This is a genomic window from Helicobacter rodentium ATCC 700285 (genome assembly GCF_000687535.1).
Lineage (GTDB): Bacteria > Campylobacterota > Campylobacteria > Campylobacterales > Helicobacteraceae > Helicobacter_D > Helicobacter_D rodentium.
The window spans coordinates 53,758-169,100 of sequence record NZ_JHWC01000002.1 but is presented as its reverse complement, the minus strand read 5'-3'; the positions used below and the strand labels follow the sequence as shown (position 1 = coordinate 169,100).

General features: G+C 36.1%; 114 protein-coding genes and 1 tRNA gene (1 of these 115 running past the window's edge). 45 read left to right on the top strand and 70 right to left on the bottom strand.

Annotation, left to right across the window (positions count from 1 at the left end):
* Positions 1 to 3: 3 nt before the first annotated feature.
* The gene (locus tag BS85_RS11890) at positions 4 to 393 is read right to left on the bottom strand and encodes a M23 family metallopeptidase (protein WP_051604638.1); all 390 of its coding nucleotides are present in this window, start codon (positions 391 to 393) and stop codon (positions 4 to 6) included.
* Positions 377 to 1,117, bottom strand: a complete 741-nt coding sequence (locus BS85_RS11885; RefSeq protein ID WP_245596269.1) for a hypothetical protein — start codon at positions 1,115 to 1,117, stop codon at positions 377 to 379. Before BS85_RS11885 ends, BS85_RS11890 begins: the two co-directional genes overlap by 17 nt.
* A gap of 193 nt (positions 1,118 to 1,310) precedes the next feature.
* Here BS85_RS11885 and acnB point away from each other — a divergent pair, with 193 nt between their 5' ends.
* Positions 1,311 to 3,860 carry a bifunctional aconitate hydratase 2/2-methylisocitrate dehydratase gene (gene acnB / locus BS85_RS0102430; RefSeq protein WP_026943412.1) on the top strand — a complete coding sequence of 850 codons (2,550 nt, stop codon included), beginning with the start codon at positions 1,311 to 1,313 and terminating at the stop codon, positions 3,858 to 3,860.
* A gap of 187 nt (positions 3,861 to 4,047) precedes the next feature.
* Positions 4,048 to 5,079: a cytochrome-c peroxidase gene (locus BS85_RS0102425; RefSeq protein ID WP_026943411.1), complete on the top strand. Its 1,032-nt coding sequence runs from the start codon at positions 4,048 to 4,050 to the stop codon at positions 5,077 to 5,079.
* An 88-nt stretch (positions 5,080 to 5,167) separates the two neighbouring features.
* On the opposite strand, the gene truA is transcribed toward BS85_RS0102425, so the two are convergent.
* The 4 genes from truA to gdhA form a co-directional block, all read right to left on the bottom strand.
* Positions 5,168 to 5,959 (bottom strand): tRNA pseudouridine(38-40) synthase TruA, encoded by a 792-nt coding sequence (gene truA, locus BS85_RS0102420; protein WP_051604648.1) that lies wholly within the window; start codon positions 5,957 to 5,959, stop codon positions 5,168 to 5,170.
* Positions 5,960 to 5,967: 8 nt separating this feature from the next.
* Entirely contained in the window at positions 5,968 to 7,008 is a 1,041-nt protein-coding gene (locus BS85_RS0102415) for an LptF/LptG family permease (protein ID WP_026943409.1), read from the bottom strand.
* 115 nt (positions 7,009 to 7,123) lie between these two features.
* Positions 7,124 to 7,954: a DNA ligase gene (locus BS85_RS0102410; RefSeq protein ID WP_026943408.1), complete on the bottom strand. Its 831-nt coding sequence runs from the start codon at positions 7,952 to 7,954 to the stop codon at positions 7,124 to 7,126.
* Between the two features lie 3 nt (positions 7,955 to 7,957).
* The gene (gdhA, locus tag BS85_RS0102405; RefSeq protein WP_026943407.1) at positions 7,958 to 9,313 is read right to left on the bottom strand and encodes an NADP-specific glutamate dehydrogenase; all 1,356 of its coding nucleotides are present in this window, start codon (positions 9,311 to 9,313) and stop codon (positions 7,958 to 7,960) included.
* 266 nt (positions 9,314 to 9,579) lie between these two features.
* Here gdhA and BS85_RS0102400 point away from each other — a divergent pair, with 266 nt between their 5' ends.
* Complete coding sequence (locus BS85_RS0102400; RefSeq protein WP_026943406.1) at positions 9,580 to 11,196, top strand: EF-hand domain-containing protein; 1,617 nt, start codon at positions 9,580 to 9,582, stop codon at positions 11,194 to 11,196.
* A 119-nt stretch (positions 11,197 to 11,315) separates the two neighbouring features.
* Here BS85_RS0102400 and flgL read toward each other — a convergent pair whose 3' ends face one another.
* From flgL to BS85_RS10790, 6 genes are all read right to left on the bottom strand, one after another.
* Positions 11,316 to 13,946 (bottom strand): flagellar hook-associated protein FlgL, encoded by a 2,631-nt coding sequence (flgL, locus tag BS85_RS0102395; protein WP_026943405.1) that lies wholly within the window; start codon positions 13,944 to 13,946, stop codon positions 11,316 to 11,318.
* Between the two features lie 71 nt (positions 13,947 to 14,017).
* On the bottom strand, positions 14,018 to 14,374 hold the full coding sequence (locus BS85_RS0102390; protein ID WP_026943404.1) for a methionine-R-sulfoxide reductase: 357 nt from the start codon (positions 14,372 to 14,374) through the stop codon (positions 14,018 to 14,020).
* Entirely contained in the window at positions 14,367 to 14,720 is a 354-nt protein-coding gene (rsfS, locus tag BS85_RS0102385) for a ribosome silencing factor (RefSeq protein WP_026943403.1), read from the bottom strand. The genes BS85_RS0102390 and rsfS overlap by 8 nt, the downstream gene beginning before the upstream one ends.
* Entirely contained in the window at positions 14,696 to 15,295 is a 600-nt protein-coding gene (gene nadD, locus BS85_RS0102380; RefSeq protein ID WP_034550976.1) for a nicotinate (nicotinamide) nucleotide adenylyltransferase, read from the bottom strand. Before nadD ends, rsfS begins: the two co-directional genes overlap by 25 nt.
* Before the next feature lie 10 nt (positions 15,296 to 15,305).
* Complete coding sequence (locus BS85_RS0102375) at positions 15,306 to 16,847, bottom strand: putative toxin (RefSeq protein ID WP_026943401.1); 1,542 nt, start codon at positions 16,845 to 16,847, stop codon at positions 15,306 to 15,308.
* A 48-nt stretch (positions 16,848 to 16,895) separates the two neighbouring features.
* Positions 16,896 to 17,720 (bottom strand): ankyrin repeat domain-containing protein, encoded by an 825-nt coding sequence (locus BS85_RS10790; RefSeq protein WP_051604637.1) that lies wholly within the window; start codon positions 17,718 to 17,720, stop codon positions 16,896 to 16,898.
* Positions 17,721 to 17,964: 244 nt separating this feature from the next.
* Here BS85_RS10790 and BS85_RS0102365 point away from each other — a divergent pair, with 244 nt between their 5' ends.
* From BS85_RS0102365 to BS85_RS10065, 4 genes are read left to right on the top strand one after another with little or no spacing between them, the layout of a single operon-like run.
* Entirely contained in the window at positions 17,965 to 18,723 is a 759-nt protein-coding gene (locus tag BS85_RS0102365) for a prepilin peptidase (RefSeq protein ID WP_034550974.1), read from the top strand.
* Between the two features lie 24 nt (positions 18,724 to 18,747).
* Complete coding sequence (locus BS85_RS0102360; RefSeq protein WP_026943399.1) at positions 18,748 to 19,143, top strand: YbgC/FadM family acyl-CoA thioesterase; 396 nt, start codon at positions 18,748 to 18,750, stop codon at positions 19,141 to 19,143.
* Positions 19,144 to 19,153: 10 nt separating this feature from the next.
* Entirely contained in the window at positions 19,154 to 19,402 is a 249-nt protein-coding gene (locus tag BS85_RS0102355; RefSeq protein ID WP_026943398.1) for an HP0495 family protein, read from the top strand.
* A complete protein-coding gene (locus BS85_RS10065) occupies positions 19,350 to 20,222 on the top strand; it encodes a M15 family metallopeptidase (protein ID WP_084310129.1) in 873 nt (290 codons plus the stop codon). Before BS85_RS0102355 ends, BS85_RS10065 begins: the two co-directional genes overlap by 53 nt.
* A 17-nt stretch (positions 20,223 to 20,239) precedes the next feature.
* Here the strand turns inward: BS85_RS10065 and fur are convergent, their stop codons facing one another.
* On the bottom strand, positions 20,240 to 20,698 hold the full coding sequence (gene fur / locus BS85_RS0102345; RefSeq protein ID WP_026943397.1) for a ferric iron uptake transcriptional regulator: 459 nt from the start codon (positions 20,696 to 20,698) through the stop codon (positions 20,240 to 20,242).
* 166 nt (positions 20,699 to 20,864) lie between these two features.
* Between fur and BS85_RS0102340 the strand changes: the two genes are divergently transcribed.
* Together BS85_RS0102340 and BS85_RS0102335 are read left to right on the top strand one after the other, a co-directional pair.
* Positions 20,865 to 21,173, top strand: a complete 309-nt coding sequence (locus BS85_RS0102340; protein WP_026943396.1) for a DUF2325 domain-containing protein — start codon at positions 20,865 to 20,867, stop codon at positions 21,171 to 21,173.
* Between the two features lie 83 nt (positions 21,174 to 21,256).
* The gene (locus BS85_RS0102335; protein WP_026943395.1) at positions 21,257 to 21,955 is read left to right on the top strand and encodes a response regulator transcription factor; all 699 of its coding nucleotides are present in this window, start codon (positions 21,257 to 21,259) and stop codon (positions 21,953 to 21,955) included.
* A gap of 42 nt (positions 21,956 to 21,997) precedes the next feature.
* Here the strand turns inward: BS85_RS0102335 and BS85_RS0102330 are convergent, their stop codons facing one another.
* The 5 genes from BS85_RS0102330 to BS85_RS0102310 are packed head-to-tail and all read right to left on the bottom strand — an operon-like array spanning position 21,998 to position 25,598.
* On the bottom strand, positions 21,998 to 22,759 hold the full coding sequence (locus BS85_RS0102330) for a DUF5131 family protein (RefSeq protein ID WP_084310127.1): 762 nt from the start codon (positions 22,757 to 22,759) through the stop codon (positions 21,998 to 22,000).
* A 19-nt stretch (positions 22,760 to 22,778) separates the two neighbouring features.
* On the bottom strand, positions 22,779 to 24,605 hold the full coding sequence (gene flgK, locus BS85_RS0102325) for a flagellar hook-associated protein FlgK (RefSeq protein WP_026943393.1): 1,827 nt from the start codon (positions 24,603 to 24,605) through the stop codon (positions 22,779 to 22,781).
* 14 nt (positions 24,606 to 24,619) lie between these two features.
* Positions 24,620 to 25,075: a hypothetical protein gene (locus tag BS85_RS0102320; RefSeq protein ID WP_026943392.1), complete on the bottom strand. Its 456-nt coding sequence runs from the start codon at positions 25,073 to 25,075 to the stop codon at positions 24,620 to 24,622.
* A 29-nt stretch (positions 25,076 to 25,104) separates the two neighbouring features.
* Complete coding sequence (locus BS85_RS0102315; protein ID WP_026943391.1) at positions 25,105 to 25,350, bottom strand: flagellar biosynthesis anti-sigma factor FlgM; 246 nt, start codon at positions 25,348 to 25,350, stop codon at positions 25,105 to 25,107.
* A 53-nt stretch (positions 25,351 to 25,403) separates the two neighbouring features.
* Positions 25,404 to 25,598, bottom strand: coding sequence for a hypothetical protein (locus BS85_RS0102310; protein ID WP_026943390.1), 195 nt, complete (start codon positions 25,596 to 25,598; stop codon positions 25,404 to 25,406).
* 170 nt (positions 25,599 to 25,768) lie between these two features.
* Here BS85_RS0102310 and BS85_RS0102305 point away from each other — a divergent pair, with 170 nt between their 5' ends.
* From BS85_RS0102305 to BS85_RS0102255, 11 genes are all read left to right on the top strand, one after another.
* Complete coding sequence (locus tag BS85_RS0102305; protein WP_026943389.1) at positions 25,769 to 27,019, top strand: peptidoglycan DD-metalloendopeptidase family protein; 1,251 nt, start codon at positions 25,769 to 25,771, stop codon at positions 27,017 to 27,019.
* Positions 27,019 to 27,627 carry an NUDIX hydrolase gene (locus BS85_RS0102300; protein ID WP_034550972.1) on the top strand — a complete coding sequence of 203 codons (609 nt, stop codon included), beginning with the start codon at positions 27,019 to 27,021 and terminating at the stop codon, positions 27,625 to 27,627. The genes BS85_RS0102305 and BS85_RS0102300 overlap by 1 nt, the downstream gene beginning before the upstream one ends.
* On the top strand, positions 27,627 to 28,259 hold the full coding sequence (locus BS85_RS0102295) for a 30S ribosomal protein S19 (RefSeq protein ID WP_026943387.1): 633 nt from the start codon (positions 27,627 to 27,629) through the stop codon (positions 28,257 to 28,259). The genes BS85_RS0102300 and BS85_RS0102295 overlap by 1 nt, the downstream gene beginning before the upstream one ends.
* Before the next feature lie 20 nt (positions 28,260 to 28,279).
* On the top strand, positions 28,280 to 29,467 hold the full coding sequence (gene lpxB / locus BS85_RS0102290; protein ID WP_026943386.1) for a lipid-A-disaccharide synthase: 1,188 nt from the start codon (positions 28,280 to 28,282) through the stop codon (positions 29,465 to 29,467).
* 67 nt (positions 29,468 to 29,534) lie between these two features.
* Positions 29,535 to 30,014 carry a transcription elongation factor GreA gene (gene greA, locus BS85_RS0102285; RefSeq protein ID WP_026943385.1) on the top strand — a complete coding sequence of 160 codons (480 nt, stop codon included), beginning with the start codon at positions 29,535 to 29,537 and terminating at the stop codon, positions 30,012 to 30,014.
* An 8-nt stretch (positions 30,015 to 30,022) separates the two neighbouring features.
* On the top strand, positions 30,023 to 30,454 hold the full coding sequence (gene dut, locus BS85_RS0102280) for a dUTP diphosphatase (RefSeq protein WP_026943384.1): 432 nt from the start codon (positions 30,023 to 30,025) through the stop codon (positions 30,452 to 30,454).
* A 30-nt stretch (positions 30,455 to 30,484) separates the two neighbouring features.
* The gene (locus BS85_RS0102275) at positions 30,485 to 31,075 is read left to right on the top strand and encodes a tetratricopeptide repeat protein (protein ID WP_026943383.1); all 591 of its coding nucleotides are present in this window, start codon (positions 30,485 to 30,487) and stop codon (positions 31,073 to 31,075) included.
* Positions 31,065 to 32,087 (top strand): PQQ-binding-like beta-propeller repeat protein, encoded by a 1,023-nt coding sequence (locus BS85_RS0102270; protein WP_026943382.1) that lies wholly within the window; start codon positions 31,065 to 31,067, stop codon positions 32,085 to 32,087. The genes BS85_RS0102275 and BS85_RS0102270 overlap by 11 nt, the downstream gene beginning before the upstream one ends.
* A 7-nt stretch (positions 32,088 to 32,094) precedes the next feature.
* Complete coding sequence (locus tag BS85_RS0102265) at positions 32,095 to 32,733, top strand: type III pantothenate kinase (RefSeq protein WP_026943381.1); 639 nt, start codon at positions 32,095 to 32,097, stop codon at positions 32,731 to 32,733.
* Positions 32,730 to 33,344 carry an ATP phosphoribosyltransferase gene (gene hisG, locus BS85_RS0102260; protein WP_026943380.1) on the top strand — a complete coding sequence of 205 codons (615 nt, stop codon included), beginning with the start codon at positions 32,730 to 32,732 and terminating at the stop codon, positions 33,342 to 33,344. Before BS85_RS0102265 ends, hisG begins: the two co-directional genes overlap by 4 nt.
* An 11-nt stretch (positions 33,345 to 33,355) precedes the next feature.
* Entirely contained in the window at positions 33,356 to 34,621 is a 1,266-nt protein-coding gene (locus BS85_RS0102255; protein ID WP_026943379.1) for a 3-isopropylmalate dehydratase large subunit, read from the top strand.
* Positions 34,622 to 34,785: 164 nt separating this feature from the next.
* Here the strand turns inward: BS85_RS0102255 and BS85_RS0102250 are convergent, their stop codons facing one another.
* Positions 34,786 to 36,093, bottom strand: a complete 1,308-nt coding sequence (locus BS85_RS0102250) for a sensor histidine kinase (RefSeq protein ID WP_034550969.1) — start codon at positions 36,091 to 36,093, stop codon at positions 34,786 to 34,788.
* Complete coding sequence (locus BS85_RS0102245) at positions 36,093 to 36,764, bottom strand: response regulator transcription factor (RefSeq protein ID WP_026943442.1); 672 nt, start codon at positions 36,762 to 36,764, stop codon at positions 36,093 to 36,095. Before BS85_RS0102245 ends, BS85_RS0102250 begins: the two co-directional genes overlap by 1 nt.
* A 101-nt stretch (positions 36,765 to 36,865) precedes the next feature.
* Between BS85_RS0102245 and BS85_RS0102240 the strand changes: the two genes are divergently transcribed.
* Positions 36,866 to 37,972 (top strand): ATP-binding protein, encoded by a 1,107-nt coding sequence (locus BS85_RS0102240; RefSeq protein ID WP_026943377.1) that lies wholly within the window; start codon positions 36,866 to 36,868, stop codon positions 37,970 to 37,972.
* 95 nt (positions 37,973 to 38,067) lie between these two features.
* On the opposite strand, the gene BS85_RS0102235 is transcribed toward BS85_RS0102240, so the two are convergent.
* The 6 genes from BS85_RS0102235 to sppA form a co-directional block, all read right to left on the bottom strand.
* The gene (locus BS85_RS0102235; protein ID WP_026943376.1) at positions 38,068 to 39,027 is read right to left on the bottom strand and encodes a chemotaxis protein; all 960 of its coding nucleotides are present in this window, start codon (positions 39,025 to 39,027) and stop codon (positions 38,068 to 38,070) included.
* 56 nt (positions 39,028 to 39,083) lie between these two features.
* The gene (locus BS85_RS0102230) at positions 39,084 to 40,787 is read right to left on the bottom strand and encodes an ABC transporter ATP-binding protein (protein ID WP_026943375.1); all 1,704 of its coding nucleotides are present in this window, start codon (positions 40,785 to 40,787) and stop codon (positions 39,084 to 39,086) included.
* 55 nt (positions 40,788 to 40,842) lie between these two features.
* Positions 40,843 to 42,786 (bottom strand): penicillin-binding protein 1A, encoded by a 1,944-nt coding sequence (locus BS85_RS0102225; RefSeq protein WP_245596268.1) that lies wholly within the window; start codon positions 42,784 to 42,786, stop codon positions 40,843 to 40,845.
* A 546-nt stretch (positions 42,787 to 43,332) separates the two neighbouring features.
* Positions 43,333 to 44,718, bottom strand: a complete 1,386-nt coding sequence (locus BS85_RS0102215) for a major outer membrane protein (RefSeq protein ID WP_026943373.1) — start codon at positions 44,716 to 44,718, stop codon at positions 43,333 to 43,335.
* A gap of 78 nt (positions 44,719 to 44,796) precedes the next feature.
* The gene (gene purU, locus BS85_RS0102210; protein WP_026943372.1) at positions 44,797 to 45,627 is read right to left on the bottom strand and encodes a formyltetrahydrofolate deformylase; all 831 of its coding nucleotides are present in this window, start codon (positions 45,625 to 45,627) and stop codon (positions 44,797 to 44,799) included.
* Complete coding sequence (gene sppA / locus BS85_RS0102205; protein ID WP_034550966.1) at positions 45,627 to 46,520, bottom strand: signal peptide peptidase SppA; 894 nt, start codon at positions 46,518 to 46,520, stop codon at positions 45,627 to 45,629. Before sppA ends, purU begins: the two co-directional genes overlap by 1 nt.
* Here sppA and BS85_RS10060 point away from each other — a divergent pair.
* Entirely contained in the window at positions 46,498 to 46,953 is a 456-nt protein-coding gene (locus tag BS85_RS10060; protein ID WP_034550964.1) for a hypothetical protein, read from the top strand. The two genes, sppA and BS85_RS10060, sit on opposite strands and share 23 nt — an antisense overlap.
* Before the next feature lie 203 nt (positions 46,954 to 47,156).
* Positions 47,157 to 48,947 (top strand): translation elongation factor 4, encoded by a 1,791-nt coding sequence (lepA, locus tag BS85_RS0102200; RefSeq protein ID WP_026943370.1) that lies wholly within the window; start codon positions 47,157 to 47,159, stop codon positions 48,945 to 48,947.
* A gap of 50 nt (positions 48,948 to 48,997) precedes the next feature.
* Here the strand turns inward: lepA and BS85_RS10055 are convergent, their stop codons facing one another.
* Together BS85_RS10055 and glnA are read right to left on the bottom strand one after the other, a co-directional pair.
* Positions 48,998 to 51,100 (bottom strand): cache domain-containing protein, encoded by a 2,103-nt coding sequence (locus BS85_RS10055; protein ID WP_211246892.1) that lies wholly within the window; start codon positions 51,098 to 51,100, stop codon positions 48,998 to 49,000.
* A gap of 131 nt (positions 51,101 to 51,231) precedes the next feature.
* A complete protein-coding gene (gene glnA, locus BS85_RS0102190) occupies positions 51,232 to 52,671 on the bottom strand; it encodes a type I glutamate--ammonia ligase (protein WP_034550962.1) in 1,440 nt (479 codons plus the stop codon).
* 92 nt (positions 52,672 to 52,763) lie between these two features.
* On the opposite strand from glnA, the gene BS85_RS12015 reads away from it, so the two are divergent.
* The 3 genes from BS85_RS12015 to BS85_RS0102180 all read left to right on the top strand — a co-directional run bounded on the left by BS85_RS12015 (position 52,764) and on the right by BS85_RS0102180 (position 57,371).
* Entirely contained in the window at positions 52,764 to 52,892 is a 129-nt protein-coding gene (locus tag BS85_RS12015) for a hypothetical protein (protein ID WP_276951938.1), read from the top strand.
* A 456-nt stretch (positions 52,893 to 53,348) separates the two neighbouring features.
* Positions 53,349 to 53,909, top strand: coding sequence for a DedA family protein (locus BS85_RS0102185; RefSeq protein ID WP_026943368.1), 561 nt, complete (start codon positions 53,349 to 53,351; stop codon positions 53,907 to 53,909).
* The gene (locus tag BS85_RS0102180) at positions 53,910 to 57,371 is read left to right on the top strand and encodes a methionine synthase (RefSeq protein ID WP_026943367.1); all 3,462 of its coding nucleotides are present in this window, start codon (positions 53,910 to 53,912) and stop codon (positions 57,369 to 57,371) included.
* Positions 57,372 to 57,385: 14 nt separating this feature from the next.
* On the opposite strand, the gene BS85_RS0102175 is transcribed toward BS85_RS0102180, so the two are convergent.
* Genes BS85_RS0102175 through BS85_RS0102160 form a run of 4 tightly spaced genes read right to left on the bottom strand, consistent with a single transcriptional unit; the run spans position 57,386 to position 61,035 of the window.
* Entirely contained in the window at positions 57,386 to 58,846 is a 1,461-nt protein-coding gene (locus BS85_RS0102175) for a replicative DNA helicase (protein ID WP_034550998.1), read from the bottom strand.
* A gap of 22 nt (positions 58,847 to 58,868) precedes the next feature.
* Positions 58,869 to 59,606, bottom strand: coding sequence for an EI24 domain-containing protein (locus tag BS85_RS0102170; protein WP_026943365.1), 738 nt, complete (start codon positions 59,604 to 59,606; stop codon positions 58,869 to 58,871).
* Positions 59,607 to 59,628: 22 nt separating this feature from the next.
* On the bottom strand, positions 59,629 to 59,868 hold the full coding sequence (locus tag BS85_RS0102165) for a DUF2443 domain-containing protein (protein ID WP_026943364.1): 240 nt from the start codon (positions 59,866 to 59,868) through the stop codon (positions 59,629 to 59,631).
* A gap of 54 nt (positions 59,869 to 59,922) precedes the next feature.
* On the bottom strand, positions 59,923 to 61,035 hold the full coding sequence (locus BS85_RS0102160) for an epoxyqueuosine reductase QueH (protein ID WP_026943363.1): 1,113 nt from the start codon (positions 61,033 to 61,035) through the stop codon (positions 59,923 to 59,925).
* Positions 61,036 to 61,119: 84 nt separating this feature from the next.
* Here BS85_RS0102160 and BS85_RS0102155 point away from each other — a divergent pair.
* Positions 61,120 to 61,195 (top strand) — tRNA-Glu (locus tag BS85_RS0102155).
* Positions 61,196 to 61,287: 92 nt separating this feature from the next.
* Here BS85_RS0102155 and BS85_RS0102150 read toward each other — a convergent pair.
* Complete coding sequence (locus tag BS85_RS0102150; RefSeq protein ID WP_026943362.1) at positions 61,288 to 61,611, bottom strand: hypothetical protein; 324 nt, start codon at positions 61,609 to 61,611, stop codon at positions 61,288 to 61,290.
* A 111-nt stretch (positions 61,612 to 61,722) separates the two neighbouring features.
* Between BS85_RS0102150 and tatB the strand changes: the two genes are divergently transcribed.
* From tatB to BS85_RS0102110, 8 genes are read left to right on the top strand one after another with little or no spacing between them, the layout of a single operon-like run.
* Positions 61,723 to 62,232 carry a Sec-independent protein translocase protein TatB gene (gene tatB / locus BS85_RS10050; RefSeq protein WP_051604635.1) on the top strand — a complete coding sequence of 170 codons (510 nt, stop codon included), beginning with the start codon at positions 61,723 to 61,725 and terminating at the stop codon, positions 62,230 to 62,232.
* Positions 62,225 to 62,956 (top strand): twin-arginine translocase subunit TatC, encoded by a 732-nt coding sequence (gene tatC, locus BS85_RS0102140; protein WP_026943361.1) that lies wholly within the window; start codon positions 62,225 to 62,227, stop codon positions 62,954 to 62,956. The genes tatB and tatC overlap by 8 nt, the downstream gene beginning before the upstream one ends.
* Positions 62,957 to 62,960: 4 nt before the next feature.
* A complete protein-coding gene (gene queA, locus BS85_RS0102135) occupies positions 62,961 to 64,037 on the top strand; it encodes a tRNA preQ1(34) S-adenosylmethionine ribosyltransferase-isomerase QueA (protein ID WP_026943360.1) in 1,077 nt (358 codons plus the stop codon).
* Positions 64,034 to 64,621 (top strand): 16S rRNA (guanine(527)-N(7))-methyltransferase RsmG, encoded by a 588-nt coding sequence (gene rsmG / locus BS85_RS0102130; protein ID WP_245596266.1) that lies wholly within the window; start codon positions 64,034 to 64,036, stop codon positions 64,619 to 64,621. The genes queA and rsmG overlap by 4 nt, the downstream gene beginning before the upstream one ends.
* Positions 64,615 to 64,830 carry a PP0621 family protein gene (locus BS85_RS0102125; protein ID WP_026943358.1) on the top strand — a complete coding sequence of 72 codons (216 nt, stop codon included), beginning with the start codon at positions 64,615 to 64,617 and terminating at the stop codon, positions 64,828 to 64,830. The genes rsmG and BS85_RS0102125 overlap by 7 nt, the downstream gene beginning before the upstream one ends.
* 9 nt (positions 64,831 to 64,839) lie before the next feature.
* On the top strand, positions 64,840 to 65,223 hold the full coding sequence (locus BS85_RS0102120) for a hypothetical protein (protein WP_026943357.1): 384 nt from the start codon (positions 64,840 to 64,842) through the stop codon (positions 65,221 to 65,223).
* Positions 65,210 to 65,863: a Crp/Fnr family transcriptional regulator gene (locus BS85_RS0102115; RefSeq protein WP_245596265.1), complete on the top strand. Its 654-nt coding sequence runs from the start codon at positions 65,210 to 65,212 to the stop codon at positions 65,861 to 65,863. The genes BS85_RS0102120 and BS85_RS0102115 overlap by 14 nt, the downstream gene beginning before the upstream one ends.
* A gap of 2 nt (positions 65,864 to 65,865) precedes the next feature.
* Positions 65,866 to 67,206, top strand: coding sequence for a type IV pili methyl-accepting chemotaxis transducer N-terminal domain-containing protein (locus BS85_RS0102110; protein ID WP_026943355.1), 1,341 nt, complete (start codon positions 65,866 to 65,868; stop codon positions 67,204 to 67,206).
* Positions 67,207 to 67,221: 15 nt separating this feature from the next.
* Here BS85_RS0102110 and BS85_RS0102105 read toward each other — a convergent pair whose 3' ends face one another.
* The 12 genes from BS85_RS0102105 to BS85_RS10045 form a co-directional block, all read right to left on the bottom strand.
* Positions 67,222 to 68,133, bottom strand: a complete 912-nt coding sequence (locus BS85_RS0102105; RefSeq protein WP_026943354.1) for a DMT family transporter — start codon at positions 68,131 to 68,133, stop codon at positions 67,222 to 67,224.
* Positions 68,134 to 68,206: 73 nt separating this feature from the next.
* Positions 68,207 to 68,422, bottom strand: coding sequence for a DUF5408 family protein (locus BS85_RS0102100; RefSeq protein ID WP_026943353.1), 216 nt, complete (start codon positions 68,420 to 68,422; stop codon positions 68,207 to 68,209).
* A gap of 9 nt (positions 68,423 to 68,431) precedes the next feature.
* Positions 68,432 to 69,256, bottom strand: a complete 825-nt coding sequence (locus tag BS85_RS0102095) for a metal ABC transporter permease (protein ID WP_245596264.1) — start codon at positions 69,254 to 69,256, stop codon at positions 68,432 to 68,434.
* On the bottom strand, positions 69,246 to 70,604 hold the full coding sequence (locus tag BS85_RS0102090) for an FAD-dependent oxidoreductase (RefSeq protein WP_026943351.1): 1,359 nt from the start codon (positions 70,602 to 70,604) through the stop codon (positions 69,246 to 69,248). Before BS85_RS0102090 ends, BS85_RS0102095 begins: the two co-directional genes overlap by 11 nt.
* A gap of 2 nt (positions 70,605 to 70,606) precedes the next feature.
* Positions 70,607 to 71,356: a metal ABC transporter ATP-binding protein gene (locus tag BS85_RS0102085; RefSeq protein ID WP_026943350.1), complete on the bottom strand. Its 750-nt coding sequence runs from the start codon at positions 71,354 to 71,356 to the stop codon at positions 70,607 to 70,609.
* Positions 71,343 to 72,719: an SH3 domain-containing C40 family peptidase gene (locus BS85_RS0102080; RefSeq protein ID WP_051604634.1), complete on the bottom strand. Its 1,377-nt coding sequence runs from the start codon at positions 72,717 to 72,719 to the stop codon at positions 71,343 to 71,345. The genes BS85_RS0102085 and BS85_RS0102080 overlap by 14 nt, the downstream gene beginning before the upstream one ends.
* A 9-nt stretch (positions 72,720 to 72,728) precedes the next feature.
* On the bottom strand, positions 72,729 to 73,070 hold the full coding sequence (locus tag BS85_RS0102075) for an arsenate reductase family protein (RefSeq protein WP_026943348.1): 342 nt from the start codon (positions 73,068 to 73,070) through the stop codon (positions 72,729 to 72,731).
* Between the two features lie 11 nt (positions 73,071 to 73,081).
* Entirely contained in the window at positions 73,082 to 73,423 is a 342-nt protein-coding gene (locus BS85_RS0102070) for a branched-chain amino acid transporter permease (protein WP_051604633.1), read from the bottom strand.
* A 4-nt stretch (positions 73,424 to 73,427) separates the two neighbouring features.
* On the bottom strand, positions 73,428 to 74,141 hold the full coding sequence (locus BS85_RS0102065; RefSeq protein WP_026943346.1) for an AzlC family ABC transporter permease: 714 nt from the start codon (positions 74,139 to 74,141) through the stop codon (positions 73,428 to 73,430).
* Positions 74,142 to 74,186: 45 nt separating this feature from the next.
* A complete protein-coding gene (locus BS85_RS0102060) occupies positions 74,187 to 74,942 on the bottom strand; it encodes a putative metalloprotease CJM1_0395 family protein (protein WP_026943345.1) in 756 nt (251 codons plus the stop codon).
* A gap of 102 nt (positions 74,943 to 75,044) precedes the next feature.
* A complete protein-coding gene (locus BS85_RS0102055; RefSeq protein ID WP_026943344.1) occupies positions 75,045 to 76,634 on the bottom strand; it encodes a methyl-accepting chemotaxis protein in 1,590 nt (529 codons plus the stop codon).
* Positions 76,635 to 76,703: 69 nt separating this feature from the next.
* Complete coding sequence (locus BS85_RS10045; RefSeq protein WP_245596263.1) at positions 76,704 to 78,056, bottom strand: PAS domain-containing sensor histidine kinase; 1,353 nt, start codon at positions 78,054 to 78,056, stop codon at positions 76,704 to 76,706.
* Between the two features lie 134 nt (positions 78,057 to 78,190).
* Here BS85_RS10045 and glyS point away from each other — a divergent pair, with 134 nt between their 5' ends.
* The 7 genes from glyS (at position 78,191) to BS85_RS0102015 (ending at position 85,734) form a co-directional block, all read left to right on the top strand.
* The gene (glyS, locus tag BS85_RS0102045) at positions 78,191 to 80,248 is read left to right on the top strand and encodes a glycine--tRNA ligase subunit beta (RefSeq protein ID WP_034550958.1); all 2,058 of its coding nucleotides are present in this window, start codon (positions 78,191 to 78,193) and stop codon (positions 80,246 to 80,248) included.
* A 9-nt stretch (positions 80,249 to 80,257) separates the two neighbouring features.
* Positions 80,258 to 80,914, top strand: a complete 657-nt coding sequence (locus BS85_RS0102040; protein WP_026943342.1) for a beta/alpha barrel domain-containing protein — start codon at positions 80,258 to 80,260, stop codon at positions 80,912 to 80,914.
* Positions 80,915 to 80,984: 70 nt separating this feature from the next.
* On the top strand, positions 80,985 to 81,236 hold the full coding sequence (locus BS85_RS0102035) for a YfhL family 4Fe-4S dicluster ferredoxin (protein WP_026943341.1): 252 nt from the start codon (positions 80,985 to 80,987) through the stop codon (positions 81,234 to 81,236).
* Positions 81,237 to 81,244: 8 nt separating this feature from the next.
* Positions 81,245 to 82,726: a Ppx/GppA phosphatase family protein gene (locus BS85_RS0102030; RefSeq protein WP_026943340.1), complete on the top strand. Its 1,482-nt coding sequence runs from the start codon at positions 81,245 to 81,247 to the stop codon at positions 82,724 to 82,726.
* Between the two features lie 3 nt (positions 82,727 to 82,729).
* Entirely contained in the window at positions 82,730 to 83,737 is a 1,008-nt protein-coding gene (gene waaC / locus BS85_RS0102025; protein ID WP_026943339.1) for a lipopolysaccharide heptosyltransferase I, read from the top strand.
* Positions 83,734 to 84,654, top strand: a complete 921-nt coding sequence (locus BS85_RS0102020; RefSeq protein WP_245596262.1) for a lipid A biosynthesis lauroyl acyltransferase — start codon at positions 83,734 to 83,736, stop codon at positions 84,652 to 84,654. The genes waaC and BS85_RS0102020 overlap by 4 nt, the downstream gene beginning before the upstream one ends.
* Positions 84,655 to 84,663: 9 nt before the next feature.
* Entirely contained in the window at positions 84,664 to 85,734 is a 1,071-nt protein-coding gene (locus tag BS85_RS0102015) for a glycosyltransferase family 9 protein (RefSeq protein WP_026943337.1), read from the top strand.
* Here BS85_RS0102015 and yedF read toward each other — a convergent pair.
* The 5 genes from yedF to BS85_RS0101990 are packed head-to-tail and all read right to left on the bottom strand — an operon-like array spanning position 85,724 to position 90,841.
* Positions 85,724 to 86,056: a sulfurtransferase-like selenium metabolism protein YedF gene (yedF, locus tag BS85_RS10040; RefSeq protein WP_051604631.1), complete on the bottom strand. Its 333-nt coding sequence runs from the start codon at positions 86,054 to 86,056 to the stop codon at positions 85,724 to 85,726. The genes BS85_RS0102015 and yedF overlap by 11 nt on opposite strands.
* Positions 86,049 to 87,119, bottom strand: a complete 1,071-nt coding sequence (gene tilS / locus BS85_RS0102005; RefSeq protein WP_026943336.1) for a tRNA lysidine(34) synthetase TilS — start codon at positions 87,117 to 87,119, stop codon at positions 86,049 to 86,051. Before tilS ends, yedF begins: the two co-directional genes overlap by 8 nt.
* On the bottom strand, positions 87,119 to 88,450 hold the full coding sequence (gene rimO, locus BS85_RS0102000; protein WP_026943335.1) for a 30S ribosomal protein S12 methylthiotransferase RimO: 1,332 nt from the start codon (positions 88,448 to 88,450) through the stop codon (positions 87,119 to 87,121). Before rimO ends, tilS begins: the two co-directional genes overlap by 1 nt.
* Positions 88,451 to 88,462: 12 nt before the next feature.
* Positions 88,463 to 89,044, bottom strand: a complete 582-nt coding sequence (gene ruvA, locus BS85_RS0101995) for a Holliday junction branch migration protein RuvA (protein WP_026943334.1) — start codon at positions 89,042 to 89,044, stop codon at positions 88,463 to 88,465.
* A 9-nt stretch (positions 89,045 to 89,053) separates the two neighbouring features.
* Entirely contained in the window at positions 89,054 to 90,841 is a 1,788-nt protein-coding gene (locus BS85_RS0101990) for a flagellar assembly protein A (RefSeq protein ID WP_026943333.1), read from the bottom strand.
* Positions 90,842 to 90,939: 98 nt separating this feature from the next.
* On the opposite strand from BS85_RS0101990, the gene murJ reads away from it, so the two are divergent.
* Positions 90,940 to 92,394, top strand: coding sequence for a murein biosynthesis integral membrane protein MurJ (gene murJ / locus BS85_RS0101985; RefSeq protein ID WP_026943332.1), 1,455 nt, complete (start codon positions 90,940 to 90,942; stop codon positions 92,392 to 92,394).
* Between the two features lie 344 nt (positions 92,395 to 92,738).
* Here the strand turns inward: murJ and prfB are convergent, their stop codons facing one another.
* The 4 genes from prfB to ccoG all read right to left on the bottom strand — a co-directional run bounded on the left by prfB (position 92,739) and on the right by ccoG (position 97,395).
* Entirely contained in the window at positions 92,739 to 93,833 is a 1,095-nt protein-coding gene (prfB, locus tag BS85_RS0101980; protein ID WP_026943331.1) for a peptide chain release factor 2, read from the bottom strand.
* A 10-nt stretch (positions 93,834 to 93,843) separates the two neighbouring features.
* Positions 93,844 to 94,848: a tRNA 2-selenouridine(34) synthase MnmH gene (mnmH, locus tag BS85_RS0101975; RefSeq protein WP_026943330.1), complete on the bottom strand. Its 1,005-nt coding sequence runs from the start codon at positions 94,846 to 94,848 to the stop codon at positions 93,844 to 93,846.
* A gap of 30 nt (positions 94,849 to 94,878) precedes the next feature.
* Positions 94,879 to 95,949: an AI-2E family transporter gene (locus tag BS85_RS0101970; RefSeq protein WP_026943329.1), complete on the bottom strand. Its 1,071-nt coding sequence runs from the start codon at positions 95,947 to 95,949 to the stop codon at positions 94,879 to 94,881.
* Between the two features lie 75 nt (positions 95,950 to 96,024).
* On the bottom strand, positions 96,025 to 97,395 hold the full coding sequence (gene ccoG, locus BS85_RS0101965) for a cytochrome c oxidase accessory protein CcoG (RefSeq protein ID WP_026943328.1): 1,371 nt from the start codon (positions 97,393 to 97,395) through the stop codon (positions 96,025 to 96,027).
* Between the two features lie 182 nt (positions 97,396 to 97,577).
* Here ccoG and rpsU point away from each other — a divergent pair, with 182 nt between their 5' ends.
* Positions 97,578 to 97,790 (top strand): 30S ribosomal protein S21, encoded by a 213-nt coding sequence (gene rpsU, locus BS85_RS0101960; RefSeq protein ID WP_006803152.1) that lies wholly within the window; start codon positions 97,578 to 97,580, stop codon positions 97,788 to 97,790.
* A gap of 233 nt (positions 97,791 to 98,023) precedes the next feature.
* Here rpsU and BS85_RS11210 read toward each other — a convergent pair whose 3' ends face one another.
* The 8 genes from BS85_RS11210 to serS form a co-directional block, all read right to left on the bottom strand.
* Complete coding sequence (locus BS85_RS11210) at positions 98,024 to 98,182, bottom strand: hypothetical protein (protein ID WP_156938011.1); 159 nt, start codon at positions 98,180 to 98,182, stop codon at positions 98,024 to 98,026.
* Positions 98,183 to 98,205: 23 nt separating this feature from the next.
* Positions 98,206 to 99,426, bottom strand: a complete 1,221-nt coding sequence (locus BS85_RS0101950) for an ABC transporter permease (protein WP_026943327.1) — start codon at positions 99,424 to 99,426, stop codon at positions 98,206 to 98,208.
* Positions 99,426 to 99,986, bottom strand: a complete 561-nt coding sequence (locus BS85_RS0101945) for a hypothetical protein (protein WP_026943326.1) — start codon at positions 99,984 to 99,986, stop codon at positions 99,426 to 99,428. The genes BS85_RS0101950 and BS85_RS0101945 overlap by 1 nt, the downstream gene beginning before the upstream one ends.
* On the bottom strand, positions 99,983 to 100,684 hold the full coding sequence (locus BS85_RS0101940) for an ABC transporter ATP-binding protein (RefSeq protein ID WP_026943325.1): 702 nt from the start codon (positions 100,682 to 100,684) through the stop codon (positions 99,983 to 99,985). Before BS85_RS0101940 ends, BS85_RS0101945 begins: the two co-directional genes overlap by 4 nt.
* Positions 100,684 to 101,940 (bottom strand): efflux RND transporter periplasmic adaptor subunit, encoded by a 1,257-nt coding sequence (locus BS85_RS0101935; protein WP_026943324.1) that lies wholly within the window; start codon positions 101,938 to 101,940, stop codon positions 100,684 to 100,686. Before BS85_RS0101935 ends, BS85_RS0101940 begins: the two co-directional genes overlap by 1 nt.
* 1 nt (position 101,941) lies before the next feature.
* On the bottom strand, positions 101,942 to 103,405 hold the full coding sequence (locus BS85_RS0101930) for a TolC family protein (protein ID WP_084310125.1): 1,464 nt from the start codon (positions 103,403 to 103,405) through the stop codon (positions 101,942 to 101,944).
* 70 nt (positions 103,406 to 103,475) lie between these two features.
* Positions 103,476 to 105,848, bottom strand: coding sequence for a tetratricopeptide repeat protein (locus BS85_RS0101925; RefSeq protein ID WP_026943322.1), 2,373 nt, complete (start codon positions 105,846 to 105,848; stop codon positions 103,476 to 103,478).
* Between the two features lie 4 nt (positions 105,849 to 105,852).
* Positions 105,853 to 107,145 carry a serine--tRNA ligase gene (gene serS, locus BS85_RS0101920; protein ID WP_026943321.1) on the bottom strand — a complete coding sequence of 431 codons (1,293 nt, stop codon included), beginning with the start codon at positions 107,143 to 107,145 and terminating at the stop codon, positions 105,853 to 105,855.
* 159 nt (positions 107,146 to 107,304) lie between these two features.
* Between serS and BS85_RS0101915 the strand changes: the two genes are divergently transcribed.
* Entirely contained in the window at positions 107,305 to 107,520 is a 216-nt protein-coding gene (locus tag BS85_RS0101915; protein WP_026943320.1) for a hypothetical protein, read from the top strand.
* Positions 107,521 to 107,527: 7 nt separating this feature from the next.
* On the opposite strand, the gene BS85_RS0101910 is transcribed toward BS85_RS0101915, so the two are convergent.
* The 8 genes from BS85_RS0101910 to BS85_RS0101875 form a co-directional block, all read right to left on the bottom strand.
* Positions 107,528 to 108,865, bottom strand: a complete 1,338-nt coding sequence (locus BS85_RS0101910; protein ID WP_026943319.1) for an MATE family efflux transporter — start codon at positions 108,863 to 108,865, stop codon at positions 107,528 to 107,530.
* A 95-nt stretch (positions 108,866 to 108,960) separates the two neighbouring features.
* Entirely contained in the window at positions 108,961 to 109,287 is a 327-nt protein-coding gene (locus BS85_RS0101905; protein WP_211246891.1) for a hypothetical protein, read from the bottom strand.
* Positions 109,265 to 110,620, bottom strand: coding sequence for an NFACT family protein (locus BS85_RS0101900; protein WP_026943317.1), 1,356 nt, complete (start codon positions 110,618 to 110,620; stop codon positions 109,265 to 109,267). The genes BS85_RS0101905 and BS85_RS0101900 overlap by 23 nt, the downstream gene beginning before the upstream one ends.
* Before the next feature lie 35 nt (positions 110,621 to 110,655).
* On the bottom strand, positions 110,656 to 112,209 hold the full coding sequence (locus tag BS85_RS0101895; RefSeq protein WP_026943316.1) for an AAA family ATPase: 1,554 nt from the start codon (positions 112,207 to 112,209) through the stop codon (positions 110,656 to 110,658).
* A complete protein-coding gene (locus tag BS85_RS0101890; RefSeq protein WP_026943315.1) occupies positions 112,209 to 113,078 on the bottom strand; it encodes an NAD(+)/NADH kinase in 870 nt (289 codons plus the stop codon). Before BS85_RS0101890 ends, BS85_RS0101895 begins: the two co-directional genes overlap by 1 nt.
* A 1-nt stretch (position 113,079) precedes the next feature.
* Entirely contained in the window at positions 113,080 to 113,928 is an 849-nt protein-coding gene (locus BS85_RS0101885) for a hypothetical protein (RefSeq protein ID WP_245596261.1), read from the bottom strand.
* Positions 113,929 to 113,937: 9 nt separating this feature from the next.
* Positions 113,938 to 114,747 carry a J domain-containing protein gene (locus BS85_RS0101880; protein ID WP_026943313.1) on the bottom strand — a complete coding sequence of 270 codons (810 nt, stop codon included), beginning with the start codon at positions 114,745 to 114,747 and terminating at the stop codon, positions 113,938 to 113,940.
* 87 nt (positions 114,748 to 114,834) lie between these two features.
* Positions 114,835 to 115,343 carry the final stretch of a dynamin family protein gene (locus tag BS85_RS0101875; RefSeq protein WP_026943312.1) on the bottom strand. It continues 1,534 nt past the right edge of the window, so 509 of the gene's 2,043 nt are visible here — the last part of the coding sequence; its start codon lies beyond the right edge, outside the window — the gene reads right to left on this strand; it ends in the stop codon at positions 114,835 to 114,837.

The window sequence follows — 115,343 nt, the reverse complement described above, 5'->3', positions numbered from 1 at the left end:
ATATTATTTACCAAAAGTGTTTTTATAGCCCTCTTGTAGAATCTCTAAAGGGTCAGCTATATCCTCTCTTCTGTTAAAAAGATTCTTACCGCTTATTGTTAAAGTATCTTTATCTGCAATTTCCTTTCTATTACCATCTTTATAAAATTCAAAATGGAGCATCATTACTTGTTTATTGGGAACAATATTTATAGAAACACCTTGTTTTAACATCAAACCAGCATAGCCAATCACTTGCCCTTTACTTACTTTATCCCCTATTTTGACCAAAATAGAATCTTTATCTAACTCTCCATATCTTACAATAAATTTTCCATATTTGGAAGTTTCGTGTAGAATCGTAACTTGGTAAGTTTCATAGTAAAAATGTTTTACATCAAGAATCTCCCCCATTAGCTATTGCAATAATTTCAATATTGGATTTTGGATTTTTAACATTTCTTTCAAAGAAATCTGTATATAAATCCCTTCCTGCGTGTTTTCTTTTTCCGCCCTGTCTATTTCGCCCATAAATTGTTTGAGTAGCTTTTATATCTGTTGGGTTTTTAATACTCCAATCATAAGGCAAACCTTTATCGTTTAAGGGTTTTACTTTGAGTGGGAAAATAATTTCTTTTAAATTCTCTTCTTCTTTTTGATTCTCTTCCTCTCCCTCCCTTAACTCTTTTACTCCTGCATTCTTATCCTTACTTGCAAGATGAGGATAAGAGGAGTGATAAGGATAAAAGGAGTTAGAATCTTGAATGTGTTGTTTGGTTTCTTGTATAGAATCTCGTTCTATTTCTAGGATTCCTTTTGCTTTAGGTTCTCCTTGTAAAAAGATAGGAGAACCTTTATCGGTTAGCACTTGAGAAATACATTCTGCTAAGACTGCTTTTTCATTCTCTATTATAAGGAGATTTGTAGTAATGGATTCTGGAATACTTACAAGTTTAGTGCAAGGTCCTCCTTTGATGATAGGATTCGTGCAACCTATAATCTTTGCTTTACTTAAATCACTTGGAGTTAAGATTCCTGCTTCTGTTACAAGTAAGAAGTTTTTATGACTAGAGGGAAAGATTACTTTTCCTTTATGGCTACATTCACAAATATCTGATTCTAAGAGAGGGTGAGGCATTAGGGAAGCCTTTGATTCCTTTGATTAAAGATAATTTAAAATATTTTAAAGAAATACTCATTAAACCACAATGAAAAATTACACATTTTTACACATTTTTTGAAAAAAGATTAAAAAAAATTTATCTAAATGTGCATAATTAAATGGAAAATTTTGTATTATTAGATTTGACATTACTAAACAAGGGGAACAAATGAGTTTTTTTGAAGAATATGATAAATTAGTCAATGAGCGTGCAAAACAAAACATTCCACCGCTACCATTAAGCAAAGAGCAAACTTTAGAAGTCATAGAGTTGCTTAAAAAAGGCGAACGCACAAAAGAGCTAATAGAGCTACTCTCCAATCGCGTCAGTCCCGGCGTAGATGAAGCAGCAAAGGTTAAAGCAGAGTTTTTGGATTCTATTGCAGAGGGCAAAGTGAGCGTAGAGGGAATCTCTAAGACTTTTGCAATCCAATTACTTGGCACAATGCTTGGCGGTTACAATATCCAACCTCTCATCAAAGCATTAAAATCTAACGATAAAGATTCCGCAAAGGCTGCGGCAGAGGCGTTAAAAAACACTTTACTCGTCTATGATTCCTTTAATGAAATTGTAGAAATGTCTAAAAGCAACGCTTACGCGAAAGAAGTTTTAGAATCGTGGGCAAAAGCAGAATGGTTTTTAAACAAACCCGCATTAGAAGAGAAAATCACTGCTACGGTATTTAAAATAGATGGCGAAACTAACACAGATGATTTAAGCCCAGCAGGAGACGCATTCACAAGAAGCGATATTCCACTTCACGCACAAGCAATGTTGAAAAGCCGCACACAAAATGCTTTTGGTAGAATCGCGGAGCTTAAGAAAAAGGGACACCCACTTGTCTATGTGGGCGATGTTGTGGGAACAGGAAGCTCAAGAAAATCCGCTTGTAACTCGCTTGTATGGCATATGGGGCGCGAGATTCCTTATATTCCAAACAAAAAAGCAGGTGGATTAGTCATTGGAGGCGTGATTGCTCCTATTTTCTTCAATACTTGCGAGGATAGCGGCTGTCTCCCAATCATCGCTCCTGTAACCGAACTCAACGAGGGCGATGTGATTGATATTTATCCTTTTAAAGGTGAGATTCATAAAAATGGTGCAGTGGTTTCTAAGTTTGACTTTAAACCAACCACATTAGCCGATGAAATCCGTGCAGGTGGGAGAATCAATCTCATCATTGGACGCGGATTGACCACAAAAGCGAGAGAGGCATTAGGCTTACCAAAAGAAGAGATTTTTGCTAAACCGCAATCTCCAAAATCTAATGCAAAAGGCTTTACATTAGCGCAAAAAATGGTAGGACGCGCTTGTGGAGTAGAGGGAATCTTGCCCGGAACTTATTGCGAACCCCTTGTTACAACCGTGGGAAGTCAAGACACCACAGGAGCAATGACAAGAGATGAAGTAAAAGAACTTGCTTCATTGGGATTTAGTGCGGATTTTGTCTTGCAAAGTTTCTGCCATACCGCAGCTTATCCAAAACCAGCCGATGTTAAACTTCACGCGACTTTACCGCAATTTATGAGTAGTCGTGGGGGTGTTGCGTTGCGTCCCGGAGATGGCGTTATTCACTCTTGGTTGAATCGTATGGTTTTACCCGACACGGTCGGCACAGGCGGGGATTCTCATACAAGATTCCCGATTGGTATTAGCTTCCCTGCGGGAAGTGGATTGGTTGCGTTTGCAGCGGTTACGGGTTCTATGCCTCTTGATATGCCAGAATCCGTGCTTGTGCGCTTCAACGGCAAACTCCAGCCGGGCATTACTTTGCGTGATTTAGTCAATGCGATTCCTTATTATGCGATTAAGCAAGGCTTACTCACGGTGGAAAAAAAGGGTAAAAAGAATATCTTTAGCGGAAAAATCCTAGAGATTGAAGGTTTGCCAGACTTAAAAGTAGAACAAGCCTTTGAATTAAGCGATGCGAGTGCAGAGAGAAGCGCAGCAGCCTGCACGGTGGCATTAAACAAAGAACCAATCATTGAGTATTTAAAATCCAACATTACACTTATCAATGCAATGATTAAAGCAGGTTATCAAGACGCCAAGACACTAGAACGTAGAGCTAAGAAAATGCAAGATTGGATTAATAACCCTACACTTTTAAAAGCGGATTCCAATGCAGAGTATGCCGCAGTCATTGAGATTGACTTAAACCAAGTAACAGAGCCAATTCTTGCTTGTCCAAATGACCCTGATGATGTTGCGACATTAAGCGAAATCCTTAGCGATTCTAAAAGACCCCACAAGGTTGATGAAGTGTTTGTGGGAAGCTGTATGACAAATATCGGGCACTACCGCGCATTAGGTGAAGTCCTAAGAGATGAGGGAATGGTTCCAGCAACGCTTTGGGTTGCGCCTCCAACAAAAATGGACGCAAAACAACTTACCGATGAGGGGTATTATTCACTCTTTGGTGCAGCAGGAGCAAGGATTGAGATTCCGGGTTGTAGTTTATGTATGGGCAACCAAGCGCGTGTGAGAGATGAAGCGGTTGTTTTCTCTACCTCCACAAGAAACTTTGACAATCGTATGGGAAAAGGTGCGCAAGTTTATCTTGGAAGCGCGGAGTTAGCAGCACTTTGTGCCTTGCTTGGTAGAATCCCAAGTAAGCAGGAATATTTGGATTTGATTCCTAAAAAACTAGAGGGCAAAGAATCTCAAATCTACCGCTATTTGAATTTTAATCTCATTGAAGATTATATTCTAAATTAAACTTTAGGAATCCTTGAGATTCCTAAAAAAACTTAAAGTTTGCCATTAACCCCAAAACTATCCATATTCACTCCTTAAAAAACTTAATAAAATAAAAATTTTTATCTTTTAATTAATATTTTAGTCTGATTGAAATAAAATTTTCAAGATTGTTTTACAATCTAAACTTTCACAAAAAGGATTTTAGATGAAACGTCTTATCGTCTCATTATCGTCAATCTTAGTTGCTTCCACTCTTACACTTAGTGCAGCTGATCTTCTTAGTCAAGCAAAAGATAGCGGTTTAGTCCCACTGCCAAAAGATCAAGCTGGTGTAGATACAATGCTAACAGAGCTTGGGGTAAAATTCAGCAAATTTTCACAAGAAAAAGCAGAATTGGGTAAAAAACTTTATTTTGAACCTCGCTTATCCAAAAGCGGTTTAATCTCCTGTAACACTTGCCACAATCTTGGATTAGGCGGAACAGACGGAGTTGCAGCAGCTATTGGACATAGATGGGTGGCAAACCCTCACCATTTAAATTCACCAACCGTTTATAACTCTGTGTTAAATTCTGCACAATTTTGGGACGGGCGCGCTGGGGATTTAGCAGACCAAGCAAAAGGACCAATTGAGGCAGAACCAGAAATGGCAACACCTGCAAAACTAGCGGTTGAAAAAATCTCCTCTTTACCAGAATACAAAGAAGAATTTAAAAAAGTTTATGGTAGAAGCGGTGTAACATTTGATAACATCGCCGATGCGATTGCAAACTTTGAGCGCACACTTCTTACTCCTTCCCGCTATGACGCATTTTTAAATGGGGACGATAAAGCATTAACTAAAGCAGAAAAAGAAGGTTTGCAATTATTCTTGGATAAAGGCTGTGCAGCTTGCCACACAGGAGTGAATCTAGGAGGAAGTATGCAAGCATTTGAAGTTGCAGGAAAATATAAATTTGCAAATTTAGGAGATTTCAAAGGCGATGCCAATGGTATGGTAAAAACTCCTACTCTAAGAAATATTGCTGAAACTGCACCTTATTTCCACAATGGAGCAATTTGGGATTTAAATGAAGCAATTAAAGAAATGGGAAGTGTTCAACTTGGAATCAATATCACAAATGCTGAAGCTAAGAAAATCGCTACTTTCTTGAAAAGCTTAAGTGGTGAGAAACCAACAATCACTTATCCACAATTCCCTATTTCAACAGACAAAACACCAAAACCAGAATTATAATCAACGATTCTTGTTTTTTAAGCCCAAAACTTTTTTGGGCTTGAAGCCCTTTTAATTCTTCCATCTTGTAATTTATACAAAGATATTCTCAATAATCCACACGCGTTAAAAACAATCCATTAGGCGCAACAGGGATTCTATAAATTTTTTCTCCTCTTAACTGCGCTTTAAGTTCTTCTAAACCTAAATTTCCTTTGTCGATTTCTAGCAAAAAACCAACCATCAAACGAACTTGTGAGCGCAAAAATCCATTTCCCCAAAAAGATAGAATCCAGAAATTCTTCCTCTCCAACAATCGCACCCTATAAATTGTGCGCATACTTTGTCCTCTTGTTTTATTTGTTTTTACTAATTCTTCATCTTCGCAATCTCCACAACCCCCATTTTTCATAAAAGTCTTAAAATCATATGTGCCAACAAAAAGCTCTAAGGCTTGTTTTAATAATGCAACATTCTGAATGGAATAAGGCAAACTAAAGGGATTCAAAAAAGGGGAGGCTTGTTTGCTTAAAACATAGCAATATCCGCGTTTTTTAGCAGAGAATCTTGCGTTAAAATCTTTTGAAACACGCCAAATTTGCTTTATTTTGACAAAAGGTTGAAGTTTAACATTTAAATGCTGTTTTAAGCAATTCAAATCCCTCCAATAATAGGGAATCTCCAAAGAAATCACTTGAGCACTCGCATGCACACCCTTATCTGTGCGCCCACTCCCTACAAACCTACTAAAGATTCCAACACTTTGCAATGCAGATTCTATAACACTACTAACACTTAAAACATTCTTTTGACTTTGAAACCCAAAAAAGAATCCACCATTGTATGCAATTTTCATTGCAACTTTAAAAGAATCTTTTGATAAATCCTGTTTAGATTCCATATTAAAAATCAATAAAATCGTCCAATATAATGCCGATATAACCAATAACCACTTATTATCCAAACAATCGGCAATAATACCGAACCAATAAAAGGAATATAACTAGCACACAAATACATCAAGGCATAAAAAATCCCTATAACAGCCATAGCCTGTAAAATTGTATAATTTTTTTGATAACGAGGATTTTTAATACCCAAGAGAGGATAATAAAAGAGACTAATAACAGGAAAAAGTGAAAGTAAAATAGACATACTTAAATTTCTCTTTGTTTTTTCTTGTCTTCCATTGGAATAAAATGCTCTTTTCCAATACTCCATAACTCCTATGTGAGATTTATCTAAAGAATCGATAGCATTTCTTAATATCAACTGCTCAAAATGAATCTGCTCAATATTTTCATTAGGCTTACGATAAACTTTACCATCTTTTAATACAACTTCCATTGTGCCATTGGAATTAGAAATTTCTGCTTCTTTTGCGAAGATTAATCCTCTATTTTCTTTTCCGCTTTTTGCTAGAGATAAAAGAACAATATTTTCATATACATTATTATCGCTCCCACTTTTTTGCACATAGACAAGCCATTCACCCAATTTTTGACCAAATTCACCGGCTTGTAAATTGATGTTAATATTGCTCTTGCGCTCTTCTAAAAACTGCCGATATGCTACATCACTTAGCGGTGTAAGCACTAAGGACAAAATAAGCAAACTGCAACTAGCCAATATTGCTATGGGGAGAAAAATTTTAACAATAATTTTCGGATTCATTCCAAGCGCAAACAAAACAGGCAACTCATAATCAAAACTAAGACGCGACAATCCAAGCACACAAGCAATAAAAAAACTAAGTGGAATCACAAAAAATAACATTGTAGGAAGTGTGTAAAAATAAAGCGACAATAATTCAATAAAAGTGATTTTAACGACAAAGGTAACGCTTGCAATGCGAATAAAAATTACGATAGAAGCAATAAAAAACAATACTAAAAAAATAGGAAAAAAGATTTGCGCAAAGCTTTGAAATAAAAAATTTTTAATTCTCAAAAATAGTCCTAAGGATTTGATAAAATATTACTAAAAGGCGCATTTTACACTTATTTGTATTAAATTCTACCAAAAATATAAGAAGCATTTAAAGTTTATTTACGGCAAACGCATTTCAGATTCCACTTCCCCTAACTCTCAAAAACACAGGAAAGCGCGGGATTCCATTCTTGGTATAGCCTTGATATTTATAAGTAATCATTGTGCCAATTTTGGGTGGATTCTCTCTTTCGCGCTGACTGAATCCCGAGCCGATTTTAAATTGTTTTTTCTTCCCTAGAATCTCCGCCTCACACACCACCGCTCCCATTTTTCCTGCAAACTTCCCCTTGCCTTGTGTGTAATCCACCACCACACATTCAGAATCTAAAAAAGGTTTTAATTTATATCCAAGTTCAGGAATCGCATTGTTGCGGAGAATCACGCCCTCACCCCCTTGCTTTAAAATGCCTTGATAAAACTCCTCTAAATGCGCCCTATTTTGAATCGGAATCTGTGGAATGATTTGGATAAATGGGTTAGGATTCCGCTCTAAATACTTGCGCAAAAGTTGTAGGCGTTCCTGCAAAGTGCAATCCTCACAAACCCCACGCACATCAAAGATTTGAAAAGTAATTTGCCTCCACTGCTCCTCCTTTGGAATCGCGCTACTTACGATACTTAGCGTCTCCTCAAAGGCATTATGCCTTAACCACAACTCACCATCTAAGATAAAAGGTGGGAAGTTTTGAATCCAAAATTTTGGTGCTACAATCACATTTTCTTTACGCGTTTGGAGGCTTTTTCCATTCCAGATTCCACGCACACCATCAAATTTTTCACTCATTAAAAATTGCTGTAATTCTGTTTCTTTAAGGGGTTGGTAAAAAGAAAATCTTGGAATCTCGTCCGCATAGGAGAGATTCCAAAGAAAAAAGGAGAGAAAAAGTAGAATAAGAACCCGCAAAGCTTAGCACAAACCTTGCTCAATCATCGCATTAGCAACTTTTCTAAACCCTGCAATATTTGCTCCAAGCACGAGGTTTGTAGGTTCGCCAAACTCTTTTGCAGTTTCACTCGCATTTGCATAGATATTTTTCATAATATTGTGCAATTTATTATCCACTTCCTCGAAAGTCCAAGCTGTCATCGCTGCATTTTGGCTCATTTCAAGCCCACTTGTCGCTACTCCTCCTGCGTTAGCTGCCTTGCCCGGACCATAGCAGATTTTTGCGTCTAGGAATTTATGCACTGCCTCAATCGTAGAAGGCATATTTGCACCCTCGCTGACACATTTACAACCATTGTTTAATAAGTTTTGTGCGTCTTTTGCGTTAATTTCGTTTTGTGTTGCACTTGGGAACGCCGCAAACGCTGGAATCGTCCATAGAGGATTATGGTCGCTTGGATAATCTTTTACGCTTGTCCATTTTGCACTACCGCGTTCTTTTGCGTAGGATTCCAAACTCTCGCGTCTTATTTCTTTAATCTCTTTTAACAAGGCTAAATCAATGCCATTTTCATCATAAATCATACCCCTAGAATCACTGATTGTTACAGGTTTCGCCCCTAATTGTTGGAGTTTCTCCACCGTATAAATCGCAACATTTCCGCTTCCTGAAACTAAACAAGTTTTGCCCTCTAAATCACCAAAGTTACTATTTTTTAGCATTTCTTGCGCAAAATACACACTTCCATATCCTGTAGCTTCTGTGCGCACCAAACTTCCACCCCAAAGCAGTGATTTACCGGTTAAGACACCCTCATAAAGATTGGTTAATTTCTTGTATTGTCCAAACAAATAACCAATTTCGCGTCCGCCTACTCCAATATCTCCGGCGGGAACATCTGTGTGCGCTCCAATGTGGCGATACAATTCATTCATAAACGCTTGACAGAATCGCATTACTTCTCTATCGCTTTTGCCTTTCGGGTCAAAGTCGCTTCCGCCTTTACCGCCGCCCATTGCGAGACCTGTGAGAGAGTTTTTAAAGATTTGCTCAAAACCTAAGAATTTAATAATTCCCTCTGTTACGCTAGGGTGGAATCGCAAACCGCCTTTATAAGGTCCAAGCAAGGAGCTAAACTCAATGCGATAACCACGATTGACTTGAATTTCACCTTTATCATCTTCCCAAGTAACGCGGAAATTGATTTGACGCTCTGGAATCACGATGCGCTCTAGCACCTTATAAGATTCATATCTTTTATCTTTTTTAAGCGCGGGCTCAATGGACTCTAAAACTTCTTTAACCGCTTGGTGGAACTCTACTTGGTCAGGATAGAGTTTTTGGACTTTCTGAATGACATCTTGTGTGTAAGACATGAATCTTCCTTTCTATTTAAAATTTACGCTTGAAATTCTACTAAAATAAAATTTAATTTAAACTTATAAGTTAATATTTTTTGTTAATATTAAAGTAATATCTATAAATTTTTTAAAAATTATCTTACTTTAAAAAAGCTTGAATCGCTGTAAAATTAGGGATTTTTGAAGTGCAACAAAAAGAAAGATTGGATAAAAATTATATTTTCTCTTTAGTTTTTTAGAAAATAGCCGATATAGGTGGAAATCAAAATTAAGGAGACAAAATGCAAACCAATGCAAATTTCTCTTTGCAAACTTTTCAGTTTTCACACACTTCTTACACCCAATCAAGCGTGAATCAAAAGAATGCAAAAGAGATTACAAACACTCAAGCAAATAGCGTTCCACAATCTACAATTAACAAAGATGGCAATGGACAAGCTTCCAACATTACTTCTAGCACAAGCTTAATAGGCAATCATTTAAGCGATTTTCAAAAAGCTGTTTTGGATAGGGCATTAGGCACAGTTGCGCAGATTAAAGATGAAATGTTAAAAATGTGGGAAGATGTCTTTTCTAGTGTTGCCAACAAATCTGGCAACAACTCCACAAATACCACAATGACTTTGGAATCTTTTTTTAACACAAGTTTGGAGCAAAGAATTTTAGGAAGTGGCATTAGCCTCTCTCAAGGATTCTCTCAATCCTTAGAAGTCTCTATACAAGGCACAATTATTGCAAGCGATGGCACACAAAAACAATTGGATATTAACATTGGAATCTCACAAAGCTTTGTGCAAAACTTGCAAATTAGTCGCCCCAATGCGACACAAAATATTCCACAAGGGGTTAATAAAAAAATCATTGATCCGCTTGTGATTGATTATGAGGGAAATGGTACAGAGTTAAGCGATACAAAAATGCGCTTTGACTTGGATAGCGATGGGACGCCTGACCAAATTGCAACCCTTAAAAAAGGCTCTGGATTCCTAGCGTTAGACAAAAATGGTGATGGTAAAATCAACGATGGAAATGAGCTTTTTGGCACAAAAAGTGGCGATGGCTTCAAGGATTTAAGCGTTTATGATTCTAATGGCGATGGCAAGATTGACAAAGACGACCCCATCTATGATAAACTAAGAATCTGGACACCCGATGGCAATGGTGAGGGAAAACTCGTAGGACTTGGCGAAAAAGGTGTGGGAGTGATTTATCTAAACCCCAAAGAAAGCGAAGAGTTAATGAAAGGGGAAAGTGGAGATTTACTAGGCATTAAACGCAAGAGTGCGGATTTTCTCTTTAATAATGGAAACACTGGAAATATCCACCATATTGATTTAGTCAGTGAGAAAATTAAAGACGAAGCGGTGCAAAACCAAGCAACAAACGATGCGATTCTAGGTGGGCAAAGTATTTCTCAAATCCTTGCAAACAAGGCTTATCAAGGAATGGGCGTTTCTGCTTCTAATCTACCTCAAAACAGCATTATCCCGATGTTTAGTGCATTAGGAAATGGAATCACAGGATTGTTTGAACGCGTCCCTATGGCTAGTCTCACAAGCCTTGAACTGAAGGCAAATATTACAAGTCTTGAAGTCAAAATGTCCTTTAGCCTCAATTCTTTACAAACTGCGAGCAATGGCGTAAGCGATAAAGTCTCTCAAATTTGGGCAAAAGTAGAAGCAAACTTTGCAAAGATTGAAGCTGCAAGAGATTCCTTTGATAGCCTCTATACCAAAGAAGATAAACAAAATAATCTTGTAGATTCCTTGTTGAAAGGATTCAATGAGGAGAATTTAAAAGAAATGAATCGTTTGTTGTTTAACCCATTTGAAAGTCGCATTGACACTTTTAAAAACTCTTTTAATGCACAAACAATCCAAAAGCTTCTTACTGCCTAAATTACAATAGTAGAATCCTTTGGGATTCTATGTAAAATAGCTCCCAAAATAATCTAACTAGAAAATGATTCGCTTCTTGTGAATAAACAACTTCTGTTGATATTATCCACAAGAAATTCCTATACATAATTCACTAAAGAAAGTTGTGAAATCTTGCCAATGCTTGAGAGCATTGCTTGGTATCCAAGTGTGAGGGTTGAAAACTGCAAATAAGTTTCTGCAAAATCTGTATCAATGGTTTCGCTTCGCAAAGTTTTTACCTGAACCATCAAGGTTTCCGTGCGCTCAATGGAATATTCAAACGCATTCCCCTGCGCCCCATTTTTCGTATGCACCTTATTAATATGATCAGCTAAATGGTCAAAAATCGCTATTGCATTTTGGATTCCGGGATTCCGCATAGAATCGTTATATTGATCAGAACCCGGACGATAAACCCCATCTTCTACCGCCTTAATAATCTCATCAATTTGCTGAAAGAAATTCACATGTGGATCTTCGCCAATAACAGCATTGTTGGCTTGAAAAGTTAATGCCGGGTGAATTGCAGGAGTAACTCTGCCATTCGCGTCTAATGCAAAATTACTACTTTGATTATCATAAAGCATAAACTCCATACGCGTAGGAATGCGATTGAGATCTTTTAATTGTAATTGCCCATTGACATCTAAGCCAATCCATACATTATTTTTTGCTTGACTTAGCATTGTCTCATAAGAAAGCTTTTCTGCGGGATTGTTGAAGTTTGCCGCCGCATTAAAGACATTGGTTAAATCTCCGGGATTAGAATTGCTAAGATTCATCACAATTCCCATTACATCGGCTAATTGTTGATAAGTTACATCATCAGCCGGTGTTGCACTTCCGGCAACTTGCGGAGGGTTTCCATTGGCTTGCAAAATTGGAATCTCAATATTTGCAATATTGACGCCATTCATTGCTGCAGGAGAATCAATAATTAGCACACTCCCAGTATTTCTAAACTCTATCCTACCCTCAATCGGGATACCATTGACATCTTTAACCTCAAAGTTATAAATATGTCCATCAAGCCCTACTCCTGCAACTTCTGATAACTTTGTATCCATATCCGCATATTCATTCGTGGAGCGCACGATTTGGGACACATTGGAGCTAAGTGTGCCACCACTGCGAGAGAATCCCACTCTATCATATTCCACACTATAATCATTGCGGAATCCATTGATAGGATTGCCTGCTGCATCATTGGCAGTTAGCGTAATACTAAGGGAGCTATCTCCAATATAGGGCAATTCTTTATCGTCTTGGTCAGGTGGATTCTTTTTAGATACATTATTATCCACTACGACAATTTTTCCTTCCGAGAATTGCACATCTACATCTGCCCCATTCGCACCATAAGTTGTTTTGATTTGATCCATTAAATCTTGCACGGTTGATGTTGCAGTGATTGTGAAATTTGTAGGAGCTACTGCTGCACCCGCTGTATCCAATGCTATATTCGCGCCTGTACCGCTCAATGTAATGGAATCCACTCCTGCTGGAAAAATATCCCGTAACAGAGTATTGGACTTTGCTAATTCATTAGTATGCGTCCTAAATGTTGTTGGAATCGTATGGAGACGATGATCATTATAATCCTCTATGGAAGCAATATTTTCACTAGAAAATGTCCCAATAAATGGGCTTTGCACATAAGTATTCACTTTCACGCCACTACCAAGTAGGGTATCTATATCCTGTGTTCCAACTCCATCTCCACCCCCAGCTATGGTATTGTTAGGATCTTGGTAACTGCTAGAAACCATATAAAATTCAATGTTAGAACGCCCACCTGTTAAATCTTTAATCTCAATTTCTCCCCATTTATTAAGTGTTACTTCTACTGCCTTGCTTGTTTCTGTATTACCAAACTCTCTTCCAATTTTATCCAACAAATCCTGCACTGTAGAGGCTTGATTTTTATCCGTATAAGCTACATCCATAGAAAATTTGGATTTAAATGCCGTGCCATCTGCCCTACGTCCTGTGATATAAAAGACTTCTGGGGGATTATTACTAGCATCTGCGTCATTGTCTCCCACTAAATCACGCAAAGTATCTTCTGCTGTAATATGCACTTCTTCACTCACCCCTGTTGGGTGTAAAGGGTCCATAATCTTTGGATTAAGTTTGCTTTGATTAAACTTGGGAATGTTGGTAGAAATCACACGATTCTTATCATTATCTGAACCAAAAAACAATTCTTTCCCTGTGATATTGTAAGTAACTGAATTGTTGGAGCCAAGCAATGCATTTAAGCTTGCATTATTTCCATTATAACTACCATCAGCGTTAAAAGGCTTTGATGTCGTAGCTGTGCCTCCAAAAATATATTCACCCCCCACCGAAGTATTTGCAAGGGTTAAAAAGTGATCTCTAATAGACTTTAAATCCTTAGCAATCGCAAGACGAGAAGTTTCACTATGAATATCGTTTGCGCCCTGAACAAGCTTGGTTTTAAATTTGTCCATATTTTTTGTCAAATCACTTAATGCTGTATCTGTATGCTTTGTGTAAGTTAAAGCATTGGTTGCGAGTGAATGGCTTTGTTGTAAGGTAGTAAGATTATAATCCAATGCTAAAGTTTTGTTAAAAATAGAAGTTCCTTGATACCCATATTGAATCTTTAATCCGTTCATTTGGGATAAAGTTCTATCTAAACTAGTTTGTGTCTTGTTTTGTTGATATTGCATAATTGTATATCTTGAGCTAGTTCCGATTCGCATACCTAAATCCTTATTTATCTAAGCAAAGCTAGATTTATTTTTAAGAAATATGAAGCAAATTTTATTCCATATTAGCTTTTTGTGAAAGTTAATGCAATAGAATTTACGCAATGTCGGGTATTTTTTTGTGTGAATCCCTCCCCCATAAATATATGCCCCAAATGTCCGCCACAATTTGCGCAAACAATTTCCGTTCGTCTGCCATCTGCGTCTAATTGCTCTTTGATTGCCCCCTGTAAAGAATCATCAAAACTAGCCCAGCCACAACCACTATGAAATTTACTAACAGAATCGTATAATGCTAACCCACATTGTTTGCAATGATAAACTCCTATCTCAAAAAAATTTTCAAATTCTCCGCTAAATGGTGCTTCTGTGCCTTTATGTAAAATAACACGCTCTTCTTCTTGGGTTAATTTTTTATACATTTCTATCCTCTTTTCTCTGAAGGATTTTTTGTAAAAATTCCTCCAAATTAAACTTTCTGCGTTGATTTTCCGTAAAAAGATGAACAATCACATCACCCAAATCTATGACGATCCAATTTGGATTCTCCTCATCAATATGAAAAAAACTCTCACCCTTAGCCTTTAATTGTTTCTTTAGCTCCTCTAAAAGAGCTAGAGAATGCCTATCTGCAAGTGCGGTGGCAATCACAACAAAATCCACAAAATAATCCGTTTCTTTTAAATCAAAAACTTCAATATTTTCGCCTTTTTTCTCCTCTATAATATGGCAGATTTCCTTAACTACTTCTTGTCTGTTGTCCTGCAATTCATTTCCTTTAATATTAATTCCAATATTGCTTGTGGGATTAAGCAAGATAAACTTTCAAAATCCCCACAAGCCAATTTATTCCGAATCTCTGTGGAACTTATATCCATTGTGCGAAACGATAGAGATTTAAATTCCTGCGGAATCCTAAAACCTTTGCGCGGAATTATAACAAATTCTACGCTCTTTTTAAGTTTATCAAAATCTTTCCATTTAGAAAGAGATTCTACATTGTCTGCACCCACTAGCAAATAAACTTTGCCTTTTGATAAATAGGTTTGTTGGATAAATTGCAAAGTTTGATAAGTTGGCACAGGTGCATTTTGACGCACTTCATAATCTAGCACTTCCACCTTATCTTTAAACGAATTAGGCAAACTTTGACACAGAATCCTAAGCCACTCCAAACGAGCTTTTGGAGAAAAGTAAAAATTAGATTTGAAAGGATTGAGAAAGGTTGGCACAACAAAAAGTTTATCAATCTCAAGCTCTGCTAATGCTGATTCTACAATACGCAAATGTCCAAAATGTGGCGGGTCAAAAGAACCACCAAAAAGTGCAAAATGATACGACATTTTTATCCTTTTAAACTTTTTGTAAGCTTTTGTTTTTGTTTAATTCTTCTTCTAGTTTATTAGAATCATTTAAATTTAATCTTTTAACCATTGTCTTATTAGGTGCTGCTCCTTTAATGTGATGAAGATAGATTTCTTTAAAGATTGTTTTTATGCTTCTGTTGGCGTGTTTATGATATATAAAACCTTTCCTAGAACCCGTATGGTTTGCATCGTTTGAATTAAATTCTGCTAAACCTGTTATATTATCCATTAATTGAGTATAATGATTACATAAAAATAAATAATCTAATTCATATTCTCTTGCGAGTTTTAATTCAAAACTAATTTGTTCTGTTAGGCTTTGAGTTTGGACATTCTTAACTTCTACTAAGGCAGGATAATCATTAAGAGTTACTAGAAAATCTGGAATCGTATGATTAAATCCATTAGTATTGAAATTTGCATCTAATTTTCTCCTATTAGATAAATGTCTAGTAGATTTTTTCTCAAAGAGTAAGGAAGCTACACATTCTCCTGTATCGCCTATGTTTTTGGAGTGGATTGGTTCTTCATTGTTTTTAAAATTTTCAACGATGTTTTTATAATCTTCAGCCTTGTTCTTGTTCATTAATAAGAATTTAAGTCTGCCTAATAGGCTTGTTTCTTGACTTGTTTTTCCTTTTTTATCTTGTAGATTTTTAATCTTTTTCTTTAATTCCTCTTTATCGTTTATTATATCTTTTAAGCTTTTATCTTGCTCTAATATGGTTTTCTCCATTTCACTCACTCTTAACTCACGCGCTTTTGGGATAGCTTGTGCTTGAGCTAGTTTATCCTCTTGTGTGAAATCTCTATTTTCATTCAACATTCTATGAAACTCTTTAGGTGTTTGCAAGGTTAAATCTGGATTCTTTATTTCAGCGATTTTTCTTTGAAAAGTGAGTTCTTTTTCTTTAGTGCTATGAAAATCAGTAACAACAAAGCCTTTATCCTCTAAAGGCATAGGGTCAAAGTACAAATCTTTATCTTTTTGTTTAGAAACTAATCGCGGGATAAGATGATAAATCCCTTTTTGAAAACATTTTTGAAAAAACTCCGCTTCAACCTCTACAATTCCATTGTCTATTTCAAAGCCATCAGGATTAAATCCTAATGTTTTATTTACACTTTTATATTTGTTTTCCTTACTAGTATAAACATCATAGAAAATATCATAGTCTTTAAATTTGCCTTTTCTCTTTTCTTGACTTTGTGTGTTTATTTTTTCTTTGTAAGTATTTTCTGTAAGAGCATTGATTTCTTTGTCAATTTCTTTAGCATATGCTTTCGCAGCTTCTTTGCTAATGATTTCTTCCTTTTTTTCTTGGGAATTCATTTTTACAATCTCTTGTTCTTTGTGGATTTTTTTTCCACCTTCATTTTCAAATTCTTCTCCATCGCTTTTCCCTTTTGCTTGTAAATGATAAGGCTCATAAAATACTAGAGAGCAACCCCCTAGTATATAAACCTTTTGAAATTCCTTGATGTGAAATCGCACTTTGGCAAAATTGATTTTTATGTTTTCATTCATTTTTTGATTTCCTTTGTGGATTTGTTTGTAGTTTTACCTGCTTTTGTCTTATTTTCCTTTGCTCATCATTTCAGCAATTCCTTGATTGATGAGTTTATATATTTCTGCGTGTTGCTCGTCTGTTAATTTATGATAATTTTCATCAAAACTCTTTCTATTGTTAAGATCTACCCCAAATGCCAAATATGCCTCGTCTATAATCTTGCGAAAACTCCTAGCACTCTTAGCCCCTGCGTCTTTGAGAAGCTTTTTATTTCTAGCTCCTTGTGCTTTATCTAAGGGAGTGAAAGCTCCAACATAATAATTCACATTTGCCCCAAGCTCTATTAGAATCTGAGTAGCTTTGTGGTTTGGAGATTCTTCTACAGCGTGAAACAAAGGTGTTTCTCCCGATCCGTCTAACACATCTACATTTGCTCCTGCTTTTGTAATGGCTATTTTAAGAGCCTTATAATTATTATGCCTAGCCCAATAATGCATAGGATTCCAGCCAGAATCAGATGCTATTTTCTCACAAGTTAAGCCCTTATCTACAAGATATTTGATGACTACTTCATCCTCGCCACCATATCCAATGTATGCTGTCAAGGCATTATCCGCGAATTTGCTGTGGTAATCAATCCTTAGCCCCCATTCTTGTAAAAACTCTAGCATTGCAGGGTCTTTATATTTTTCATACGCCACTGCTGCTTTGGCAATGACATATTCTACTTGAAATAAAAAAAGCTTGTATGTGCCGTCTTTAATATTTGCCTCATAAAAACTCTCTTGCAAGGGATACTCTTGTAAAAATGCCTTTACTCTTTCTATATCATTTGTTAAAACAAGTGCAAATAACTCGTCCTCAAGAGCACTTCCTTGCCACCTATCCATTGCCTTAATTTATTCTAATGTTTTCATTGTGTCTCTTTTTTGTAAGTTTAGTTACATTTTAAAAAATTTAATTTTAATCCGCTCTTAAGTCTCCTCCTTTCAAGATAAAAATTGATTTACTTTTTTCATAGAAAACATTAGAAGTTTTTGCTCTATTTTTCCTCTACCACTTCTTTGCAAAGTTGAGAAAATCTGCAAAAATATTATAAAATTTAGGTAAAATTGTAGTAAAAAGGTGCAATTTATGGAATGGTTTGAGTGGTTTTTGATTTTTTGTTTTGGGCTTAGTTTTGGCTCTTTTGCAAATGTTCTAATCTATCGCATTCCACGCTCTTTAAGCCTAATCTTTCCGTATTCTTTCTGCCCACATTGTCAAAGAAAACTTCAGTGGAAAGATAAGATTCCTATATTCTCCTTTCTTTTTTGTCGCGCAAAATGTCGCCATTGCAACTTTAAGATTCCTCTTTTTTACTTACTAAGTGAAATTTTAGGTGGAATCTTAGCGGTTTTTTGTTGTGCGTGGCTTGGAATTTTTGGCATTGTTCTCTTTTGGCTTCTGCTATGTTTTTATGTTTTAAGCGTTATTGATTGGGAATTCCTAGCGATTCCAGATAGTTTAAATTACTTAAATTTAGCATTTGGCATAAGCTATGGTGCGGTAACATTACCTCCAAATTTGCTTGGCATCTCTTGGGCAGAATCTCTACTCTTTGCTTTTTGTTTTATGGGGATTGCAAGTTTTTTGCGGCTTTTTGTGGGCAGTTTCACCCGCAAAGAAGTCTTGGGAGAAGGAGATATTATCGTTTTTGGCACACTTGGCGCAGGGCTTGGAGGATTAGGAGGAATTTTAGCAATCTTTTTTGGCGCAAACTTGGCACTTTTTGTTTTGCTATTTTTACGCTATAAAAACAGACAACAAACAGAGATTCCTTTCGTTCCTTTTTTGTTTTTTGGATTCTTGTGCGTTATCTTGTGTGAATTTTTTGGATTTAATTTGCTATAATAAAACAAAGTTAAAAGGAAAAATATGCAAATAAGAGTGTATTACGAGGATACCGATTGTGGTGGAATCGTTTATCATTCAAACTATTTAAAATATTGCGAACGCGCACGCAGTGAAGCATTTTTCAAACAAGGAATCGCACCTTTGCAAGATGGAATCGGATTTGTTGTTAAGGATATGCAAATTGGCTTCCATTATCCCGCAAAGCTTGGCGATTTGTTGGAAGTCAAAACACAAATCCTAGAGCAAAAATCCGCTTCTTTAACGCTTTTGCAAAACATTTATTTAACCAATCCCACAACTCCTAAAAAAATTTTTTCCGCTACCATTACACTTGTTTGTATGGATTCAAAAACCCAAAAAATTAGTAAGATTCCACAATGGGCGCAAGAAATTTTTAACACCTTAAAAGAAAAATAAAGGAATATTAATGGAAGAGAAGCAAAAGATTCAATATCCCTGCACTTGGCATTACCGCATTATTGGTAGCAGCAAAGAGGAATTGTATCTAGCCGCATTAGAGTTAATAGATAAAGAATTTATCCACTCTCCTGCTAAAGAAAGCAGTAAAGGCAAATATCATAGCATTAATATAGAAGTTCTTGTGTCTAGCCAAGAAGAACGCGATGCAATCTTTGCAAAACTACATTACGATTCAAGGATTAAATTTGTCCTCTAAAATCATTTTAGCAAGTCTTTTAGCTAGTCAGATTCTTCTTAGCGCAGAATCGCAAAGCTCCAAGATTCCAGAATTTAACCCAAAAATTGCCACACACTGCTTAATCAAACACTATAATCCACTCAACCTTGAAGCACAAAATGTCTTAAGATTTAAGGGGCAAAATATAAGTTGGAATCTCCAATCAAAATCCATAGAAACCCCAACTGCACTAACTTACCAAAAAGACTTAAAAAACGCACAACTTGTAGATTCTTTCACCTTTCCCTACCCACTTGGAAAGTTCGCAAAAATGCCTTACGAGGATAGCTCTAGGATTCGTGATATTACGCTTTTTTCTCATCTTTATGGAGCAAATGAAAAAGAAGTCAAACAGCATTTAAAACCTCTTGTTTGGTTAGATGGCACGGAAATATTATTCAACACAAAAAATGGTGCTTATGACGCATTAAAACGCGTTAAAAATCACTTGGAAAAACTGATAGATTCCAATCCTTATCTTAGAATCTATTTGCAAAATATCGGTGGCACTTTTAAGTGGCGCAAAATTGCCAATTCTCAAAACATAAGCGCACATAGTTTTGGAATTGCGATAGATATTAATGTGGCAAATTCGCGTTATTGGCTATGGGATTTAAGGAATCAAACCTTAAGCGATTCTCAATCTGTTGCCACCATTCCACTTGAAATCATTGAGGCTTTTGAAAATGAAAACTTTATTTGGGGTGGGCGTTGGTGGCATTATGATACAATGCACTTTGAATATCGCCCGGAAATTTTATGTTATGCTAAAAAGCTTTCGAGTTTGAATACTTTTTAGAAACAAACATTAAGATTCTATTTTTCAGATTTTTTAAGGCATTTTTCACATACTACATAAAGCAGCATATCATGTCCTACGGGTTTAGCGTTGTAAGAATTTGTAACTTCTATTTGCAGACTTTCAATTTCGTTGTTGCAAAACTCTTCAATCTTCCCACATTCTACACAAATAATATGATCGTGGTGTAGCCCACTTGCAATCTCATAACGTTTTCCACTCTTATCCACTTCAATAGAGCTAATAAAACCTTCTTTTTCAAGAAATGACAAAATGCGATAAATAGAAGAAATACTAGCATTCGCGCAACTTTTACGGATAATTCCAAAAATATCTTCAGGACTTAAATGCCCTCCGTCCTCATAGAGTGCTTTGAGTATAAATTCGCGTTGTTTGGAATTTTTGAGATTATTTTTTTTAATAGATAAATGCAATCTGTCCAAAATAGTTTTGAGAGATTCTTTGTATTTTTTCACTTAGGAATCCTTATTTATGATTTTATCAAGATAATGTTCTTAATTGTAGCAAAATATTATCTAATAAATCAAATATAAAGTAATAATTATTTTTATTTTATATTAAGTTGATATTGATTATCATTTTATATAAATATTAAAATCATACAAAATTAAGGAGTCGTGATTGTCTGTTTTAGTTATTGGTGGTGATGAAATTACTCCCATTAGAGCGGTATTAAAAAATTTGGGTTGTCAGTCTATTACGCATTGGGACGGAAGGAGAGAGAGCATAAACCATAAAGTGTTACCTCAAAATATAGATTGTTTGGTAATGCTTACTAATTTTTTAAACCATAACACAATGAAAAAATTTCGCACAGAAGCAAAAAAGAAAACCATTCCTATCATTTGCACAAAACGAAGCGTAAGTTGTCTATATTGTGAATTTTTAAAAACATTTAATGACAAAAATTGCCCTTGTAATGTAAAATAGCTTTTATTGTTATTTTACCTTTATTTTCTTACAATTATTCAATTATTTCAAGAACTATATTTTGGAATAATTTAAGGACAAAAATGCTGCCTTCTTTACTTGAACCGCTTGGTAACTTAACAATTCTAATAGTAGAAGATGACCCGGTCGCATTAGATTTACTAAAGATTCCGCTAGAACGTCGCTGTCGCAAGATTCTAACTGCCAAAAAAGGTGAAATTGGTTTAAAACATTTTAAAAATAATGTTATTGATATTATCATCACAGACATTAATTTAGGAGGAAAAATAGACGGAATCGCGATGGTTAAGACAATACGAAAAACCAATCCAAATATTCCCGTTATCTTTATGACTGCTTATAGCGATGAAGAAAAAATTACCGAAATGATTAAACTCAACGCTTGTTCATTGATAAAAAAGGCTGTGGATTTAGAAGAGCTATTTGTTCTCCTATTAGGAATCAACAAACAACTTCATAAAGAACAAACAATGGATTTAGGACAAGGGATCTTTTATCGCAGAAGAGATAAATCCATATTAAAAGGCTTTGCGGTTTTTGAACTAACAGATAGGGAATGCCAAATTTTAGACTTACTCATCAATGCAGATGGCTATCCTGTAACCTACGAGGAATTTCATAACCAAATTTGGAAAGAACAACAAATGACGATGGATTCTTTGCGTATGCACATTAATAGCATTCGCCGCAAAACCTATTACGACCTTATCCGTAACCATTCTCGTTTAGGTTATAAATTAAATTGTGTCTTTTCGGACTAATCTCTAAACCAAACTCATTTCTTAAATACTTAGATTTTGTCTTCATTTATCAGAAATCCAATCTATCTTTGCTTTTTGCGCTTGAATCCTTTGTAATTTCTTTGGAATCCTATAAAGCTTGGAATCTTTTATGAAATTTGCGCCTGTTTGATGAAAACGGAATGTAATTCCTGCAAGTTTTGCCTGTCGTTGTAAAGACAGCACCCAAGCAAAATCACACACTCTAGCATTCAATCCCGATTCTCCACCTACACTAACTTCTGCAATCTTGCTAGAATCCAAAAAAGGCGTTAAGTCAATATTTTCTAAAAGCGGTGCGCAAATAATCCAACGCGTTAGAATGGGAGATTCCAAAAATAGAGGCAACCTCGCATTAGCTTCTTTTTGGGATTCCACACTGCAACCCACAATCACATTAGGATACCCCCTACCCCAACCACTAGGGATACATTCTCTAAATCTTGCAATGCGCTTGGTGAAAAATATAAAAGTGCAGTCTTGACGCTCTGCAATCATTTTCCATACAGGATCCCTCCATTCATCAGCACTTTCTAGCAAAAAATCACTGCTAAAACATAACCAAATTTTTGAATGACTTGGAATCTTATAATCTCCATTGCGTCTTTTGGCAATAGGCAAATAAAAATTACGCGTTTTATAAATCTCCTTAGCGTTTTTTCCAATAATGGAATCTATTGCAAAAACATAGCAATTCCTACAACCCTCACTAAAGCGCACACAGCCGTGCCAAGGATTGTAATAAATTTCTAGGGGTGTGTCAAAAAAGGGTAGCTTAGGCGACAAAGGAATCCTTATGCAGATTCTATTGCTTAATGCCTAAGAGAGTGGTAATCATTTCATCAATAGCTGAAATCATCTTTGCATTTGCGCTATAACCTGTTTGGAATTTAATGAGATTCACCAATTCATCATCTACGGAAACTTCTGAAATCGCCTTGTATTCTTTTTTGGTTGAACTATACACTGCTTCTTTGGTTTCCTGCGTTACTTGCGTTCCCTCTGTTTGTGAAGCGACCTTACTTGCAATAAAACGGAAATACCCACTAATCGTCTCATATCTCTCCTCCCTATCATAGACATCTGTAAAGGTGATTTTATCGTATTGAAGTTGTTGCATCATATTGGCTACTTCAAAGTTACCATTTACCGCTTCGCGATAAGCGCGTATCAAGGTTGGATCTTCACGATAAGCATTCGCTAACTCTATATTACTTGCGTTGTTACCATCAAAGAAACGATTCACGCCAAATGCACCGGCAAAATTCGTCCCATTATCCTGAATGGAAATGTAAATTTCCTCTGAAGGATTCTTAGAAGTAATAGCAAAAGTTTGCGTATCGTTGTTGTAAGTCGCTTGGAATCTATCATCAAAATCATTCAAGGCATTGCCATCTAAATTATCGTCAAGGTTTGCATTGAGCTGATCAATCACGCTTTGCATATTCGTAAGATTATCTATCTTGACTTCACGCGCTCCTAATTCGTTGCCCTGCTTATCATACATTACAACTTTAAAGCTCCCCTCACGCACATTGTAACCACTTGTCGTTAGTGCATCTTGCGTGTTAATATAAAGCTTATCACTACGCGCACCTAGTTGGGAGCATTGCGCATAAATATTATTGGTTGCTTCTATGATTCCATTCGCAAAAGTATCCAAGTCGTTAATATAAACCTGCAACTTTCCTAAAGTCCCTTGACAATTAAAAACTTCATCGGTGCGAATCAAATCCAAAAGACCTCCAACCTTTCCCTCATTTAATACATTGGTTAAATTGTATTCCTTATGGTCTCTACGCAAATATTTAATAGTATAGATTCCACTTTCATTTTGAGAATTATCAAGAGTTAGAGGGTGAAAAGATTCCCCATCCACAATAGATCTTCCCCCAATAGTCAAAGTGTAATCCTCATCAAAATCCGCAATATTTATATTTGCACAACTGCCTTTCACTTCCTCTTTAAAGACGCTACAACCAATTAAATTGTTGATTTCAAATTCATATTGGTCGCGCAAATCCCGCAAATCATTTGCTTTTCTGTATAAATCTTGATTTTCATATTCATTGATTTGCTTGTTAATAATAGAGATTTGTTCTGCTAGACGATTCACTTCCTCCACTGCAACTTTAACTTCGTCGTTTAATCGTTGTTGAAGATAAACCAATGATTTTCGTGTTTCTTGAATGTTTTTAGATAATGTATTAGCTTGTTCTGCTAATGCAATTTTTTGTGCTGGATCACCTGCCTTAGTAGATAAATCTTTCCAAGCATTAAAATAATTCTGCAAATCGTTATAAATCCCTACTCCATCAATTTCAGGATAATAAGAAGAAGCTTCTCTAAGTCCTGCAAAACTTGTATCATAATAAGTTTTTTCTGAAGCTGCTTTTTTGTAACGCATATAGCTATATTCATCATGCACACGTTCCACCGTCAAAATGTCAAGCCCTTGTCCCAAAGCATAGTTTTGTTTCCAAAGTGGGGTTTCCGCTGCGCTTCTTACAACCTGTCTTGAATAAAATTCATTATTCGCATTTGCAATATTGTTACTTGTTGTATCCACCATTACTTGATGTCCGGTTAAACCGGTATATGGGGTATTTAAAGATGAAAGCAAACCACCCATAACCTACCCCCTTTTTAAACTTCGGTATGCAAAAAAGATGCATTACCTAAAGCTTGTTTTTTGTAACCACGTTCTTCAACGGGAACAATTTTTCCTAATAGCGAGGTATAAAATTCAGAAACCGCTAAAGACATTTTGCCAAAACGATAATTAAGATTTTTTAGGATTTCTAATTGGTCGTGTAATTCAGCGGTGCATTCACTAGCACCCTCTCCTAGTAAACTCTGCTTATCCTCATAGGTTAAATCCTCTAAGGTTGCATTGGGGTATTCCGTGCGCAGACGCTCTTCTATACTTTTAGCATAGGCTTCTTTTTTGCGAATGAAAGATGCGGTTAATTCCTCTTTTTGAGGGATTCTCGCAAAAATAGCTTCATTGTTAGCGTTTTTAATATCCGCAATATCTTGCTCTGTAATCGCAATGAGTGCTTTAATATCCTCTAAAGCATCTTTTAAAAACTGCACAGACATGAGATAACTCCTAAAAATAGACTTATCTCCTATCTAAGCAATTCTTGTGCCAACTTTTCAGCACTCCCCCTTAAATCTAATTTATAAGTGCCATTTTTAATAGCAGATTTAATTTCTTCTAATCTAGCATTACTAGAATCTTTAGCACTTTGTACTGATTGAGGTTTTTCACTGACTGATTCATTTTTAGTATTGTTAATTTGTGAAGTATTTTTATTATTCACTTGATTAACCGCGCTTGAAAAAGCCGAATTACTCATCAAATGACTAATCATCTTTTCTCCTTTCTAAAAAATATTTCCAATAATATCGGCTATTTTACAAAAAACTAAAATGATTCTCTAACACTTTTTGAAACATCTTGTAAAAACTTCTCTGTATCGGATTTTGGTGGAGCAATTTGTTGTCCATCACCATATAGTGGAACATCAGGACCGCCAATTTTAATTGCATACAAAATCACAAAAAGCATAAAATAAATAAAGAGTCCAAAGCCCATTGATGGCACAAACCAATCTTTCATTCTAGCTCCTTAAAATTCATAAAAAATGCTTTTTAAATCCTAATCCTACATTTTTATTCTTAAAAATATAGTAAATTTTTATATTTTTTGTATCAAAACGCACCTTTTGTGCTATAATCCTTTTTCCCTAAAAAATATAGACATAAAACAAAAGATAATAGGATAAAAATATGCGTTTTCTTAATCTTTCTAAAATAAAATTTCTTAAAAATTCTTTCAAAAACTTTGGTAAAACCTTTTGTGTTTTTAGTGCTTTTGGTCTATTGAGTGCCAATGCAGCAAACATTCAAGAATCCCAATGGGAACAAGGACAAACTCTTCTTACATTTTTTGAAAAAAATAGGATTCCTTTAAAAGTTTATTATGATTTAGCTCCAGAGGATAAAGAACTTGCAGATGAAATTATCAGTGGTAGCACTTTTTATACGCTTTATGAAGATTCCAAACTGCTTCAAGCCCTCATTCCTATTAATGAAAATTCCCAACTCCACATATTCAAGCAAGGGGAGTCCTATGGTATGCGAGCAATTCCTGTGGCTTATTTTACAGAAGAACGTACAATTGCGCTTTCTGTTGAAAACTCTCTTTATAATGATATTATCAAGCTCACAGGAGACAAATTTCTAGCAGGTGATTTTATCCACGCCTACAAAGGAAGTGTGGATTTTCGCCGTGAAGTACAAAAAAACGATAAATTAGCAATCATTTATGAGCGTAAATATCGTTTAGGAAAAAATTTTGGCTCACCCAACATTAAAGCTTCTATTTTAAATATTGGCAAACGTCATCAATATGTTATTCGCCACGAAGATGGGCAATTTTATGATTTGAAAGGAAACAATTTAAGCAAATACTTACTCACAATCCCCTTACACTACAAACGCATCTCTTCCCATTTTTCTATGGGGAGAAAACACCCAATTCTTGGATATAAACGCCCTCACTTAGGAACAGATTACGCAGCACCGCGTCATACTCCTATCCGCGCAGCAGGAAAAGGAAAGATAATCTTTGCTGGAACTAAAGGCGGTTATGGAAAAACGGTAATTATTCAACACGAAAATGGATACAAAACACTTTATGCGCATATGCACAAAATTGACAGAAAAATCCGCACAGGAGTCAGTGTCGCACAAGGAAAACAAATCGGAACGGTGGGCAGCACGGGACTTAGCACGGGACCACATTTGCATTTTGGACTTTATAAAAATGGCAGTGCCGTAAATCCTGTAAAACACTTAAAAATTGCTCACTCCAAGCTTCAAGGCAAAGAAAAAGAGGGGTTTTTAATCACAGCAAAAGCTTATCAAAAAGCATTAAATACAGCCTTAGCAGAGGGTATTGAAAATCAAACCCCATTCAAAAAGATGCAAGATGGCTACATTGTTTATCTTAATGCAGACGATAAGAATTTTAACTAATGCAACCTAAAGATATTTCCAACATTCGCTTTTGCAGTTGTGAGAATTCTAAATACATCAAACCCAAACGTATGCTTTTTTGTGAAAACGGCAAGGAACGCAGTTGGGACATCATTGAAGCACACGATAGTGTAGCGATTCTGCTCTACCATAAACCAAAAGATTCTTTTGTGGTGGTTAAGCAATTTCGTCCCGCAGTTTATCTTAAAGAAAATATACGTCAAACTTCTCATCTCAAAGTTGAATTGGGTTACACTTTTGAGCTTTGTGCAGGAATTACAGACAAAGAGGGAAAGTCTCTTCAAGAAATTGCGCAAGAAGAAATCTTAGAGGAATGCGGTTATGCGATTCCTTTAGAAAATATCCATAAAATTACAGAATTTTATAGCTCTGTTGGTTTTGCTGGAAGTAAGCAAACGCTTTTTTTTGCAACCATTGATGAATCGTGTTATCAAAATGAGGGGGGTGGCGTAGATGATGAAAATATTGAGGTGGTGTTTATTCCCAAAAAAGAAGCTTATGATTTTATTTTAGATGAATCCTATCCCAAAACATCGGGAATTATGTTTGCTTTTCTTTGGTTTTTTAAAAATCATAAGGATTGTTAATGTTAAACCATTCCGCGCTACAAGAACTCACTAAAAAACTAGACGAAATTAAAGAATCGTGGCAAATTTACACAATTTTTGAAGAAGAAAAAAAACGTTTTAACGAAGAATTTGATGCTTTAAAAAAAGATAAAGCCTCTTTAATGGAATCCTTTAATGATATATCCGCAAAAAATGCGTTGTTATTGGCAGAAAACAAAGAGTTAGAGCAGAAAAACAAAGCATTAAAAGAAGAAATTGCATCAAAAAAGCAACAACTTCAATCCTTAGATTCTGATGATAAACCACTGCATTCTAACATATCAAATCCCAAAACCCTTATCAAACAATCTCAAACACTAAAGGAGATTCTAAGCTCCGCAAAAGAGTTATTGCAAAAAAATTCTCTTGTGCGTCCCAAAGCCTTACAAAAGCTAGAAGTTTCTTATCAGAAACACCAACGCCTACTAGCTAACCCTGCCAAAGAATATGTAACTTTAGAATCTGCTACTATATTTTTTGACTTGCTTATCAAACTAAAAGCTAAACTCAAAGAAATGGATTTGCAGATTTTAAAATTAGATTCAGAAATTCAAGACCTACAAAAACCATCAGAGGATATTAAAGATTCTCACAAGATGAAACAAAAATAAATGTATTTGAAAGATACTTTATGAAAACATTAAAACTCTTTGTCTCCGCCATAGAATATTCGGCAAACCTGCATTTGGTTAATTTGCTGAAATCTTTGCAACAAATGCGGATTCCTTTTACTCTTTATGGAATTTTTGATAGCACATTATTAAAACAATCCCTCAAAGAGGATAAAGGTGGAATCCCTGACATTCAAGACAACTTTCAAAATGTCTATAATCCAGATTCTTTTCGCATTATGGGATTTGTTGATGCACTCAAACTGATTCCTAATTTCTTCAAAGCCAAACGCACACTAGCTCATATTGCTCTTGAGTGTGATATTGCGCTCTTTATGGATTCCTCCTCGTTTAACATTCCTTTGATTCAAGCAATTCGCAAACTTGCCTCCACGACACATTTACAAAACTTACCATACATCATTTATTATATCCTGCCACAAGTGTGGGCTTGGAAACCCAAACGTGCGCAAATATTAAGTGAAATTTGCGATGAATTATGGGGAATCCTGCCTTTTGAGAAGGACTTTTATCCCAAAACTGCTCCCATTACTTATGTGGGACACCCTTTACTTGATGAGATTCCCTACTCTTTTAATGCGCGACAAAATACACAAAACATAGCTTTTATGCCCGGTTCTCGCAAGAGTGAAATCCGCACACTTTTTCCAATTTTTAAAAAACTTGCTAAAATCTTAAAATCTCAAGGCAAAAATGTAATTTTAATTATCCCTAAAGCTTTTAATCAATGCGATTTAACAAAAATTTATGGCGACCTAAGTATGTTTGAACTCTCTTTTGATACTTATCTTGGATTAAAAAAAAGCGAATTTGCCTTTGTGTGTAGTGGAACTGCAACTTTAGAATCCACCTTGCTTGGGATTCCAACTATTCTAGCCTACAAAGCAAAGCCTTTAGATTACCTTATTGCCAAAGCTTTAGTGCGATTAAATTACATAGGACTAGCCAATATTTTCTTAGAATTTCATTACTTTAATTCTCCAAAGAACAATCCCAATCCCGCTACTTTTCCAATTATTCCAGAATTTTTGCAAAACAATGTCCAAGTAGAAAATCTGAAAAACGCCTATACCTTGTTTGATTATCATCATTTTTTTGAACAAAAAAAGATTCTCTTTGAGTACCTAGCCAATGGTAGCGCAGAATCTTGTGCAAAAAAAATCAAAAATTTCACAAAAATTTTATAAAAATAAAGGGCTTTTTAACTCTCTTTTTTTTACTATATCTAAATTATTTTACTCTTAAGGAAATCCTATGGAGCCTATGACAAAATATGGCTATGATAAATTAATTACTGAACTTAAAAACCTAAAAGAAGTTGAACGACCAAAAAATATTATTGAAATTGATACCGCAAGGGAACACGGGGATTTAAAAGAAAATGCAGAATACCACGCAGCAAGGGAGCGACAACTCTTTTTAGACGCGCGGATTAATGAGCTAACGCAACTCGTTGCAGAAGCGCGCGTGATTGATCCTGCAACCTTAACGCACGATAAAGTGAGTTTTGGCTCCACCATTAAGCTAGAGGATTTGGAGAGTGAGGAGCAATTTACCTATACCATTGTGGGTGCGACAGAGAGCAATCCAGAAAAAGGGCTTATCTCATACAATTCACCTTTAGCAAAGCAGCTTTTGGGCAAATTCGTGGGCGATGAAGTGAGTGTTACTCTACCAAAAGGGCGAGTGGATTATGAAATCTTAGATATTTGTTATAAAACAATCCAATTTTAGGTTTTTCTATGGCAAAGTTAAAAATTAAAAAATTAGTTCCAAGTGCTGTGATACCGGATTATCAGAGCAAAGAAGCTGCGGGTTTTGACCTTTGTTCTAGTGAAAATGTAACCCTAGAGGCAGGTAAATGGGCATTGATTCCTACGGGACTTAGCTTTAGTTTTCCTAAAAATCACGAAGTGCAAGTGCGCCCAAGAAGCGGTTTAGCTTTAAAATATGGAATTACAATTTTAAATTCACCCGGAACAATTGATTCAGACTATCGGGGAGAAATCAAAGTTATTTTAATGAATTTAGGCAAAGAAGATTTCAAGATTAATGTAGGCGATAGAATCGCACAAGCTGTATTTTGCAGAATCAAAAGAGCTAAGATTAAGTCAGTTAAAGTATTGGATAAAACCAAACGCGGTGAAAGCGGATTTGGAAGCACAGGCAAATAGAATACAAATCATTACGATGAAGGAGAAATTTTGAGTTTAAAACAAAATGTAGATTTCATTAAAGAAGAAATGAATAACGATGAAAAAATGTTAGAAGGTCTTATCCGTTTTGAAAGTTGGTTTAAGCGGTATAAAACTACACTCATTGCGCTTACAATTATTATACTTGTATTAATTTTTGGCTATATGGGCAATAATTACTACCAAGAAACCAAACAACAAGAGATTTCTAGTCTTTACAAAAAGGCTTTAAAGGGCGATGAAAATGCGCTCCTTGCGCTTCAAAACTCTAAAAGCAAACTTTACGATTTATATCTTTTTCAAGAAGCATTAAAAACCAATGACGAAAAAACTTTAAAGACTTTGGAATCTTCCAAAGATTCCATTATTGCACAATTTTCAAAATTACAAAATGCGTCTTTAAGTCAAAATTTAAACGCACTAGATTCCAAAGAATCTGGCGACTTTGGGTATTTACAGGCTGCTTTTTTAGAAATTCAAGCAGGTAAAACACAAGAGGCAAAAGTGATTTTATCCAAAATCCAAAACGATTCCCCCGTGAGAGACTTTGCCAACGCGCTTGAACACTTAAGCATTCAAGGAATTAACAATGGTAAATAATTCTATTAAACATCAGATTCTATTTATTTTTTGTCTTACTGCATTATTGTTTATATCTAGCGGTTGTGGCTCCAAGTATTATTTTGAGCCCAAAGAAGATGAAATCAAAGGCGCAGTCTCATTTAGCGGTTCTATTCCCTCTCCCATAGTTTCTATCGTGCGTGATGGTGCAACATTAAAAAATGGGCAATTTATCACAAAATATTCCGAAATTCCAAATGTATTTCTACCACAAGACACACGATACCTTAATCAAACAGAAGATTATTATCTAGCTGGAGCTTATCAAACCCTTTTGCTTATTGATAAAGAAACCAATACACAAACTTCTATCGCTTTTGACAATACTCCCATTAGTGCTTCTATGAATGGGCAACTCATTGCGGTAATTTTTGATAACAATACTTTTGTGCTATACGATTTAAACAGAGGTCAAATCGCCTACAAGCAAGATAGTGCATTAGCCCCCACAAGCAATACGCTCATTGCTGCACCTTATTTTTTAAGTGATATTGTAATTGTGCCAACCCTAGATGGAAAACTTGTAATTATAGATAGGAACAATATGCAAATGATTCGTAATATTGTTGTAAATGGTGATAAATATTTTAACAATGTCATCTTCTTAGAAGCAATTGGGAATCGTATGGTTGCAGCTACTCCTAAACGCATTATATCTGTTAGCCCAAGCGTCATTAGTACATTCAATGCGAATATTAAAGATATTTTATTTTTTGAAGATAGAATCTTTATTTTTACTAGCGAAGGGGAAGTCATCTTAACCGATAAAGACTTAAATGAAAAACATCGCGTTAAATTTCCTTTTGCTCACTTTACCGCCGCTAATCACGGAAGAAATATCGTCATTTTAGAAACACAAGGGTATCTTATTACATTAGATGATACATTACAAAGCAGTGCAGTATTCACACTTCCAGATACAATTGATGAGCCTACATTCTCTGGTATGCGCGAAATTTTTATTGGCAATAAAATTTTAAAAGTAGAATAGAGGCACAATGATTCTCTGTGATATTGGCAATACATTCTTGCATTTTTATTATCGCGGCAGAATTTGGAAAGAAGAAAAAAACAAACTAACGCCTAAAGATTCTAAAGAGCTTATTATGTATATTAGCGTCAATGAAGATTCAACAAATGCCTTGCTTTATGCACATCCTCGTTGCTTTGATTTGACGCCTTATATGAACATTGATACCACCTACAAAGGTTTAGGGATTGATAGAATCGCAGCTTGTAAAGCCATTAGCGATGGAGTGATTGTAGATGCTGGGAGTGCTATCACGGTAGATGTGATGCAGCAGGGTATCCATTTAGGAGGATTTATTATGCCCGGAATCGCGCAATACCGCAAAATGTTTAGTAGCATTTCTGTATTGGATCACGAAATGAACTTAGCAGTGGGCTTAGATACCTTTCCCCAAAATACACGTGATGCCGTAAGTTATGGTATGTTAAACTCTATTGTATTAGTGCTTAAACAAACTTCTAAAAACAAAAAAATTCATTTCACGGGTGGCGATGGAAAATTTCTCTCGCGATTCTTTAAAGATTGTTTTTATGATGATTTGCTTGTCTTTAAAGGAATGCAAAAAGCCATCAATGAAAACTTTACCTCACAAGGAATTTATGTATGATAAAAGTTGCACTTCCAAAAGGTAGAATCGCAGATAAAACACTGCAAATTTTTGAAAGTTTCATCAATAAACCTTTGTGTTTCAAAGACCGCAAACTGATTCTAACAGAAGGGAATTTTGAATTTATGCTCGTGCGGAATCAAGATGTTCCAATCTATGTAGAACGAGGAGCTGCCGATATTGGTGTAGTGGGATTAGATGTGCTAGAGGAGCAGCAAAACTCTCTTGTCCGCTTACTAAATTTAGAATTTGGAAAATGCAAAATTGCTATTGGTTCTCCAAACCACTACAAAATGGACTTTTCCAATCCCAATCTAAAAATTGCAACAAAAATGGTAAATATTACCAAAAAATTCTTTGCTCAAAAAGCAATGAGTGTAGAAATTATCAAACTTTATGGCTCTATTGAGTTAGCACCACTTGTAGGAATGGCAGATGCGATTGTGGATTTAGTGGAAACAGGCGATACAATGCGTCAAAATAATCTCAAAATTGATGAAATCATTATGGAAGTCAGTGCTTATTTGGTAGCAAACCCTAACAGCTTTTATGCGCAAAAGTTAGAAATCCTAAGGATTCAAGACTATTTTAAAACACAAATCCAATGTTAAAAGGAGTTACAATGCAACAAACAATCACAGAAAAAATCTTTTCACACCACACGGGCAAAGAAGTGTATGCAGGGGATATTGTAGAATCCCCTATTGATATGGTTATTGGCAATGACATTACAACGCCACTTTCTATCAAAGCTTTTGAGGAGAGTGGAGCGCAAAAACTTGCAAATCCCGATGGATTCTGCATTGTAATGGATCATTTCATTCCTGCAAAAGACATTGCAAGCGCAAACCAAGCGCGTATCAGCCGAGACTTTGCTAAAAAGCATAAGCTTAAAAATTTCTTTGATGAAAAGGATATGGGAATTGAACACGCGCTTTTACCAGAAAAGGGCTTGGTTGTCAGTGGCGATGTCATTATCGGAGCGGATTCTCACACCTGCACACACGGCGCACTTGGCGCATTTAGCACCGGTATGGGAAGCACGGATTTAGCCTATGCAATGATTACGGGCAAAAATTGGTTTAAAGTGCCACATTCCATTAAAGTAGAGTTTATCGGCAAACCCGCACCACATATCTATGGCAAAGATTTGATTTTGGAAATTATCCGCCAAATCGGTGTAGATGGCGCGTTGTATCAAGCCTTAGAATTTTGTGGCGATGCAATTGCACACTTGAGTATGGACGATAGATTCTCACTTTGCAATATGGCGATTGAAGCCGGTGCAAAAAGCGGAATCATCGCTCCAGATTCCATTACGCGCGAATTTTTAGCAAGTCGTCCCAATTTACGCACCAAGCCAAAAGAGTTTTTCTCCGATTCCAATGCTTCCTACACGCGCACCATTACCATTGATGTAAGTAAGCTAGAACCCGTGATTGCTTATCCTTACCTACCAAGCAATGGCAAAAGTATCTCACAAGCCGTGAAAGACGATTTGAAAATTGACCAAGTCTTTATCGGGAGTTGCACCAATGGACGCTTGAGTGATTTAAGAATCGCAAGTGAGATTCTAAAAGGCAAAAGAGTGCATTCTGATGTGCGCCTTATCGTAACGCCCGGCACACAGCAAATCTATAAAGATGCACACAAATTAGGCTATATTGACATTCTCCTTGAAGCAGGTGCGCTCATCTCCAACCCAACTTGTGGAGCTTGTCTTGGCGGATATATGGGGATTTTAGGCGATAATGAGAGATGCGTCTCCACCACCAATCGCAATTTTGTCGGTAGAATGGGTGCAAGAAACTCTGAAGTCTATCTTGCTAATTCCGCCGTTGCAGCTAAAAGTGCTATTATAGGCAAAATAGCCGACCCAAGATCTTAAGAGTTCCGTTGCCTTATTTAATATAAGATTATAGATTGCTTTGTCTCTCACTGCGTCTATTCCTTGCAATGACGAGGTGGTAGGTTTTGCCATTGTGAGAAAAGCTTTAGCTTTTCGTCATAATCCATTAAGTCTAATCTTTTGCAGAATCTCTGCAATATTGACTACCACCTTAGCACAAACTCGCTTCCCTTACCCTCTTGAGAATGGCAAACAATTTTTATCCCATACATCTGACAAATCCTCTTTACAAGTGCAAGTCCGATTCCAAATCCCCCTTGTTGCAAATTGCTCCTATAATATCGTTCAAAAATTTTTTCTAAGTCTTTCTTTTGGATTCCACACCCATTGTCTTGAATACTCAAAAAATCCCTACCAAGTTGAACCTTAACTAAACCTCCATTGGGAGTATATTTTAACGCATTGTCCAAGAGATTATCTACCACTCGCACAATATGACTAGTATTTGCCCTAAGTCGCACATTATCCTCTGACATAAACTCTATTTGAATCTTTTTTTGATGAAAGAAAGGCTCAAAATACAAAAGTCTTTCTTTCAAAAGCATATCCATTGTGATATTTTCTATTTTTAATTCTTTTGTATCCCAAAAGTTATAAAATAATAAATCTTGATAAATGTTGCTTAGGGTTTTCGCCGCAAGTCCAATGCGTTCAAATTTACGCTTCTGCGATTGACTTAAATCTCCTACTCCTATGCGTTCCACACTCATTAAAATAACACTTAGAGGTGTATTAATCTCGTGTGTAGAATCCTTAATAAAAGCATCTAATGATTGTATTTTTTTTCTCAAAGGTTTCAAACTAAGCGAAACCAAAAAATAAGCCACAACACTAATAGCAACCAATACTACCAAAAAATATCCAAACATTGAGCCTAAAAGCTCATAAATTTCCGTTTGAACCCCGCCTACAAGAAAAATCAAATACAATCTCTCCTTTGTCTGTAAATTCAAAGCTTGGGATTCTTTGTTTAATTCCTCATTCTCTTGCGACTTTTGGTGCAATAGAAGCCAAAACTTCCTTCCCATAGGTTGCGTAATTAAATACATCGTATCCCCAAAGACTGCTATTTTATCGTAGCGATGTCTATTGTGCGTGAATGCAAATTGCTTTTCTTGCGTGGATAGAATCGCATTCATCTTTATCTTATTTTTTTCAAGAGATGAGGAGCTAAAAATAATTTCCCCTGCACTAGACGCTATCATAAAAGGGATTTGAAAATCTTTAGAAGTGTCATCAAATAATGTTTGAATAGGCTTAGAATCCGTCTGCAATCTTTCATAGAGATTGACGATTAAAGCGTGTGCATTTTCTTGTAATATTGCAACTTTAGATTCTAAAATTGCCGCTTTTTCTTTCTGATACCAACCATAAAAGACAATTCCCAAAAAGATACAACTTGTTAAGATATAAAGCGTTAAGATTTTTAATGCCGTTTTTCTCTCTTCCATTATTTGCTCACATTCAGCTTGTAACAATAGCCCTCGCCTCGCCTTGTAATAATATGCTCCTTGCCAACAATTTGACGCAGATTTTTAATATACACGCGCAGACTAAGTTCGCTTGGTTCTTCATCATATTTCCAAAGCAAAGAATAAATTTGCTCCAAACTTATAAAATGCCCCTCATTTTGCAATAAAACTTTCAATAATTCTCTTTCTTTGGTTGGAATTTTTGCGATTGCGCCTTGATAATACAAAATCTCCTCCGCACAATCAAAACTATATCCATTTTCAAACTCAAAAATCTCTAATTTCTTTCTCCGCTTTAGTTGCGCCTCAATTCTAAGCAACAATTCGGATAATTCAAAGGGTTTTTTTAAATAATCATCACACCCACTTTTAAAACCAATTTCAAGATCTTTTAGAGAATTTAAGGCAGTGATAAAAATTGCGGGTGTTTCTTTGCCACTTTTACGGAGAGAGCGCAAGGATTCAAAGCCACTTTGCCCCTCCACCATTACATCAAGCAATAAAATATCAAAATTCTCTTCATACGCTTTATTTGTTGCCTCTATGCCATTATTGCAACATACCACGGCATAACCCTCTTCTTCTAAACATTCAGCAATAATTTCTTGCAATGCCATATCATCTTCAAGTAATAAAATTTTTGCTTTCATTTTTTTCCTTTTGAATATGAGATTATACCACACAAGCAAGGTAGCTAAATCCAATGAAGGTTGCGCTATAATTTTGCAGAGAAAATCAAGAAAGTGTAGCTATGGAATTAACAAGAATCTTAGAATCTTATCCCAAAAATTTAAGTAAAATTCACCGCAATATACCCTTAAATTTAGGCAAAAAAACTTGTGTCTATGGTGCTAGAGGCATTGGCAAAACAGAAGCCATCTTAAACTACTATACTAAAACAAAATTCAATACTCTAAAAAAAATGTATCTTAACTTAAAGGATTCTCATCTTAACCATTATAATTTTTTAGATTCTTTGCCAAATTTTCTCCAAAAAGAAAAAATTGATATTTTAATCCTAGACCATTTTGAGTTTTCTATTTTTTCACCCACACTTTTAAAGCAGATTGCTTTTATACCGCAAATTACAATCATTTCGCAATCTCCTTTGATAGATAAAACCTATTCCCTTGTAGAGATTCCACCCATTACATTTCAAGAATTTACGCAAATACACAAAATCTCTACAAATGATAGCTTGAATCTTTATCTGAAATTCGGCAATTTATTGGAATCAGAAAGTCTCAACGAATACAAAAAGGCAGAATTTTTAAAAATACTTGCAGGAGATTCTACTAACTTTTGGATTCTACAAAACCTTATTTTGCATTTAGGACAGAAAGTCTCTATTTACCAAATCTTTACAAAACTCAAAAAAGAAAAGAAAATATCCAAGGATAGATTTTATGAATACTGCAAAAACTTAAATGAAAACAAAATTTTGTTTTGGCTTACAAAATTTGAACATCAATCCGCACCCAAAAAATTGTATTTTTGGGATTTCACACTAAAAAACTGCGTTTCTTATGAGCGAAATTTTGCATTATTATTTGAAAATATGGTTTTTTTGGAATTACTTTATCACTTCAAAGAAACAATCTTTTACACAGATAAACTAGATTTTTATTTACCCTCTTTATCCATTGGGATTCTTTGTATGCCTTTTATTCAAGGGCAATCTTTCCAAATGCGTTTAAACAAAATCATTAAAGAGCGCGAATTTTGCGATACTTTCTTGATTTTATCGCTAAACGATAAAGAATGTGGCGAGAACCTAGGCACACCCTACCACATTCTACCCTTTAAAGAATTTGCACTAAAAAACTCTTTGCAAGAAATCTTGGATTCAACATTATAAAAGCTATCATTGTAATTGATAAACAAAATGAATCTTTGTAGTAAAGAGAGGATTCCACCCAAATTACCTCTCCCAAAAAGAGGGAATCTTAAAAATTATTTAAGCATAAAACGTCTTAAAGCGTCCTCTACCTCAATAGGATTGGATTTGGAAATAAACTCGTCTGCATTCAGTGAGCGCGCCATATCCTCATTGCTACTCCCACTCATAGAAGAATTAACAACCACAGGGATTTTTGCAGTAAGAGGATTTGCTTTAATTTGCTTGATAACCTCAAATCCACTTGCTTCTGGCATTTCTAAGTCTGTAATCACAATCCCAATTCTAGAAATATCCGTTCCATCAGCAAAAACATAATCCAATAGTTTCTGTCCATTGACAAATGCCTTATGCGCAACACCGATCTTTTTAAGAATATTCTGCATTGTTTTAATAACGCTTGGAGAATCGTCTGCAATCAAAACTTCTTTATCTGTCAAAATTTGCTTGATTTTGTTCATTTCATCGTTTTTCTCATCTTCAATCCACGGGAATACATCTACAAGCATTTTTTCAATATCCACCACCTGCACCAAACGCCCATCAAAATAACGTGTTCTGCTAACTAACTTGCTATTTAGTCCAGAATTTCCAATTCCTGCACTTTGTTCAATTTCTGTCCATTTTTTATTTAATATTCTATCTGCTTCGTAGATTTTAACACCCACAGTCCATTTGGAAAATTCACAAATCATCACCACTTCATCATCACCCGGCGCACGCGTAATTGCATAAGGCTCAAGATTCTTTGTTCTATCCGTAGAATCATAATAAAACCACTTACGCAAATCTATCAAAGGAATTGTAAGCTCCCGAATTGTAATCAGCCCATCTACTAAGGAGCTTCCCTCGTGAGAAACCACCGTGATTTCGCCACGATATTTGACAACTTCACGGATTTTAAACACATTCACTGCATACAAATCTTTATCTTTTTCAAGCCTGAAACACAAAAGTTGCAATTCATTGTTTCTGTGCAAATTAGTTATCTGATCAACATTGGATAAATTTGACATTTCCAAACCTTAAAATTAAAAATTTTCATCATTATAACATAAAGCAAGTTAAAGTTTTAAATACTTTTATAATATTCTCTAAAGGATTCACACTTTTCAAGCAATTCCGCTTGTGTTCCATTGGCTATGATTTTTCCTTTTTGGAAAAAATAAATTTTTTGCGCTAATGAGACAGTAGAGAATCTATGCGCTATGATAATCACGATTCTATCCCCTAACAAGCCCCTAAGTGCCTCCCTAAACTCCTCTTCTGTTTTATTATCTAGCGCACTTGTCGCCTCATCTAAGATTAAAATTTCTGGATCCTTGTAAAGCGCACGCGCAATAGCAATTCTTTGCCTTTGACCGCCGCTCAAATTTGCACCAAACTCATCTAGCATTGTATGAATCCCATTAGGCAGGGATTCTACATATTCTAAAATCCTTGCTTGTTGCAAGGCTAATCTAACTCTCTCCTCGTCCATTTTTCCACCATAAGCAATGTTTTGTGCCACACTATCGTTAAAAATAAAAATCCTTTGCGTTACAATGGCAATCTTTGCCCTCAAACTCTTTTGTGTAAAACTCCGAATATCCTCTCCATTAATACTGATTTCCCCTTTGCTTGGGCTATAAAGTCGTAAAAGCAAATTCACAAAAGAGCTTTTTCCTCCTCCACTATTACCAACCAACGCAATGCTTTCACCCCGTTTGATTTCTAAATTTATATCACTCAACGCCTGTTGCTCTTGATAAAATAAATCTACATTTTTAAAGGCAACTTTCTGTATTTTTTCGTTAAACTCTTTGTTTCCATCTTGAATTTTTGCGTTTCTATCTAGCATTTCAAAGATTCTATCACCTGCAGCAAAAGCAATTTGAATCTTGCTGTATAAATTATTTAAACTCTTAAAAGGCGTATAAAGCATAAAAAGTGCCGTTACAAAAGAGAAAAAAGTTCCTGCTGTAATCTCATCATTAATAACTTTCTGCCCCCCAATAATAATTACAACCGCAAGTGCAATCGCACCTAAAGTCTCCATTAGAGGGGAAGTTAATTCAGATACACGCACGGTCTTCATTGAAATATTAAATATTTCTTTATTGTATTTTGAAAATATCTTGCATTCTATTTTTTCACTTGCACTTGCTTTAATCAATTCCACATTATTAAAAATCTCAATCAGTTTAGATGAAGAATCTGCATTTTTTTCTTGTAATTTTTTTGAATTTTTACGCATACTTCTTGCGATTCTTGAGATAGGATAAAGAGCCAAAGGCATTACCACAAGACCATAAAAAGCCAACTCTGGGCTTTGATAAATCACTACTGCTACAAGCCCAATCATAGTCAAGCCATTTTTAATGCCCTCAATAAGATAGCTTGAAACCGCATTTTGCACCGCACCAATATCACTTGTAATGCGCGAAATCAATTCCCCTTTCCGATAACGATTAAAAAACTCCATTTCAAAAGTCAAGATTTTATCTAAAAGAATTTCTTTTAGCCTACGCACAATATCCTGTCCTACATAATTCATAAAATAAGTTTGAATCCAAGCACCAAACCCCTTAGCAAAATAAGCTAATACCACTAAAAAAGGGAGAATATGTAGCATAGCTACATCTTTTTTGATGAAAATTTCATCTAAAACAGGCTTTACAAGATAGGCACTTGCGGCACTTGCACCTGAAACTAAAATAGTTCCAACAACAGAATAAAATAAATATAACTTATACTCTTTGATGTAGGGCGACAAACGAATAAAAAATTGCTTCAAACTTTTCCTTTTTTATATTTTTCACAATCCATAACTTTTAAAACTAAACCAAAATTTAAAAAATAATAGAATCGTGATTAACTTTTGGCTGATACTTGATAGGGGATTCATCTGTGTAATAAATCCTCTCACCTTCTATTACACGACTTTGCACACCTTGTGGTATAGAAAATTTACGCTCCAATCCGGGATCAATTTTTAATATTTTATCAAAAAAATACGAAAAGGCGGGAGCGGGAGCGACACCTCCTGTTTCACTATAACCCATTGGCGTATTATCATCTTTTCCATACCATACAATTGCTTCAAGGGTAGGAGAAAAGCCACAAAACCAAGCATCTACATTGTCATTTGTTGTGCCTGTTTTCCCTGCAAGATCAATACCCTCTACTCGCGCTCGCCTACCTGTGCCAACATTCACAGCATTTTGTAAAATATCCACAATCAAAAAACTCTGCTTAGGCTTACTCAACTCACGCTCTTCCCCACTAAAATACGCTATATCCCCTCTCATATCTACGATTCTATCCACGAGCATTGGTGTGATAACTTTACCATAATTTGAAAACACCATAAAGTTTTTTGCCATTTCAAGTGGTGAAGCCCCAAAACTTCCCAATGAAATCGTCAAGTCTTTTGGCACATTTTCAAAACCATAGTTTAAAACTTCATTATAGATTCTATCAAATCCTACTTCCTCTACGAGATTGATTGTTGCAAGATTCAAAGATTTTGTCAATGCGGTTTTAAGAGAAATAAAACCACTTAATGAGCTTCCATAATTCTTTGGCTGCCATTTTTTGCGCACATTCCCCACTCTGTATTCATAAGTGCGTGCAATATCTGGAATCTGATAATTTTGCGCTAATCCGGAATTGATAGCACTAAGATACAAAAATGGCTTTACACTGCTACCAATTTGTCGCTTACTTTGTGTTGCGCGTGAAAAGTTACTTTTTTGATAATCCACACCGCCAACAAGTGCTAGAATCTTTCCTGTTTTATTCTCTAACACCACAAAAGCACCATTAAGCTTTTCTTTTAAGGCTTCATCGTCTTTGTGTCGTGATAAAATCTGCTCATAGCCAAAATACAATGCTTCTTGTGCTATCTCTTGATAATCCAAATCAATATTTAAATAAATCTTATAACCCGCGGTTTTTAAATCCTCAACTCCTGCTAGTTGCCTTTGCACCTCATCTACAACATAAGGAGCGACATTTTGCGTCAATGTATCATTATAAACTTTTGGTTGCTCACTTAAACCCGCATCTAGCACTTCTTGTGAAATCCAACCTATTTCATACATTCTTTGCAAAACATTATTGGCTCTCCCTAAGGAAAAATCATAGTTTTTTGTCGGGTCATAAAAGCTTGGAGCGCGTGGCAAAGAGACTAGCATTGCAATTTCTTTGAAGGTTAAGTCCTCCATATCTTTACGAAAATATCCAAGTGCTGCGGTTTTGATTCCATAAAATCCGTGTCCAAAATAAGTATGATTCAAATAAACTTCTAAAATCTTTTCCTTTGTCAAAATCGTTTCCAAACGCAATGCCAAAAGAAATTCTTTCAATTTGCGTTCAATCGTTTTTTCACGCGTCAAAGCTACATTTTTAATAAGTTGTTGTGTAATCGTACTTCCACCCTCTGCATAACGCGCACTTTTTATGTTCTTAAACATTGCACGAATAATTGCGTCTATATTCACTCCGGGGTGCTCAAAATACAAAGTATCCTCAATCGCCAAAAGAGCCTCAATGATACGAGGGGGAATCTCCTCAAAAGTTGCATAAAATCTAAATTCCTCTTCAAAAATATTTGCAATCAATCGTTCCTGTCTATCAAAAATCTGTGTCGCAATGGGTGGCTTATAATTCACAATTTTATCTGTATCGTTTCGGACTTCAGAATAAAGCTGCATCATAAAGATTGCGATTCCAACCCCAAAAATAATCCCAAAAACAACTAGAATTTTTAAAAAAACCTTTATAAAACTCATACGCTACCTAAATAATGAAAAATTCTTGTATTTTATCATAGAGAATATAAAACTTGCAAGGATTGCGCAAGGTATTTCGTTATTACCAAAGAAGTATGCCATTGTGTCATTGCGAGAAAATTTGAAAAATTTTCGTGGCGTGCAAATGCGTAGCATTTTCACCCGCTTTAGCGCAAATCTATAATCAAGCAAACAGAGCATTTTACTTTTCGTCATTGCGAGAAGTTGGCGCAACTTCGTGGTAATCCATAATGTTACACTTCTTGAAAGATTCCATTACAAAAATTACTTTATGCTTGATTATGGATTGCTTTGGCTACGTTTTGCAATAACAAGGTGTTAGTTTTTTGTCATTGCGAGAAAATTTGAAAAATTTTCGTGGCAATCTATAAACTTACATATTTTAAGTTTTCTTGCTGTGTCATTGCGAACGAAGCATAGCGGAGTGTGGCAACCCACAATTAAGAATCTCGTCTTTAAGATTCCATAGAGGGAATAATAAGTGTGTGGGACTGGAAATCCTCACACACAAAGAAATTAAGAATCCTAGAAAGTATAGCGCACTTCTACTTGTAAGCGGTTTCTGTCTTCGGAATCTGGAGCAGTTGTGGCTAATGGCGCACCACCATTTACACTTTTAGGAGTTACACTTCTATCCCTATCCGTAGTTAGCATTGCATAATAAGTGCTAAATGCTAGATTTTTTGTATATTGCCATTTAATAATAGGTGTAATTTCTTGGAAATCAATATCTCCTCTGTTTGTCGCACTATATTTTAGCTCATTTGTCCCATTGACATATTCAATGCCGATATTAAGATTATCCAAAATATCGTAATTCAAGCTACCATAGAAAACACTAAGCGAATTGCCTTGATGATTGTTAGGCATTGATTGTCCCTCAATTGGAAGTGTAGAGATACTCACGCCTGTTGCATTGTTTTCAAACCAAATTTGCCCTACTTTATTAAAGCTTCCCTCATTATCCAAAGACACCGCATAGGAATCTTGTGTGTTACCCATATAGCCAAGTTTTAGTGCAAGAGGCACATCGTAATCGTGGAATCGCACTCCTGCCTCAATTGTATAAAGGTCTGCTCCGCCACGCACTCTGTCGTTATAAGCTGCTTGATAAAGCAAATGATTTCTATCATTGTCTAGGTTTGCAAACGCATATTGTCCTGTGATATGGAATAGACTATTGCTAAATCCAAGTTGCAAAAACATTCCGCTATCTAAAATATCATCAATTTTGAATCCCCAAATCTGCGCTCCAATGTTTCCTACGCTTGTTTCATAATTCCCTAATGCCGCAATGGTATAAAGAGGCTTGGTGATAGAACCTCCGGTATTGTTGCCTGCTGCTGTGCCAACATAACCCGCTTGGAAATCATCAATACTCCAAGAATCAAATGCCCCACCGACAAATGTCCAATGGTTTAAGTCTGAATTCATCGCCAAAATACCTGTTCCCCTATCATCTAATGGGTCGTTTAGAGGAGTAGTAAGGATCATTTTCCCTGCTTTAATCGTAGTGTTTGTAAAGCTTGGAGTAATCACGATATTAAATTCTCCTACACCAAAGCTACCATCTTTACCTGAACCAAGCCCTTTACCTAAACCCGGAAAGTCATTTCCGTGATTTACATTTTGCTCTGGGTTATGGTAGCGCACACTTAGATTCATAGACACTGCGTCCATTACAGGAGTTTTAAATAACGCTTCTGCACGCCATTGATGTCTTGCAGCTCCCTTGTCTTCATTGTTCTTCTCATAATTTCTATCGGTGTATCTATCATCTCTATAACGATAACGCAACATACCGCTTACATCTACTCCCCTAATAGCCTCCTCCAAATCTTGCGCACTTGCAGAACTTGCGATTCCACATACTGCAACACAAGCCGCCAAACTAAGTTTTAGAAATTTCATTTTTTCTCCTTACATTGTTTAAAAAAGGGTGATAATTTACTTAAAATTTGCTTAATTTTTAATTAAAACTGCGAGATTCTAAAAAACAATCGTCTTATTGTTGTAAATAAAAATCTTTTCCTCTAAAGCTAAATTCAAAGCTTTAGCAAGGACGATTTTCTCTACATCGCGTCCGCTTTTTTGCATTTCTTTCCAATCCATTGCGTGATTGACTTTTGTAATATCTTGATAAATAATTGGTCCCTCATCTAGGGCGTTATTCACAAAATGTGCGGTTGCACCGATGATTTTTACCCCGCGTTCATAAGCTTGTTTGTAAGGATTTGCTCCAATGAATGCCGGGAGGAAGCTATGGTGGATATTGATGATTTTACCCTCAAACCTTTGAACGAAATTTGGGCTTAGGATTCGCATATATTTTGCAAGAATAATATAATCACTTGGGAATCTTTCTAGCACTTCCAAAACTCTTTCCTCGTGTGCTTCTCGCGTTAGATTCTCGCTTGGAATGCAGACAAAAGGCAAACCAAACTTTTGACATAGTGGCTCTAAAAGCGTGTAATTAGACACAACCGCTAAAATATCTGCATTCAATTCCCCGCTATCGTAACGAATGAGTAAATCCCCCAAGCAATGGTTTTCTTTGGTGCATAGAATCACAATTTTCTTTCTCTTTGCCTCAAAGATTTCTACACGCGCCTGTGGGGAGAGTAGAGAGCGAATTTGATTTTGCAGTGATTCTTTCTCGCAATCCCCCTCCATTTCTGAACGCATAAAAAAGAGATTATTTTCTTTATCCACATATTCATCGTTCTTTAAGATATTTAAATTAAACTCAAAAATAACGCGCGTAATTTCTGCAATTAAACCTTTTTGGTCGGGTGTTTGAATCTTTAATACCATTTGCATTAGTTGCCCTTTAGCCAAATTTTAGAAAACTGCTCCAAAGCAAGTGCGATTCCATTTTGCACTCCAAGTGCGAGATTATCACCAAAGATTTTTTCTAAGTAAATTTCAATTTTATCTTTTTCCTCTTTATACCATTTGGGTTCTTGAATCTTTGCCTTTTGAAACAACAAATCTTGCGCATCATAGAGATTCCCAACTTTATCAATCAATCCAAACTCTAGCGCACTTTTTGCGCTTAGGATTCTGCCTTGTGCAAAGCTTGATTCTTTTTGCGCGTCAATCTTACGCGCCGTTGCAACCTCCTCCACAAACATTTGGTATTGCTCCTTTAGTAAGCCTTTTAGCATTTCCTCTTCATTGGAATCCCATTTTCGCATAAAAGTCCCCGCTTCTTTATAGATTCCAGCCTTAAGGGTTTGCGGTTTGATTCCTAGCTTATCTGCTAACTCGCTAATGTCTGCGCCATTGATAATTACACCAATAGAGCCTAGAAGTGCGCCACGATTTGCCACAATAGAATCCGCCCACACTCCTGCTAAATAACTTCCACTCGCCATTGCTCCTTGCGCGTAAGCCACAATCGGAGTTTTTAGATTCACGCGCTTGATAGCTTCAGAGATTTCTACGCTTGGAGCAATCGCGCCACCGGGCGAATCAATGACAAGCAAGATTCCTTTGATATTGGAATCTTTTTCTAATTTTTCCAACTCCTCTAAGAAACTATCACTTTGCAAAATTGCACCATAAAGATTGATTCTAGCAACATTAGCATCTTGCTTTACTTCTTCGCCCTTTGGAGCAAAAAGTAGCACAACGACAAGCAAAAAGACGAATGCCTTGAAATTTTTTGTAATGAACTCTAGCGGTTTGGTGAAGATTGAAAATATTTTCATAAAATGCCTAAAAATAAAAATTAAAGGTGGAATTATAGCACACTCCAATATTTCATTGCAAAATTTCTGCACTTCTTTAAAGCTCCCTACTTCGCAATTACAAGGTAAAGCTAAATTAATCTATAATGTTACACAAAAACTTACCACTGCGTCATTGCGAGATTCTGCGTTAGCGGAATCGTGGCAATCTATAAATCTACAAACAGAGCGTTTTTGTTTTTCGTCATTGCGAGAAAATTTGAAAAATTTTCGTGGCAATCCACAATCTTGCATAAAGAAAGCTCTGCAATGGAAGCTTTACAAACGAGATTCCGCATTATGGATTGCTTCACTAGCGTTCGCAATGACAGGAAGCCAAAGCGTCTGCTACTGCGTCATTGCGAGATTCTGCGTTAGCGGAATCGTGGCAATCTATAATAATGCACTACTTTAAAGATTCCATTGCAAAAATTATTTTATGCAAAATTATGGATTGCTTCGGCTAACGCCTCGCAATGACAAGGTGGGGGGGGGGTAATGCCTTGTAATAAAGTGGGTAATGCAAAACTTATAAAATTACAACACACTCAAAAAGATTAAAGTGTAATTTTGCTAAGATTCCGCCTTTAGATTGTTTGAAGCACACAAAGGATTCCAATGCAAAAGATTCGCAACTTTTCTATCATCGCCCACATAGACCACGGAAAATCCACTTTAGCCGATTGCCTCATTCAAGCTTGTGGGGCGATTAGCACAAGAGAAATGAGTGCGCAAGTAATGGATACAATGGAAATAGAAAAAGAAAGAGGCATCACAATCAAAGCCCAAAGTGTGCGACTAAATTACAACTATAAGGGAGAAAATTATATTTTAAATCTCATTGACACGCCCGGACACGTGGATTTTAGCTATGAAGTCTCGCGTTCTCTTGCCTCGTGCGAGGGTGCATTGCTTGTTGTTGATGCAAGTCAAGGTGTAGAGGCGCAAACCATTGCCAATGTTTATATTGCCCTAGAAAACAACCTTGAAATTATCCCGGTGCTAAACAAAATTGATTTACCTGCTGCTAATGTGGAGCGCGTCATTAGTGAGATTGAGCAAACCATTGGGCTAGACTGCACAAACGCCTTGCAAGTTAGCGCAAAGGCAAATATCGGCATAAAGGAGCTTTTGGATTCCATTGTAGAAAAAATCCCCGCTCCAAAAGGTGATTCTAATGCTCCCACAAAGGCACTCATTTATGATTCTTGGTTTGATAATTATCTAGGCGCGTTAGCTCTTGTGCGTGTCTTTAATGGAAGCATTAAAGTAGGACAAAATCTCTATATTATGGGGAGCGGCAAGAATCACGAAGTCTTAGACCTTATGTATCCACACCCTTTGCGTCAAGAAAAAACAAAGGCGATTCAATGCGGAGAAATTGGAATCGTAGTTTTAGGGCTTAAAAATGTAACCGACATTGCTGTAGGCGATACAATGACGGATTTTAAAATGCGCACACAAGAACCCGTAGCAGGGTTTGAACCCGCAAAACCCTTTGTTTTTGCAGGGATTTATCCCATTGATACAGATAAATTTGAGGATTTACGCGATGCGCTAGATAAGTTAAAGCTAAACGATTCTAGTTTGACTTATGAGCCTGAAACTTCTGTTGCGCTTGGTTTTGGATTCCGCATAGGATTCTTAGGACTCTTGCATATGGAGGTGATTAAGGAGCGATTGGAGCGCGAGTTTGGGCTAGATTTGATTGCCACCGCCCCAACGGTGGTTTATGAAGTAACCCAAACAGATGGCGAAGTCGTGTATATTCAAAATCCAAGCGAGTTGCCACCAGAACAAAAAATTGCGCAAATCAAAGAACCCTATGTACGCGCAACTATTATCGTGCCTAGCGAGTTTTTAGGCAATATCATCACGCTTTTGAGTAAGCGGCGCGGAATCCAAAAGAAAATGGAATACTTGCAAGAAACACGCGTTTTACTAGAATATTGGATTCCTACTAATGAAATTGTAATGGATTTCTATGATAAATTAAAATCTTGCACGAAAGGTTATGCGAGTTTTGATTATGAGCCGCTAGATTATCAAGAGGGGGATTTGGTCAAGTTGGATATTCGCGTGGCAAATGAAGTCGTAGATGCTCTAAGTATCATTGTGCCAAAGTCTAAGGCTTATGAGAGAGGTAAAGAGTTAGTAGAAGCAATGAAAGAAATTATCCCGCGTCAATTATTTGAAGTGGCGATTCAAGCAAGTGTAGGTAATAAAATTATAGCGCGTGAAACCGTGAAATCTATGGGAAAGAATGTTACTGCTAAATGTTATGGTGGAGACATTACGCGCAAACGCAAACTCCTTGAAAAGCAAAAAGAAGGCAAAAAGCGTATGAAAGCAATCGGTAAGGTAGCATTGCCCCAAGAAGCATTTTTAGCAGTGCTAAAGATTGATTAGCACTCAATGCAACTCTTGGATTCATTCAGATTCCCTAAAGGAATCTTATATTAAGCCTTGTTAGCTTGAGCTTCTTGAATTGGTTGTTCCTCTTGTAAATATTCTTCGTTCTCCTCTTTTTTAACCGCAACAAAAATCATCACATAAAGCGCATGTTTAGTGTATTCTGCAAAAGCACTTTGGGCGGGATTACAAGCCTCACTACAAACAAGATAATGTTTCTGCTCAATTTGAATAATTTGCTTGAAGCTTTTGAGGCTTTTGAGGTCAAACTTTTCATTTAAATTGTAATCTTCAAAACTGAAATCCTCTTTTGTGCAAGCAAGAATATTCTTTTGACTATCAAATGCAACACTAAAGATTTCACTCTTATCGGAGAGAATCGCAGAGTTTTTTGGCAAAGCATTTGCCAAAAATTCTTGAATCTTTTTTAAATCCAAAACATAGAGCAAACCACCTAATAGACGATTATTATCTCCTTTAATTGCATTATAAAAAAGAATCGTTTTCTTATCGTCATAAAATAATGTTGGCTCATAATTAGAAACAATCAGATTATCAATATTGCTACCATTGAAGCGATCCATAATACCAAGTTTTTTTGCATTATAGTGTATATTATCTAACGCATTTTGCTGTGTATAGCCCTCTTTGTCAAAGAGGATAATATTGTAAAAGTTGCTGAAATTCCCTTTTAAACGTTCCAAAAGAGCTTTTGTATTTGCAAGTGTTTCTGGCGTAAGATTACCCTCTGCATATTCTTGCAAATAGCTTTTAAATTCCATTGCATTCTTTATCCAATTAGAATCCTTCACGCATTCTCTAAAAAGACCATCTGTAACCAATGTAGAGTATTTAGAATAATAGCCAATAACATTAAAAAGGGCATTGTAAATGCCTCTTTGCAATTCTTCGGTAGATTGCACACAAAGCGTATTCATTTCTTCGCTTAGAATCCTAATATTATTTAAAATTGGATTAAGCGCATAAGAATGGCTTTTAGAAGCAATAATTTCACCATTAATCACCACATCGCCCAATTCTTCATTGATATTTTCACTTTCTGCAATCACAATATCTAAATCCTTTGTGATGAGTAAAGAATTTTCTAGCAAAAAGGGATCAATTTTGTAATCTGTTTGTTTTTTTCTATCAAAAGCAATATAAAGTGGCACGATTCTACATATACGCCATTGTTCTGTAATGCTTGAAAAGCCCATACTACCAATTTCCCCTAATGCAACCATACAAACCTTAGAACGATACTCTAAAAATGTATAATCTTTGTGTTTGTTAAGATTCAATAGTTGCCCACTTGAAAATACACGCATATTATCAGACAATAAAATATGATTTTTTTTATCAATGATTACAAGATTGGATTGTGGTAAGCGATAAGGGAAACGTTCAAGAATATCTTTAAATTCGTCTTGAATATCTATTACGAAAACAGCTACAATATTAGGTGCTTGTTCTTTGTTTGGTCTCAATGGAACAACAAAGAAAAACTCGGTTCTCTCCTCTTCGTTCTTTTCCTTTGTATTGTAAAAATCAACCTTTTGATAAAACTCTCCATAAGATTCTATGCTACGCGCTTCAAGGACAGGTGTTACTTTTGTCTTATAAGCAATAACAGAATTTTGCCCTAAATCAACAGAAGATAGCAGTGTACCCTCATTAGTATAAAGTATAATATCCTTATAAACGGCACCGCTAGAACCAAACCTTTTAAGATAATTTACAATTGCTTCTAATGTAGCTTTAGACTTTTCAGCATCGTTCTTATTGGATTCAAATTCCAAACACTTCTGTAACAAGTATTGACTTTTTGCAATCGTGGATATATCCTCGTGGCGATTGTGAAAATAGAGATTCAAAATTTCGGAAATAATTTTTACAGAAGTATCCGCTTCCTCATAAGAATTTAAAAAATTCTGCTCCAAAATAGTTTCAATCAGCTTGTCTTGGAGATTTTCAAATTTCTCTTGCGTTCTTTCCATATATTCAAAGAGATTCTCTGCAATATCAAGTGAGCTAATTTTGCCTGTTAATGTTGTCTTGCCAAGTAAAGTATTAAACGATGCAAATTGTGATTTATAACGTTGCACCATTGGCATATAATTACTTAAAAGGTTTGCTGTTTGAGATTCCATAATTCAAGCCTTAATATTTAAAGATAAATTTTTAAATTATAGCAAATTTTTGTTTTAAATTCTAATATTCTATGAAACTACAAAAGTCATCTTTATAGATTTTAACATTTGTAGCCCATAATGTAGAAATTTTAACAACTATAAGTTGTGATAAATTCAAAGGGGTGTGGTCTTCCCTCCCAAGGCCAAATCTCTGTTTCAAATTTATATTTTTTATAAGTTTGGATAAATTCCTCACTAAAGACTTCTCCTACTTTAAAAAACTCCTTATCTAAAAGCATTTCCTCAATCGCGCTTCTTAGAGTATGCGGAAGTTGCTTAATGCCTTTTTCACGAATCTCATCTAATGTTAATTCAAATAAATCCATTTCCATTGGCTCACCGGGTTTAATTTTATTTACGATTCCATCTAATCCACCCATTAAAAGTGCTGAAAAAGCTAAATAAGGATTGCTAGAGCCATCGGGAAACCTAAACTCCATTCTTTTTGCCTTCTCTCCACTATTATAAGGAATCCTAATGCTTGCACTGCGATTCTGTGCGGAATATGTTAGAATGCTTGGTGCTTCAAAACCCGGAATCAAACGTTTATAGGAATTTGTAGAAGCATTGGTAAAGGCTGCAATACTTCTTGCGTGTTTTAAAACTCCGCCCAAAAAATACATCGCCATTTCACTTAAACCTTCATAGGCATTCCCCGCAAAAAGATTTTTGCCCTCTTTCCAAATGCTAATATGTGTGTGCATTCCACTTCCATTATCCCCATAAAGCGGCTTTGGCATAAAGGTTGCCGTCTTACCATTCAAATGAGCAACCATTTTAACAACATATTTTAACTTTTGCACATTATCCGCTGCCTCAAGCATATCACCAAACTTGACCCCAACTTCTCCTTGTCCTTGTGCCACTTCGTGATGCACAATAAAAGTTTCTAAACCTATTTGATTTAACACTTTAACAATTTCTGCGCGTAAATCCACCATAGAATCCACAGGAGCAACAGGGAAATAACCTCCTTTTGTGCCGGGGCGATGTCCAAGATTCACTCCCTCATATTCTTTGGTACGATTCCATTCTCCCTCCTCTGTGTCAATTTCATAATATTGACAATTCACAGAATCTTTCATTTTAATAGAGTCAAAGATAAAAAACTCGTTCTCTGGTCCAAAATATGCCACTTCTCCGATTCCGCTATCACTTAAATGCTTCATTGCGCGTTTAACGATGCTACGCGGACATTTTTCGTAGGGTTCATCTTTGTAAATATCCCACACATCACAAAAGACAACCGCAGTTGTATCTGCAGTAAAAGGATCTATAAAATAACGCACGGGGTCAGGGATTAGAATCATATCCGACTTATTTACGGGTTGCCACGCAGGAAAAGAGCTTCCATCAAAAGGAATCCCCTCCTCAAAACTACTTGCATCAATAGAGCTTGCACTAAAGGAAAAATGATGCCAAACACCCTTAATATCTGTAACGCGAAAATCAATAAACTCCACTTCATTTTCTTTGCAAAAATCAAAAAATTGCTTAATGGCTTTTTTATCAGCAACCGGTTTTTTCATAGTCAATTACCTTTTAAGAATGAAATTTCTGCGCAATTCTACAAAGTTTTTGTTTAATCGTGATTGAATATCTTACATAAAGACTTGGAGAGATGAATTGCTTATTAGAAAACTCTGCCACTTTTTGTCGTTACAATTTAGATTATGGATTGCTTCACTTTGTTTGCAATGATGGGAAGTCAAAGCGTCTGCCACTTTGTCATTGCGAGATTCTGCGTTAGCGGAATCGTGGCAATCTATTAATCAGGCAAAAAGTAAATCAAACAATGAAATCTCTAAAAAGTGCAAGATTATAGATTGCTTCATCATTCGCTCTACTTATTCCTCGCAATGACAAGATTAGGAAAATACAGGGTATGCTAGATTATGGATTGCCACGACTTCTACGAAGTCTCGCAATGACAAGGCAGTTAGCCTTTAAGTAAGATTCCACATTATGGATTTCCAAAGCCCTAAAGGGCTTCGCAATGACGCAGTAGCAAAACACGACAACAAAAGATAAGCAGATTGCGTCTCTTAATTTTATTTACACCTTAATCGCTCCCACTAATGACACAAAATTAACCCCACAAGGTAGGCAAAAAGGATTTAAAAATTTGCAAAGAATCTATACTAAAAATAAAATTTTTGCTAAAGTTCTGTTTTTAAATTTGAAAATGGAATTTTTAAGGAAAATAATGCAAGAAACAATAGATTTAATTGCAAAATATGGCTATGCCATTTTATTTTTATACTCTCTTGGCGGTGGATTTATCGCCCTTGTGGGTGCAAGTATTTTAAGCTTTGCGGGTAAAATGGATTTAACCTTAAGCATTGCCGTTGCGTGTGTGGCAAACTTTTTAGGCGATTGGTTGCTTTTTTATCTCGCGCGTTATCAAAAAGCAATGATGCAACCCTACCTAGCGTCTCATAGGCGCAAACTCGCTTTGGTGCATTTACTTATGCGCAAGTATGGTTCAGTGATTTTGGTGGTTAAAAAATACATTTATGGATTCAAAACCCTTGTGCCTCTTGCAATCGCACTCACTCCCTATTCTTTGCTGAAATTCAATCTTTATAATGCCATTGGTGCAGTAATTTGGGGCATAAGCATTGGAATAGCTGGATATTTTTCAGGCGGAATTTTAATCAAAGCTTTGGAGCTAATCGGGGATTATCCTGCGATCGCTCCTGTGTTTGTGGTTATTTTGCTAGGCGGACTTTGGATATGGCTAAGCCGTGCGACAAAAAGGCGTTAAATGGGCATTCAAGAATTATTAAAACAGCGCGTGTTAATCCTTGATGGCGCGATGGGAACAGAGATTCAAAAACACTCCATAGAATCTTGGGGAGAAAACGCAAAGGGAGAGAAGTTAGAGGGCTGCTCGGAGGCATTGAATCTTTTTGCTCCCGATGTGATTTCAAGCATTCATACAAGCTATTTACAAGCAGGAGCGAATATCCTAAAAACAAATACTTTTGGCGTAATGCCTTGGGTTTTAGCGGAATATGGGTTGGAATCGCGTTGCAAAGAGATTGCAAAAATCGGGGTGCAACTTGCAAGACAAAGCTTGGAATCGCACAATGCGCTAGAAAATCAGCAAGACGCGCTTTTTGTTGCGGCATCGTTAGGACCCGGAACGAAATTACCTAGTCTAGGACATATTGATTATGACACAATGTTTGAGGGCTATTGCACTTGCGTAGAGGGGTTTAAGGAAGCGGGTGCTGATGTGATTTTACTAGAAACCGCACAAGACCCCTTACAAATTAAAGCCGCCTTGCACGCTTGTGAAGCGGTTGCGCCCAAGATTCCTGTAATGGTTTCGGTAACCATTGAAACCAATGGTTCAATGCTCATTGGCACAGACATTACGACACTTTTTCACATTTTAGAACCTTTCTCGCTGTTGTCTTTGGGAATGAATTGTGGGCTTGGACCCGATTTAGCGCGTCAGCATTTATGCGCTTTAAGCGAAGTGTGTAAGTTTCCTATTTCTATCCATACCAATGCAGGACTTCCACAAAATCGCGGCGGCATAACTTATTACCCTATGGAAGCAGAGGAGTTTAGCGAAATTCAAAAAAGTTTCTTGGAGATTCAAGGTGTTGCCTTGCTTGGAGGTTGTTGTGGGACAACGCCAAAGCATATTCAATTACTAGCACAAAAAACCAAAAATGCGATTCCGCTCCCGCCAAAAGGAAATTACAAGCCTAGCATTGCTTCACTCTTTAGTGCGTTGGAATTAAAGCAAGAACCCGCTCCTTTGCTGATTGGGGAACGTTCCAATGCCACAGGTTCTAAGGCATTCCGTGAATTGCTCCTTGCGGAGGATTACGAGGGAGCATTAAGCGTGGGAAATGCGCAAGTACTTAGCGGAGCGCATTGCTTAGATGTGAGTGTTGCCTTTGCCGGACGCGATGAAAGCCACGATATGCAAGAGTTAATTTCGCGCTATGCTACCAAGATTCCACTTCCTCTAATGCCTGATTCCACGCAAGTTAATGCGCTAGAAATTGCATTAAAGTTAATCGGTGGGCGTCCGATTATCAACTCTGCAAACCTTGAAGATGGCATAGAAAAATTTGATAAAATCGCAAACCTTGCAAAAAAATTCGGTGCAGCCCTTGTCTGTTTGACGATTGATGAAAAGGGAATGTGTAAGACATTTTCACGCAAAATTGAATGCGCAAAAAGAATGATGGAACGCGCAAAAAATGTGCATAAATTGCGTGAGGAGGATATTATCTTTGACCCGCTTACCTTTACGATTGGTAGCGGTGATGCGGAATATTTCACCGCAGGAATGGAGACTTTAAACACCATAGCAGAGCTAAGCCGCCTCTACCCAAAGGCTGGAAGCACACTTGGGCTGTCCAATATCTCCTTTGGATTAAGCAAAGAAGGTAGAATCTGCTTAAATTCCGTCTTTTTGCACCACGCAATTCAAAAAGGGCTGACTTCGGCAATCGTCAATGTTGCACATTTGATTCCTTATGCGCAAATGGAATCGCAAGATATTAAGGTTTGTGAGGATTTGATTTTCAACCATTCACACACGAGTGAGCCTCTCTATGCATTCATCAAACATTTTGAATCTAAAGCGGGAATGCAATTTCAAAGCTCCAAAGAAGAGGAGAATCTAAGCACAGAGCAAAGAATCGCAAAATACCTCATCAATGGCGATTGGGTGGCTATGCAAAAGCTTTTACCCACCGCTAAGGATTCCATTAATCCCGAGATTATCATTAATACAATTCTTATTGACGCGATGAAAATCGTAGGAGAGAGGTTTGGCAATGGTGAAATGCAACTGCCCTTTGTGCTGCAAAGTGCGGAGGTGATGAAAAAGAGCGTGGATTATCTGAATGAATTTTTACTCAAGAAACAAAGCTCCCATAAGACAACGATTGTCATTGGCACGGTGAAGGGCGATGTGCATGATGTGGGCAAGAATCTTGTGGATATTATCCTAACCAATAATGGCTTTAATGTGATTAATATCGGAATCAAGGCGGAGCTAGAGAAGTTTTTAGAGGTGATAGAATCCCAAAAAGTAGATTGTATCGGAATGAGTGGATTGCTCGTGAAATCTACATTGGTGATGAAGGAAAATTTAGAGGAGCTAAAGAGGCGCGGAATCACAATTCCTATTATGCTAGGTGGTGCGGCACTCAATCGCAATTTTGTGGAGGAATATTGTAAGCCAAATTATGACGGAATCATTTTTTACTGCAAAGACGCCTTTGATAGTGTCGCAGCAATGCAAATCATTCAAAGCGGAGATTTTAGTGATTTAACCCTGCCAAGCGATAGGGCTAAAGTTGCAGAAAATGCGGAGAGTGCGGAATCTAAACTTGCTAGAAAAGAAGCGAGACTTGCAAAAAAGCTTACAAAATCCTTAGAGAAGGATTCCACACCAAAGCCCACAAAATGCGAATTGGAATTTACTTATGATTCCTATAATCCCCCATTTTTTGGCGTAAAATCCTTGCAATTAGATTCCACAATGCTAGATTCCGTGTTTGATTATTTGGATAAAGACTTGCTTTTCAAACACCGCTGGGGTTATAGCAAACTCAAAAAAGAGGAATATCAAGCGTTAAAAAAGAACGAGCTAGAGCCGACTTTGGAGCGTTTGAAGCAGGAATTTATCCAAAAAGAGATTTTTAAACCTGTCGTGCTATATGGGTATTTTCACACACGCACTAGACAGCCTCAACGCTTGGAGGACGGGCTAATTTTAGAGTTAAGCGCAACAGAGGATTTTAAAAATGCGGAATCCTTTTTGTTCCCACGTAGTGGCAAAAAGCCTTATTTGTGCTTGGGGGATTATTTCAACCCCAAAGGCGATATTTGCGCCTTGCATTTGGTTTCAAGCGGACACAATCTTGCGCCTTTTGAAGAAAGCCTTTACAAAAAGGGGGAATACCATAAATACTATTTAGCCCACGCTTTAGGGGTAGATTTAGCGGAAAGCTTAGCAGATTTTATCCACGCAAGAGTGAGGCAGGAATTGCATTTGGATTCCAAATGCGGACAGAGATATTCCTTTGGCTACCCTGCGTGTCCTGATTTATCACTTAGTGTGGGGCTGTTTAAGCTATTAAATCCGGAATCCTTTGGGATTCTCTTAAGTCAAACTTATCAAATGACACCCGAAGCCACCACTTCTGCACTGATTGTGCCACACCGCGAAGCAAAATACTTTGCGGTTTAGATTCTATGCCCATTTTAAATGGGTGGCATATCAATGGAATCCGAGTTTGTCTTTGTATTATTTTCCGGTGGTATAAACTGCGTTTGTGTATTTTGGGCAGTTTGTTCATAAATAATTTCAAGGCTTGGATTGGAATCTGTTAAATCCACAAAACGCGTACAATGCTTGTGAAAAGTGAGTTTTATTGTGCCTGTTGGTCCATTGCGCTGTTTGCCAATAATGATTTCTGCTTCTTCTTCATTGCGTGGAATATAAGTGCTTTTATACTCTTTATTTTCCTTTTTTGCCGCTTCTTCCTTTTCTTTCTCGTCCTTTTGCTTATACACCGCATCACGATAAACAAACAAAATAATATCCGCATCTTGCTCAATAGATCCCGATTCTCTTAAATCTGAAAGCATTGGGCGGCGGTCGCTTCTGGATTCTAAACTGCGATTAAGTTGTGAAAGCGCGATGATTGGAATCTCTAACTCCCTTGCAATCATTTTAAGCCCACGGCTAATTTCGCTCACTTCTTGGTGTCTATCTTTGTTGTTTGCGCTACTCATAAGTTGCAAATAATCAATCACAGCAAGTCCAATTTCTGGGTGTTTGGATTTAACCTTTCTAAGTTTAGTTCTTAGCTGATGAATCGTAAGCAAACCATTATCATCAATAAACAAAGGAGCTTTACTCATCACTTCTGCCGCACTTGTTAGCCTACTCCACTCCTCATCTTGCAAATTTCCCAAACGCAAATTCTGCAAAGCAATGGAGGTTTTTGCAGAGAGCATTCTTAGCATTAATTGTTCTGCTGGCATTTCAAGACTAAAAAACGCTACCCCCTTTCCTATATCCAATGCTTTTTGTGCCATATTCAACACAAGGGTTGTTTTCCCCATTGCAGGACGCGCAGCGACAATGATTAAGTCCCCCTTGTTAAATCCTGTTGTCATTTTATTTAAACCTGCAAATCCTGTATCTATGCCAATCAATAGATTATTTCCGCGCCTTTTCATCTCTGCAATATATTCTAAAGTGGATTCAATAATTTTTTCAGAATCCCTAAATTCTTTCACTTCGTGGGTATTGGTAATTTTATAAAGCTCACTTTGCAAATAATCTATAATTTCTTTTGTGCTTGTTCCTTCGTCCTTTGTGCTTTGGTTAATTTTCATTGCAAAAGAATGCAATTTGCGCTTAATGGAAGCCTCTAAAATTTCGTTCATATAAGATTTCAAATCGCTAATGGGATTGGTTGCAAGGATGTTTAAAATTTCCTCTTGTGCAATGGGGTGTGCTTTAGTAGAAAGCTTAAGAATAAACTCTTCATCAATCGGGCGGTCAGTGTGGCGAAGCTCTATCATTGCAGCAAAAATATTTTGGTGGGGTGCATAAGCAAAATCCTCTGCGGCTAAAGATTCTGCAATAAAATCTAGTTGCTCGGGGTCAAACAAAATGGAGTTTAACACTGCGCGTTCAATCTGTAATTGCATTTCCATTTGCATTCCTTAAAGTTTAATTGTTTTTAAGATTAAAAAATAAATGCGCCAAAGTAGTGAGCGCAAAAACAGGAGCAAAAAATCCTAGAATCGGAATCAAACTTAAACCATACAAAGGTAGAGTAATGCCACGAATTTTACTTTTTTGTTCTCTTTTTATCTGTTTGAGTTGTTTTTTTTCAAAAATTCCCTCACCAACATCTGCGACTAATGTTTTTGAAAACAACCAATAATTTGGTAATAAAATCACAAAAGAGCCAATAAATGGCACAAAATAAAGAGGCAATAAAAGGATTAGAAACAAAAAATACAATAAATAGATTCCAAACAAAGAGAATAAGGAGACTATCATACTAGTATTGCCATCAAGTGAATGGCTAGGATAATGCTTGTTACGCACAAAATTAACAACAAAAGGAGCTAAAAAAGAACAAATCATAAGCGTAAGCAAGAGTGAAAAGATTAAAAAACAAAAGGCTAAAAAGACAAAAAGTGTCATCTTAATAATATAATCCAAACCACTCTGAATCCAAGTAAGCCAAGCGATAGAGAGATTTAAATCCAAACGCAGATATTGATAAAGCATTGCATACCAATCACCACCAAAAATATAAAGAATCACACTCCAAAAAATAAAGGCAAAAAATAAAGGCAAAAATGTAAGGCTTAACAAATAAGGAGTGAAAAAATCTTTTTTAGCAAGTGCAAAATAATGCTTTGTTTGCGTAAATTGTTCTTGAATATTAGACGACATAACAATCCTTAAACATTATACTTTACCAAGTAAGAACTTCCCGCTTAATTTTATTGAGCGTATCAATCGCTTCTTTTAACCGAGAAACCTCATTGTCAATTTGTTGTAGATTCCATTCACCAAGCTCATCGGGCATATCTTGTGAGCCACGTTTAATCATAATATAATCCACAAAAGAAATCTTTGCTAATCCTAAAAGCAACTGAATCTCCGCCTGTGCCTCTTCAATTTCACGCAAAATTCCCTCAATACGTTCAAACATTTTAATCCTTTCTAGCCAAATTGAAGCCAAAATTTTAGCATTTTTGATAATTTTTTACAAAGAAATAAAATCCTCCAACACTTCTTCTTGCGTTATGTAGGAAATATCAAGCATAAAATCCTGCAAAATAGGTTTTTCTACAATAAGAATTGGAGAAGTAGAAAAACCTTTTGAATAGAGTTTGTGGCGCAAAAGAAGTTGTGCCTCTTCACTTGTTCCAACACGCAAGAGTGTATCAAAATCTGCAACTTGTAAAAATTCCTTAAATTCCTCAAACAAAAGCAACAAAATCCCCTCCTTATTTGCATATCCAATTCCTTTATGCCAAAACTCTATCTTTGCTTTGGTGGGCTTAGAGAGAAAAGAATAACTGCAAATAAAACTTGGAATGGCTTGATTGTTATTTGTCAGTAAGCCTTTGGTGAGTTGATAGCGCAGGACTTTGCGCTTAATGATTTGATAGGATTGATTGGATTCCTCTAGTTTTTTACGCGTTTGAAAGTTATGGAATCGCAAAGCAGGGAGATTTCTGGTTTCTCTTGGCGCACTTAAAGAGGATATAAGCTCTAGGGGGTTTTTATTGGATTTATTGCGTTGATCTTTGAGCGCAAAAAGGCAACCACAATAATTTTGACGATAAAGTTTCGCTTTCTTTGCTAACTCATTTTGTGCTTGTGTGCCACCCTTACTTCGGACATCAAGAGGTAAAAAATCAAGATTCCAATCTCTAGCAATCCTTTCTCCTTGTGCAAAAAGCTCGGGTTGAGATTTCATTGGACTTGCAAGTAAGGTAGTTGTAAATTCCACACAATGCGTTTTTGTGGCAATTTCTGCTGTTTTGATTAAACGAAAATCAAAACAAAAACTACACCGCTCACCTTTTTCTGGAGCCTTTTCTAATCCCTTAGCATTTTCTAACCATTTTTTATCCTCATATTCCCCAACAATGAGTGGAATCCCAAGAATATCACAACTGCGTTGAACATCACTTAAACGCAAAGCATATTCTTCATAAGGGTGAATGTTTGGATTATAAAAATATCCACAAAAACACTTGTTAGGATAAAGTTTCTTAAGTTGCGTTAAAAAATGATGGCTATCTACACTGCAACAAATATGAACCAAAGTCGTATTTTGATGGCTGAAATTGTAAGGTAGAGATGACATTTTATGCCTTTTGGATTCTTTTTAGAATGCAGAATTTTAATATAAACTTAGCATAAGTTCAAGAAATTATGCTAAAATTCCCGCGACCCTTTCATCTAGTGGCCAAGGATAATGCCCTTTCACGGCATACACGGAAGTTCAAATCTTCCAAGGGTCGCCAACTTCATAAGTGCTATTAACCCTTTCCAATCCAAGCCCATATTTTTAATAAAAGTCAATCCCAACTTAATTCTTTAACTTTATCAACTCTTATTAAAACAAACTAACATTCTCATTTTGTTTAGATAATTGTATATCAGAAAAAATTTCTTGTTCCAAATAATACCACTCTAAATCCGCCGGAATAGAGGAATCTGACAAGGTTTGCGAATTGCTATTTTCTCCCATATTTTGAAAAGAACGTGCGCTATACCCTGCAATACTACCACCCTTCATAAAATACGCCGTTACTCCTGCTCCGATTCCAGCACCCAGCAAGAATGCGTCCGTCTTTGGCGAAATACACCCGCTAAAGAAAACCGCCACACAAGCAAAATAGCTAAAAATTAACATTTTTTTAAATGTCGTCTGTTTCATTGTCTACCTCTTCTTAAAATAGAATCTAACTTTCTCTAAGCACACTTTATTCCAAAATTAGATAGAATCGCAAATTTCAAGCAAAAACGAATAAAAAGACAAGGTTTAACAATGTTTGGAATGGGATTTTTTGAAATTTTAATGGTTGCTGTGGTTGCAATTATTTTTTTAGGACCAGAAAAACTGCCCAAGGCATTAGTGGATGCAGCAAAATTCTTTAAAGCGGTTAAAAAAACAATGGACGAAGCCAAAGATAGTATTGAGCGCGAAGTAAATATAAGTAAAATAAAAGAAGAAGCTCTAGCTTATAAGAATAGCATCACACAAGATATTCAAACACTAAGCAAAGATTTGGAATTAAAAGATATTAATTTAGATTTGGAAGAAAAAGATTTATCCCCCACAGATTCCACCCATAAAGACAATCCAAAAACTTCAATCCCAAAAAATACTCAAGAGATTCCTAAGGATTCTGCATTGCAAAATTTAGATTCCTTGCCGACAAAAGAAGTTATACCCAATAAGCTTAATAAAACAACTTTGGAGTTTGGAGCAAACTTAACTCAAACACCAAAGGGAGAAAATGTAGAATCCCAAACAACAAGGAATGAAAATGTTTGAAGACTTAAAGCCTCATATTCAAGATTTGCGCAAATGCCTGATTCGGATTACTCTTGCACTCCTTGTTACTTTTATTGCTTCTTTTTATTTTTGGGAACTTATTTTGGATTGGATGGTTGCTCCTCTTAGCTACGCACTTCCTAAAGGTCGCGAAAGTGTCATTTTCACACAAGTAGGAGAGGCTTTTTTTACTGCGATTAAAGTAGCGTTTTTTAGTGGATTTATTTTTGCTTTGCCAATTATTTTTTGGCAAATTTGGATTTTTGTCGCTCCGGGATTGTATGATAATGAAAAAAAATTTGTGTTGCCTTTTGTAATCTTTGGCACTTTTTTCTTTTTATGCGGTTGCGCTTTTGCCTACTATATCGCTTTCCCTATCGGTTTTGATTATCTTATTAACTTTGGTTCTCAACTCTTCACCGCACTTCCGAGCATTGGAGATTATGTGAGTTTCTTTGCTAAGCTTATGGTAGGGTTTGGAATCTCCTTTGAGTTGCCTGTAGTTACATTTTTCTTGGCAAAAATTGGATTGGTTACAGATAGAACTTTGAAAGAATACTTTAAATACGCCATTGTATTTATTTTTATTCTTGCGGCAATCCTCACGCCACCTGATGTGCTTTCACAATTTTTAATGGCGATTCCTCTTGTTTTGCTTTATGGATTATCCATTGTTATTGCTAAAATTGTCAATCCTTACAAGCCTGAAGAAGAGATAGAATAAACCAATGCGTGAATTACAACTTGAAAGCTATGATTACACTTTACCCAAAGAGCGCATTGCAACCTGCCCTATTATCCCAAAAGAAGCGGCAAAACTTCTAGTTTATGAACGCAGAAGCGATAAAATCACGCATACAACTTTCAAAGATTTTGCAAACTTTCTACCACGAGAAACCTTGCTTGTTTTTAATAATACCAAAGTTTTACCCGCAAGACTCTATGGCACAAAAGCCGTGCAAGATTCTAAAAACCCTAACACAAAAGGTGCAAAAATTGAAGCACTTTTTCATAAAGAAATTGCACCCAATGTCTATCTAATGCAATTTAGGGGACGTTTAAAAATTGGACATTTAATCGCCTTTGAAGGAGGAGTTTTTGCTAGAATCCTAAAAGAGATTCAAGAAAATACATTGGGTGTAGGCTTTAAAGAAGCAGAATTTTTTAGGATTTCAAACAATGCTTTAGAATCCCCTTTGAATCGTGAAGAATTTTTTGAATTTTTAGAAAATTTTGGAAATATTCCTTTGCCTCCTTATATGAAAAGACTAGCAACACAAGAGGATAAAAAAGACTATCAAAGCGTTTTTGCAAAACATTTAGGCGCGATTGCTGCACCAACTGCTTCCTTGCACTTTAGCGAGGAATCTTACAAGAATCTAAAACAAAACTTTCAAAGCACAGAGGTAACATTGCATATTGGTGCTGGAACTTTTATAGGTGTAAGCGTAGAAAATATTTTAGAACACAAAATGCACAAAGAACTTTTTTTTATCTCGCAAGATTCTGCGGATAAAATTAAACTTGCCTCCCATATTACCGCCATTGGAACAACCGCTACACGCGTGATTGAAGAATTTGCTAGAAATGGGAAACTAAGTGGAGAATGTGATTTGTTTTTACATCCCCAAAACAAACCTCTCAAAACCAATGCACTTTTAACTAATTTTCATCTGCCAAAAACTACTCTTTTAATGCTTGTGGCTTCCTTTATAGGGCTAGACAAGACAAAGCAACTCTATCAAGAAGCAATCGCAAAAAACTATCGCTTTTATTCTTATGGCGATGGAATGTTGATTCTATGATGAAGCAAATTTTACAAACCCTCCAACCCTCTCAAATTGCACAATTAGAATCCTATGCAAACTTACTCTTGCGTTGGAATGCGATTCATAGCCTAAGTGGAGCAAAAGATTCGCAAAGCATTCAAAAAAATATCCAAGACTCCCTCTATCCTTTGAGTTTAAAGGAGTTGAATCTGCACACAAAAACTAGCCTATTAGATGTTGGGAGTGGCAATGGCTTCCCAAGTGTGCCTCTTGGAATTGTGCTTGGGATTCCTACAATTCTCTGTGAGCCTAATGCCAAAAAAGCAGCTTTTTTGCAAAATGTTAAAGCAAATTTAAACCTAAAAAACTTTACAATTCAGCGCAAAAAAATAGAATCGTTAGAGTTAGAAACCAAGCCAAACCTGATTACCTCAAGGGCAACCTTTAACATAAAATTTTTTTTAGAAAAGTGCGGTAAGCACATTGCACAAGAAACAACCATCTTACTCTATAAAGGTTCAAACTTTGAAAATGAGATTCCAAAAGGTTTAAAATATACACATTTTCAAAAGGGCTTATTGCATTATCTTGTCATTTTAGGGGAGAATTTAAAATGTTAAAGTTTTTTTTATTGATTTTATTCTTGGTTGGCATATATTTGCTTTTTTTTCGTAAAAATCCCAAGAAACCAACAAAAAATGACTTCCAATCAACACAAGATTCCATTATGTTTGAATGCGCAGAATGTGGCACTTATGTCTCTAGTGAGGAAGTGATTGTTAAAGACGGAAAATACTATTGCTCCAAAGAATGCGCCAAACTAAAGTAAAGGACAAGAATGCTTATTTTAAATCACCCCTGTATTGAATCCTTAAATATTGTTTGTGTGCATTCTCAAAACCAAATTGCCCAGACATTGCCAACAGATTTTTTGGTTTTAACTTGCGATTCTTTAGAGAAAACCTTAACTCTTGCACACTATTGCAGTAATAATGCAATAACTTACTCAAAAATCGTTACAAGCGTTAAAGAATCTCTACTGCTAGTAAATTTAAATGTGCGATTCCTACTTTGCACAAATCTAAACCTTGCTCAATCTTTACAAAAACTCGCGGAAACCTATCTCTTTGATGCAAAAATTTTATTTTGCATACAAGACGAAGAGGAAATTGAAAAAATCGCAAAATATGGAATTGATGGGGTTCTCTTTGCGAAACTTTGAAACTTTAGAATCTTTTGCGCCCTTTAATACACTTTCCAAAGGAGATTTAGAGGATTTAAACCGCATTACAACATTCAAAACTTTTGCACCCAAAGAGATTTTGCTTTATGAACAAACAGAAGTGCATTGTTTGTATTTTCTCTGTCAAGGCTTATTAAAACTCTACAAAGTCAATCGTTTTGAAAATGAAGTCTTCTTGGGACTTTTAGAAAATGGATTATTACTAGATTTTAATTTAGAGGGCAAACTCATTTCTTTTGCTAATATTGAATGTATGCAAGATTCCATTGTTGCTTGTTTTGATGGAGAGAAATTTACTAAATTGCTAGAATCCAATCCACGTCTTTTAACTTTATTCTTCAAAGAAGCCCAAAAGAAAATTGCACTTTTTGAAGAAGTAATCCAAAAAAATCTGATTTTTGACAGCACTGCAAAGATTGCTTATGCCCTTTATTTTGATTTAGACAAATTCAATGCACACAAAAAACAAGATAATGCCATCTTTTTGAATATTCAGCCCGAAACACTCTCCAGAACCCTTAAAAAACTTCATCGCGATAATATTTTAATTACCAACAAACAAGGGAAAATTGAAATCATCAATCCGCAAAAACTTTACAATATCTTCAAACAGGATTAACAATGACAAAAATTGTAACACGTCTCATCATACTTGGGATTCTCACAACACTCTGTATTTCTACGATGATTCTATCTGTGATTTTTATCAATCAACTTGGAATCCAAGATGGCTACATTATCAATATTGCCGGCAAAGAACGAATGCTTACACAAAAAATTACCAAAGAAATTTTTATTATCAATTCTCAAAATAACCAAGATTATACCGCATTAAATGCAGCCTTAGAGGAATTTGAAGCCAATCTGCACACATTGCGTTTTGGGAATGAGCAAAAAAACATTAATCCCCCCACTAACACAACTATTGCCTCAAAGCTAGAGGCAATCAATACGCAATGGGTAACCTTTAAGGCATTGGTAGAAGATTTCAAGCGAACTTCCAATCACCTCCATAAAGATAGAAAATTTTTAGATGAAAATAACACAAAAATGCTACTTCTCTCGGATAATATCGTCAAGTCAATGGTGGAATCTAAAATGTCTGCAAAACTCATTGATGATTCTGGGCGACAAAGAATGCTCACGCAACGGATAGCGTATTTTATGATGCGCTATTTTCATATTTGGGACGATGAATCCTATCAGGCTTTTAAAGAAAGTTATTATCTTTACGATAGCATTATCACAGACTTTTATCAAAACCCAACCCATAAGCGCATTCCCAAACTTGCAAACTCCATAAAAGAAGCTTATGAATTTTGGCAAATTTATTCTAATCATATTGATAATGTCCTCAAACTACAAGAGCGTATAGTAGAGGATTTGAAGCAAATTACTTCACAAAATACCGCAATCTTAAACGAAATTGATTGGACGGTGAGTCTTTATTCTGACATTTCAATCCGACTACGCACCTATTTAGAAAAATTCCAATATGTTGTGGCTTTTATTATGATATTGCTCGCACTTTATTCTGTTTATAACCTTTTAAATATCAAGGCACACTTAGCACACTTCTTGCATAAAACACGACTTCTAGCAAGTGGAAAACTTGACAATAATCTTGCAGAAGCAATCCAATTAGAGGGGGAAAGTGAGCTTTCACAGGCTTCACAAAATCTTTCCCGCTTTTTACAACGCATAGAAACAACCAAAGAAACCTCTCAACAAGCAATCCATTTGAGCGATCTTATCAACGAAGAAATGACAAATATTAGCGAGGAGATTCGGCACAAACTTGTTTATGCAAAAATCGCCCAAGAAAGACGCAAGAATATAGAAAATACACTTAACTTAAGCGAAGACATTGCAATCCAATCTAGCGAACAACTCATTATTGCTGCAAGGTTGATAGATAAACTCCACAGGATTTTAAAAGAAATTGAGGATTGTTGCAAGTAAAGAGAATTTTATAGGTTAATTTTTGGATTTGAATCCAAAGTGTTTTGGCTGATAGAGATTGATTAAGTAAGCAGCAAATACTGCTATACTCCCGCCAATTAGCGTTAAAACGCTTGGAATCTCCCCTAGAATTACAAAACTGCTCAAAAGAGCAGTAACAGGAATAAGTAAATTGAAGGAACTCGCCTGTGCTGCGCCCACACGCGCAACACCCATATAATAAATACTCGTCCCAACCGCTGTAGATAATACCGCAACAATAAACATCATCCACCAGAATCTTGCATCAAAGGAAAATATTTCAAGCATTGCAGGTTGAAAGATAAAAATGGGGGAAAAAAGCAATAAGCTAAAAAAGGTAATATAAAGATTAATTGCCACGGGGTGGATTCCAATATTACGACAAATAAGCGTTAAAACCGCCCAATCCAAAGCACAAAACACAAAAAGAGTATTAAATTTGCCAAAAAGCTCTTGCCAACTTCCCAAATTCAAGAGACAAGTCCCAGCAATCACACCCAAAAACAATCCCAAAATCTCATTATTCTTCATCATTTTACTAGAATCTTTTTGCAATTTTGCAACGATAAAACTCAAAAGATAGGCAAAGATAGGAATCAATGTTGTTACAAGCACACCTCCTTTACCCGCACTTCCATAATTTAAACCAATAAAATACATCAAAGAATATAAGCAGTTACATAAAGCGGCTAATATCAAGAGTTTAAATGAATGTGTATCCATACGCAATGGAATCTTTAGTAAAATCACAAGGGGAACAGAAGCAAGAAATGCAAAGAAAAAACGCCAAAAGGTTATGACATCTGCTCCAATATAACTCACCATTACTTTGCTAGCAGACCAAGATGCACCCCAAAATATCATTGCTATAACTAATAGAATATAAAATAAAAGATTCTTATTCACTGCAACTCTTTTAAAATTTTTAAAATCTTAGCAAAAATTTTATCACAAGGTAATAAGAAAAATTGATGAATGTTTATTTAAGGCTTTTTTCTAAACTTTCAAGACGAATTTCATATTCTTTTTGCATTTTGACTAAATTAGCAGTTGCAGTAATTTGATTCAATAATATCCACAAACTAAGCGATGCAAAAATAATCATAATCACACAAGCAATAAGAGAAATCTTCACTGCTTTGTTTGCAATAGTTTGGTTGCGTTTAAGCTCACTTTGTATCTCATTTTCTTGCATAAAAACCCCTTAAATCCTTTGAAATTTCCGTTTAAAAAAATAATGAAAAGTCATTAAAATAAATGAAAAAATAGCTAGAATCATTACAATACTCGCTCCTGCTTGTAAGTCATAAAGGTAAGCCACAAGGATTCCACATAGCATACAAGCAAACGAAATAAAACTTGCTCCCAACATCATTTTAGCAAGAGAAGATGTAAAAATTTCACTACAATAAGCGGGAATACTCAAAAGCGCAACAATAAGAATAATGCCAACCGAGCGCATAGAAATCACAACCCCCAAAGCAATTAAAATCATCAAAAACACACTAAAGACTTTTGTATTAATGCCTTGAAGTTGTGTGAATTCACTATCGTAAGAGATTCCTAAAATAATGCGATAATAAAATCCTACAAAAACAATGAGAAAAACACCAAAAAATACCATAAAATAAAGATCATTGGTTGTAATGCTCAAAATACTTCCAAACAAATACCCCATAAAATCTTTATTATAACCCGGTGTTAGTTCCACCAAAATCACACCCAAAGCCATACCAAATGCCCACAATGAGCCAATAAGAGAATCCAAACGCTCCTTTGCAAACAAGAGCATATAAGCTAAAAGGATTGCGCAAAATACGCTAAATCCCATTGCTCCAGCCAAAATTGGCACACCAAAGAATGCTGCGATTCCAACTCCACCATACACGCTATGAGCAATTCCACCTGCCACAAACACCATACGATTCGTTACAACAAGCGTTCCAATGATTCCACAAATAATACTCGTGCAAAATGCACCCCAAAGTGCGTTCTGCACAAAAGTATAGTTTAAAATATCAATCAACAAGCCACTCCAAACTCTCTTCGTTTAGTTCGGCTTTAATCCTATCCATTCTAATTTCAGCATTTAAATATTCTGTAATCTCAAGCATATCTATTAGAGCATTACGCATACAACTCGTAGCACCAGGGCTTGGTGTCATATTAAAGGTAATGCCTTCTCCACTTTTAATCTTTCTCTCCCCTAAAACAAGTTTTTTTGCTTTCTTGTCAAGCACTTGTGGGCGGATTCCACCAAAACCACTAGCATAAGTTAAATCTTCCACTCTAAGAGAAGGAATGATTTTTTGCGCTTCTTTGATAAAGAATTTTTTACCAATACCCGGCACCTCATACAAGAAGTTTCTTAAAATATAATTGCGAATTTCGCTATCTGAAAATAAATCCCACATAATTTGGATTGTAGCCAACTCCCCAAAACCAGAAGTTTTAAAGAAATCCAAATAAGTGCCACTTTTAAAACGTTCTAGTTTTGGGAGAGAAAGAGCAGTTGGTCCCAAACGATTCTTGCCCTTTGCGACTACATCAGGATCTCCGTGAATTGCGGCAAAAGGCAACTTAGGATTCTGCACTGCATACACCTTCCCTCTTAGTTTATCACCCGGTATAAAGAAAAAACTACCTGCCACAGGCAAACAACCAAGATCCAAACCAAATCCCATATTTTGCGCTAGAAACAATGAATGCGCTCCTGCATTAACCAGCACAAAAGAAGCAGTAATTGGTTCTTTACCTTTCGCACGAATGGTGTATTTTCCATCTCCTTGCTTGATGATATCCATAACTTGATAATTAAATACCGCTTTATGCTCATCAAACACACTTTGCTCCACCATATGGTGCGCCACAGAGCAAAAATCCATTGCGCAAAAACTTTTGCGCATTCCAGAAGCAACAACATTTTCTGCACGATCGCTCCCATCTCCTAGTTTGATGATATTGGGTTCAATCTCCTTAATATCTTCTTTGGTGAAAAATTCCAATTCCGGATAAATTTCTTTGAATTCTTCATGACGTTTTTTTATAAATTCCACTTCTTTATCCCCTACACCAATCGCCATTTTTTGATACTCAAAAATACTTTTATTTTGCAACTGATGAAACAAAGCATAAGAAACTAGCATTTTTGCTGACCTTGAAACTTTCTTTGCCTTCTCAAGGGTATAATTGGTTTCAATGTCCCCTGCGTGAATTGTTTGAGAGTTATTGTTGCCACTAGAGCTAAGAGTGGCAGGTTCTTCGTATTTTTCTACCAAAACCACTCTCTTTAAATCTGTATAATGCGTGAGTGCATAAAACAATGCACTTCCAGAAATCCCAGCTCCAATAATTGCTACATCATAAGAATTATCCATTTTCATCTCCTACCATTAGAATTCCACAAACCCATAAGTTCCACCTCACAAAAATGCTCCTCTCTTGTTTTCATATCACAAGGAATATTAATGTTGTTTGGCAAATTATGTGTTGTTACCTCTTTATTAACATATAAAACTTTTTTTGCACAATCTAGCAAAACCGATACATCGTGACTAATCATTATTATAGTCTTTTCTTGATTGATTTGTCGCAATAAATCATAAATTTCTTTTTGACTCTTTTGATCTACACTTGCTGTTGGCTCATCTAAAATCAAAAGATTAGGATTCCCACACAATGCACGTGCAATTAGCACTCTTTGACGTTGCCCTCCAGAAAGCTCACCGATTTTTTTATCCGCATAAGATTCCATACGCAACCACTTTAGCTTCTCCATTGCAATTTCTCTTGCATTTTTAGGCAAAAACCCTCCAAAAAGTCTAGGTTTTAAAAATCCCATCATCACAACTTCCAATGTTGTAATAGGAAAATGGCGATTTAAAAAAGTGTTTTGTGGGACATAACCAATACGCAAATTTTTGTCTTTAATTATCTCTCCACTTGTGGGCTTTAACAATCCAACCAAAAGACGCGCCAATGTGCTTTTGCCGCCACCATTTGGTCCAATGATTGCCCAGAAATCACCCTCACAAATCGTCCAATTCACATTATACAAAATTTGCTCTTTGGTAAAATAAAATTTAACATTTTTGCATTCAATAATTTTTTTATCTTCATTGGTTTGCATTCTTTAATTCACTCTCTAAAAACAAATTACGCATACCATAAATGCGATGAATTAGTAATTTTTTTTGGTCAATACCTTGTATATCCTTACCAATCTCAAGTGGAGTAATGGCAATTTTTCCAATAATCTTTCTCCCCTCTTGTGTTTCATTTTGTAGCGTTCTTAATCCCCAAATATCGTGCAGGATATAAATTTGCCCATTGAATTGCCCAAGATAAAGCATAATATGCCCTTTCATACCAAGGAGTGTGCCAAAAGGAATCGCATTTTGTTTAATAGATTCTATTTTTTGTTCCGCGTTTAGCGAGTTAAAATCAAAATATAAAGCGAAATCCTTTTTTTCTTTATTTTCATAGCGCATTTGAGCCTGTGAATTTCTAGGCAAATAGAATCCAAAATTACCTAAAATATCACGCAAAAACATAGAGCAATCCCGATTGCCAAACATACCACCCCAACCATATTTCTCACCCATAATTCCCTGAGCCAAACTAGCAACTTCTAAACCAGAAAAACTCATTGGAAATTTTGCAAAAGATTCTTGATTCAATATAACTTTAAGCGAATGCGCATAGCCACGAGAATCCCGTAAGAAAATTTGACTTTCATATTTACTTTTAGTGCTTCCAAGCATTGGCAAAACCATTCCAATACGCGCAGATTCTAAATATTCTTGATGGTAATTTCTAATAGGTGTAAAATCTTGAGTAACTACTAAAAAATCTCGTGTTTGCTCTAATTCCTTTATTTGATTATCATTTAAGATTCCAACATCTAAGCTCAAAACCCACCCACTGACAAATCCACTCTCTACAAATGCCCATTTGCCTGAACGCGAATAATGCGTAATTAACACGGGTGTCCCCAAATAAATAGAAGAATTTTGCCAATAATCAAAAGGGAATCCCTCTCCCGCTTTCTTTGGATTATAAAATCTTGGCTTGTTTGTAGGCAAAACACGCAAGTTTGTATTGCGTGTAATAATAGCGGGCTTCTTTGTGCTTGGATAAGCATCTAAATTTGCCTCAAATTCAAGCAATTCAATTTCCTCTCTCTCATAGGGCAATAAATTTTCTCCAAAACCTAAATTCTTATAGGCTGCATTTAATCCCCATTTTAATTCCTCTGCACTATGTTGCACCTGCCTTTTAAAAGGAGAGAAAAAATGCGCTAAATATTCCTTTTTTAAACTAGATTTTTTTGCTTGATTTAAGCTAAGAGATTTTTGGGTAAAAACCTTTAAATCTTGCGCAGGCAAAGCAATCGCAATCTCTTGCGGATTATCTAATTTTTGAGCACAACCAGCAAAAAATAATCCAAAAAACAATAGAGCGAAAATTACAACCTTATCTTTTAGTTCCATCTTTTTAATTCACCATTGTGTATTTTGATAAAAATTTTCATCAAAACCCACTATGACGCCCTCTTTGCATTCAATTACTGGACGCTTAATTAACATTGGTTCTTTGATGAGCCATTCTTTTATCTCCGATTCCGTTAAAGCCAAATCTTTTAACCCTAGTTTTTTGTAAGTTGTCCCCTTTTTGTTGTATAGCGTCTCTAAACTAACAAATTTCAACCAATTATTTAAAAGATTCTGCGTTGGTGGAACAACCTTAAAATCTATAAACTCATAAGGAATATTTTTGGAATTTAAAAAATTCAATGCTTTTTTAACACTTCCACAATTCTTAATACCATAAATTTTTACCATTCAATTCCCTTTCAAAATACTTTTAATGCAAAAATATAAAAAATAATTCCTGCAAAAATGCTTAATACAGAATTTTTAGAAAACACAAAACATACAACAGCACAAGCAATTCCCCCGATTTCATAAAGCCCATAGGTTTCACTCCAAGCCGTATCTTTTAAACTAAAAAAGACTAAAAGCGTCATAATAAGTAAAGGCATAGTTTCCTGCAAATAACTCAACAATAATGATTTATTTGCCTTTCTTAAAACAAAAAATGGCAAGAATCTTGTTAAAGCCGTGCCAAAAGATGCAGCTAGAATTGCTCCTAAAATATAAAACATATTTAATTCCTCGCTTGTTTGCATTTCCATATTGCTAATCCTTTGACATTTTTGAGCTTGATAGATTCTGCGCACTTTGAATCCACTTTCTAAAAATCAACAAAATAGCGATTCCACATACCAAACTCAAAATCAAAAACTGCTCACTAGGAAAAACAACAAGCCCCAATACACCAAGAACCAAAGCAATATAAAAAGGTTTTTTGTTTTTAGAACTTTTCAACAATGCTAAAGTTAATACACTAAAGAGTGCAGTAAGTGCAAACTCCACCCCTTGAGGTTGGAATCCTAATTGCTCTCCCAAAAAGATTCCAATCGCACAACCCAAAATCCAATAAATATGGTCAAAAAGGGTAATATAGAGATAATTTTTCTCCATTTCTTTTGGGCTAAGATTGAGTGTTTCTTTGTTTGTTTTTAATACAGCAAATGTTTCATCTGTAAGCCCAAAAAGAATATAATATTTGGAGATACCAAAATTCTTGATTTCATCTGTAACAGCTAGAGAGTAAAACATATGGCGAATATTAAGCAAAAAAGAAGCGACTGCTATTTGAAAGAATCCTGCGTGAATTGCAAGCAAAGAAACAAGCAGAAACTGACCCGCCCCAGTAAAAATCAAAATTGCGATTAAAATACCAAAATACCAAGCCAAATGCAATTTGGAAAATAAGATACCAAAGGCGATACCAAGCGGTAAATACCCCATCAATACAGGCAATGTCTGTAAAAAACTTTTTAAAAACATCTATTTAACAATATCCAATGCGAAATAAGTTTTCAAGATTCAAGTTTAACCAGCAATATCAAGTCTTGGAGTATAAGAATTACTTGTTGTGTTTGCAGCATAACTCTTGATTGCATATTGAATATACTTATTAGAGGACTGCTCTTGGTTAGAAGTTTGAAATTTTGCATTATTTGTATTAGAAGAATTTTGATTTGCAACACTCTCGGCACTCTTGGAAGCAGATTCCACTTCTTGTGTATTTTGTGTATTATCCGAATCTTTTGTTTGTTCCTTTATCTCCTCTGCTTGTTCTCTTGCTTGCTCACTTCTAGCTTGTATTTCCATTTGCGCAGCACTAGCAGCAACTTTATAATCTTGAGGGCTTGGGTCAGCAGGAGCCATTGCAGCAGATACAATTTGACGCGCATTTTGGATTGTCTCTTCTGGCGTTCTACCTTCTTTCATAGAGATTGGCACTTCACCTGATGTAGCATACATTTTACCATCCGGTCCGCGTGTATAACCAAAAGTAGCTCCTCCACTCACGACACCCGCACCAGCCCCTATATGCGCAGCTTCGTGCGCACGCACATTTGCGTCTATTGCAGCTAACTCACGCACATATTGCTGTTCGCCCTCATCTAATTTTTCACCATTGGGTGCTTCAGGAGCAGTGAAGTCCTTCTGTTTTGATTCCTCATCAGTAGATTGTGTATTTTGCGATTCCATTGTGTTGCTAGAATTTTCTTTAGAATCCTGTGCTTTAAAATGATTGGAGTAATTTTGCAAACCAAAATAAGAATTTGTCATAATTTGCATTTGTCTCTCCTTTTTCAATCTTTTATGTTAATTATAACTCAAATTAGAATAATCATTTATAAAACCACTCAAGACTTTGAGTCAAATATTACCAAAGCCAAACTATACCTTGAAAGAATCTAGCTGACTATTTAGCGCACTTGCTTTTTGAGAAATTTCCTTAGAGATTCCATCAATCAAATGCACAGCTTTGCTATTTTCATCTGTTAGCCTTTGCACCTCGCCCACTTGCCTTAAAATATCATTGACTGCCCCAAAAAGCTCATTTGTTTTCTGTAAAGATTGCGAGGAAGCTTCCACAGCATCTTCTAGCGATTTAACACTCGTCTCTAAATCTTCCGTGCTTTCTATTGAAGCATCTGCAATATGCACCGTATTTTGCACATTTGCACCCATTGCATTATTTGCATCAGAAACAGATTGGACAATTGTATTTACCACCGCATTCACCTCGCCCAAGCTTTTTTGTGTACGTTCTGCTAATTTTCGCACTTCATCAGCTACAACCGCAAAACCTCTCCCCGCTTCCCCTGCACGCGCTGCTTCTATATTGGCATTTAAAGCAAGCAAACTTGTATGGTCGGCAATATCCGCAATAATCGCTAAAACATCTTTAATTTTTTCTGTTTCTTGAGCAGTTTGTGCAAGACGTTCCGCAATATCGCGTTCCACACCCACATTGCTTTGCACCTCATTGATAACTTTCAACAAAAGCTCCTTTGTCCTAGAAAGTTGATTTGCGGATTCTTGAATATCGTGGGCACTTTTTTGCACCAAGGACATAGAATCATTTAGCATTAATTCAATATTGTTCCCAAGATTCGTGCTTTGTTCCACAATCTTAACCAAACATTCAATCCGCTCATCAATTTCTTTAGAGGCAGTAGAAAGCTGCGTGGATTGCAAAATATTTTGATGACTTGCATCTTTAGCATCTGCAACCGTATTGTCAATTTTTTGGATAAAATCATTAATATACGAACTTGCTTTTGCAATTTCATCTTCATTTCTGATTGGCAAACGTTTCGTTAAATCTCCCTCCCCTTGTGAAAGGTCGTAAGCCACACTTGTGAGATTCAAAATTGGATTAAATACCCAACGATTAAACAAAAACAACAAGACAAGCAAAGCAATAACGCTTACACTCACCATCCAAAGAATAACCTTAACTTGAACTGCACTAGAACGATCCATTAACTCCTGACTTGAAATTTGCATTTCAGCCACACCCAACACTTCACCCACTTGAGAGGTCGCATGGCACATCAAACAAGCCTCTTCTGCAATGATTGGTTTTGCCATCAAATACCCTTGGTCTTTCTCAGTTTGATAGGTTTGAATCAACTCTTTCTTAGTCTTAAAAACCTCCAAAATCTCTGGGCGCGTAGTGTAAATCTTTTTTAACCCCATTAACTCAATAATAGCTTGAGAAGGGAAAACTTCCATATTTGTAATGCCTTGCACTTTCTTAGAACCATTAATAAAACCACCGATAATTTCCGGGTCTCCTGTATTCATCGCAACTTTTAAACCTTCAAAAAGCATTGCATTAAGCTGGTGCAGCTCGTTAGTTGAACTACTCTTAGCAATAGTGTCAAAGCCACTTGCCAAATTATAATGCACCATTCCCAAAAGGGCTAACAAGAATACAACAATCATCACAATGATTTTAGAGCGTATAGTCTTTAGCATAATTATTCTTCCCTAATAAATTCCCAACTATTTTTATATCATTTTATCAGAAATTAATGAATTTATTTCTTAATTTTCTTTGCTAGTCTTAATTCCAACTTCTGTTTGCATTGGCAACTCAATCTTAAATTCTACTCCCTCTTTTTCATTTACAAATAAGATTCTGCCCCCCATTTTATCCAAAATCATCTGCGCCATTGCCAAGCCCATTCCACTACCATTTTCTTTGGTGGTAAAAAATACCTCAAACACTTTATTTGCAATTTCTGTATGAATCCCACCACCATTATCTTGCACACGAATAACGCAAAACTTAGCTCCAGCAATATTTTGCTCCATCGCACATTCAATACAAATTTTCCCCTCTTTAATCACTTCATTCTTTAATCGTGCTTTAATTGCTTCAATTGCATTATCCAAACAAACAATCATCACTTGTTGCAATTCATTTTTGCTACTATAAATTTTAAGTTGCTTTTTTACCTTACAAGGTCGCATTTTAATATGAATCCTTTTATCCACAAGCCCATAAAACAAATCCAACATTTCTTTGATTGTAGAATAAACTTCAAACCATTCTTTGTTTTTGCTAGGATTGTAAAATTCTCGGAATGTATCCATTGTATTGGACATAAAATGGATTTGTTTTGCCATTATTTGAATATAATTTTCCAAATTTTCTTTATTCAATTCCCCTAATTGATTCATTTCTTTGAGATTTTGACAAAGAAGATATAAAGAGTTTAAGGGTTGCTTCCACTGATGAGCGATATTGCCTATCATTTTTCCCATTGCTTCTTCTTTGTTCTTTTGCATTAATGCAATCTGTTTATTTTGCAACTCCTCTTCTAGTTTTGCAATATCTGAAATATCCACAAAAGCAAAATAAATGGTTATTTTTTGCGCAAAACCCATAAGATAAATGGAGATAATCACAGGAATAACAGAATCAGAAACACATAAATTTAACCGAAAATTTTGACGCAATTTGCTCTGCTTGAGTTGTGCGATTTTTTCAAATACAAATTTCTTGTGCGCCTTATCGCTAAATAGCTCCAAGATATTATGATTTAAAATTTCTTTGCCAAATAAATCAAAAGCGGCGTGATTACGCTTTATAATTTTTAAGTCCTCATCTTGTGTTAGAATAATGGCATTGGAGCTATTTTCAAATAGATAATCATACGCATAATCGCTTTTTAATCTCTGTGCGATTTCATATTCTATTTGATTAGCGAGTTCTTTGCTGAAATTTTCAATTTGCATATTTTTATTTAGCAATTCGCTTTCAAGCTCCACTTTATTCTTGACTTTATCTAAAAGTCTTTTATAATTCAAAAACAAATAGATTATCACGCCAAAAAAACAAACAGCAAGCCCAAAAAATAGAATCGTAAGAGAGTAATTTTCATTCCAATTCATCAACCATTCCATTGCTTATTCCCGAGCTAATTTGATGACATTCATTATATCCTAAAATCAATTATTTATGGATTTTAAAGCTTTTTATTCTATTTATTTTGTTACAATTTGGGAATTTTTTTTAAGAGGTAATAATGGCAACTACATCAAATACAAGCCCACTTTTACTTGAAATTGGCACAGAGGAATTACCTGCGATTCCTTTTTTAACCGAGCTTCCAAACATTAAAGGTAAATTTCAACAAGTCCTAAAGGCAAACCGACTTCTTTGTGAATTTGATTTTTTTTATACGCCAAGACGTCTAGTTCTGATTGCACAAGACTTTCCTAAATCTCAACAAGAAGAAACATTGGAGTTTTTTGGACCACCCTTAAGCATTGCCTATAAAGACAATGCGCCCACTCCAGCCGCATTGGGATTCTTTAAAAAATGTGGGATCACCAAAGAAGAAGTAAGCACAATAACAAAAGAAGGGAAAGAGATTTTGTATTGCCAAAAACAAGCACCGCAAATTCCAGCAATCAACCTTTTAGAGCAAATCATCAAAGACTTTTTGGAATCATTACATTTTGGCAAAACAATGCGTTGGGGTAGCCTAAAGGAATCTTTCATTCGTCCAATTTCTTGGATTTTATGTTTGTTGGATAATAAACTTGTCCCTCTAAATCTCTATGGAGTAGAAAGCAAAGCGCAAACTTTTGTGCATCGCAACATAAGTTTTGAACCTTATGATATTCAGAATATCCCAAATTATTTTGATATTTTATGCCACAATGGTGTTATTTTAGATCAAAATAAACGCAAAGAAAAAATTTTAGCAGAGATTCAACAAATTGAAGACACAAAGGGCATTAAAGTTGAATTGGATTCAGAATTATTAGAAGAAATTATAAGCATTACAGAATATCCAACTGCACTTTTTGGTGAATTTAGCGAACATTTTTTAGAAATTCCAGCACCCTGCATTATTACTTCAATGAAAGTCAATCAACGTTATTTTGCCACCTATCAAGGGGAGCGGCTTTATAATGGATTTGTGCTTGTTTCTAATAGTTTAGCACAGGATTCTAAAGCAATTATAGAAGGTAATATCAAAGTGCTTCGTGCGCGTTTAGAGGACGCACTCTTTTTCTATCATAACGATTTAAAAGCAGGTTTTCAGCCTGAACGACTTAAAGAAGTTATCTTTGTAGAAGGCTTAGGTTCTATGTGGGATAAAACAACACGAGAACGCAAAATTATCCAGATTTTAAGCCAACTCTTTGAACAACAGCTTACAGAAATCGAACCAAATCTCGCACTTCTTACTGAAATCTTAGAACAGGCTACGACATTAAGCAAAGCAGATTTGATGAGTGAAATGGTATATGAATTCACAGAATTACAGGGCATTATGGGCTATTATTATGCAAAGGCTTTGCGCTATGATGATAGAGTGGCACTTGCAATCAAAGAGCAATATTTACCAAACTCCGAGGAAAGCGTATTGCCATCTAACCTCATTAGCGCACTGGTTGCTCTTGCTTATAAGCTAGATAACTTAATGGGGCTTTTTAGTGTTGCTAAGATTCCAAGTGGCTCAAGAGACCCTTTTGCGTTGCGTAGAGCAGCAAATGGGGTAATTAAAATCATCTTACATTTTAACTTACCCTTTAACCTAAAAACCACTTTAGAGAAACTTGCCCCCCTTTATCAATCCTTTAATTTGGAATCTCTTGAAAATTTTATTTTAGAGAGATTGGATTCCACATTGGAATTTAATACTTCTTTATTGCGTGCGGTTTTAGCCACAGGCGAGAGGGATTTGGTGCAAATATTCCAAAAACTTGTCGCGCTAGATTCCACCCTTAAAAATCAAGACAAAAACCTCTTATCACAAACATTCAAAAGACTTGCAAATATCACAAAAGAAGTGAATTTGAATTCTGCTTTGGAAATTAAAGAGCATAAATTACTTGCTCAAGAAGAGATAGAGCTTTATCAAGCCTTTAATGCTTGTGTTTTAAAGGGCGAGGATTACTCTGCGCGTTTAGAATCTTTGCTGCAACTTAGCCCAATCCTAGATAGGTTCTTTGATAAGGTGCTAGTCAATGCGCCTGATGAGGATTTTAAAAACAATCGCAAACATTTAATTGCAAAAATCTATAAAGCTTTTTTAGAAATTGCAGACATTAAAGAAATCAGCTTTTAAGGCTTAAACTTGCGCACTTTTAGTGAAAATGAAATCACAAAAATCAAACAAACTCTTCGCAAAAAAAAGCAAAGCTTTCCTCAAGAATGGCTTGGACGCGCACTTGCCTATACCCCCTATCAACCGCGCCCCTTATATGGAAGCCTAAAGAAAAGTATAGATTTTACTCCCAAAAATCTATATTATTTCTCACAAAATTTACTTTCCAAAGCACAAACTGAATTTTTGCAAACTGCAAAATATTACGAAAATCAAGCGAGTGGATTTTTCATAGAATCCCTAGAATATTTAACTTACCTTAGACGCTATGTTTCTATTCCTTTGGTTTATGATTTTTTAATCTTGGATTCTTACCAGCTACTAGAATCCCTTGTGTATGGCACAGATGGTATTGTTTTTTATCCTCAATTTTTAACACAAAAAGAACTTAAAGATTTGAGTGATTACGCACTAAAAATTGGCTTGGAGAGAATCTTTCGCATAGAATCCAAAGAGGATTTAACTAAATCCATTTTTGCCAAAGCAGATATTTTGGATTTAAATGGCAACTTCACCCTTCTCCCAATGATTCCAAAAAACAAAATTATCTTAAGCAAGATTCCGCAAGAACTTCAAAATCAAACGCAACACCTCCAAGCATTGGACGCAAAGATTTTAATTTTATGATATTTAAGTTATTCTTTAGAATTTTTTAGTTAAAAACCTCATTTTAAATTTGATAGATTATGGAGAAATTATGTCCTTAATGATTAATGAAGAATGCATTGCCTGTGATGCTTGTCGCGAAGAATGCCCAAACGAAGCGATTGAAGAGGGAGACCCTAACTACACGATTGACCCAGAACGTTGCACAGAATGTTATGGATTCTATGACGAACCAGCTTGTCTTTCTGTTTGTCCGGTAGATGCGATTATATCAGACCCAGATAATGTAGAGACTTTGGAAGAATTAAAGTTTAAACATTCTCAACTTCACCAAGAAGATTAAGGCAAAAAGTGGCACAAATTACTGCAATTATTGATATTGGTTCTAACTCTGCTAGAATGGCGATTTTTAAAAAAACGAGTCATTTGGGATTCCATTTACTTTATGAAACCAAAAGCAAAGTTAGAATCTCTGAATCCACTTATGAACATCAAGGCTATTTACAACCTACACCTATGGAGCGTGCAATCTGTGCGTTAAAGGATTTTCTATGGATTGCAAAATTACATAAGGCGCGCAAAATTCTATGTGTTGCAACCTCAGCAGTACGTGATGCGCCCAATAAAGCGGATTTTTTAAAACTCGCAAGAGAAATTGGATTGAAAATCAAAGTCATTAGCGGAGAGCAAGAAGCTTATTTTGGCGCATTAAGTGCGCTTAATCTTTTGCCCTACAACGAAGGTCTCACAATTGATATTGGAGGGGGTAGCACAGAATGTGCATTAATAGAAAATTTCAAAATTATTGATAAAATCTCATTGAATTTGGGAACGATTCGTTTAAAAGAATTATTTTTTGATAAAGGGGACTTGAAAGGCGCAATCGATTTTGTGCAGCAAACCCTTGCTAATCTTCCCTCTCACTTCAAACATCAACGCATTTTTGGAATTGGAGGAACTGCAAGGGCTCTTAGCAAGGTTATTCAAAAACAAACGGATTATCCACTAGATACCCTTCACGCTTTTGAATACGATTTCCACGCACACGCTAATCTTTTTCATCAAATTTACACAACCAACCCATTGGAATTGCCTAAACTTGGAATCAAAGAAGATAGGATTGATTCGATTCAAGGTGGTGCATTAATTTTTCACCTAGCATTGCTTAATTTTGAAGCCAAACATATTATCACAAGCGGAGTTGGGGTGCGCGAGGGAGTTTTTCTAAATGACCTTCTGCGTTATGAAAATGGACATTTTCCTCCTAATTTCAATCCGAGCGTGAGAAATTTAAAGGACCGCTTTATCAGTGATTTTAAGCAATCCAATCTACAAAAGACTTTAGCATTAAGGCTTTTTGAATCCCAAAAAAAACATCAATTAGTCAGCGATTCCTATCAGCCACATTTGTGCATTAGCGCAGAACTATGCAATATCGGGGTCGCACTTAATTTTTATGAAAAAAGTCGGCACGGCAACTACATTTTATTCAACGCTTTAAGCTATGGCTTAAGTCATAAAGACCGCTTATTAATTGCTACTCTTGTGCGATTTGCCTCTAAAAAAATTCCAGATTCTTTGCCCTATGCAGATTTATTGCCTGATATTACAACCCTTAGGATTCTTAGTTTCTTTGTTGGACTTTGTGAAATTTTAAGTCAAAATCAAGCCCCAAAAGATTTTGATTTTGCCTTTTATTCAAGCCCCAAGGGTTTAACACTGCAAATTACACATTCTAAATTTTCTTATCTCGTGCGCGAACAAATCACCAAACTAATCCTTCCAAGCCAAATTGTGGAAATTGCTTTTTTGGATTCAAAAATATCAAACTAGCCAATGAAAACTCCTCTTAAAATTGCTATCGTTCGCTTAAGTGCTATGGGGGACATTATCCATAGCGCAAGCGTCTTGCCTTTGCTTTTAGAGGATTTAAACAAAACCTACCAAACAACCTTGCATTGGTATGCAGATAGTCTTTTTAGTGAAATTTTAGAAAATTCTCCCTACATTGACAAATTGATTCCAATCCCTCTTAAACAATCCATTCAATCCAAAAACTTTCATCGCTTAAAAGCCATTTACTCTACGCTTAGGCAAGAATCGTATGATATTGTTTTGGATTTGCAGGGCTTATTAAAATCCGCTTTTCTTAGTAAATGCCTTAAAACAAATCAAATTGTCGGATTCCAAAGTGCAAAAGAATCTCTTGCAACACTATTTTATCACCAAAAAATCCCAATTCCTTATGGAGAGCATATTTTATTACGCAATGCAACTTTAGCATTCAGTGCATTTTCTTTAAATATTCCAACCCTAGAAACCTTGAAAAACCCAAAAATCTTTCTAGGTTTTCAAGATTGCCCACCTTTTGATTTGCCCCAAGGCAAAAAGATTCTTTGTGTGCTAGAGACTTCTAAACCAAACAAAACATATCCCTTAGAACACTTTGTAGAACTTGCACTCCTTTTGAATGCACAGCATTGTACGCCACTTTTTCTAAGTCGCGAAAAACTAGAGATTCTAAACCCCAAAAATGCACAATTCCAGACGATTCAAAACTTGAATTTAAACCAAATCAAAAGCCTTATCACGCAAATGGATTTAGTCATTGGTGGAGACACGGGCATTACACATCTTGCTTGGGCTTTTAAATGTCCCTCTATCACACTCTTTGGCGCAACGCCTCCTAGCCGATTCAATCTTTACACCAAGCAAAACCTTTTTTTAAGCGCAAATCCGGATGCAAACTACCAAAAGGACGACTTTAGTATCCGCACAATCGCACCTTTAGAGGTTTCTAAACTTGCATTGCATCTCTTAAATGCTTCAAAGGAAAACAAATGAAGCCTTTGTTGTTCCTTAAAGAAATGGCTTTTTTTTCTAGTCTTAAAGCTTTGGGATATTTCTTCTTATTTATGCCCCATTGTTTGCGGCTTGGATTTGCTAAAGGAATCGCATTTATCCTCTACTGCCTAGATTCCAGACGCAAATTTGATTTAATGGCTAACTTGAATTTTGCTTACAATAATGCCTTAGAGGATTCCAAAAAGCGAGAAATTCTAAAAATAAATTATCTCAATCTTGTTTATAATTCCATTAGTTTTTTTATGTTGGCAGTGAGCAACAAAGAGCATATTTTAAAAACAACTTGTTTTGAGAATGGAGAAATCATTGAATCCCTACTTCAAAAGGGAGAAAAAATTATTTTCACAACAGCACACTATGGAAATTGGGAATATACCACACCCGCTTTTACCTGCACTTTCAATCACCCGATTGTCGCAGTAGCAAGAATGACACCAAGTGCCTTAATTAACGCTTATCTCATCAAAACGCGTTCAAAGTTTCAAGTAAAAATCCTAGACAAACAAGGTGCAATGCTAGGGTTAGTCAAAGCCCTAAACAAAAGCAATGCAGTTGGAATCGTAACAGACCAAAATACCGCAAATAGCGAAGGATTGCTCGTCAAATTCTTTGATAAAAATGTCCGCCATACACCCATCGCCTCTATTTTGGCTCTCAAATATGACGCCAAAATCGTGCATGCCTTTGCTTCTTATTCTCAAGATTATCGCAAAATTATTATCAAAATACTTCCTCCGCTAGAATTTCAAAAAACAGAAAATTTGCAAGACGATATTCAAAATCTAACTCAACTGCAAAGCGATATTTTGGAAAAAATAATTCGCGAAAATCCTAAAGAATGGCTATGGTTTCATAAGAAATTTAAAAACCAATATCCAGAAATTTACAGGCATTAGGAATTTTATATGAAAATTTTAATCATTAAACTAAACAAAATCGGCGATGTGTTGCTTGTTAGCCCACTGATTCCAAATCTAAAATCCTATTATGGCGAAGAATGTAGCATTGATTTGTTGGTGAATAAAGGCACAGAGGGAGCAATCAGTCGTGAAAATCTGCGCAAAATCCATCTCCTTGAGCGTCCAAAGAATCCCTTTTATAAGCTTTACACAGAAACTTCTCTCCTCCTTGCAGTTGCCAAAGAAAGATATGATATGGTGATAGGATTGAGTGCTGGGGAGCGCACAGCTTTTTTAAGTTTTTGGAGCAGAGCAAAGATTCGCGTGGGATTTCCTCCGCCTAGCTTTTGGTCAAAAAATATCTACACCTTAAAATTAATCGCCAAAGGAACGCACACGATTGATTACAACTTAGAATCCCTACACGCACTTAAAGTTCCAATTCTCCACAAACGCGTCAGCACCAACATAGCGCAATCTTGTGAAAAATTCACCAAACTACCAAACCATTTCGTGCATTTGCATTTATTCAGCAGTTGGATGTTTAAATGCTTAGCGGATAGCTTTTGTGCAAAAATCATTGATTTTATTACGCAAACCTACCAAATCCCTTGTGTCCTCACAGCCTCAAACGATCCTAGAGAATCTGAAAAACTCCAAAAGATTCTGCAACTTACTCAAACCAAACCCCTTTCTTTTAATGGAAATCTCTCTCTTGCGGAAGTTTCTTTGCTGAATTCTAAAGCCCTTGCATTTGTTGGGGTCGATACAGGAGTTATGCATTTAAGCGCGGCAAACGATACCCCGACTTTTGCCTTTTTTGGTCCAACCTCTCCAAAAACTTGGGGTCCTTGGGATAATACACTCCTAGAATCCACCTACACTTCTCCAAAAGGAATCCAAAGAATGGGCAAACATCTTGTTTATCAAGAATCCTTGCCTTGTGTGCCTTGTGGTAGAGATGGTTGCAATGGTAGCAAAAAAAGCGATTGTTTGCTTACAAAAATAAACGAGGAATCCGCACTCAAAACCTTGCAAGAATTTTTAACCCCCTTGCTAAAGCCTACTAAATCGTAATAATGGAATCCTCGCTAAGTAGCGCATTAAGCGTATTTTGCATATTTCCAACACTTCCAACTTTTAGCTTATCAAGCACATCAAAATGCCCTAAACAAGTTTGGCAAGAATAAATCGCCACGCCCTTTTCCTCCAAATGTTTCAATGCTTCTACACCCTCACTATCTATCGTGGCTAACAAAACCGCACGATTAAGCAAATACATTGCCTTGGGTTGTTTATCCATTGTCAGAAGCGTCCCTAAAAAGCTTAGCATAAGCTTTCTTCCAAGCTCTCCGCGCTCTCCAATTCCATCGTCTTTTAACAAGAACACTTTACTCATCTTTACTCCTTAAATGAAAAATTATATCCAAAATTTTTTGCTCTGCACCCAAAATTTTTGCCTGAAATAAAAAGATTCTAAACTTTGGTGGAATCCCTAAAGAACGATATTGCTCTCGCACCCTCTTAGGAATTACTACCTTAGGGCAATAAGAACAAACAAACAATTTCTTCCCCGCCTTTTCTATCGCAATTTTATGCTTAAAAACTCGCGAAAAATGCTCTAATTTTAAAATCTCCTTTAACTCCAATTTCTGCACACGCGAAAGCAATACACCACACATTTTGCACACAAAATCTAATTCCTCCAATACATTCTGATAATCTTTCCCCTCCAACACACAACACTTGCCAAGAGATTCCACATTCATAATTTCGCTTTTGCGCTGCGCTTTTGAGTTTTCTTGGAGTAATTCTAGGCTGAATGCAATCCCGCTTGTAAATTTCTCTATGAGTTTGTCTGTAAAATTCTGCCTAAAATAATTACGCGTAAAATGTGTGTCAAAATTACTAAAATCCTCAAAATAAAAAAGTTGATTTGTGTTAAGATATTGCAAAATTTGCATACGATTTATTTTCCATAAAGGACGCACAAGCCAATAATCTATTGTTTTTGCTTTTGCCAAATCCCAAATACTTCTTTGGCTTTTGGGCGGCATTTGCATTCTCTCCAAACTCGTGCCTTTGCAAAATTGCATTAAAAACCACTCTAGGACATCGTTTAGTTGATGAGCTAAAATTAAATGCGTATAACCCTGTGCTTTGATTAAAGATTCAAAAAACGCATAACGCACCTTACGCGCTTCATTCTCAAAATTTCCTTGAATTTTTTGCACCTCTTTCACAAAACATTGCTTGTTGTCCATAAAGCAAAGATTCCGCGCATAAGAAACTTCCAAAGCAGATTGTCTGCGGATTCCATAATCCACAATCGCTACATCAAAAGGGATTCCATAACTTTTAAGTAAAAAATACAAGGCACTAGAATCCACCCCGCCCGAAAAGGCTAAAAGATTCTTTCCCGCTTTTAAATCCTCTAAAAATTCTAAGTCTAAACTGCGCATTAAATGCGTCCAAGCACACAGCCAAGCACATTTTCTCCTGCAACTTCCGTGATTTTAACGCGATAATATCCCGTCTTTAAATCTCCCTCTATTTTTGAATCATTAATCAAAATTTCACCATCAATCTCGGGGGCAAAGCGCATATCCCTTGCGCTATAAAAATATTCCGATTCTGTGGATTTCCCCTCCACAATCGCTACAACTTCCTTACCCACAAGATCTTTTAAACCCGCTTTATATTGCTTTGCAAAAATACGATTCATAGCCTTTAAACGCGCATTGATAATCTTTTGTGGAATCTGCTCTAAAAGCGCACTCTTAGTCCCCTCCTCGCAAGAGAATCCAAAAAGATTCATTCTATCAAAGCGATAATGTTGGATAAATGCGCACAACTCCGCAAATTCCTCCTCGCCCTCTCCGGGGTGTCCGATGATAAAACTTGTGCGCACAAAGCTATTGGGTGTGGCGCGCATTGCCTCAAGTAGCTTTAAAAACTCCCCACTCCTTTGCATTATCTTTAAGACTTTCTTGCTGCTATGTTGCAAGGGCATATCAAAATAATTTTGAAAAATTGGAGAATCGCAAATTGCCTTGATAAGATCTTTGGAAGTTGTTGCGGGATAAAGATATAAAATCCTTGCGCTTTGAATCTCTAAGCCCTTTTTAGCAAGTTCATCAATGGCTTTTATGAGCGCGACAAGTCCGTCTTTCACTCCCAAATCTCGCATATATGAGCTAGAATCCTGTGAAATAAAGCTGAAGTCTCTAAAGCCCTGCTTGACTAAATTTTGCACTTCCTTTAGCGTGGATTCTAAAGTGCGGGAATGCAATTTACCCTTAAAACTTGGAATCGCACAAAAGCTACACTTTTGGTTGCAACCCTCTGAAAGCTTGATATAAGCGTGGATTGTAGAACCACTAATCACGCGCTTAGTGTTTTCATTGAGCAAAAATACACCCTTTTGGCTTTGGCAAATTTCTTTGCCCTTTTTATGCGATTGCAACATTATATCAATCTTATCATAATCCCCAACGCCTGTAATAATATCAATCTCTGGAATCTCCTCTTTTAATTCCTTTGCATATCTTTCGCTTAAACACCCACTTGCTACCAAAATCGCGCCCTCTTTTTTGGATTCTAACGCGTTTAAAATTGTCTGCACACTCTCTTGCTTTGCTGCTTCAATAAACCCGCAAGTATTGACAATTACGACATCTGCCTCTGCAATATCTTGCGTATTTTCATACTCCTTTAATGCTCCAAGCATTACCTCACTATCCACTAAATTTTTTGTGCAACCTAGAGAAATTAAATGCAATTTTTTTCCCATTTTTGTCCTAAATTATAAAGTTTGCAATTTCTTTAAGGCGACTTTGACCATTTCGCCCACTTCGGCATTTTCCAAGCCTTTGGTTACTTTTGCAATCACATCATTTTTATAGCCTAACGATTCCAAAGCCAAAATCACTTGGTGTAAATTAGAATCCTCTGCAACCTTTGAACCACCACCTTGCACCAACTCCAAAGACCAACCTGAAAGCTCCACTAAAATCCTCCCTGCACTCTTTGGACCAATTCCGGGCACTCTCTGCATAGATTTTATGTCATTGCTTTCTACAATCTTAGCAAAGGTTTGAGGATTATAAGTAGATAAAATCGCAAGGGCAACTTTTGGACCTACGCCATTAATCTTAATGAGACGCTCAAACAAACTTTTTTCTATTAAATCCACGAATCCAAACAAGACTTGCGCGTCCTCGCGGATAATATGAGAAGTATGCAAAACAACCTTTTCCCCAACTTTTGCGTTGATTTGGTTAGAAGTTTGCAAGGATATAAACACTTCATACACAACACCCGCACATTTTAATGCAATGCGCGTGGGTTCTTTTAAAAATATTTCTCCCTCTAATGCGATAATCATCACTCCCCCTTATAGCACCAATTCAATTTTATCATTTTTATAGACGACTTTAGAAGGTTCTCCGGGTTTAGGAATACAGAGTAATTCGCGACTAGGAGAATAAAAGACATAATGCACTTCATTATAACCAATCCAACCGCTCTCAACAATAATAGTTGCATTTTCTGTCATTTCATCTAACACATTTAATGCCTCACGCGCACTTTTAAAATCCATACTTAATGCGTTAATTTTTTGACGCTTATTTTTTAAAAGAATCACGCGTTGATAATATTCCTCAAACCTTGTTAGTAAATAGCTAGGAGGGGTGGTTTTAGTATTCTTATAATGAATGAGAGTGCCACGAATCTTATCTGCTGTAGCTTTAAGTTTTTTAAGTTCTAAGCTTTCCATTTTTAATTCTTTTGTCATACGAATCGCTTCTTTAATGGATTCATTCTTTTGCTTTAAAAGGGCATTATATTTTTCTTTTCCTGATGGACTATAATTAGCTGCTAGAAAAAATTTATTTTCTCCTTTTTCCATTTTTCCAATATGAATACTCTTTGTTGCATACAAAAACGCATTGGAATGCAAGGTATTGATAATAATCTCTTCAGCATAGATTTTACCACCATAAACCTTATCTACCTCTACTTTTTTACCCTCAATCACTCCTGTTTCTAGCATTTCTACTTTGATATATTCACCCTTGACATAGCCTTTATGTGTCGCAATCTCCGCATCATTGGCATAGATTTTGGAATTTTGGTGTGTAAATCCTCCAATGCTCACTTCTTTAGAGTTGATTTGTGCATTAGGACCAATATTACCCTCAATATTTACCTTTCCGGCTTGGATTTTCATTCCTTGACCCAAAGCCTCTTTCATTGCATCTTTTTGTGTAATATTAATTACCGTGCCACTATTGATATTACCCACCAATGAACCGGTGGTTTTAAGTGTAACAGATTCCGTCTCTAAGGTATCCCGAATATATAAAAACTCATCTTCGTATTTTAAAATCCCGCCGATTGCACTCAAATAACGGACAAGGCAAGGCAACTCTTGTGTTTCTATACTTTCTTTATCGTATCGCAAGGCACAAGGTTGGTGTAAGGTTTTAGGGCTTTGCGGAATAATATACTCTCCACGAATATTGCGTCCGGGTTTCCCTTGAAGCGGTTTTTGATATTCACAAATAATATCGCCTTTTATAACCGTTTGAAAATTCCCTGCAACATCTTTTTTAAACTCTAATCTCCCTTCTCTGCTGGGTGTGAGATTTACTCCGCTTGAAATCTTGTATTTTACTTCTTTTGTAAGGGGATAGCTTAAGGTTCTTAAAAATTCCTCCAATACTTTCTTTTCTTTTTCTTCATTAAAACATAAAATCTTGTTCCAAGCTTTCCCTTTTCTGATTTGCGTATAGATATTATCAAAATCTTCTTGAGCGCAATTAAATCCGCTATGAAAAACCAAAAACGCCTCACTAAAAGCCTTGTCTGTTGTTAGGTGAAATCGCGTTTCTTTACGTTCTCTTTCTTTAATTAAGATACAATATCTCTGTTGAATCACAAGATTGGGTTCTAACATATTGTCCCGATTGCTCAAAAACTTATCTACTTCCTGCAAAGGAATTAATTGGGATTCGTAATCGTAAAGATTTTTCTTATAAGTTACGACAGATTGCAACTCAAAATCAAAGCCATCTGCGTCCATTCCAAATTGTGATGAGACTTGCTTAATAGCAAATTTAATATCTTCGCATTCATTAACATAGTAAGGTCTAAATGTCTGCAATGATTTTTTTAACATATTTCTAAAACCTTTTATGCAAAAATAAATTATTATTTTACCCTTAAATTATTATAAATTCCATTAAAAACCGCAATTTTGCGCAAAAAGAGAATAAAATGTTTTTCAAAGCCTTTTTTACTAATAGCAGCGGAATCTTAACTTCAAGGATTCTTGGATTTTTTCGCGACTTACTCACTGCTACGATTCTTGGTTCTAGCATTTATAGTGATATGTTTTTTGTTGCTTTTAAATTACCAAATTTATTTCGGCGTGTATTTGGTGAGGGTGCATTCAATCAAGCCTTTTTGCCCGGATTCTTTAATGCACAATTTCGTGGAGGATTTGCACTTAAAATTGGTTTCTTTTTTTGTAGTATTTTAATCTGTCTCTCTCTTTTGGTATGGATTTTTAGCGCACCACTTACAAAGCTTCTAGCTTTTGGATTTTCTGATGAATTAATTGCTCTTACCGCACCACTTGTCGCCATTAATTTTTGGTATCTACTTTTGATTTTTATTGTAACACTCTTTGGAGCAATGCTCCAATACAAACGCAACTTCACCGCGTGGGCTTACTCCCCCGCACTCCTCAATCTTGCGATGATTATCGCACTTCTTCTTGCGCACAATAGTGAATCCTATCAAGCTATTTTGATTTTAAGCTATGGTGTATTGCTTGGTGGAGTTGCGCAGATTCTATTGCACTGCTATCCTATGTATCGTTTGGGATTCTTTAAGCTTTTATATGTCGGTTTTAAGGAGTTAAAAAATGCTTCAAATCCACAAAAATCCACCAAGCAAATCTCTTATACAAACAAAAAAGATTCTATCAATAAAAGTGTGAAGGGATTTTTTAAACAATTTTCTCCTGCAATGCTTGGAAGCTCTACTGCGCAATTTGCATCTTTTATTGACACACTTTTAGCCTCTTTTCTTGCAAGTGGTAGCATTTCTTATTTGTATTATGCAAATCGTATCTTTCAACTCCCTTTAGCAATTTTTGCGATTGCAACTTCTACGGCTTTGTTTCCATTGGTTGCAAAATATATTAAAGAATCCAAAGAATCTCTAGCTCTAAAAGAGCTTAAACATTCTTTTTGGCTACTTGCGATTCTGCTTAGTGTATGCACGCTTGGTGGTATTCTCTTGCAAAACGAAATTATTTGGTTGCTTTTTGAAAGAGGCAAATTCACGCGCACAGACACACTCATCTGTGCGAGTGTTTTTAGTGCATATCTTATTGGGTTGCTTCCTTTTGGACTTGCTAGGATTTTTTCGCTTTGGCTTTATTCCAAATCCAAACAAGCACTTGCAGCTAAAATTTCTGCATTTTCTCTTTTGGTTGGCACTTTTTGTTCCTTTTTGCTTATGCAGCACTTTGGCGCAGTGGGATTAGCATTTGGTGGGAGTATTAGCGGCTTTTTGGTATTCTTTCTCACATTGCACTTTTTTGGCTGGAATCGTTTTTGGGAAATTTTATGGAATCCCAAATGGATTTTTATCCTTGCTTTAATCTTGATTGCAGAATCTCTAGTGCTTGTAGGCTTTAAGCATTATATTTTTTGCTTATAGGCTAAAGATTCTACTGCTTTATCGTTGCGAGGAGTTGGCACAATTTCGTGGCAACCCATAATCTTACATACATTAAACTTTACAATTCCAAACTTTTAAAGATTCCATTGTAATATTTTTCTTTATTCCACATTATGGATTGCTTCGTCTCTCACTGCGTTCATTCCTCGCAATGACATACTACTACCTCGTCGAATGCGTAGCATTCGTGGCAATCCATAATCTTATATCTCGCCTTTTGATAACTCTACTTCAGCTTAAAGTTATAGATTGCCACGAAAATTTTGCAAATTTTCTCGCAATGACGCAAAACAATCCATAATCTAGCAAATAACACGACTTATCTATTCTTTCGCATTCATCGCAATCAAAACACCCTCCAAAATTAAATCAATATCACCATCTAAAATAGCTTCTACATTACTATACGCAAGATTGGAGCGCAAGTCTTTGACTTGTTGATAAGGGGCTAAAACATAACTTCTAATCTGATGCCCCCAACCAATCTCGCTTTTATCCTCATTTGCGCTTTGCGCTTCCTTTTTTTGCAATTCTAGCTCGTAGAGTTTAGATTTCAACATTTTAAGAGCTGTGGCTTTATTTTTGTGCTGACTTCTGTCATTTTGACATTGCACAACAATCCCTGTTGGAGTATGAGTGATACGAATCGCAGATTCTGTTTTATTGATATGCTGCCCTCCCGCCCCTGAAGCACGATAAGTATCAATACGCAAATCTTTTTCCTCTATTTCAATTTCTATATTATCGTCAATCTCTGGGCTGACCTGCACCGCAGTGAAACTCGTATGCCGCTTTGCGTTGGAATCAAAAGGAGAAATACGCACCAAGCGGTGGATTCCATTTTCAACCTTTGCATAACCATAAGCATTTTCACCTTTAATAATAAAACTCACATCTTTTAAACCCGCCTCATCTCCTTCTTGAAAATCAAGCAATTCTACCTTAAAGCCTTTCCTCTCTGCCCATCGCAGATACATACGATAAAGCATACTCGCCCAATCTTGCGATTCTGTGCCACCTGCGCCGGGAGTGATAGTAAAAATCGCATTATTCGCATCTAGCTCACCGCTTAACATTACTTCAATTTCTGCATTTTTAATCTGTTCTTCTAGTTCTTTGGATTCCACAAACAATAACTCTAGGCTCTCTAAATCATCTTGAGAGAGTTCAAACAATTCTTTTGCGTCCTCTAATGCAGATTTTGCAGCATTATATTTTTCTAATTGACGCTGAATGCGTTTTTTTTCTTTTTGCAACTCACCTGCTTTTTTGGCGTCCTCCCAAAACTCCTTTAACTGCTCTTGATTTGTAATCTCTGCAATCCTTTTTTCCAAGCAACTAGGTTGCATAATCTTTTCTATATTTTGACGCTTAATTTCCAACCCTTTTAATAACTCGCCATATTCATAATTATCCAAAAATATTCCTTTAGGTCAATCTATAAAATTTCTTCGCAAAAGATTGAATCTCCAAGATAGTTTGAGAAAGATTTTCATAAGGAATTGCACACAGATAGGATTCTTGTCTATAAACCTTATCATAATACTCTAATAACAAAATTTCTGCTACACGTACCAAATCCCCATTATAAAAGGCATTTTTAGCCTCCAACCAAAACTCCTTTTTCATAAAAGGTGCAATCTTTTGCATAGAATTTTCAAAAAATGATAATGAAATTTTACCATATTGCGCTACGATTCTTTGCACTCTGCGTTCTAATGGAGCAACGATTAAAATCTTAGGAGCATTCTGATAGGATTTATAAAGCGGTGTAGGCAAAACAAGCTTTCCTAGCTTTTTACTCTCACCTTCTACCAACACAAAAGGTGTATTTTCTAAAGACTTCAGGCGAGTAAAAAGTAAATTTTGAAACATCTTTACGCTAGGTTGCTCTCCGCAAATCGCACCAAAACTTGAACCCAAATGTTTGGCAATCCCCTCAATATCCAAAGAATCCTTAAAGGATTGAATAATCTCACTTTTTCCACTCCCTGTTTGTCCAACAAGTGTAACAAAACGATGAGGTGGCAAACATTCAAGGGTTTCCACTACTTTTTTGCGATAGGATTTATAACCACCCTCTAGTAACACCACTTGATAACCAATGGAATTTAACACCATAAAAAAAGCATTGCTTCGCATACCTCCACGTGCGCAGTAGATTCCAAAAGGTTTTTTAGGGCTAATCTTATCTTTTAAATCTAGCAAATGTTTAGAGATATTATTGCTTACAAAACTTGCCCCCAAAACTTTCGCCCCAAAGGAATCCTTACGATACAATGTGCCAATTTGTTGATATTGCTCATCTTGCAATACAGGAAAATTCTGCGCACCCACAAGATGAGATTCTGCATATTCTCTAGGTGAGCGCACATCTATAATCAACGATAAATCCATATTCAAAAAACTATCAATCGGGAGTGTTCTTGTCATTTCTATCCTAAATTATTTCTTGGCATTAGTTTATGAATTGGAATCTTCTTGGATAAGATTCTTATATACCCTAAGCAATGCAATGAATAATGCAGTAATAGCAGGACCAAAGACAATACCCCAAAAGCCAAAGCTTGTAAGCCCTGCAATAATGGCAAAGAAAATTAACATCTCGTTAATTTTAAGAGGATTTTTAATAAATACGCGATTGATAAAGCTAATAATAAAGGGTTTCACGCCATTATCTGCAAGCGTTGCAATCACAATAACAGAATAAAGTGCAATCACAATCGCATTTGTGTAGTTGCCAAGATAAAGTTCGTATCCAGCAATCGGTAGCCAAACCAAACCACCACCAACTATTGGTACAAGGGAAGCAAAACCATAAAAAACCCCCAACAAAAGCGCATTATATCCCAAAAAAGCCATTAAAACTCCAAATAAAAAGCCTTGCAAAAGCATAGATAAAATAGAGGAATAAAACACGACACTAATCACCGCACTAACTTCATTGTAAAGTGATTGGATATAAACAGACTGCAAAGGAATCAAATCCAAAAAATACCGACCCAACGCACTACCATAATAATAAAAAAAGAATAAAAAAACTAAAATAAATAATGTATCACTCACGAAATATAAACTATTTTGAGAAACTTTTGCGATAATCCCCAAACTTCTCTTCAACACTTCAGCCCAGTTAATAGAGGAAAATTGCGACAACCAATGATTCACTTCTTTTTGTAATAATTCCGGCAAATACGCAAAAATTTCCTTTCCATACTCCCCTAAACGCACTTGCAAATCCAATAGAAAATTATGAAAATTTCCCAATTCTAAATTTGTAGCAAAAGTAACAAGATTTAAAAGAATATAAAAAATAGGCAAAAAACAAAGGATTACCAATAAAAAAGTCATTAAAAAAGTAGAAGCCCATTGAGATTTTAAATGCTCTAAAATTTTATAATAAATATTTTGTGTCGCAATAAACAACAAAAAGGCAATAAGTAAGTTCATTAAAAAGGGAGAATAAAGCTTAAACAAAGCAAACAATGTCAAAGAAAAAATAACAAGAAAAAATAAAACTCCGGCTTTTTGCATCTTTATGCCCTTATCTCAAGAGATTCAAAATACCAAAACCGCAAAAATTTGCACTTTTGCGATTCTGCAAAATCTCTATTGTAATGCTTTGCTTGGTGGATAGATAAATACACTTTCTCTAAATACTTCAATAGGCTTTTCGCTACCAATTGCATAAGCTTTAATGTTTAGCGGAATATGCGTATCTTTTTGTGCATCTTGTGCTAGATTTTTATTATCTGCATAAAGCACCACCACTTGCTTAGATTTTTCGCCGGGCTTAATAAGGAATGGCTTACTTGGGCGTTTAATTTTAATATCCGCATTTCCTTGCACTTCAAAATAAAACTCATAAGATTCTCTTTGTGTATTTTGAAACAAGAAAATATAGGAATTTTCCACACGCGCATTATCACGAATCGTATAAAGCTCCTGCCGATTGATGTTTAAAAGCATATCCTCTTTTTTAGAACTCATCACCAAAAGAGCAGAGAATACAACCACCATAGCCACAATATAACCAATCGTCTTAAATCGCATATAGCGCACTTTTTGGCGATCTTCAATGCTTTGTGGGCTAGTCCAAGAAATGAGTGTTTCTTTGCCAAGTTTTCCCATTACTTTCGTGCAGGCATCTGAACACTCAAGGCAGTTAATGCACTCTAGTTGCATTCCTTTACGAATGTCAATATGTGTAGGACAAATTTTCACGCAAGCTTCACAACCTGTGCATTCTGCATTTGGCACTTCGGGTTTTTTCCATAGTTTAATGCCTTTAGGATCAAACACAGCTCCCCCGCGTTTATAATCATAAACCGTCATAATCGTATCATTATCGTATAAGACGCTTTGCACACGGCTATAAGGACACATATAAATACAGAAGTTTTCCTTAATAAATACAACAATCACAATGAGTGCAATCGTGAATCCTAACCAAAAAATAAACAAAAATTTATGCTCCAATGGGTTTTGAATATACTTGAAAAAATCCTCTGGTGGCACGAAATACCACATAAGGTTAGACGCTGCAACCAAAGCAACTAAAGCAAAAACCACAAGAGAAATCGCCTTTTTAAGCTTATTGCTTCCCAAGCTCATATCAGGTTCTAATTGGCGATTCTCCATTCTTTTGCGCAAACCCAAAATCTTTGTTTCCAACAAATCACGATACAACACGCGAAAGATTGTCTGCGGACAAGCCCACCCACACCAAACGCGTCCCGCAAGAGTCGTCATAAAAAATATTGCTAAAAACATTAAAATCAATAAAAAGGGCATAAGATAAAGTTCTTGCATATCAAAGGCAACACCAAGCAAATGCAACTGCTTATGATCAAAAGAAAGTAAAAAAATGTGATTCCCATTGATTCTAATAAATGGAATCGTTAAGATAAGAATGGTTGTAATAAAATACATCACATAACGTTTTTTTAAATATTGCCGCACATTACGCACTTGTTCCATTAAAAACTCCTTTTGAAAACCTAAAAACTCTTTGCAATATTAGCACAATATAGGGGTAAAATAGTAAAAAGAATCAAATTTTTGCGTTTATAGTGTGATTTTTTCACATTTTTTGCACACTTTATGTTAGAATTGCAAACTTCAATTTTGAAGTATATTTTTACACAAAGGTGGTGATTTAGATGCCGGGTATCAAAGTCAGAGAAAACGAATCTTTTGATGATGCGTATAGAAAGTTTAAAAAACAAGCAGATAGAAATCTTGTTGTAACTGAAAGTCGCGCAAGAAGATTCTTTGAACCAAAAACTGAAAAGCGCAAAAAGCAAAAAATCAGCGCACGCAAAAAAATGCTCAAACGCTTATATATGCTTCGCCGCTACGAATCAAGGCTCTAATCCTTTAGGATTCCATTTGGAATCCTAAATCTACACTCCAAAATTCTTTTTTTGCTTTTAAATTATCTTAATTCTTGATATTTTGATTCCACTTTATGATTATATGTTACTCCTCCGTCATTGCGAGGAATGAACAAAGCGAATGACGAAGCAATCTATAATGATGCACTCCCTTTAAGATTCCATTGTGGAATCTTAAAAGTTTGGAATTGTAAAGTTTAATATATGCTAGATTATGGATTGCCACGAATGCTACGCATTCTCGCAATGACTAAGTGGTAAGATTTTAAGTGTGCTTGATTATAGATTACTTTGGTTAAATCCCTCACAAAGACAGAGAGGCAAAATGCAAGAGCGGGGAGTGGGGGTAAGGTGCAAACACAAAAAAACAAAGTCCTCCTTGCGGGAAAATAATCTATTCGTGGCGCAAAGCGTCAATGGGATTCAGCCTTGAAGCGCGTCTTGCAGGAAGATAGCCAAACAAGATTCCCATAAAAGCAGAAAACACGAAAGCAACTAGCGCGATTGTGTAATCAAAGTTGAAAGGCAATCCCATAGCATAACAGATTCCAAACGAACCCACAAACGCCAATATTACCCCCAAGATTCCGCCCAATGCACTAAGTGTCAAGGCTTCTATTAAAAACTGCAATAGCACTTCACTCTGCATTGCGCCGATTGCTAGACGCGTACCAATCTCTTTTGTGCGCTCGGTTACAGAAACTAGCATAATATTCATAATCCCGATTCCACCGACAATCAAACTCACCCCCGCAATTGCTCCTAAAAAAATCGTTAAATTTGCAGTGGTGTTTTGCATCATCTCTATGATTTGCTTTGTATCCATAATCTCAAAGTCATCTTTTTGCCCCTCACGCACATTGCGAATCTCGCGCAAGGCACTAGAAATCTGTGTCGTGGCTTGTGTGGAATCCACATTATCCTTAAGCGAAATCATCAACCTTGAAATATTATACAATGTGCTAGACTTAGAGATGCTGCGTTGATAGGTTTTAAGAGGTAGCAAAATCACATCGTCTTGGTCATTTCCCATTGCTCCCTGCCCCTTTTCCTCCAAGATTCCAATACATTCACACACAATATTACCTAGTTTGATTCTACTTCCTAGAGGATTCGTGGAGGATTTATCAAATAGATTTTTTTTTACACTTGCACCTATAACACAAGCATTACTCCCTGCACGATAATCTTGTGCGCTAAAGGTTGCACCATAAGAGATATTCCAATTTGTTGCGACAAAATAATCGGGATTGACACCTTGAATTTGTGTTTGCGTGTTTTCTTGGCGAAACTGCACAAGAGCAGAAGTTGTGGTAATGGGTGCAATCGCGCGTGTAATATGCCCCACTTGGATATTTAATGCTTTGATATTCTCTAGGCTAAAAAGTTTTCTGCCGCCACCACCTATGTTTTGATTCCGCGCTGGAAAAACGAGCAAAATATTGCTACCTAAACTACTCATACGCTCGGTAATTACTTGTGTCGTGCCATTTCCAAGTGTAATCATAATCACAACCGCCCCCACACCGATAATAATCCCAAGCATTGTTAAAAGTGCACGTAAAAAATTGCGTCTAATCTGACGAAAGGCGAGAAAAAAAGCATTTAGAATCATTACAGCTTCCTCGTGTTATGGGTTTTTTGGAATCGCGAAAATATAGATACAAAGTTCAAGGCAAGATTTTGGATTATGGATTTGCAAGTGTGGGCAACATCTTTGCAGATTATGCACTTCAGGCAAAGCCTCCGCAATGACGAGGCGGTTTGCTTTGTGTCATTGCGAGAAAATTTGAAAAATTTTCGTGGCAATCCATAATGTGGAATCTTGCTTGTAAGGATTCCATTGTTAAATCTAATTTTTGCTTGATTATGGATTTGCGCTAAAGCAGGTGAAAATGCTTCACATTTGTATGTTTTGGCTTTACCTTGCAAAGATAAGGTGGGGGAATCTTGGGTGTGCGAGATTATGGATTGCCACGATTCCTTACGGAATCTCGTAAGGACAAAATAATAAAATTTTAAGTATGCTAGATTGTGGATTTGTAAGTGTAGGTTGGTTGCTTCCACAACAAACACTTCTGCTTTGCCCCGCAAGGACGAAAGGGCAAGACACAAGAATGAGGTGTGGGCGTGTGGGCGTAGCACCCACCCAAACTTGCGCAATACACACTTCATCTTTGCACTCCTTGCAAAGATGCAGAATCGCTCTGCACCAAGCCATCTAAAAATATAATTTCACGCGTGGCATATTGCGCCATTTCTGGCTCGTGTGTAACCATTAAAATCGTAATTTTTGAATCCTTATTTAAACGCTCTAAGATTTCCATAATCTCTATGCTTCGTTTGGTATCCAAATTTCCTGTTGGTTCATCAGCAAGTAAAAAAAGAGGGTTGGAGGCGATTGCCCTAGCGATTGCTACACGTTGTTGCTGACCACCACTTAACGCATTACTTTGGTGGTTATACCATTTCTCCAAACCCACCATTTCAAGTGCTTGCATAGATTGTTTAATGCGCTCTTTTTTTGGCACTTGTCGGTAAAGCAAGGGGAGTTCAACATTTTCCAATGCAGTTGTACGTGGCAAAAGATTGAATCCTTGAAAAATAAAGCCAATATAATGTCTCCTTAAAAGTGCCTTTTGCTTCAAATTCAAATCGCAAACATTAACCCCACAAAATTCATAGATTCCACTACTTGGGCTATCCAAACAACCTAAAATATTTGCCAATGTGCTTTTGCCACTTCCACTTGGACCCATCAGTGCCACAAATTCCCCCTCTACAATCTCTAGGTTGATTCCGCGCAATGCCTCAAACATATTGGGTGGCTTTCCATAGGTTTTATGGATATTTTGCAAACGAATGAATGACATTATTTCTCTTCTTTTTGTGCAACAATCACTTGCATCCCTGCTTGAATGGAATCGCTAAAAACCTGCGTTGAGATTCCATCGCTAATGCCAACTTTCACTTCAATTTCTTTAGGTTTGCCATTTTCTAACACCCAAACGCTAGAGTTTGTCTGCGGTTTGTTTCCACCCCCTCGTATGCGTGGAGGACGCATTCCAAAAGGGCTTAATTTTGATGAAGACTTTGTGGATTCCTCTTTGGCAGTCATCGGAGTAAAATAAAGCGCACTAGAGGGAATTAAAAGCGCGTTTTTGGCGGAATCTGTAACAATATCTGCTGTCGCACTCATTCCGGGCTTTAGCAATAAGTCTTGATTGCTTACATAAATACGCGCTTCATAACTCACGATATTATCTGTGCTTTCACTTGCGCCAAAATTCACTCTATCCACAAGGGCTTCAAAAGTTTTTTGGGGATAGGAATCCACGCTGAATTTTACACTCTGCCCTACTTTGACTTTGCCAATATCGGCTTCAGATACGCTTACATTTAGCTCCATTTCCTCTAAGCTTTCAGCAATGATAAAAAATTCTGGAGCTTGAAAACTTGCCGCAACACTCTGCCCTACTTCAATGGAGCGACTAAGCACTACACCATCTATTGGTGTGGTGATATGCGCATTTTTCAAATCCACTTGCGTAGAACGAATCGCTGTTTCAATCTCCTTAATGTTTGCCTCCCTAAGCCCTACCTCACTTAAAGCTGCATTGTAGGAGGTTTTAGCGGTTTGTAAATCAAGCTTGGAGGGCGTCTTGCCCTTTGTTTTTTTAAAAAGGTCTTGGAGTTGATTGTATTGCCAACGCTTCTCCTCTAAAGTTACTTTTGCACTTTTTAATTGCGCTTTGGCACTTTCAAGTTGCGCTTCATAACGATAAAGGTCTTGCTCAATGCTTTCGCTATCAATTTTTGCAAGAACTTGCCCCTTGCTTACCTTATCATTCACATCTACAAGCACTTCAAGCACGATTCCAGAAATGACTGAACCAATAGAAACTTCGTGCGTAGGAGAAAGTGTGCCATTTGCGCTAATGCTTGTAGAAATATCCCCCAAAGTTACTTCTTGGGTTGTATAAATATAATTGGGTTCTCGTGTTTTCCACCAATAAACTAGCACAATGCACACAATCGCAAAAGCAAAGATTCCGCCCCAAAGCATTAAAAGCTTTTTATAATCCTTTTTGGGATTTAAATTCATTAAAATTTCTTTTGTGGATTGCATTTTATTCCTTGTTGATAAAATCAGATTGTTGCGCAAGATTCAAATCACCCCCAAAGGCTTTATAAAGCAAGACAAGTGCTTTGAGATTCTCAAATTTTGCGGAATTGAGTGATTTTTTTGAATTATTAAAAGAAGCCGCATTTAAAGAATGCTCTAGGCTGTCAATCAAACCTACCAAATGACGACTAGAGGAAAATTCAAAATAATTTTGTGCATTCTCCATTCGTTTTTGGCTGTTTTGCAGTTGCAAATCTGTGCTTTTGACATTAAAGCTTGTATTTTCAATTTCACTCAAAGCGTTTTTGAGTGATTTTTGAAGCGTTAAATAGGATTCTTTTAAAAGAGCATCTTGCAAAAAATAATTTTGCGTTAATTGTGTGCGGTTTAAAATAGGCGCGGTAAGAGAACTTGCTAACTGCCAAGCAAGATTCCCACTTGCTTGAGTGTTGGAATCCAAAATTTCGTTTAAATTTGCGCTAATTGACAATACAGGAAACAGACTAGCCTTAGCGTTTGCCTTTGTGTAACTTTGTGCATAGAGACTAAAAAGTGCTGCTTTAATATCAGGACGCGCCAATAAAACTTCTGCTGGTATGGAATCCAAAGATAATTCTGTCGTAAAATTAGGCGATGTTTGAGATTCTATTGCAAAGGGAAGCATATTTTTATCCAACAAAACCAATAAGGCATTTTTGTTTTCCTCAAAAATGCTTTTTAAGGATTCTAAAGTATTTTGTTCATTTGTTAGCATATCTTGTTTTTCAAAAAGCTCGGTGCTATCTAGCAAACCATTTTCAACTTTGAGGCGCGTTAGCTCTAAGGCATTTTCATAATGCGTGATATTTTCTTGCGTTAAATCAATATTTTGAGAGGATTCAAGCAATGAAAAATAACAACTTGCAATATCGCCTAAAAGCGTGATTTTAGCATTCTCCAAATCTTGCAATGATTTTTCATAAAGAGAAGCTTTGGCGTTTTTTGCGTGTTGCAGACGCCCAAACAAATCCACCTCCCAAGAAAGCGTTGCACCCACCTGAGAAGTATAAGATTGCGTTTTTTGCACTCTTGTTGTGTTGGTGCGCGTATGTGATTCCGTCGCACCTAAACTTCCATCAACACTAGGAAAAAGGTCTCCCCAAGCACTTTTTAGTTGCGCTTGTGCTTGTAGGATTCTAGCATTCATAATCTGCAAATCCAAATTTTGACTTAATGCAATCTCAAAAAGGCTTATCAACGCAGAATCGTAATTGAATAAAATTTTCATTTGTTCTATCGGAGTTGCTTTAACTATGGGTTTGGAATCGGGATTTACACTAATTAAAGAAGTGTTTTGAAAAGATTGTGGTAGAGTTTGTGTAATTTCTGATTCCTTTGGTAAATTAGCAGCACAACCCAAAAATGTCAAACCAATAAGAGGCAAAAACACAAAATATCTTGATAAAATCTTACGCAAAATAGGTTGCACTTAAACTATCTCCTTAAAATAAAGCCGACATTTTATATAAACACTATAAAATCAATGTAAATTTTAAACCTTAAGGGTTTTGCAAAATCTGCTGGGTATCAATTTTGAAATCAAAATATTGAGAGCGCATTTTGGATTCTGCAACCGATGTAAATTGTGTTGCGGCGGCAGAAAAATTTTTTTCTTGTAAAAATAAGATTCCATTTGCGATTCTTGTTTCATAGTTGGTTGGTGCTTCTAGTTTTGAAAGTTGCAAAAGTGTGGCGGCGTTTTCAATATGTCCCGCGCCAATCGCAGAAACCGCACCCAAAAAAAGCGTTTGAGTATCCTGCTCTTTAAAATCATCTATCAAGCTATTATAAAGCGTAAAGGATTTCTCAAATTCCTGCAAATACAAATAAGTTAAGGCTAAAGCCTGAATCACACCGCGTGGATCTCTTTGCTCTGTGATTAAACGCATATCTAAATCTTGCTGAATATAATGTAAAGTTCCAATAATATGAGCAATTTTAATATACATTTCACGCACAACAGACGCTCCATAATAAATAGGGTCTTTATTGATTTTTGAATCTTGATAATAAGTTTGCAATTTTAAGGCGAGTGATTTTGGCTCATCTTGATAATTAAGGGCTAAAAGGGCTAAAAGATTACTAATGGGGTCTTTAGGGTATAAACTCTTCAATCTATCGGCAGATTTTACTAGCAATGTTTGGTTGTTCATCTGCACTCCTTGCGCAAAATCTAGGGCGTAATAAATTGCAATATTGCTTTCCTCATTTTCTAGGAATTGTAAGGGTGTTGGGATACCATTGCGCGTAAAATTAAGCAGTGCATTAATAAACTCTTGCTCCTTAGCATTGCCTTGAAAATTTACAATTTCTTTTCCAATTTCACTTTCTAATCTCCCTGTATCCCGATAAGTCAATTTTGCAGCAATCAAGGAGAAAATTCCTGCATACAAGTCTTTAGGATTGAGGTGAAAAGAACGCAAAAAATGCCGATAAGCCGCATCAAAATTGCCCATTTGTGCATAATTCAACCCTAAATTATAATGCAAAATAGAATGGTTGGGATAAGCATTTACAACTTCTGTTAATAGGGCATTAGCATTCCGAATATTGCCATTGAGCGTTTCTAAAATCGCATTTGCAATATTACGATTCATTCTTGAAATAGTTTGTCCGCGCAATAAAATCTCTTTGGCTTCCTGTAAATTTTCAATATTAATATTGATTCCGCCCTCTTGGATTACATTAAAAGCCTCCTTTACATCAAAAACCTTGTAAGAAGCAAAATAAAAGATGATATTATAAGAATTTAGCTTCTGTCCGATAAAATCACCCCAAAAACGCTTTTGCGCTACATTAATATCAAAAAAATCATCACGCAAGGCAATCCTAACAGGATAAGGGTTGCGATTTAAATCCTCTTCTCTTTGAGCATATTTATTTGCAAGACGCGCTGCTTGGCTATACTCTGCTAGTTGCAATTTAACGAGCATAAGTGCAATATCAGATTCTAAAGTGCTTCCAAAGCTATCAATACTCTGCGTTAAAAGCTTGTTTGCTTCATTATAATCGCCGATTCTTGCATAAAGTAAAGCAAGATTGAACCAGTTTTTTGGATTGGTGGCATTTTTGCTCAATGCATCAATGGCGTTATAATTATCATTAAAATACGCATACAATGCAGCTAAAAGCTGATTGCTTTCCTCTTGATAATAGTTAGAGGAATGATGAAGCAAGGAAGAGAATGTTTCTAAATAATTACCCAAATAAAAGTTTGTCAATGTATAAAGGTAGGAATAAATGGGCAAATTACCCGCTTGGGGGAGATAAGTTTGCGCAAGATGCAAATAATAGCGGTATTTTAAAGGTTCTTGCAAATACAAAGAACAAATTGCTGCATTTAATGCGCTAATTACGCGGTCTTCCCCTACATCAATCGCCTTTTGGAAAGAATCCAATGCTTCAGCATAGGATTTTTCTTCCATTTGCGCAACGCCTAAATTATAATTAGAAAGCCCTTCCGAATAATTAGAGATTTTACCATATAAATCCAATGCCTCTTGCTTATTGCCACTAATATAAAGAAAGTTAGCTTTTTTAATGAGTGCTTCTAGTTTTTCAACATCGGTAATAAGGTCTGCCCCTTTGCTGATGCTAAACTCTGTTGGAGGCAAAACATTTGTTTGCGCTTGAGGAGGTTTGACTTCGCGCGTCAAGGCTAAACCAATCAAAAAAATAAACCCAAGTAAAAGAAACACTAGCAAAACCGACAAGATAATGCTAAGTTTTTTATGTTGATTGAAAAATTCTAAAAGTTTTTCAAGCTTACTTGGTGGCTTTGTCGCTTCAGGTTCTTTTTTTAAAATATCATCTAAAACACTAAAACTGTCATCAAGCTGGATAATTTGGTTATTGTCCTCCTTTTCTGGCATAAAATTACCTCAAATAGGGTTCTAAAACATTAGGAATCCTAATGCTTCCATCTTCTTGCTGATAATTTTCCATAATTGCTACCAATGTGCGACCAACTGCTAAACTTGAGCCATTTAATGTATGTACCAATTTATTCTTTTTGTTAGAATCCTTGTAGCGAATCTTTGCGCGTCTTGCTTGAAAATCGCGCGTATTGGAAATGGAGCTAATCTCACGATAGCAATTTTGTCCGGGTAACCATACTTCAATATCTATTGTGTTGCTTGCACAAAATCCTAAGTCTCCACCACAAAGCTGCATCAATCTATGGGGAAGCCCTAAAGATACCAAAAGCTCTGAAGCACAAGCAACCATACGCTCCTGCATTATATCGCTTTCTTCTGGTATTGTAAGAGCAACTAGCTCCACCTTATCAAATTGATGTTGCCTAATGATTCCACGTGTATCCCGTCCTGCACTTCCTGCCTCCTTTCTAAAACAAGGCGTATAGGCTGTTAGCATTAAAGGCAAAGTTTCTTCATCTAAAATCTCATCGCGATAGAGATTTGTGAGTGTTACTTCTGCGGTTGGTATCAAATAAAGCTCGTGTCCCTTTTTGGCATTTTTATCATAAACTTCTTCCTCTTCAAATTCTGATATTTTAAATAAATCGTTTTCAAATTTTGGTAACTGACCTGTGCCAAAGAGGGTTTGTGCATTAGCTATTGCTGGAGTTCCTATCTCACTAAAACCGCGTTTAGCATTAAAATCAAGCATATAATTAATCAGTGCGCGTTCTATCTTGGCTCCCATTCCCATAAAAACACTAAAGCGACTTTTTGCAAGTTTTACCCCACGCTCAAAATCAATCCAACCATTTTGTTCAGCCAATTCCCAATGCTCTTTGGGTTTAAAATTAAAATGTGTAGGCTCTAATACCTTCTTGATTTCAACATTCTCACTTTCGTCTTCGCCAAAAGGAGTTTTGCTATCTGGGATATTTGGAATATTGTGGGAAAGTTCTTGCAATTTATTTTCCCACAATTCCACCTCTTGGGAATAAAGAGCAATTTGCGCTTTTAGTAAATCACACTCTTCTTTTAATGCATTAATATCGCCACCCTCTTGCTTGATTTTTGCAAACAATTTGGTTTTAGCATTTTGTGTTGCTTGTAGTTCTTCTAGGGAAGATTTCTTTTGCTTGTAATTCAAACTGCTTTCGCGCAATGCACTCAATAAAACCGCATCAATATTGCGTTTAGATAACTTTTTCATTACCCCTTCAAAGTCATTAATTAGAAGTTTTAAGTCAATCATATCTCATTCCAACAAATTAAAATGGCTAGATTCTACACTAAGGCTTGTTAAAACACACTAAAATTTATAAAAATCATTAAAAATTACAAGATAATAATGTATAATTAAAAGTTATACTTTAGTTTAGTAGCAAGAGAAATTTATTATTGGGAGTGTGATTTGAATTCAGTTGGAAATTTTACAATGGTGCTTGGAATTTTAGGCTTAGTATCCATCGTGATTTTGGCAATCACAGCCTTTTCTGTTAGCAAAAGTGGGGATAAGCTCACTTCTTTTGAAAAAAAGATTCTATTTATGGTGGCATTTTTGCTTTGTTTGGGGGTTATTTTGCTTTATATCTTTTCTAACTTAGACTTATTTTTGGCACTCTTTTGATAAACTATTAAACCTTTTGGTTTTTCCAAATACCGCTTTGGAAAATCCTCCAATAAACAAATGCACGCAAAAAAGTCTCCAAACAAATACAAAGATAAATATAAAGCACAGGATAACCCATTGTCGCAATAAAATAGCAAGGCATTACCCGCAAACCCCAAATCATCAATCCATTAATTAAAAGTGTAATCTTTGTAATACCTGCTCCACGCAATGCACCATCAAGGATACAAATAAATGCAAAAGCAATCTGTGAGATTCCAATAGGAATTAGGTAATAGACACTTGCTTGGATTGTCGCGGGATCTTGACTAAATAAACTAGACAAAAAGGGGGCAAAAGCAGTCATAAACAACCCAACAACCCCCATAAAAATCCCACCCAAAAGTAAAGTATTTAATGTAGAATACTTTGCTTCTAAGGGTTTTTTTGCTCCAAGATTCTGCCCCATTAATGCCATTGCTGCAATCATAAACCCAAATCCCGGCATAAATGCAAACCCTTCAATTCTTGTGGCAATCTGATAACCCGCCAAATCATAAGTTCCATAAAATGCTACGAATTTTGTCATCACAATAATTGCAAAAAGCGTAAAGAGACGCTCACAACCACTAGGAATCCCAACAACAAAAGCGCGTTTAATGTAATCAAAGTTGATTCTACCCCTAAGAGAAATGGGGCTTTTCTTGTAAAACAAAAGACAGCCAAACAAAGCAGAAGTTTCTAAAAAATTAACAATCAAAGTTCCAACCGCCGCTCCAATCACGCCTAATGCAGGCACAAAAAGGAATCCAAAAATCAAAGTATATTTCACCAAAAGATTCAAAAGAGTAATAACAATTTTGATATAAAATGGTAATTTTGTCGCCCCAGCTGCAGAAAATGCAGAAATACTTACTTGCTTTATCAACAATAAAGGCACACTAAAAAGCACAATACTTAGATATTCGCTCCCAATAAGATGCGCATTAGAATCCACCCCAATCCAAGAGAAAAAAACTTCAAAGCTAAGAAAAGCAAACAGCATTAAAGGCAGAGAAAAACAAAATGCAGCAAAACTCAAGCTCATCACAACCTCATTCGCTGCGTCTTGATTGTTTGCACCTAAAAATCTTGACACTAAGGCACTATTGCCCACAAAAATAATGGTTGTAAAGGCAAAAAGCAGCATAATAAAGTTTAAACTTACACCCACCGCAACAATGGCACTTGCTCCAAATGTTCCAATCATCAACAAATCTATGGAAAGATTGATAATATCCAAAAGCGAATTTAATCCAGAGGGAATTGCTATATTCAAGATTTTGCAACTACGTTCTTTAGAATAAAATTTTATTTTATTCATTTTCCCTCCTTTTTTATTTTCTAAAAATAAGACTTGCTATGGAATGGATTATAAAGATTAGATAAGCAGATGGATTTTAAATGATACTTAAAGTCTTATACGGAAATATTTAAATGGATAATTGTGCCGTCTTCTTTTGTCTGAATAGAATCCGATTCCTGTGATTCTTGGGAATCCTTTTCTTGCTTTTTATCTTGCTCTTCTTGTTCTGGCTCTTTACCATTACCCTCGCGTTCATCATTGATTTCAAGCGTCTCTTCTGTTGGACGCACTTCTTTAATCTCTTCTTGTCTCTCTTGCATTTCTTGCAAATTAACCATAGCCTGAAAATCAAGCTTTACCTGTGAGTTAGCGTGTTGAACGGAACTTACTTGTGCATTTTGATGAATATGAGTAATATTACCAATGGGAGAAACAGCCATACAAATCCTTTTTAAGCTGAATCGTTTGCGCTTTTGCATAAACGACATTTGCGCCAAATGTAATTTTGACAAACTTGCGTTTTGTATAATCTATTGCATAGTTTTCAGCAGAATCCTTTGTAAATCCTACCAAAATCTGTGCAGCTTTTTGTAAGATTATATCAGAAATTTTTGCCTTTCCGCAATGAATAATGCAATGTGAGCTTGGAATCCCGCGAATATGTAGCCAAATATCTTCCGCTTTGGATTCCTTTAATAAAGCAATATTTTCCCGCTCATTCTTGCCAATAGACACCTTAATCCCTGCTATAAAAAAGCTTTCAAATAGCTTTATTTTTTGTCTTGACTCTTTTGCATTGGATTTTTTTTGCAAATTAGATTCTAAAATTTGTAAATCATTTAAATTTGTTACATTTTGTATCATTTTAAGCAATTTTTCATAGAATAAAATCTTTTCTTGCAAATTTTGAGCTTGCAGATGAATATTTTTTGCTTTTTTGGCTAATTTTTTGGAATTTTCAAAAAAAATCTGCGCTGTATGGCTTAGAGAATGCGCTTTGCTTGGAAAAATTATTTTTTCATTTTCTAAACAAATTTCTCTCCCTTTAAAATCAGGATAAAGATAAAGATTTTGCAAAATAAGCTGTCCCAAATACGCTTCTCTTTTTGCGTTTTCCTCCAAAACATTTTTATCCTCTAAAGATTCCAAATGATGCTTTAAGTGCGCTATTTTTTGGGCAATCTGTGCGACTCTCTTTGTGATTTTTGTATGGAGTTCTTGTGTTTTTAGTTGAATAAAATTATCCAAAAGCAAATCCAACAATTCACCTTTGGGCTGCGCAAGAGATATGGCTTTAGGTTGCGGCAAATCCAAAAGTGGCTTACCAATTCTCACTTCGCGAAACGATTGCTCCTTTGTAATATGTCTCAAAGCGTCCAATACTATTTGGTTAGAATCCAATAAAATTAAATTTGTATTTTTGCCTGTAAATTCTGCTTGGAGTAAAATTTGTGAGGTTTTATAGCTATTTTTAGTCTGTAAAATGAGCTGCAAGATACGATTCTTGCCATCTGTTTTTGCTCCTATAATCAAAGCATTAAAACAATATTTTTGCAAACTTTTATCAAAGGGGGCTTGATAGATTTTTGAAGCAATCATCTCCTCATTGCTGACAAAAATCATACTTTTACCTTTGCTTAAATCCATAAAAAACAAATGTCCATCAATATCCATTTTAAATAAATTATCTGCGATTCTATAAATAGAACGAAGTTTTAGAGGTGGAGTTTGTCGTAAATGATCCGCAAACATTTGTAATATAGCAAGATTCATAGTAAGACTTTATTGAAATACAAAATTATTTTTCATTACTTACCGCCAATCCGCTTAGTAGCAAATTCCAAAGCTTCTTTTGTGATTGTATCACCACTAATCATACGCGCAATTTCATAAATTCTACCCTCTTTATCTAATAAAGAGATCTCTGAACCTTGTGCGCACTTTTGAATCAAAAAATGTGTATCGGCTAAACTTGGCATATGTGGCTGGTGCGAGATCGCAAAGACTTGATAACTACAAGAAAGTTTTTTTAATGCCTCGGCGACACCTTGCGATTCCTCTCCACTTAGGTTTGCATCTACTTCATCCAATATAATAACGGCTTGGTTTTTTTCTTGCGCACTTTGCGTGAGCAAAAGGGCAAGACGAAATCGGTTAAACTCCCCTGCGCTTAAATTCTTTAATGCAGTATTCAATGTAATTTCTAGCACTTGGTTACCAAAAGACATATAGGATTCCACCTCTTCTATCCCCTTGAACATTACCTTGGCATTTGGCATTTTAAGGGAATTTAAAGCCTGATTTAAGGTATCGCTAAAGTTTGCAATTTGCTTCTCTCTCGCACCTTGCAAATCCCTTGCGCATTGTATCAGTTTTTCTTTTGTCTGCCCAAAATGCGTTTGAGAATCTCTCAAGAGAGAATCCAAATTTTCATACTTTGCTAATTCCTGTTTTTTGGATTCCAAATATTCCAATGCCTCCTCTACACCACCATATCTATGCTTTAATGCGCTTAATGCTTCCAAACGATTTAAAATTTCTTCAGGATCAATATTGTTTAACTCCCCTAATCTCTCACTTTCTTGTGCGCACAACTCTTCTAACTCATTCAAAGCATTTAAAATAGAATCGCTTTCTTTGCCAATAAGATTTAAAAAGTAAGAAACTTGAGAGGTATGGCTTAAAAATTCCTGCACTTTTTGCAAGCTCTCATTGATTTTTTCTTTTTTGGAGATTTCTTTTTTCACCCTTAAAAGCTCTTCATATTCTCCTTTTTTAGGATTTAAAGATTCCAACTTTTGGATTTCAAAGCGCACAAACTCTTTAAGCTCCTCCACTTTTAAAGCCTCTTCTTGTATTTTTTGAAGCTCTGCTCTTGCGTTTTGGAATTGCACAAAAGAATCTTTGTAAGCACTTAAAATAGCGGGATACTTAGGATCTTTAGACAAACAAAAAGAATCAAAAACTAAAAACAGATTCTCTAAACTTGTTGCATCATCAGATTTGGTGCTTAAGTGCTTTAAAAAAGGAGCAAAAAGTTCTTGAATTTTCTTTTTTGGAATGCTTTGTGCATTAAGAAAAAAGCGAATCTTGTCCTTTTTTGTAAGCGTTAAAATGACTTCACCCTCATCTATTAGTCCTTTAAATTCCTCTTTGAATCCTTGCAATTCTAAAGTTGCCTCCAACACCTGCGCATTGCACTCTTTCAAGCCAAACAATGCAAGGATAGATTCCATTAAAACTGATTTTCCTACTCCACTTGCACCGCTAAAAACATTGAAATGCGCACTTGGAGAAAAAGTAATTTCTTTAAAAACAGGAGAACCCTTGATTATAATTTGACGGATAAGCAACTTTTGCATTATTCAAAATCTCCCCAATGGAATTTCTCCTTTAGAATCTTAAAGTAATTCCAATTTGCATTATGAATTAGCTTTACGCCTTTGTTTTGAACGCGAATCGCAATTTTCTCACCAAACTTCAAAGGCTTAGTCTCCTGCCCGTCAATGACAACATTACAACGTCCCTCTTCACCAAGCTCTACTATAATTTCAAAACTACTTGGCAAGATAAGAGGTCGTTGCGTTAAAGAATGCGCACAAATAGGCGTCAAAAGCAAATTATGCGAAAAGGGATAAACTACTGCGCCTCCCGCGCTAATATTATAAGCAGTAGAACCCGTAGGCGTAGCAACAATCAATCCATCGCCATAATAAGAATTAAAATATTCTCCATCAATATAAGCCTTAAGATAAATCATAGACGCCTCATCAAGGCGCGTGAGAATAATGTCATTAAGAGCGAAAAAACTCACATTATCACTCTTTGCATTTTGTATGCTACCCTCTAGCATTATATGGTTGGCAATATTGTAATTTCCCTCTTTAAGATGTGGTAAAAAGGATTCTACTTCGTCTCTTTGTAAATCTGTAAGAAATCCCAAATGCCCCATATTAATCCCCAAAATAGGCTTACCAAAAGCAAAAGAACGTCTTGCGGTTGAAATCAATGTGCCATCGCCTCCAATAGAAATTAGCGCATCACATTCACAGCAAAGCTCCTCAAAATTTAATCCACGCATTCCAATCATTCCGGCACTCAAAGAATCCAAAATTACGCGGAATCCCAATCCCAAAGCCAAGCTTTGAAACTCTAAGAAATAAGCTTTTAATTCTGGAGTGGAGGGACGCAAAAAGACGCCCAAAGTATGAATGGGTGGATTAGGATTCATTTTATTCTACAAAATAAGCTTTAATTCTATATCCGCGTTTGTCTTCTAATTGCAAACTTGGACCCTCAAACACGGTAGCATTGGGAAGTTTCGCATTAATTGCACGAATCGCATTCCACGCACGGAAACTCGCAAGTCCCTCCTGTTTAAGCTCTGGAGACAATCCGCCATAAGGACGCGTATCTACAATGCCCTGCACTTCAAAGGCAACCACGCGTTTATCCTCTTGCAATTCTTTATCCACCTTTGTTGCAATGGAGAGCATACAGCCTTGCGGAATCTGCCATTCTCCCACATTCATAGAAAAACACTCGGTAATAATCTGCTTTTTAGGCTTAATCGTATAGCGCAATCTTGTCATTGTATTTATTTCTGCACTACGTGCATCTTGCATTTCTTTTACAGATAAACTCAAACCATCTACAGATTGCGCTAGATTTGCCAATTCTTTTTCTTTTTGATAGAGTGCTTCTTGTAAGCGTTTAATCTCCTCATCTTTGGCAAATTCACTAGTTAAATCCATTTGCGATTCCATTCCTCGTGCGGATTCTACTTGGAATCCTAATGCAGCTTGCACTTTATGCAGCAAGGATTGTCCGCTAGGGAGAGTTAAAAAATAATATCCTCCACCAAAAATCAATGCAATTAACACAAAGAGTAAAAATAAATAGGCAAAAAAACGACCTTTGCCACTAGAATCCTCCTTGGATTCCTCTAGGGAATATTCAATTTCTCTTGGTTTTGTTTTTGGCTCTTCCTTAAACTCCTCAAAGGTATCAAAAATATTATCCGGGATTGTAGCGGAAAGACTTTTTTCATCGGGATTCTTTTGTGTATTGTTCTCTGACATTTTAACTCCTTATGCTACGCGCTTGAAATTAGATTTAATCTTTTCATACGCCTCATTAATTAAACGGAATTTTTCCGCATAGCCATCAATAATCTTTTTATCTTGCCCATAAACATTATCAGGGTGATAAATTTTAACAAGTTCAATATAACGATTTTTCACACATTCAAAATCATCGTTATACCCACAACCTAAAATCTTGTAACTTTTTTTAAGGATTTTCTCCTCTTTTGTCAAATACTCCTCAAAACATTCAAAAGTATTATGCGTCTTAAAGGTTTCATAATCAAAATCCAATACGATATTATGGATTATCTTTTGCGAAAGCGCACCAATGAGCTTCTCCCAAAAATAAGGACTACTAGATTCTAAAAAAATTTCCTGCTTTGTGTAACTTAGCACAAATTCTTGAAATTTTGAGGTTAGATAACGTCTTGCAAGGCGACTTGGGCGATTAAGCCTTAAGCAAACTTGAGAATTACCAAAAGAGCTTTGAATAATCTGCAAAGACACAATGATATGTTCTAGCATTGCACGATTTTCAATCATCTTGATGCGAATCGGGAGATAACTACTATCAATAATGGTTTGAAAATCCTCACTCTCATTCTTGGCTTCCTCTTGCATAGCAACATGGTATGCCCAATTTAAAAAATAATCCTTTTTATAACGTTCCCCATCGTCAAGAATCAAGACAGAGCTTGAAAGGCGATAGGCTTTGGAAAAATGCTTATAAGCAAAATCCACTGCACGTTTTAAAAATTGAGATTCTTTTTCAATGCTGATTTGAATGTATGGCTCTAGGAGCTCTACTTTCATAAACTTTCCTTAGTCTTTTATCCTTAATAAATGCCATTTTGGCAACTCTAAACCAAATTAAGCAATTCTAATTCCACTTTTTTATTATCAAGGTTTTACGCCTTTTATCTCATCTTGAATTGCTCGGATATTTCGTGTAATTTTATCCATTTCTTTCTTAAGTTCAAAAGAAGCTTGTGCAATTAATTGAATTTTATCCTGTGTTGTTTGTTCGCTTTGATTTAAAAACTGCGCATAAGTCTTTTTTAAGCAATTCATTGGACCAAAAAGTCGGGCTTGGAATTGTTCAAAGCAAAAAGTATCATTCAAACTCTCACGCACATTCCCTAAAGTGGGGCTAAATAAAGCAAACTCCTCTGGGTTTTCACTATGTTTAGTCATTGCATTTTTGATTTTCAAATCCAAACGATTCAATGTTAAATCTATTGCATTGTTGTAGCTTAAAGCTAAAAAATTACTCAAAACATCTAATTCACTCCTTAAATAAGAAGTTGCTACGAGGGCGTTTTTATTGAAATCATCAAGTAAATTTTCATAACAATTTTGTGCAAAAATACGCAAATCATTTAAAGCTTGACTTTGTGGGGCAACAAGAT

What these genes read in the sequence shown, in the direction of transcription:
- BS85_RS11890 (WP_051604638.1), bottom strand. Translation starts at nt 393, where the DNA reads ATGGGGGAGATTCTTGATGTAAAACATTTTTACTATGAAACTTACCAA.
- BS85_RS11885 (WP_245596269.1), bottom strand. Translation starts at nt 1,117, where the DNA reads ATGCCTCACCCTCTCTTAGAATCAGATATTTGTGAATGTAGCCATAAA.
- acnB (WP_026943412.1), top strand. Translation starts at nt 1,311, where the DNA reads ATGAGTTTTTTTGAAGAATATGATAAATTAGTCAATGAGCGTGCAAAA.
- BS85_RS0102425 (WP_026943411.1), top strand. Translation starts at nt 4,048, where the DNA reads ATGAAACGTCTTATCGTCTCATTATCGTCAATCTTAGTTGCTTCCACT.
- truA (WP_051604648.1), bottom strand. Translation starts at nt 5,959, where the DNA reads ATGGAATCTAAACAGGATTTATCAAAAGATTCTTTTAAAGTTGCAATG.
- gdhA (WP_026943407.1), bottom strand. Translation starts at nt 9,313, where the DNA reads ATGTCTTACACACAAGATGTCATTCAGAAAGTCCAAAAACTCTATCCT.
- BS85_RS0102400 (WP_026943406.1), top strand. Translation starts at nt 9,580, where the DNA reads ATGCAAACCAATGCAAATTTCTCTTTGCAAACTTTTCAGTTTTCACAC.
- flgL (WP_026943405.1), bottom strand. Translation starts at nt 13,946, where the DNA reads ATGCGAATCGGAACTAGCTCAAGATATACAATTATGCAATATCAACAA.
- BS85_RS0102390 (WP_026943404.1), bottom strand. Translation starts at nt 14,374, where the DNA reads ATGTATAAAAAATTAACCCAAGAAGAAGAGCGTGTTATTTTACATAAA.
- nadD (WP_034550976.1), bottom strand. Translation starts at nt 15,295, where the DNA reads ATGTCGTATCATTTTGCACTTTTTGGTGGTTCTTTTGACCCGCCACAT.
- BS85_RS0102375 (WP_026943401.1), bottom strand. Translation starts at nt 16,847, where the DNA reads ATGAATGAAAACATAAAAATCAATTTTGCCAAAGTGCGATTTCACATC.
- BS85_RS10790 (WP_051604637.1), bottom strand. Translation starts at nt 17,720, where the DNA reads ATGGATAGGTGGCAAGGAAGTGCTCTTGAGGACGAGTTATTTGCACTT.
- BS85_RS0102365 (WP_034550974.1), top strand. Translation starts at nt 17,965, where the DNA reads ATGGAATGGTTTGAGTGGTTTTTGATTTTTTGTTTTGGGCTTAGTTTT.
- BS85_RS0102360 (WP_026943399.1), top strand. Translation starts at nt 18,748, where the DNA reads ATGCAAATAAGAGTGTATTACGAGGATACCGATTGTGGTGGAATCGTT.
- BS85_RS0102355 (WP_026943398.1), top strand. Translation starts at nt 19,154, where the DNA reads ATGGAAGAGAAGCAAAAGATTCAATATCCCTGCACTTGGCATTACCGC.
- BS85_RS10065 (WP_084310129.1), top strand. Translation starts at nt 19,350, where the DNA reads ATGCAATCTTTGCAAAACTACATTACGATTCAAGGATTAAATTTGTCC.
- BS85_RS0102335 (WP_026943395.1), top strand. Translation starts at nt 21,257, where the DNA reads ATGCTGCCTTCTTTACTTGAACCGCTTGGTAACTTAACAATTCTAATA.
- flgK (WP_026943393.1), bottom strand. Translation starts at nt 24,605, where the DNA reads ATGGGTGGTTTGCTTTCATCTTTAAATACCCCATATACCGGTTTAACC.
- BS85_RS0102320 (WP_026943392.1), bottom strand. Translation starts at nt 25,075, where the DNA reads ATGTCTGTGCAGTTTTTAAAAGATGCTTTAGAGGATATTAAAGCACTC.
- BS85_RS0102315 (WP_026943391.1), bottom strand. Translation starts at nt 25,350, where the DNA reads ATGATTAGTCATTTGATGAGTAATTCGGCTTTTTCAAGCGCGGTTAAT.
- BS85_RS0102310 (WP_026943390.1), bottom strand. Translation starts at nt 25,598, where the DNA reads ATGAAAGATTGGTTTGTGCCATCAATGGGCTTTGGACTCTTTATTTAT.
- BS85_RS0102305 (WP_026943389.1), top strand. Translation starts at nt 25,769, where the DNA reads ATGCGTTTTCTTAATCTTTCTAAAATAAAATTTCTTAAAAATTCTTTC.
- BS85_RS0102300 (WP_034550972.1), top strand. Translation starts at nt 27,019, where the DNA reads ATGCAACCTAAAGATATTTCCAACATTCGCTTTTGCAGTTGTGAGAAT.
- BS85_RS0102295 (WP_026943387.1), top strand. Translation starts at nt 27,627, where the DNA reads ATGTTAAACCATTCCGCGCTACAAGAACTCACTAAAAAACTAGACGAA.
- lpxB (WP_026943386.1), top strand. Translation starts at nt 28,280, where the DNA reads ATGAAAACATTAAAACTCTTTGTCTCCGCCATAGAATATTCGGCAAAC.
- greA (WP_026943385.1), top strand. Translation starts at nt 29,535, where the DNA reads ATGGAGCCTATGACAAAATATGGCTATGATAAATTAATTACTGAACTT.
- dut (WP_026943384.1), top strand. Translation starts at nt 30,023, where the DNA reads ATGGCAAAGTTAAAAATTAAAAAATTAGTTCCAAGTGCTGTGATACCG.
- BS85_RS0102270 (WP_026943382.1), top strand. Translation starts at nt 31,065, where the DNA reads ATGGTAAATAATTCTATTAAACATCAGATTCTATTTATTTTTTGTCTT.
- BS85_RS0102265 (WP_026943381.1), top strand. Translation starts at nt 32,095, where the DNA reads ATGATTCTCTGTGATATTGGCAATACATTCTTGCATTTTTATTATCGC.
- hisG (WP_026943380.1), top strand. Translation starts at nt 32,730, where the DNA reads ATGATAAAAGTTGCACTTCCAAAAGGTAGAATCGCAGATAAAACACTG.
- BS85_RS0102255 (WP_026943379.1), top strand. Translation starts at nt 33,356, where the DNA reads ATGCAACAAACAATCACAGAAAAAATCTTTTCACACCACACGGGCAAA.
- BS85_RS0102250 (WP_034550969.1), bottom strand. Translation starts at nt 36,093, where the DNA reads ATGGAAGAGAGAAAAACGGCATTAAAAATCTTAACGCTTTATATCTTA.
- BS85_RS0102245 (WP_026943442.1), bottom strand. Translation starts at nt 36,764, where the DNA reads ATGAAAGCAAAAATTTTATTACTTGAAGATGATATGGCATTGCAAGAA.
- BS85_RS0102240 (WP_026943377.1), top strand. Translation starts at nt 36,866, where the DNA reads ATGGAATTAACAAGAATCTTAGAATCTTATCCCAAAAATTTAAGTAAA.
- BS85_RS0102235 (WP_026943376.1), bottom strand. Translation starts at nt 39,027, where the DNA reads ATGTCAAATTTATCCAATGTTGATCAGATAACTAATTTGCACAGAAAC.
- BS85_RS0102225 (WP_245596268.1), bottom strand. Translation starts at nt 42,786, where the DNA reads ATGAGTTTTATAAAGGTTTTTTTAAAAATTCTAGTTGTTTTTGGGATT.
- BS85_RS0102215 (WP_026943373.1), bottom strand. Translation starts at nt 44,718, where the DNA reads ATGAAATTTCTAAAACTTAGTTTGGCGGCTTGTGTTGCAGTATGTGGA.
- purU (WP_026943372.1), bottom strand. Translation starts at nt 45,627, where the DNA reads ATGCAAATGGTATTAAAGATTCAAACACCCGACCAAAAAGGTTTAATT.
- sppA (WP_034550966.1), bottom strand. Translation starts at nt 46,520, where the DNA reads ATGAAAATATTTTCAATCTTCACCAAACCGCTAGAGTTCATTACAAAA.
- lepA (WP_026943370.1), top strand. Translation starts at nt 47,157, where the DNA reads ATGCAAAAGATTCGCAACTTTTCTATCATCGCCCACATAGACCACGGA.
- BS85_RS10055 (WP_211246892.1), bottom strand. Translation starts at nt 51,100, where the DNA reads ATGGAATCTCAAACAGCAAACCTTTTAAGTAATTATATGCCAATGGTG.
- glnA (WP_034550962.1), bottom strand. Translation starts at nt 52,671, where the DNA reads ATGAAAAAACCGGTTGCTGATAAAAAAGCCATTAAGCAATTTTTTGAT.
- BS85_RS12015 (WP_276951938.1), top strand. Translation starts at nt 52,764, where the DNA reads ATGAATTGCTTATTAGAAAACTCTGCCACTTTTTGTCGTTACAATTTA.
- BS85_RS0102185 (WP_026943368.1), top strand. Translation starts at nt 53,349, where the DNA reads ATGCAAGAAACAATAGATTTAATTGCAAAATATGGCTATGCCATTTTA.
- BS85_RS0102180 (WP_026943367.1), top strand. Translation starts at nt 53,910, where the DNA reads ATGGGCATTCAAGAATTATTAAAACAGCGCGTGTTAATCCTTGATGGC.
- BS85_RS0102175 (WP_034550998.1), bottom strand. Translation starts at nt 58,846, where the DNA reads ATGCAATTACAGATTGAACGCGCAGTGTTAAACTCCATTTTGTTTGAC.
- BS85_RS0102170 (WP_026943365.1), bottom strand. Translation starts at nt 59,606, where the DNA reads ATGTCGTCTAATATTCAAGAACAATTTACGCAAACAAAGCATTATTTT.
- BS85_RS0102165 (WP_026943364.1), bottom strand. Translation starts at nt 59,868, where the DNA reads ATGTTTGAACGTATTGAGGGAATTTTGCGTGAAATTGAAGAGGCACAG.
- BS85_RS0102160 (WP_026943363.1), bottom strand. Translation starts at nt 61,035, where the DNA reads ATGTCATCTCTACCTTACAATTTCAGCCATCAAAATACGACTTTGGTT.
- BS85_RS0102150 (WP_026943362.1), bottom strand. Translation starts at nt 61,611, where the DNA reads ATGAAACAGACGACATTTAAAAAAATGTTAATTTTTAGCTATTTTGCT.
- tatB (WP_051604635.1), top strand. Translation starts at nt 61,723, where the DNA reads ATGTTTGGAATGGGATTTTTTGAAATTTTAATGGTTGCTGTGGTTGCA.
- tatC (WP_026943361.1), top strand. Translation starts at nt 62,225, where the DNA reads ATGTTTGAAGACTTAAAGCCTCATATTCAAGATTTGCGCAAATGCCTG.
- queA (WP_026943360.1), top strand. Translation starts at nt 62,961, where the DNA reads ATGCGTGAATTACAACTTGAAAGCTATGATTACACTTTACCCAAAGAG.
- rsmG (WP_245596266.1), top strand. Translation starts at nt 64,034, where the DNA reads ATGATGAAGCAAATTTTACAAACCCTCCAACCCTCTCAAATTGCACAA.
- BS85_RS0102125 (WP_026943358.1), top strand. Translation starts at nt 64,615, where the DNA reads ATGTTAAAGTTTTTTTTATTGATTTTATTCTTGGTTGGCATATATTTG.
- BS85_RS0102120 (WP_026943357.1), top strand. Translation starts at nt 64,840, where the DNA reads ATGCTTATTTTAAATCACCCCTGTATTGAATCCTTAAATATTGTTTGT.
- BS85_RS0102110 (WP_026943355.1), top strand. Translation starts at nt 65,866, where the DNA reads ATGACAAAAATTGTAACACGTCTCATCATACTTGGGATTCTCACAACA.
- BS85_RS0102100 (WP_026943353.1), bottom strand. Translation starts at nt 68,422, where the DNA reads ATGCAAGAAAATGAGATACAAAGTGAGCTTAAACGCAACCAAACTATT.
- BS85_RS0102090 (WP_026943351.1), bottom strand. Translation starts at nt 70,604, where the DNA reads ATGGATAATTCTTATGATGTAGCAATTATTGGAGCTGGGATTTCTGGA.
- BS85_RS0102085 (WP_026943350.1), bottom strand. Translation starts at nt 71,356, where the DNA reads ATGCAAACCAATGAAGATAAAAAAATTATTGAATGCAAAAATGTTAAA.
- BS85_RS0102080 (WP_051604634.1), bottom strand. Translation starts at nt 72,719, where the DNA reads ATGGAACTAAAAGATAAGGTTGTAATTTTCGCTCTATTGTTTTTTGGA.
- BS85_RS0102075 (WP_026943348.1), bottom strand. Translation starts at nt 73,070, where the DNA reads ATGGTAAAAATTTATGGTATTAAGAATTGTGGAAGTGTTAAAAAAGCA.
- BS85_RS0102070 (WP_051604633.1), bottom strand. Translation starts at nt 73,423, where the DNA reads ATGGAAATGCAAACAAGCGAGGAATTAAATATGTTTTATATTTTAGGA.
- BS85_RS0102065 (WP_026943346.1), bottom strand. Translation starts at nt 74,141, where the DNA reads ATGTTTTTAAAAAGTTTTTTACAGACATTGCCTGTATTGATGGGGTAT.
- BS85_RS0102060 (WP_026943345.1), bottom strand. Translation starts at nt 74,942, where the DNA reads ATGCAAATTATGACAAATTCTTATTTTGGTTTGCAAAATTACTCCAAT.
- BS85_RS0102055 (WP_026943344.1), bottom strand. Translation starts at nt 76,634, where the DNA reads ATGCTAAAGACTATACGCTCTAAAATCATTGTGATGATTGTTGTATTC.
- BS85_RS10045 (WP_245596263.1), bottom strand. Translation starts at nt 78,056, where the DNA reads ATGAATTGGAATGAAAATTACTCTCTTACGATTCTATTTTTTGGGCTT.
- glyS (WP_034550958.1), top strand. Translation starts at nt 78,191, where the DNA reads ATGGCAACTACATCAAATACAAGCCCACTTTTACTTGAAATTGGCACA.
- BS85_RS0102035 (WP_026943341.1), top strand. Translation starts at nt 80,985, where the DNA reads ATGTCCTTAATGATTAATGAAGAATGCATTGCCTGTGATGCTTGTCGC.
- waaC (WP_026943339.1), top strand. Translation starts at nt 82,730, where the DNA reads ATGAAAACTCCTCTTAAAATTGCTATCGTTCGCTTAAGTGCTATGGGG.
- BS85_RS0102020 (WP_245596262.1), top strand. Translation starts at nt 83,734, where the DNA reads ATGAAGCCTTTGTTGTTCCTTAAAGAAATGGCTTTTTTTTCTAGTCTT.
- BS85_RS0102015 (WP_026943337.1), top strand. Translation starts at nt 84,664, where the DNA reads ATGAAAATTTTAATCATTAAACTAAACAAAATCGGCGATGTGTTGCTT.
- yedF (WP_051604631.1), bottom strand. Translation starts at nt 86,056, where the DNA reads ATGAGTAAAGTGTTCTTGTTAAAAGACGATGGAATTGGAGAGCGCGGA.
- tilS (WP_026943336.1), bottom strand. Translation starts at nt 87,119, where the DNA reads ATGCGCAGTTTAGACTTAGAATTTTTAGAGGATTTAAAAGCGGGAAAG.
- rimO (WP_026943335.1), bottom strand. Translation starts at nt 88,450, where the DNA reads ATGGGAAAAAAATTGCATTTAATTTCTCTAGGTTGCACAAAAAATTTA.
- ruvA (WP_026943334.1), bottom strand. Translation starts at nt 89,044, where the DNA reads ATGATTATCGCATTAGAGGGAGAAATATTTTTAAAAGAACCCACGCGC.
- BS85_RS0101990 (WP_026943333.1), bottom strand. Translation starts at nt 90,841, where the DNA reads ATGTTAAAAAAATCATTGCAGACATTTAGACCTTACTATGTTAATGAA.
- murJ (WP_026943332.1), top strand. Translation starts at nt 90,940, where the DNA reads ATGTTTTTCAAAGCCTTTTTTACTAATAGCAGCGGAATCTTAACTTCA.
- mnmH (WP_026943330.1), bottom strand. Translation starts at nt 94,848, where the DNA reads ATGACAAGAACACTCCCGATTGATAGTTTTTTGAATATGGATTTATCG.
- BS85_RS0101970 (WP_026943329.1), bottom strand. Translation starts at nt 95,949, where the DNA reads ATGCAAAAAGCCGGAGTTTTATTTTTTCTTGTTATTTTTTCTTTGACA.
- ccoG (WP_026943328.1), bottom strand. Translation starts at nt 97,395, where the DNA reads ATGGAACAAGTGCGTAATGTGCGGCAATATTTAAAAAAACGTTATGTG.
- rpsU (WP_006803152.1), top strand. Translation starts at nt 97,578, where the DNA reads ATGCCGGGTATCAAAGTCAGAGAAAACGAATCTTTTGATGATGCGTAT.
- BS85_RS0101950 (WP_026943327.1), bottom strand. Translation starts at nt 99,426, where the DNA reads ATGATTCTAAATGCTTTTTTTCTCGCCTTTCGTCAGATTAGACGCAAT.
- BS85_RS0101945 (WP_026943326.1), bottom strand. Translation starts at nt 99,986, where the DNA reads ATGAAGTGTGTATTGCGCAAGTTTGGGTGGGTGCTACGCCCACACGCC.
- BS85_RS0101940 (WP_026943325.1), bottom strand. Translation starts at nt 100,684, where the DNA reads ATGTCATTCATTCGTTTGCAAAATATCCATAAAACCTATGGAAAGCCA.
- BS85_RS0101935 (WP_026943324.1), bottom strand. Translation starts at nt 101,940, where the DNA reads ATGCAATCCACAAAAGAAATTTTAATGAATTTAAATCCCAAAAAGGAT.
- BS85_RS0101925 (WP_026943322.1), bottom strand. Translation starts at nt 105,848, where the DNA reads ATGCCAGAAAAGGAGGACAATAACCAAATTATCCAGCTTGATGACAGT.
- serS (WP_026943321.1), bottom strand. Translation starts at nt 107,145, where the DNA reads ATGATTGACTTAAAACTTCTAATTAATGACTTTGAAGGGGTAATGAAA.
- BS85_RS0101910 (WP_026943319.1), bottom strand. Translation starts at nt 108,865, where the DNA reads ATGAATAAAATAAAATTTTATTCTAAAGAACGTAGTTGCAAAATCTTG.
- BS85_RS0101905 (WP_211246891.1), bottom strand. Translation starts at nt 109,287, where the DNA reads ATGGCTGTTTCTCCCATTGGTAATATTACTCATATTCATCAAAATGCA.
- BS85_RS0101900 (WP_026943317.1), bottom strand. Translation starts at nt 110,620, where the DNA reads ATGAATCTTGCTATATTACAAATGTTTGCGGATCATTTACGACAAACT.
- BS85_RS0101895 (WP_026943316.1), bottom strand. Translation starts at nt 112,209, where the DNA reads ATGCAAAAGTTGCTTATCCGTCAAATTATAATCAAGGGTTCTCCTGTT.
- BS85_RS0101890 (WP_026943315.1), bottom strand. Translation starts at nt 113,078, where the DNA reads ATGAATCCTAATCCACCCATTCATACTTTGGGCGTCTTTTTGCGTCCC.
- BS85_RS0101885 (WP_245596261.1), bottom strand. Translation starts at nt 113,928, where the DNA reads ATGTCAGAGAACAATACACAAAAGAATCCCGATGAAAAAAGTCTTTCC.
- BS85_RS0101880 (WP_026943313.1), bottom strand. Translation starts at nt 114,747, where the DNA reads ATGAAAGTAGAGCTCCTAGAGCCATACATTCAAATCAGCATTGAAAAA.